Raw genomic sequence first — 115,343 nt, forward strand, 5'->3', positions numbered from 1 at the left:
AAGAGGTCAATGGTCGTCCTATCATGTACAAGCTCCGCATCCTCGTAAATCAACTCTGTCGGCGCTTTGGAATAGTACTGGGCCCGATCTTGGTGCTTAGCCTCCAAGTGCTCACCCAAAAGCTTGAACTTACGGTATTCTTCGATTTGGGAGAGGAGATCCTGCTCCAGGTCTTCCTCCAAATCTGTCACTTCTGCCACCTTGGGAAGAAGTTTCCGACTCTTGATCAGCATCAACTGACTGGCCATGACCATATACTCACCAGTCACTTCCAGACGCATAGCCTGCAGGGTTGAGACATAGGCTAGATACTGTTCGATGACTTCTGTGATAGGCACATCGTAAATATCCATCTGATACTTGGAAACCAAGTGCAAGAGCAAGTCCAGTGGCCCTTCAAAATCTTTTAATTTAATATCCATTATCTATATTTTTCTAAGGTCAGGACAGTTTTTAATCCTAATTTTTTTGCTATTTCGTACAAATCGACCTTGTTTTCTATTTGTCTTAGAATGAACTGTTCCCGCAAGGCTTGAGCTGATAAGGCTGGAAAACCTTTCTCCTTGACAAAGGACTCCAGCTGACGAAAGGCCCACTGACGAGAATAGACTTTTCCTCCCCTTTCAAAGAGATAGGTCTGCCCCATCAAGGATTCCAGCTCTGGGATCAAGGTCGTGGGAATGGTAACAATCCTCTGTTGGGAAGCCTTGTTGATTCGCAGCACTTGAAAATCTAGATTGATATCCGCAACCTTGAGAGCTAAAATCTCGCTTGGCAAGAGTCCCATTTCTAGGATTAAGAGCGCCAGCAAGCGCCCCTCTGGATAATCACTTTCCTGCCAAAAAGAATCTAGGTCTAACCGTTCTGGCTTTTCGGTCTTCTTTTCAGCTTGTTTGGCTAATTCCAAGCGGTAAAAACTGTCCACCTCTCCCTTTTGATAGAGAAAGTAGAGGAATTGGTTACAGGCCGAAAGTTTCCGTTTCTGGGCGCTCATTTTTAGATTGGCTAGCTGGGCTTGATAAATCTTGAGACTAGTCTCAGAGACCCGCTCACCTACCATATCTAAAAATTGCTCCAGATCATACTTATAAGACTGCTTTGAATTGGCAGATAAGCCCTGCTTTTTCTCTAAAAAGGCTGAAATGCTATCTCTCATTTGCATCGAATCTCATATTCCTTACTAAAGTCATGCAAGAGGGCATTAACTGCCTTGAGGATGGACTTGCGCGTGATGATTCCTTGGAAAATTCCTTCACCATCTACGACTGGCAAGAAGGGTTCATCTACCAGTTTATGGAGGACTTCAGTGATATTATAGTCTGGAGCAACGACTGCTACATCCGTCTTGGTCATATTGACGATGTCTGTCGTCGCCATCTGCTCATCTGTCAAACCTTGCTCCATTTGATATGCCAAAATATCTCTCAGACCAATGGTTCCGACAAAGCGTTTGTCAAAGGTCACAACAGGGATACGGGTATAGGTGATTTGGCTCAACACCAAAATCGCATGGTCGGCATTGTGGGTATCAATCAAGGCTGCTAGATTCTCAGCAGGGGTAAGAAAAGTCTCTTCCTGCTCTAGTAAAAATGCTTCAAATTCTTTGGCAATCATCGAGCAAACTCCTTGGATAAGGATGGATAAATCTCATGATCACGTGTCAAAAAGTCTACTTTGAAATAGCTGTCATCAATCTCCACACGGGCATAGAGACATTCTCTAATAGTGCCTCGTGGTTGGCTGATGGAACCTGGATTGAGAAAGAGCGTCTTTCCTTCCATCCAAGCATTTGGCACATGCAAGTGACCATAGAGACAGATATCGGCATCTTCTTCCTGAGCCCAGTAGTCCAACTTTTGAAAGTTGAAATTGATATCAAATAAGTGTCCGTGAGTCTGGATGATCTTGGTCGGGCCAAGTTGGGTCACCAAACGTTCTGGGTAACCAGCATAAAAGTCCATGTTGCCTTTGACGACATGGATACCCTCCCAAAGTGGAGAATCGGGATGGAGTTCTGAGTCACCATCGTGAAAAATGGCATCGACTTTCCCCAGATAGCGATCGCGAATTTCTTCCACAATCAAGCTATCGCCATGGGAATCACTCATTACAATGATGGTTTGCTTTGCCATGATGGAAATACCTCCAAAAGTTTCTTAACGGCTAAGGCGCGGTGAGATTGGCTATTTTTTTCTTCGAGGGTTAGTTCTGCTGAGGATTTACCTGTCTCTCCTACCAGAAAGAGCGGGTCATAGCCAAAGCCATTCTCCCCCTTAGGTTCAAAATTAATATAGCCTGGCCAGTCAGCTTCGACCACCAAACTTTCCTTACCTGGACTGGCTACAACTAGGGTTGTGTGGAATTGTGCCGAACGGTCCTTGAGGTCAAAGACCATGGCCAATTCGTGCAAAAGCTTGGCATTATTTTCACGGTCAGTCGCTCCCACACCTGCGAAACGGGCTGACCAGACACCTGGCAAACCACCAAGGACATCGACTTTGAGGCCTGAGTCATCTGCTAGAACCATCTTGCCTGTTAATTGGGAAATAGTTTCTGCCTTAAGTCTAGCATTTTCTTCAAAGGTCATGCCTGTTTCAGCTACTTCAGGCAGGTCAGGGTGATCATTGAGATTTTCCACATCATAGCCTAGTTTGTCAAAGATAGCTCGGAATTCCTTGGTCTTGCCTTCGTTTCGAGTCGCAATCAACAAGGTTTCTCTAACCTTACTAGTTTCAAAGAAGTCTTGAACATTGACCCCTTCTTTAGGTAATTCTACATGCAGGAGTTGCCCATTTTCAACCAGGAGCAGGGCTCCCTGACGTTGGATGACTTCCAAACTGCGTCCCGCTTCGGCATTTAAAATCTCAACGATAAAAGAGAGCAGACGGAAGTTAGAAGACCAGCGCATCACTGTTATCGTAATCGGAAAGCCATTTTCCTCATCACGAAAAATCCGAGCCAAATCCATAAAATCGAGCTCAAGCGGATCTTTGATGAGGCTGTAGATGCCTCCATAGACATCCCAGACACCGACATACCAGTCCTGATCATCCTTGTATTCATAAATTTTATTTGTCATAATGTTACATGCTCCACATGAATCTCTTTTTCCAGCCATTCTGCTCCTATTTGAGCAAAACTTTGGCTGCTAGCTGTAGTGTAAAATCGGTGCTGAAGCGGGTGAGCGTCTCGGCTACGATTGATTTCGAAGTAGTTAAGCAAAACCGAGATATCCCGTACACACTCTGCCCCACTATCGATGAGCTGAACCTTTGGTCCCATGACATTCTGGATAATAGGGCGAAGGAGTGGGTAATGGGTACAGCCCAAAATCAGGCTATCCACCTTGCCAACCAAGGGACGCAGGGTTTCATAGACGACTTTCTTGGTTACACTGGTTGACAGGGCCCCAGACTCCACCAAGGGGGCAAACTTGGGACAAGCCAAACTTTCCACCTGTAAGTCTGGATCCAAATCATGGATTTTCTGACGGTAGATGTCTGATTGTACCGTCATAGGGGTTCCAATCACTCCGATTTTCCCACCTTGACTGGACTTGATAGCTGCCGAAGCTCCTGGCAAAATCACACCTAGGACAGGAATATCTAGTTTAGCCTTGATTTCTTCCCAGACGACCGCAGTCGCAGTATTACAAGCAATGACAATCATTTTGACATCCTTGGTCAAGAGAAAGTTGACCAACTGCCAAGTATATTCACGAATTTGCTCAGCAGGACGAGGGCCGTAGGGCGCCCGAGCCGAATCTCCAATATAGACGATTTCTTCATGGGGGAGCTGGCGCATGAGCTCACGAACAACAGTCAAGCCCCCGACACCCGAATCCAAAAAACCAATTGGTCGATTATCCATACAGTCTTCTTTCTAGTCTTCTTTTTCTGATTGATAGTTCATCATGATTCCTTGTCCTGAACGAACTGACCGACAGCTCGATAAAATGTCAACTGCCTCTCTCTTAATCATAATCAAATATCAATAGAATGCAAGGAAAAAGTCTCATCCTTGACAACTATCGAACATAGTGAGAAGTCTGGAACTTTCATCCCAGACTTTTCCTATTTATTTCTTTTTATTGTTAGCAAGGGCTGCTTTTTGTTGACGGATGATTTGGTGGTAAACTTGTTGTACCTTGGCTTCGCTTGGTTTTTGACCATTTGCGCTCAAGAGAGCACGAACTGCCTCAGCGTTCAAACGTGGGTTGTCTGCAAATTCTTTTTCGATTTGCTTACGAACCAAATACATACCTCCAAGAGCTCCTCCTAGAAAAGCTAGCACAATCAAGATAATTGCTAAAATAAGATCCATAATCTTTCTCCTGTTTCTTTTTGAGTCTTCTATATTATACCATAAAGTGACTTTCCTGACTAGTTTGTTTTACGCTTTCAAGAAGGGCAATAGGCGACAAAAAAGGAGCTCCTCATTTCGATGAAAGAGAGCTCCTTGCTGCGTTTATTTTACATAAATAGCCAGTGTTTGATAAGGTTTGAGAAGAATTTTCTCAGCCACTTCTGTAGCTTCATAGTTAGAAAGCAAAATCTGTCCATTTTGGTAGACTGCTGGTAGCTCAATTTCTACTTCTGTGGCATAAAAGTTATTGAGGACCAGTAACTTTTCATCCTCATACTGGCGTTCATAAGCATAGACTTGCTTGCTATCTTCAAAGGCTGGTTTGTAACTTCCTTCTGAGATGATCGGCATTTCCTTACGAAGTCGAATCAAGTTTTGGTAGAAGGTGAAAATTGGGCCTTGGATTTCATTTTCTACGTTGATGTGAGGGTAGGATTTTCCTGCCTTCAACCAAGGAGTTCCTCTTGTAAAACCAGCATTTTCTGAAGCATCCCACTGCATGGGAATGCGTGAATTATCACGTGACTTAGCCTGAATAATCTGGAAGGCTTCTTGCTCACTTTTCCCTTCTTTTAAGAGCATCTGGTAAGCATTAAGCGACTCTACATCCACATAATCAGCCATGGAATCATAGTCTGGGTCAACCATTCCAATTTCCTCACCCATATAGATATAAGGTGTCCCACGTGACAGGTGAATGCTGGCAGCCAGCATAGTCGCCCCTTCATTGCGGAAATGTTGAATATCGACAAAACGATTCAAAGCTCGTGGTTGGTCGTGATTGTTCCAGAAAAGAGCGCTCCAGCCGTTTTTGTCACTCATCTCCTTGCCCCAGCTATGATAAAGACTTTTCAACTCTTCAAAGTCAAAGGGTGCTAAGGTCCACTTTTGCCCATCCTTGTAATCTACCTTGAGATGATGGAAATTAAAGGTCATGGATAATTCCTGACGGTCAGGCGACGAATAGAGGACACAGTTTTCCATGGTGGTTGAGGACATTTCCCCAACTGTCATAAAGCTACCGTCGGATCCAAAAGTGGCTTGGTTCATCATGCGCAAATAGTCATGAACGATGGGCTTGTCTGTGTAAGCTGGCTTTCCTTCATTTTCAGGGCAATCCACTAAGACCTCGTCCTTGCCAATCAAATTGATCACATCAAATCGAAAACCTTTGACTCCCTTGTCTCGCCAGAAATTAACAACCTTGAAAAGTTCCTTGCGGACATTGGGATTGCGCCAATTAAGGTCAGCCTGGGTCTCATCAAAGAGGTGGAGATAATATTCCCCTGAATCTCCGAAAGGTGCCCAGGCAGAGCCACCAAACTTAGACTGCCAGTCTGTAGGTTGCTCTTGGATGAAGAAAAAGTCTTGGTAGTACTGGTCGCCAGCTAGGGCTTTCTGAAACCATTCGTGTTCTGTCGAACAATGATTGAGCACCATGTCCAGCATAAAGTCAATCTTGTGCTCCTTGCCTATACGCACCATCTCCTCAAAATCAGCCATATCACCAAATAGAGGATCCACTGCCATATAATCTGAAATATCGTAACCATTATCCCGTTGGGGGCTTGGATAGAACGGATTGAGCCAGACCATATCCACGCCCAGTTTGGCTAGATAGGGGATCTTTTCGATAATCCCACGGAAATCCCCAATACCATTTCCAGTGGTGTCTTTATATGATTTTGGATAGATTTGATAGACTACTTTTCTTTTATCAAGTGCCATCTGTTTCTCCTTTTCTGATAAAAGGGAGGGACTGATGTTCCTTCCCTGTTTGGGCTATTTCGATTAGATTCGTGTAGCGACCATGAGAGCTTCCCCAGCTTGGATAGTTGTCGGATAAGTTCCAGTGATGGTCGCTGTATAAGCATCTTGGTTAGTGATGATAACTGGAGTTTCTGTCACGAGACCCGCAGCCTTAATAGCATCTATATCAAAACGAATCAATTTCTGGCCAACTGTGACGTGGTCTCCTTGGGCTACAAGACTTTCAAAACCTTTGCCATCAAGACCTACTGTATCCATACCGATGTGAATGAGCAATTCCACCCCCTCATCAGAGACAATACCAATGGCATGCTTGGTAGGGAAAAGGACCGTCACTGTCCCATTGACTGGAGAAGTCAACTCACCTTGGCTTGGTTCAATGACTAGACCTTGTCCCATGACGCCTGATGCAAAAACAGGATCTGTCGCTTGACTCAATTCTTTTACTTGACCAGCAAGAGGGCTGACAATTTCTACCGGAGCAAGGGTTAATGGTTCATGACTGACAAATTCCGCTTCTTCTTGGGCAACGAATTCTGCCTGTAAGGCTGTATCGTCCTCTGTTTTTGTAAAGAAGCCTGCCTTACGGAAGAAGAAAGTCAAGAGCATTGGTACAACAATAGCAACTAACATAGTTCCCGCAAATGGCAGCATGTATTGAGGTTGAATAGAGAGAATACCTGGCAAACCTCCGATACCGATAGAAGCCGCGGTTACATTGAAAGTAACGGACAACATGCCGGCAAGGGCCGAACCGATCATCCCAGCTACAAATGGATAGATGTATTTGACATTGACACCAAAGAGGGCTGGTTCTGTAACACCGAGATAGGCTGAAATGGTTGCAGGAAGTGAAATCTGAGCCTCACGCTCATCATGGCGGTGCATGAAATAATAGGCAAATACGGCTGAACCTTGGGCAATGTTTGAAAGAGCAATCATTGGCCAGAGGGCAGTTCCACCAGCATCCGCAATCAATTGTGTGTCGATGGCATTGGTCATGTGGTGAAGACCTGTGATGACAAATGGAGCGTAGAGGGCACCAAAAATCGCACCAAAGAGCCACTTAACAGGACCAGTTAATCCTGCCAACACAACTGTTGAAAGTCCTTGCCCGATTGTCCAACCGATTGGTCCCAAAACAGTGTGAGCCAAAATCAAAGCTGGAATCAATGACAAGAAAGGCACAAAAATCATGGAAATGACTTCTGGGATATGCTTGCGCCACAAAATTTCAAGATAAGACAGACTCAAACCTGCAAGCAAGGCTGGGATAACTTGAGCCTGGTAACCGATACGATTAACAGTAAAGTATCCAAAATTCCAGACCCAGTTGGCTGCAATTTCTTCTGTTGAAGTAGAAGCAACTGCATAGGCATTGAGCAACTGAGGTGAAACCAAACAGATCCCGAGTACAATTCCCAAAATTTGACTGGTTCCCATCTTACGAGAAACAGACCAGGTAATCCCTACTGGTAAGAACTGGAAGATAGCTTCACCAGGCAACCAGAGGAAGTGATTAACCCCTGCCCAAAACTGATAGGATTCTGTGATGGTCTTGCCATCCAACATCGACCAATGAACACCTTCCAAGACATTACGGAAACCGAGGATCAAGCCTCCGACAATCAAGGCTGGAATAATCGGAGTAAAGATTTCCGCCAGAGTGGTCATGACACGTTGGACCACGTTTTGATTGCTCTTAGCTGCCGACTTGGCTGCTTCTTTGGAAACACCCTCAATGCCTGAAACAGCTGTAAAATCATTATAAAAGATTGGCACGTCATTTCCAATGATTACCTGAAATTGACCCGCATTGGTAAAGGTCCCTTTGACAGCTGGAATCGACTCGATGGCCTTAACATTTGCCTTCTTTTCGTCTCCGAGAACAAAGCGCATCCGTGTCGCACAGTGGGTTACGGCAGTAACATTTTCTTTGCCTCCGATTGCCTGAAGCAGATCCTTGGCTTCTTGTTCAAATTTTCCCATTTGATTCTCCTTATACTTGTCAAAGCAAGCTTGACTTGATAGCTCTATTGTAAACGATACCAAACTTGTAGGCAACTTGTTTGGTGAGAAAAGAGGATTTTTTTGTAATTTTTTTGGCACTTGTATGGTAAAATAGATACAGCTGTCCGTCAAACTAGACTAAAAACCCATTTAAGAAAGTAAAATGAAGAAATACCAACAACTATTTAAGCAAATCCAAGAAACCATTCAAAACGAGACTTACGCTATCGGAGATTTTCTTCCTAGCGAGCACGAACTCATGAAGCAGTATCATGTGAGCCGTGACACCGTCCGAAAAGCTCTGTCCCTACTCCAAGAGAAAGGATTAATCAAAAAGATAAGGGGACAAGGTTCTCAAGTCGTCAAAGAAGAAACGGTCAATTTCCCTGTCTCTAACCTAACCAGCTACCAAGAACTGGTCCAGGAACTTGGACTTCGCTCGAAAACCAATGTCGTCAGTCTGGACAAGATCATTATCGATAAAAAATCCTCACTGATAACCGGCTTTCCAGAGTTTCGGATGGTGTGGAAGGTAGTCCGCCAGCGTGTGGTGGATGACCTGGTATCGGTTCTGGATACGGACTATCTGGATATGGAACTAATCCCAAATCTCACTCGGCAAATTGCTGAGCAATCTATCTACTCGTATATAGAAGACGACCTCAAACTTCTTATTGATTATGCTCAGAAGGAAATCACTATCGATCACACGAGTAACCGAGACAAGATTCTCATGGACATTGGCAAAGACCCTTATGTCGTTTCCATCAAGTCAAAAGTCTATCTCCAAGACGGGCGCCAATTTCAGTTCACCGAAAGTCGCCATAAATTAGAAAAATTTCACTTTGTTGACTTTGCCAAAAGACATCCGAAATAAACACTTACAGTTGGGGATACTCTCAACTGTTTTTTAGTAGTAAACGATCTAGTTGATAGTTGGAAAAGAGGAGCTGCTTGCTACTTATTCTACTATTTTAAGAAAAAACAACAGCAAATATGTATCTTATTAAAAAGCTCTTGACAAATGCTAAACGACCATTAGAATGGGAGGTGAGGAGATAAATAGAAACAAAATAAACGAAACTGCTTCATGTAATGTAAGCGATTTCGGATAAACAAAGGAGGGTTTTATGAAAAAACACTTTTGGGAGAAATCCTGTCGCTATAGCATCCGCAAGCTGACGGTTGGGACTGCTTCTGTTTTACTGGGAGCTATTTTTCTAGTCAACCACACTGTAGCTGCAGACAGTGTTTGAGGTCAAGCAAACTGAACCAAGCTCTGTCGAAACTATCACTAAGCCTGATAGTGAACCCAAAGCAGATGAAGCTACTGAAACTACAAATCCGTCTCTAGCCGAGAATCCCGTAGTTCCCGAAAGCAAGCCAGCTAACGAGACTCAGACGACAAATAGTCAAGCTAGTGAAGAAGCCATTGTAGAAGCTAAAGAAAATAAGGAACCTGAAAAAGCAGATCAGCCGGTGACAAAGCAAGAAAACTATCAACTCAACTACGATCAACCAACAGCTCCCTCCTATGATGGATGGGAAAAACAAGCCCTTCCTGTCGGAAACGGAGAAATGGGAGCCAAGGTTTTCGGACTCATTGGGGAAGAGAGAATCCAGTACAACGAAAAGACCCTCTGGTCAGGAGGACCACAACCCGATAGCACCGACTATAACGGAGGAAACTACAAGGAGCGCTACAAGGTCTTGGCTGAGATTCGTAAAGCCCTCGAAGCTGGTGACCGCCAAAAAGCAAAACAACTAGCTGAACAAAATCTAGTTGGACCAAACAACGCCCAGTATGGACGTTACCTAGCCTTTGGAGATATCTTTATGGTCTTCAATAACCAGAAAAAGGGTCTAGATACTGTAACTGATTATCATCGTGGTTTGGACATCACAGAAGCCACTACGACCACTTCTTACACCCAAGATGGGACGACCTTCAGACGCGAAACCTTCTCTAGTTATCCTGATGATGTCACTGTGACCCACTTGACCAAAAAAGGAAACAAGACACTTGACTTTACCCTTTGGAACAGCTTGACAGAAGACTTGCTTGCTAATGGCAACTACTCTTGGGAATATTCCAACTATAAGAATGGTCATGTCACTACAGATGCAAACGGAATCCTTCTAAAGGGAACTGTCAAAGATAACGGCCTCCAATTTGCATCCTACCTAGGAATTAAAACGGACGGAAAGGTGACTGTTCAGGCCGAGACACTAACCGTTACAGGCGCAAGTTATGCAACCCTCTATCTCAGTGCCAAGACTAACTTCGCTCAGAATCCAAAAACCAACTATCGAAAAGACATTGACCTCGAAAAAACAGTTAAAGGGATTGTCGAAGCAGCTAAGGCCAAAGACTACGAGACACTGAAAAAGGCCCATATCAAGGACTATCAAAGTCTCTTTAACCGCGTTAAACTAAACCTAGGTGGAAATAAGACTGCTCAAACGACAAAAGAGGCCCTTCAAGGCTATAACCCAGAAAAAGGGCAAAAATTGGAAGAACTCTTCTTCCAATACGGCCGATATCTACTCATCAGTTCGTCTCGTGATCGGACAGATGCCCTTCCTGCCAACCTCCAAGGAGTCTGGAATGCCGTAGACAATCCACCTTGGAACGCTGACTACCACCTCAATGTCAATTTGCAAATGAACTATTGGCCAGCCTACATGAGCAACCTTGCTGAAACAGCCAAGCCAATGATTAATTACATTGACGACATGCGCTACTATGGTCGTATCGCCGCCAAGGAATACGCTGGTATCGAATCCAAAGACGGACAAGAAAATGGCTGGCTGGTCCACACCCAGGCGACACCATTTGGCTGGACTACTCCTGGTTGGAATTACTATTGGGGTTGGTCTCCAGCTGCTAATGCTTGGATGATGCAGAACGTCTATGACTATTATAAATTCACCAAGGATGAGACCTATCTCAAAGAAAAGATTTACCCAATGCTCAAGGAGACCGCTAAGTTCTGGAACTCCTTCTTGCACTATGACAAGGCCAGTGACCGTTGGGTGTCTTCTCCATCCTACTCACCAGAACACGGGACCATCACCATCGGAAATACCTTTGACCAATCGCTAGTCTGGCAGCTATTCCACGACTACATGGAAGTCGCCAACCATCTGAAAGTCGACAAAGACTTAGTCACAGAGGTCAAGGCTAAATTTGACAAACTCAAACCGCTTCACATCAATAAAGAGGGACGCATCAAGGAATGGTACGAGGAGGACAGCCCTCAATTCACCAATGAAGGGATTGAAAATCACCACCGTCACGTTTCCCATCTAGTTGGTCTCTTCCCAGGTACGCTCTTTAGCAAGGACCAGGCTGAATATCTAGAAGCTGCGCGTGCAACCCTCAATCACCGTGGAGATGGTGGGACTGGTTGGTCTAAGGCCAATAAAATCAATCTCTGGGCTCGTCTACTGGACGGTAACCGCGCCCATCGCTTACTCGCTGAACAGCTCAAGTATTCAACCCTAGAAAATCTTTGGGATACCCACGCGCCTTTCCAAATCGACGGAAACTTTGGAGCAACCAGCGGGATGGCAGAAATGCTCCTCCAATCTCATACAGGCTATATTGCCCCACTGCCAGCCCTTCCAGATGCCTGGAAAGACGGTCAAGTTTCTGGCTTGGTTGCTCGTGGAAACTTTGAAGTCAGCATGAAGTGGAAAGCGAAAAACCTGCAAAGCTTGTCCTTCCTTTCAAATGTCGGTGGAGACCTGGTTGTAGACTATCCAAACATCGAAGCCAGTCAGATCAAGGTCAATGGCAAACCAATCAAGGCAACGATTCTGAAAAACAATCGTATCCAACTAGCAACACAAAAAGGTGACGTCATTACCTTTGAACACTTCCTTGGTCGTGTAACCAGTCTGACAGCAGTTCGACAAAATGGAGTCACTGCCGAACTTACCTTCAACCAAGTAGAAGGTGCTACCCACTATGTCATCCAAAGACAAGTGAAAGACGAAACTGGCCAAACCTCTGCGACCAGAGAATTTGTAACCAATCAAACCCACTTTATTGACCGGTCACTAGATCCTCAACATGCCTACACCTATACTGTCAAGGCTATGCTGGGCGAGCTTGCCACACAAGTGTCTGAGCAGGCCACTGTCGAAACATACAGCGAGTTGATGGATGACCGAGATAGCCGTATCCAGTACGGAGCTGCCTTTGGAAACTGGGCAGACTCAGAATTGTTTGGAGGAACAGAGAAATTTGCTGACCTTTCAAAAGGAGACTACACAGACGAAGATCTCACTGCTACCATTCCTTTCACTGGCGTTGGTATCGAAATCTATGGACTGAAATCGTCTGAACTAGGTCTTGCCACTGCTAAAATTGATGGCAAAGAGGTCGGCGAGCTTGACTTCCATACTGCTGGGGCCACTGAAAAAAGCAGTCTCATCGGTCGCTTCGCAGGATTATCTGACGGACCTCACACATTGACTCTTAGTGTTAAACGTGAGCACAAAGGACGTGGTAGTGAGCGCTCGAAAATTTCATTAGATTACTTCAAGATCCTAGCAGGAACAGGCAATTCAATTGAAAAAATGGATGATCGTGATTCGCGCATCCAGTATGGTTCCCAGTTTAAGAACTGGTCTGACCCTGAACTCTACGGTGGTACGGAAAAATATGCTGATATTAACAACAGCGACCCAAGTACTGCTTCAGAAGCTCAGGCAACTATTTCCTTTACAGGGACAGGTATTCGAATTTATGGCTTGAAGAGCCTTGCCCTTGGACGAGCACGTGTTACATTAGATGGCAAAGAAATGCCAAGTCTAGACTTTTATACGTCAGGTGCAACTGAAAAGAGGGCCTTTATTGGCGAATTTACAAATCTTACTGACGGTCCGCACACCCTGACATTACAAGTTGACCCAGATTCGCCAGAAGGTCGCAAGAAAATCTCTCTAGACTCCTTTGATATCATCAAAGCCCCTGCTGTTGGTATAGATAGCCCGAGCATCGCGCCTCTTAAGGAAAATGACAAAACCATTTCCTTAACTCTACCAGCTGGGGAATGGGAAGCCATCGCTGTGACCTTCCCAGGTGTCAAAGATCCTCTGGTTTTGCGTAAGGTGGATGAAACACATCTGGTTACAAGTGGAGATCAGACTATCCTATCAATCCAAGACAAGCAAGTTCAAATCCCAATCCCTGAGGCTACTGATCGACAAACTGGAAAAGCGATTGAAGCTTATGCCATTCAAGGAACTACCACAAGCAGTCCTGTCGTAGCTGTCTTTACTAAAAAAGATGAGAAGAAGGTTGACGAGAAGAAGCCAACTACAAGCAAGGGGGACGAACCAGCTCCTACTGTTGAAATTCCGGAATATACCGAGCCTATCGGAACCGCAGGGCAAGAAGAGCCACCTACTGTTGAAATTCCAGAATATACCAAACCTATCGGGACTGCAGGACAAGAGGAACCGCCTACAGTGACAATTCCTGAATACACTGATCCTATCGGGACTGCTGGGCAAGAAGAGCCACCTACTGTTGAAAAACCTGAATACACCCAACCTATTGGAACCGCAGGTCAAGAAGAGCCGCCTACAGTTGAAAAACCTGAGTACACTGACCCTATCGGAACTAGTGGAGATCAGGCTGCTCCAACCCTCACCCGACCTGAGTATCAGTTGCGCACCTTGAAAGATAAAAAGACAGGGGTCGAAATCATCGGTGGAGCCAGCGACTTAGAAGGAGTTTCTCACGTTTCTAGCCGACGCGTCCTAGCTCAAGAACTCTTTGGCAAGACCTATGATGCTTACGACCTACAACTTAAAAATCCAACCGATCATAGCGTACAGCCAAAAGGCGCTGTCTTGGTTCGCTTGCCTATTTCAGCTAGCGTAGAAAATATCTATTACATCACTCCGACCAAGGAGTTGCAATCCCTTGATTTCACCGTTCGAGACGGAAAAGTAGAATTCATCACTAATCATTTCAGTACCTATGCTGTCGTCTATCAAGCCGCTGGAACAAGCTATAACACAGAGGAAAAAACAAGTACTTCAGATGCAGAAACCTTGACACACGAGACTGAACAACTTTCAGCTAGTCCGAGTCTTGCTAAAGCTGGAAATCATTCTCCTAAAGAACAACTTCCAGCGACAGGAGAAGCGTCCACCCCACTCCTCTTCTTAGCAGGACTCAGCCTAGGCCTTACAGCCATTTTTATGTTAAAAGGAAGAAAGGATGACTCCAACTAACCTTTAAGCACACAAAAACAGGATGAAGATCACCTTCATCCTGTTTTATTTTGTCATCAAAAGTTATTTTTACAGTAGGTATAAAAAGGCTAGGGTCAAGAGACTTGCTAGAAGTCCAACTCCCCAAAAGAAGAAGTCAACCTTCCACTCGCTCCAAGGATTGCCCTTGCCTGAGAATCCTCCAAGTTCAAAATGGTGGTGGACAGGTGTCATACGGAAAATACGCTTCCCACCACTAAGTTTGAAGTAGGTAACCTGCATCATAACAGAGCTTGTCTCAAAGACATAGATAATCCCAATCAGCAAAAGAGTCCATTCTTGGTGGAGGGCCATAGAGATTGCTGCCAGCATCCCACCAAGAGCCAAACTACCCACATCTCCCATGAAGACCTTAGCAGGTTTGTGGTTAAAGACGAAGAAGCCTAGCAAACCACCAATCATGACAAGAATCACAAGAAGAATATCCAATTGATTTTGCATATAAGCAATCACACCGTAAGCTGACAAGCTAATCACCACGGAAATACTTGCTAAGCCGTCAATCCCGTCAGTCAGATTCACCGCATTGGAAAAACCAACTAGCCAGAAAAGGGCAAAGAAAATATAGAAAATACCTAGATGGATCTGGTAGCCAAAAACTGAAAGCATATCGCCACCACGCTCATAAAAGAGGTAGAAGATCACTCCTCCAAGGAGCTGGAGAGCAAGTTTTTGCTTAGGATTCAAGCCTTCGTTGATCTTACGAAAGACCTTGAGAAAATCATCCAAAAAGCCTACCAAACCATACAAAACCAAGATAAACAAAATCATGCCAACATTGTTGGTCAATTGTTGTGTAAAGAGAGCGACAAGGAAGCTCACAACAACTGCAACGATCAGGAAGACAATACCTCCCATGGTTGGAGTCCCAGCTTTAGCTTGGTGTTGCTTGACATCCTCATGCATCTGCTGTCCCGTAATCTGTGCTTTTCGATAAAATCGGATAAAGGCTGGAATACCTATCAAGGTCAATAGAAAGGCCAGAATTCCAGCACTAATGGAACTAATCATCTTAATCTCCTAAAGTTATTTTCATTTTTTTAATGTCTTTGAGAGCTGTATTGGCACGGACACTTTGTTTCTTGACTGTCTTACCGCTACCTTCCCACTCGACTTCTATATTTAGCCATTTGGCGAACGTTTGCACATTTTCATCTGTCCAGCCATACATATCAGGCATTTCTTCGACCTTATCAGACAGGATCAAGATCTGCTGATTGGCTTCCAAATTATCTCCTTCAGAAACCGAGAGATCCTTAATCTTGGTTCCTGTTCCGATAACGATTGGTTGGACAAGGTTACGACGCAATTCTTCTGCTAGGTCACCTGGGGTAAAGTCCTTGGTGGCAGGCATAGCATAACTTGTCGTCTTGCTAACCTGATCCAAGTTCTTGGCAGTTGACTGAAGATTGAGGGATTCTTTCATGGCAGAAGCTCGCTCAAGGATTGGGTTGGCAAACTCCCCAAGCTGAATACCTGAATAATGCTCTGGCTGTTGCACCGTCACATAGAGGATAAAGTCAGGATTTTCTGCAGGATGCATCGACACAACAGAGAAGATATAGTTGGTTTCACCTGTCAGGTAACCTCCATTTTTCTCATCGGCAATCTGAGCAGTCCCTGATTTCAGGGCGACATTCTGACCTGGAACATTGACAGTTGCTTTTCCTGTGCTATGGTTGTACATGGTACCATAGACAGGATCTGTTCCGACCATGACCATGTGATCCCGAGTAGAGGACGCTGCTGCTTTTGACACAGGATTTCCGACAATTTCCTTTTGAGACTTACGGACAGACTGGTCATTTGGATCATAGAGGGCACTGATAAATTTCGGCTCCAACATAACCCCATCGTTGGCAATGGCTGTAAAGGCACGAAGCATCTGGGTCTGGGTGACAGAGATCCCTTGTCCAAATGAACTCATGGCAATATTGACAATGTTATCCGCAGGCAATTGACCTGTGTACTCATCTGCCAGACCAAAACGGGTCGGCACCCCAAACTTAAAGCGGTTGAGATAGTCCAGCCAAGTTGCATCTCCCATCTTTTGCTCAAGCAAGGTCATCCCGATGTTACTTGAGTGGGCAAAACCTTGAGAGAAGGTCATAGTGCCACCACTAGTCAATCCTTCATTGACGTCCCAGTCACGAATGGTCGCATCAGCTATTTTCAATTCACTACTGTTAAAGTATTCACCACCGGGGAAGGTGTTGTTATCAATAGCTGAGGCCAACATCATCACCTTCATGGTCGATCCTGGCTCATAGTTGCTTTGATAAAGGATATCACGCCAGACAAAGTCTTTTGTAATGCCATCCTTGGTATCGGCATTAAAGGTCGGCCGTTGGGTTGTAGCCAGGATTTCCCCTGTCTTAGCGCTAACCAATGTAGCCGTCATGTACTTGCCTTTTACCTTTTCTTGGAAGAGATCCATCTGGGTTTCCATAAAGGATTGCAAAGGGCTGGAAATAGTCGTGTAGACATCCTTTCCATCTACCGTTTGTTGCGAGGCTTGTTCTGTTCCTGGAACAATATTTCCCAAGGGATCCTTTTCATAAGTAATGATTCCATCAGTCCCTGCAAGGATATTATTCAAGGAGCTTTCCATCCCTGATGTTCCAATTAAGCGTTTGGTGCCATCCTCATTTTCATGGAGTTGTGCGAGTCCGATAAAGGAAGAAGCAAACTGTCCATTGGGATAACTACGGTTAGGGCTAGTTGTAAAGTCAATCCCCTCGACACCAGCAGTTTTGAGGTCATTTTTAATAGCCATCATATTGGCATAGGTAATCCCATTTCCCTTGGTACCAAAGGATACCTGTTTCAGATCTGGCTGAGAAAGCTGTTCTTTGACATAGGACTCCTCCATATCCAGATACTTATGAAAAATTTCAGCTACCTTATTAAATTGAGAATCCTCTACATAGAGAATTTTACCTGTTGCTGACTTGTAGGTCTTGTCAATAACGGCATAGATATTATACGAAGTCGCATCCTCAGCAATAGGTGTTCCATTACGATCGTAGATGGTTCCCCGTTTTGCAGGAATCGTCTTGGTTGTTTGGTGAACCTTTTTAGCCTCTTTAACCAAGTCCTTACCAAATTTTTTACCCGTTCCGATAATGACCGCAAAGTTAACCAAAAAGACAGCGAAGAGTATGACAGCCAATAAACTCAGACTTTTCCCTACTCTTCGGCGGTTTTCTTCTGGAGATTTACGGTTACGAACGGCATAACGGATGATTTTTTCTTTCCACTGTTTCATTTCTTACTCCGCTGCTCGGATATTTTCGTTATTCAGCTGCAAATCCTTGGAGTTTGCAATTTCTTTCAAACGTTCTGAACGAATCAATTCATTGACCTCTTGCTTGGCATCGTCTAGCTCGGTTTTCTTTTCTTCGATTTGAGCATTGACCTTGGTCAGTTCATTCTGAACTTGTAATAGCTTGGTCTGCATAAACACAACGCTAATTGCCAGGATAATCATTGTTGCGGCAATCGAAACATAGAAGGCCTTTTCCACACGTGAAAAACCTTTAAACTTCGTTTGCAATAACTGGCTTGTTTTTTCGATTCTTTCTGCCATGTTTTTCCTCTTACTTATGAATTTTTTTAGCCACGCGCAACTTGGCTGAATGCGAACGATTGTTGGCTTCTAGCTCTTCAGCACTTGGCAAGATTGGCTTGCGGGATACCAATTCCATCTTGGGCTTAAGGTCATCTGGAATGAAGGGCAAGCCTTTGGGAACTTCCACTGTTGAAGCTTCTTTGAATAATTGCTTGGTCAAACGGTCTTCCAGCGAATGGAAGGTAATGACCGAGATTCTACCATCCAAAGCCAGCATGTCCATGGCCTGCTGGATGGATTCATCTGCCGCACCCAGCTCATCATTGACTTCGATTCGGATAGCCTGAAAAATCTGCTTGGCAGGGTGTCCCTTTTTCTTGAGTTCCTTGGCAGGCTTGGCAGACTTGATAATTTCTGCCAACTCCGTCGTTGTCTCAATTGGTTTCACCTCACGCGCTTGCTCAATCTTACGAGCTATCTGTTTAGAGAATTTATCCTCACCATACTTGAAAAAGATCCGAACCAAGTCATGATAGTCATAATGATTGACCACCTCATAGGCTGTCAGACTAGCTTCCTGATTCATCCGCATATCCAGTGGCGCATCCTTTTTATAAGAAAAGCCACGCTCACGCTGATCCAGCTGAGGACTGGACACTCCCAAGTCATAACAAATTCCATCAATTTCCTGGACACCAGCCTCCTGCAAACGTGCCTGCAAATGACGGAAGTTATCCTTGATAAAAGTCACCATCCCCTTTTCGATATAGGGTGCCAACCGTTTTTGCGCATTGTCAATAGCATTCTGGTCCTGGTCAAAGGCATAGAGATGCCCTTTTTCGCTCAATTTACTTAATAAATATTCGCTATGGCCTGCTCCGCCCAAAGTCGCATCAACGTAGATACCGTCAGGTTTTACGTCAAGCATATCAATCGTTTCATGAAGCAAGACCGTTACATGATGAAATTCTTTTGTCATATCTTATCTATTTTACCACAAATCTGACCAGCTTGCACTTGTCAGACAAAGCTAAGTTTCTTCGAAAAAAATTCTTAAAAAAATGTCGTATATACTTGACACCTCACCCTCAAAAGAATATAATGTAGTCAAATATATACGACATATCAAAAAGGAGAACAGATGAATCGTGTCAAAGAATTCCGCAAGGAACTGGGCATTTCCCAGCTCGAGCTCGCCAAAGATATCGGTGTCTCGAGACAGACCATCAACATGATTGAAAATGACAAGTACAATCCTACTCTAGAACTTTGTCTCAATCTCGCCCGCAGCCTCCAAACTGACCTCAACAGTCTCTTTTGGGAAGACGATTTTTAAAAAAAGGAGCAAACAAATGAAAAAAGAAACTCTCACTGAAAAACTCATTAAACGCATATACGGTATTTCTGGTCCCCTTGACGAACACAAACGGCGCGAGGCCGATCGTATCGGGAATCAGGTCTTTATTGTCCTCTTTTATCTGATGACATTTGGCAATCTTATCCCGCTCTTTCTTGCCTATAAATACCCGCAAATTGTCGCTATCGGCTATCCTCTTGTGGTATTCGGCATTTCGATGATAGTTGCCCTCTATGTGATCTCTCAAACCAAGAAAACGGGCATCACAGCTATTGATCCCGAAATGCTGAGTCAAAAAGAAAGCAAACAGCTACATTTTCCTGGTCTAAAAGCGGGCCTAATCTATGGCATGGGCATGTTCTTTGGAATACCGCTTCTGAATGTCCTAACCGATGATAGCAAGGATTATCTTAGCTCTCTTTTAAATACAGGGCATTTTGTATCAACTATCCTAGCTACTTTCTTCTTCGGATTAATAGTACAAACTGCCATCTCCCATCGCATTGCAAAAGCCAAGGAAGATCAGGACGACTAGGAGGCGCCTTATGAAATCACTAGCTAAATTACTGATCAGTCATGTTTTTATCAGTATCTTTGTTACCTTTTTCCTACTTTCTGGACATATTGAGCATCCTTTCTTGATTATCTTTCTTTTATTCCTTCCTGTATTGAACAAGGGACAGAGATTCCAGAAAATCCAATCAAAAAAAATACGTCTTCTAAACGCATCTCTCTGTTTTATCCTCGTATCCTTTCCACAACTTTTAACAAATCCTATGGATTGGAGATACCTGGTATTTCTAATAATCTGTATCATTTTTAGTTTGGTTTACGTCTATACTCTCTATCAACTCTTTAAAGAAGTCAATCAAAAATCGCTCATTTAGGAGATTACTCCCATGAAAAAAGAAAATTTCACCACTCGCTTACTCAAACTATTCTTTCACATACAAGGCCCCTTTGATGAATGCCGCCAAGAGATGATCTACAGGGCTTGTTCCCGTGCCTTAATCCAAATCGTTTACTCCTCCCTCCTACTCTTCTTGTTCTATCTCCTATTTGGACGCTTCATAGAGTTGGTTCGAGAGGCCATGCCCTACCTCTATTTTGGACTTATCTTCGTTCTCTCATCTAGGGCGAGACTAGCAGTTCGCAACTTACATTTGGACAAGGATGACCCGTCCGAAATCCATCACAAAAGCTACAGCAAAAGTCAAATCAAAGTTCGTAGTTGGGGTGTATTCATCAGTATTCCAATTGGCTTGTTTGTCTTATCAGCCTTTCACAAACTCTTTGTTCAGCATCTTCCCCTCGATACCTTTTGGGACAATCTCTCCCAGTTCGATAAAATGCTCCCTTTACTAGTCTTGGGATTGGGTATTGGTGCCATCTTTGGAACCATGACCTACGCCTTTTTATCGGAACACGTTAAAAAATAGACCAAGATTCGCTAATTTTTCGTTTTATAGGTTTGAATGATCAAATTAAGTACACCATTTACCACAAAATACTTCATAAGGAGTTTCCCTATTAAGACATTACTTAGATAAGAAGGGAATTCAATCATCAATATTACGCAAGGGCAACAATCCAGACAATGGCATAATGGAGTCTTTCTTTAGCATTTTAGAATCCGAGATGTTTTATGATTTTGAAAAGGCGATTGTCAATTACATCAATTACTACAACAACAAACGAATTAAAGTCAAACTAAAAGGACTTAGTCTTGTGCAATACAGAACTAAATCCTTTACTTAAATTATTTGTCTAACTTTTGGGGTGCGGTACAATAGCGGGTGGTTTAGTTGTCAGTAGACTAGAAATGATGATATTATGGCCTCGTTATCTCAAATACTGCTGTATGAACCCACTCATTATGAATGTGTAAGTCATTTTCTATCATCCTACTAATAAAGGTGAAACCATTTTTTATATTCACCCTCTGAGAGGCCAGATTACCCGTTGCCGTTCCTGCAATGATTCTATTGAAACCATAAGTCGTGAATGCCTTGTCTAAAACGAGCTTAACTGCTTCGCTGGCATAGCCTAAGTTAGTAACATTTTCCCCAATCCTATACCCAAGTCCTGCTGTATTTCGATCATTCTCTAAGACACTTAAATTGATTCTTCCGACCATAACACCTTGCGAATCTCTAATGAGATGCATGTAGACATCACGATTCGTTTGTTCCGTCAACAAGTCCCTTGTAATTTCTTTAAAACCTTCTAAATCAAAATAGTTAGCTGGTCTAGGAGGTAAATTTCGTTCAAAATACTCCCGATTTTCTTTTTCAAAAGAATAAACGTCTAGACTATTTTCTTCAGACAACAGCTCTAAACTGATCATTGTAAATCATCTCCCGTCATTATCTGCATTCAACATTCTTCTCATGTTTACACAAAGTGAAATTTAAAGAATTTAAAGAAATCCTTTTGTTTTCTATATAGTTTCTATATTATAACACAAAATACTATGGATAAGCATAATATTCAAGGCGCCACACTAGCAAAACTAGCTGGAGTTTCGCTTGAGGCCATTTCAGAAGCTCTTACTCATAGTGATAAAGAAATTACAAAAACTTACGTTAATACCAAAGATAAAGTCAATCAGACTGTAGGTGATATTGCGTTTCGTAGTTTAAAAAATTGATGGGGTGAATATGGGGTGAATTTTGGGGTGAACTTTGATTTTTTGAAACAAAAAAGACATCCAAGAGTAAATTCTTGAATGTCTGTAAACGTTGATATAATCGTATTGATTAACGTTTAGAGGCAACTGACTTTGTCAGGTTGCAGCCACATTTGTAAGCGACTAAAGTCGCAACAACTGTGTCAATTGCACCAATTTAGTATGAAAATATAAAAAAGAACACCCCGAAAGGTGCTCTTTGTAAGTATAGTAATTCTCTCGAATTAACGTTTACTAAATTGTGATGCTTTACGAGCTTTCTTAAGACCTGGTTTCTTACGTTCAACTTTACGTGAGTCACGTGTAAGAAGTCCTGCGCGTTTCAATGAATCGCGGAAGTCTGGGTCTACTTGAAGAAGGGCACGAGCGATACCGTGACGGATAGCTCCTGATTGACCAGCGTATCCACCACCTACAACGTTAACGAAAACGTCGTATGAACCTACAGTTGAAGTAACCGCGAATGGTTGGTTGATAACGAGACGAAGGTCAGCGTGTGGGATGTACTCTTCAACATCTTTTTTGTTAACAGTGATTTTACCAGTTCCTGGAACAAGGCGAACGCGTGCAACAGCGTTTTTACGACGTCCAGTACCTGCATATTGTGCTTGTGACATACTTTATTGTTCCTTTCCTTAGATAAGTCCTGAAATATCAAGAACTTCTGGTTGTTGTGCAGCGTGAGTGTGCTCAGATCCAACGAATACTTTCAATTTCATACCTTGAGCGCGACCAAGAGTATTGTGTGGAAGCATACCTTTAACTGATTTTTCGATCAAACGTACTGCATTTTTAGAACGAAGTTCACCAGCAGAGATTTGTTTCAATCCACCTGGGTGGTTTGAGTGAGTGTAGTAGATCTTATCAGTTGCTTTTTTACCAGTCAATTTAACTTTTTCAGCATTGATAACGATTACGAAGTCACCTGTATCAGTGTGTGGTGTGAATGTTGGTTTGTTTTTTCCGCGAAGTACGCTAGCAACAACTGCTGAAAGGCGTCCAAGAGGTACATCAGTTGCGTCAACAACGTACCATTTGCGTTCTACTTGGCCTGGTTTAGCCATGAATGTAGTTTTGTTCATGATTTCTCCTATATGAATATCGTTTTTGTTTACAAGGCGGATGTTCCGGTCCGCGGGGTATTTGAAAGGTTCCGGGGCCTTACAAATGGGGTAAACAATACCGTCTACTATCATACCAAATTTTACTACTAAAAGTCAATAGATATGAAAAATATTTTTACCGATTTCGGTGTTTAACATCTAGAAAAACCTCGCTTTTGCGAGGCTCTCCTATTTATAAGCTAAGGCACGTTTAAAGGTTTTCCAGATTCCCAAATCATCCGTTTGAAGGACTAGACTAGCATACATGCGTCCGATAAAGGCAGTTGCAGTGACTGCAAAAACAACCGTTATAGCAAGTGAAATCCAAGCTTCTAGACCACTTGCATACCCATTTATAGCTCTAAATGGCATAAAGAAAGTCGAAATGAAAGGAATGTAGGAACCAATTTTCAGAACTAAATTATCCCCAGCAGCACCTAGAGAGGTCACACCGACAAATCCTGCTATAATCAAGATCATCAATGGAGACAAGGCCTTTCCTGAGTCCTCAGGGCGAGAAACCATGGATCCTAGGAAAGCTGCTAAAACAACGTACATAAAGAGACTAACCAAGACAAACAATAAAGTATTGAGCGAGAAGGCCTCTCCCAAGTGGTTTAAAATACCAGATTGTGCCAAGATAGGGATATCTTTAAAGAGCAGAATGGCAGCAAGCCCACCCACGACGTAAATCCCAATATGGGTCAAAATCACAAGAAGCAGAGCCAGCATGCGAGCGTAGAAATAATGACTAGCTCGGATACTAGAAAAGACCACTTCCATGATTTTGGTTCCTTTCTCGCTAGCCACTTCCTGAGCAGTGACACTAGCATAGGTAATCAAAATCATATAAAGGAAGAAACCAAGGCCCGCGGCCGCAATGGTTTGAACAATTTTTTTATTCTCCTTGGATTCATCAATCTTCTCAGTAAAGTCAACGGTTTGACTCAGGCGTTTTTCCTGTTCTTGAGACAAATTGGCTGCCGAACGATTGAGTTGGTATTGCAGTTCATTTAGCTTATTGGTTACAGCCAGCTTGATGCCACTTTCAAGAGAGGTTTCACCATGATAGACGGCCTTGATGACGCTGTCCTCTTGGTCGACGGTTAGGTAACCCTTGATTTTCTCATCCTTGACAGCCTGCTGAGCACTGGCCTCATCTGTATAGTCAAAGTTAATCCCATTGGTACCCTTGAGTCCTTCAGCTACAGATGGCACTGTTGTTACTACTGCTATCTTGCTATTTTTAGCCATCGAAGAATTTTGTAGATAGCCAATTCCTACAGATAAGGCTAAAAATAGGAACGGCGAAATCACCATAAAGAAGAAACTCCACGACTTGACATGCCGAAGATAGGTTTCCTTCATTACAACCCACATATTTTTCATACTTCCACCCCTGATTCTAGTTTAAAGATTTCATCGATTGTTGGAGCTTGTTGGTCAAAGGTCGCAATATATTGACCTTGAGTCAGGATTGGGAAGAGTTCCCTTCCAGCACTCTCATCATCGAGGATCAATTTCCAACTGCCTTGCTTGGTCAAGCTCACCTGTTTGACATGAGGAAGTTTTTCCAGTTCTTCCTTGCTTCGTTCACTTGAAACAAAGAGACGTGTTTTCCCGTATTGATTGCGAACCTCTTGGACTGGTCCATGTAAGACCACACGCCCATCACGAATCATCAGAATATCATCACAAAGTTCCTCGACGTTGGTCATGACATGGTCAGAAAAGATAATGATTGCACCGCGCTCTTTCTCTTTCAAGATGACCTGTTTGAGCAACTCGGTATTGACTGGATCCAAACCACTAAAAGGCTCATCCAGGATAATCAAGTCTGGTTCATGGATCAGGGTAATAATCAACTGGATTTTCTGCTGATTCCCTTTGGAGAGGCTCTTGATTTTGTCGGTCAATTTGCCCTTCACTTCCAATTTTTCCATCCATTGAGGGAGTTTTTCCTTGACCTCCTTAGCATCCATGCCCTTTAGAGTAGCCAAGTAGCGAACTTGCTCAAGGACTGTCAACTTAGGCATGAGACTTCGTTCCTCAGGCAGATAGCCAATCCGAGCGTAGGTCTCCTGACGAATCTCCTGCCCATCCAGACTGATTTCTCCTTGATAGTCCAAAAATTTCAACATACTGTGGAAAATCGTTGTTTTCCCAGCACCATTTTTCCCGACCAGTCCCAAAATTCGTCCTGGACTTGCCTGAAAATCGACACCAAACAAGACTTGCTTGGAACCGAAACTTTTCTCTAGATTTCTTACTTCTAGCATTTTCCACCTCCGAAATATGTTGCACTTATTATACTCCTTTTTGATAGCCTTTACAAGGATTTATGTACATTTTTATCTTGTTCATCCTTCCTTAAAAACCAAACTCTCTAAGGATTTTGAGTACCCAAGTGATAGAACAATTATAGCCCATTAAAGTGCATACAGATGCTCTTACTCCTCAATTGTCCATTTTTGATCCTGAATTGTCATTTTGAAAAGCAAAAAATCCACCCCGAAGGATGGATTGATGAGTTAACGTACTTCTGCATTCACTTTTTCTTCGAGTGATGCTTGGATTTTTTCCATGTAGCGTGCGACTTCTTCGTCCGTTAAGCTATCTTCTGGATTTTGGAAGGTCAAGCTATAGGCCATTGACTTCATTCCAAGTCCCAGTTTTTCACCTGAGAAGACGTCAAAGAGTTTGATATCTGTCAAACGTTTCACGCCTGCAGCTTGGATAGCATCTACAACTTCTTGGTGAGTCACTTCTGCCTTGAGGAGTAGGGCCACGTCACGACTGACTGCTGGGAATTTGGTGATTTCCACAAATGGAGCAGCTGGTTGAAGGGCAGCTTCGATGGCTGAAAGATTGAGCTCCGCTACATACGTTTCTGGAATATCATAAGCCTTGGCAGTGACCGGATGCACTTGACCAAGGAAACCAAGAACTTGGTCACCGAGTGAAATCACGGCTGTACGTCCTGGGTGGAGACTTGCAATCTCAGCTGTAGCTGTATAGGTCACTTCTAGTCCCAAGCGAGTAAAGAGCTCTTCAAGGATTCCCTTAGCATAGAAGAAATCAACTGGGACTGCTGCCGTTTGGAAATCTTTTTCAGCAACCAAGCCTGTCAATGCAAAGGAAAAGCTGTTGATTTCATTTGGAAGTTCTTCTTTTGGATTACCTGTTTGTTCAAAGACTTTTCCAATCTCATAAAGAGCCAAGTTTTTGTTCTTACGAGCCACGTTGTAGGCCACCGTATCAAGGATACCTGAGACCATATTTTGACGGAGAACGGAACGGTCCACTGTCATTGGCCACATGAGTTCTGTCAGCTTGCTTGGTTGAGCTGTGAACTCAACCGCTTTTTCAGGCGTTGTTAGAGCGTAGGTGATGATTTCTGTCAATCCTGCTCCTTCGGCGATGGTACGAACTTGACGGCGAAGTTTTTGTGTCGCAGTCAATTCACCAGCTGTACCGTCATCTTTTGGAAGACTAGTTGGCAAACGATCGTAACCATAGATACGAGCGATTTCTTCAAAGAGGTCAGCTTCGATGGTGATATCCCAACGACGACGGGGTACGCTGACTGTAAATGATTCTGCATTGCCAGAAAGGCCAAAGCCAAGACGACGGAAGACATCTTCGACATCAGTGTATGAAAGCTCCGTACCAAGGACACGGTTAACATCAGCAAGAGTCGAAGAAACTTCCACATCTGAAGTATCAAGCTGGCCTGCTGAAACGATGCCCTTACGCACCGTCGCACCTGCAAGATCAGCAATCATGCTAGCTGCCGCATCAAGGGCTTCATTAACAGTTGCCACATTGATGCCTTTTTCAAAGCGAGAAGACGACTCAGAACGAAGGTTCAGACGACCACTAGTCTTACGAATCGATTTGCCATTGAAAACAGCAGCTTCAAGGACAACGCGACTAGAATTTTCAGAGATTTCTGTTGCTTGACCACCCATGACACCTGCAAGGGCTACTAGCTTGTCTGCGACAGTGATGACTATGTCATTTGTTTCCAAGTCACGTTCTTCACCGTCCAAGGTCACCAATTTTTCACCAGCACGCGCTTCACGCACACGAATCTCGCTTCCTTCAAAGGTATCCAAGTCAAAGGCATGCATAGGTTGACCAAAGTAGAGCAGGATGTAGTTGGTCACGTCAACTACGTTATTGATTGGACGGATGCCTTCGTTCATAAGGAGGTTTTGCAACCATTGTGGACTTGGTGCAATGGTCACATTATCCAAGATACGGGCAGCATAGTAAGGTGCCTTGTCTGTGTCAATGCTGACAGAAAGAGCATCTGCTGCAGCTTGGTCTGTTTCTGTTAAACTGAATTTTTTAAAGTTGACTGCCTTGTCATAGATAGCTGCCACTTCGTGCGCTACTCCACGCATAGATAGAGCATCTGCACGGTTTGGTGTGATAGAAAGTTCGATGATTTCATCGTCCAAGTCTAAGTAAGAAAAGACTTCATCCCCAGGAACAGCATCTTGAGGCAAGATTTGAATACCATCTGCGAATTCCTTTGGTACAACTGAGTCAGAAATTCCCAATTCACCAAGTGAACAGATCATCCCAAGTGACTCCAAGCCACGGATTTTTCCTTTTTTGATCTTGTAGTTGTCAGCGATACGAGCTCCTGGAAGTGCCACCATGACCTTGATGCCTGCACGCACATTTGGTGCTCCACAGACGATTTGACGAGCCTCTTCTTCGCCCACATTAACCTGACAAACATGAAGGTGCGTTTCTGGCACATCTTCGCAAGACAAGACCTCACCGACGACAATTTTTGAGAGACCGGCAGCTGGTGATTCGACACCCTCTACCTCAATCCCTGTAGTTGACATTTTTTCAGCCAACTCTTGTGATGGCACATCAATGTCCACCAATTCTTTTAACCATTTATAAGATACAAGCATAATTTAGTTCTCCAGAATGACAGTTGCCACTCTAGTTCTTTTCCTTTCCTATCATTTCAATAGAAGAATTCTCTTCTTACCTTAATTTCTTTTTCAGTAACCAATCTGTATCTACTTTTTGACCAACCATAAAACTATGTTGGCTAAATTTTTCAAAACCATATCGGTTATAAAACGCTTGAGCTTTTGTATTATGCTCCCAAACACCTAACCAAGCCCAGGAAAAACTATTTTTGGTAGCAAGTTCAAGAGCGAATTCAAACAGTTGCTTACCTAGTCCAAATCCTTGGAATTTTTGTAGCACATAGAGGCGTTGAATTTCAAAAGCGTTCTCTAATTCTCTCTCAGTTTGAGCATTTCCCCAGTTGACTTTGAGAAAACCAGCTATCTCCTCTTCATGCATAATGAAATAGGTTTCGGAATCTGGATTTTCCAACTCAGTTGACAAAACTCTCAGACTATAAGTCTCTTCAAAGTATTCCTGTAACTGCTCTTCCGTATTATCATGAGCAAATGTTTCACGAAAGGTTTGTTTGGCAATTTTGGACAACACCCCAATATCTGCCTTTTCTACTTTTCTAATCATTATTTAAACTGTTCTGAGAAGCGGACATCTCCTTGATAGAATCCACGGATATCGTTGATCCCGTAACGAAGCATGGCTACACGCTCTTGTCCAAGACCAAAGGCAAATCCAGAGTAGACAGTCGCATCGATTCCACTCATTTCAAGGACACGTGGGTGAACCATACCGGCACCCATAATCTCGATCCAACCTGTTTTTTTACATACGTTACAGCCTTCTCCACCACACTTGAAGCAGGAAACATCCACCTCAACAGATGGCTCTGTGAATGGGAAATAAGATGGACGCAGACGGATCTGGCGCTCTTCCCCAAACATTTTTTGCACAATCAATTGAAGAGTTCCCTGAAGATCTGCCATGGAGATGTTTTTCCCAACAACCAATCCTTCGATTTGGTGGAATTGATGACTGTGGGTTGCATCGTCTGTGTCACGACGGAACACGCGCCCCGGTGAGATCATTTTCAAAGGACCTTTTGAAAAATCATGAGCATCCATAGCACGCGCCTGAACTGGAGACGTGTGGGTACGGAGTAAAATCTCTTCTGTGATGTAGAAAGTATCCTGCATATCACGGGCTGGGTGATCTTTCGGAAGGTTCATACGTTCGAAGTTGTAGTAGTCTTGCTCCACTTCAAAACCATCCACGACTTGGTACCCCATCCCGATGAAAATATCTTCGATTTCTTCACTGGTTTGTGTAAGAACATGACGGTGACCAACCGCAAAAGGACGACCTGGAAGTGTCACATCGATGCTCTCACTAGCCAGTTGAGCTGCAACTTTCTTTTCTTCCAAGAGTTTCGCTGTTTCTTCAAAAGCAGCTGTCAAGACATCGCGAGCTTCATTGACGTGTTTCCCGATAACAGGGCGCATTTCAGCCGATACATCCTTCATCCCTTTAAGGATTTCAGTAAGCGACCCTTTTTTACCAAGGACAGAGACACGCAAGTCTTGCATCTCTTTTTCATTTTCAGCAGTAATCTGCTTCAAGCTAGCCAGCGTTTCTTCACGAAGCGCTTTTAATTGTTCTTCAATAGTTGACATAATTCCTCCATCAGTCGCTCAGTCGCTCGTAGATAAAAAGAAAACCACATGCCAAAAACTCCACTCGGAGCGTTGACACGCGGTACCATCCGTTTCATCTGACAAGTCAGACCTTCATTTCTAAATCCATGCGCAAGTGAATTCACTCAGCTTTCATATAGAGAGCTTACAGTCATGGCTCTCCTCCCTGATATACTTCCCTTGAGTTACTAGTCTTGCAGATTTCTATTCAATTACTACTTAGTTTATCAGATTTTTACCATTCTTGCAAGACCTATCTCACTTCTGCTTGCCTTTAAATCGCCATTGGAAGCGAAGCTTGTCATAGAAGGGAAACTCGATAAACAGGACTCCCAAACCCACACAGAAACTAGCAAGAACATCAGATGGATAGTGAACCCCCAGATAGACTCTTGATACCAGCACACTGACTAGGTAGATCCCAAGGACGATTTGTACGATTTTTCTCCAAACCGGATCTTTAATCCGCTGACTGAGAATGACAATCAGAGTACCTACCATCAGCGTCACTGCCAGAGAATGCCCACTTGGAAAAGAAAATCCCTTCTCCTCTACCAAGTGTAAAATAGCTGGCCGTGGGCGCTGGTAGATATTTTTAAAGGTCACAATTAAGAGACCGGCTAAGGCTAGATTACCCGCCATGAAGTAGCTTTCTATCTTCCACTGCTTACGATAAAAGATAAAGGCTGCGATGGCAACCCAGGTAATGATTACTGGGATATCAATCAAATGCGTAAGCGCACGGAATAGAACTGTCAAATAATTTGGCAAGTCCCCACGAAGAGCTGTCTGAATCGGTTGATCAAAACCGACCAGCGTTTGAGGGTAAAATTTAACCATATAGCCAAGAAGGACGAAAAGTAAAAGGGCAAAACTGCCCTTCATTAAAAATGTTTGTTTATCTCTCATAATGTTTTAAGGTTGGTTTCAAGAGGACGTATAACAACCAGAATGAAACGGCAAAGATTAAACCTTCAATCAGGTTAAAAGGTAAAACCATGGTTATCAAGTAGTTAGAAAGTCCCAAAATTTTTCCAATATCAAAGTTGGCAAACTGCGCGTACAAAGGAACCGCATAGACATAGTTGAGAACCAACATAGCCGTAGTCAATCCGATGGTTCCCGCTAGAGATGCTAGTAGGAAACGAAGGGTGCTGCGTTCCTTTTTCCAAATCCAACCAAAGGCGATAACAAAAACTCCCAAAGCTATGATATTCATTGGCAAACCAATGTAGGTGTTCACTCCTTGGCTATTCAGAAGCAATTTCAAGAGTGAGCGCATCAAGAGAATGCCTAGAGCAGCTGGCAAATCCATCACCACCAAGCCCACAAGGACTGGCAAGATACTAAACTCGATCTTGAGGAAGGTTGCCGCTGGCAAGAGCGGAAAGTCAAAGTACATCAGCACAAATGAAATGGCTGATAAAATCGCAATGGTCGAAATTCGACGTGTGTTTGTCATAACAGGTTCCTCCAATTTTCTATAAAATCAGAAGAAGTTGGAAAGGATCCCTCTATCTATTCTCACTTTTTATATCCCAAAAGTTCCCTCTCGCTCTTTTGAGCAAGCGGTTGCAATTTATCTATAAACCCATCAGAACAGACAAGGCTATTCTTTCGTCTTCTCCCATCCAGACTATACTGTCGGTTGTGGAATCGCACCACATCAGCTTGCGCTCGCGGACTTCTTTAAGGGAAGGAAATAGAGATTTTTCTTTTAGACTAGGCGACAAGCTGTAGGCATAACTTTTGGTTAGGCAAAGCTTGTCAACAAAGTATAAAAGGAAAAGATCATTTCCTAGTTAAAGTCACCGCCGGTCGGGAATTTCACCCAGCCCTGAAGACCCTCTAATCATAACAAAAAACGCTTGCAAGTGCAAGCATTTTGTTTATTTCAGTTTATCTGCTTCATAGGTGTGAACAAGCTCAAGACCTGCAAAGTTCTGCTGACGAAGAGCCTCATAGACAATCATGCAGACCGTATTTGAAACATTGAGACTACGAACATGATCATCATTCATAGGAATACGGAGAGCCTTTTCGGGATGTTCGCGCATAAAATCCTCTGGTAAGCCCTTATCTTCACGCCCAAAGAGAAAATACCGATCCCCACTACTTGCCAAATCTGCTTCAGAATAGACTTTTTCTGCAAATTTCGAAATCAGGTAGACTTGCCCTTTCATCTGAGACATAAAGTCTGCCAAATTATCATAAAAATGAATCTCTAACTTATCCCAGTAATCCAAACCAGCTCGCTTCATTTTGCGGTCATCAATAGGAAAGCCCATCGGTTTGATGATGTGGAGGGGAGAATTGGTGGCAGCGCAAGTACGCGCGATGTTGCCAGTATTTTGTGGAATCTGAGGTTCAAATAAAACAATGTGATTTGTCATAATTGGCTTCCTTTTATCATTGCAAAAAAATAGCCACACTGCCCGGAGTCAAGCTCAGCAAACAGCGTGGTTAAGGCATCGTTAACTTACCTCACAACAGGTTTGAAGTAAATCAGCGAAACTACTTTCTTAGTATAACACTTTCAGAATCAATGTCAATAGAAACGACTTGATTTTTTTACTTTTTTTGATGAGAATTTCATGCTTGGTCATTCTATTTCTGAAAAGGGATAGTAAAAGAGTAAAATCACTTCAAATCAGAGATATTTTATAGAGGATAAGCATATTTATCTTCAAAAACTTGAAAAGGCTCTTTCTTCCTTCAAAAATCGGCTTGGCAAGTGCATTTTTTGCTAAAAAAGGGTATGATAGTTACATCATGAAAAAGTAGGTTTTTTATATGAAAATTGTCCTTGTTGGTGGAGGGAAAGTCGGTTCTGCCCTCTGTCGTTCACTGGTTGCAGAAAACCATGACGTTGTCCTCATCGAACAAGATGAGGCCGTCCTCAATCATATTGTCAGTCGCTTTGATATCATGGGCCTCCTTGGAAATGGTGCTGACTTTGCCATCTTGGAGCAAGCCGGCGTCCAAGAGTGTGATATCTTTATCGCTCTAACTGAATATGATGAAGTGAATATGATTTCAGCGGTACTTGCTAAAAAAATGGGCGCTAAAGAAACCATCGTTCGAGTGCGAAATCCTGAGTACTCCAATGCCTATTTTAAAGAGAAAAATATTCTTGGATTTTCACTTATCGTTAATCCAGAACTCCTAGCAGCCCGTGCCATCTCAAATATCATCGATTTCCCTAACGCCCTCTCTGTCGAACGATTTGCTGGAGGTCGGGTCAGCCTGATGGAGTTTGTTATCAAAGATTCTAGTGGTCTTTGTCAAATGCCAATCTCAGACTTCCGTAAAAAATTTGGCAACATCATTGTCTGTGCTATGGAAAGAGACCATCAACTCATGATTCCAAGTGGTGATGTTACTATCCAGGACAAGGATCGGATTTTTGTTACAGGAAATCGTGTAGATATGATGCTTTTCCACAACTATTTCAAATCACGTGCAGTGAAAAGCTTGCTTATCGTTGGAGCTGGAAAAATCGCTTATTATCTACTTGGCATTTTGAAAGACAGTCGCATCGATACCAAGGTTATCGAGATCAATCCTGAAAGAGCTCGTTTCTTTAGTGAAAAATTCCCTAATCTCTATATTGTTCAGGGAGATGGAACTGCAAAAGATATCTTACTAGAAGAAAGTGCCCCTAGCTATGATGCAGTCGCAACCTTAACTGGGGTTGATGAGGAAAACATCATCACCTCCATGTTCCTTGACCGTGTTGGCGTCCAGAAAAATATCACCAAGGTCAACCGGACTAGCCTCCTAGAAATTATCCATGCACCTGATTTTTCAAGTATCATCACACCCAAAATCATCGCAGTGGATACCATTATGCACTTTATCCGTGGTCGGGTAAACGCCCAATACTCAGACCTTCAAGCCATGCACCATCTTGCAAATGGCCAAATTGAAACCCTGCAATTCCATATCAAAGAAGCCAATAAAATGACTGCCAAGCCTCTATCACAGTTGAAATTGAAAAAAGGGGTTCTCATCGCAGCCATTATCCGAAAAGGAAAAACAATCTTCCCTACTGGAGAGGATATGCTTGAGGTGGGAGACAAGTTACTCGTGACGACCTTATTGCCAAACATCACCAAGATTTATGATTTGATTGAGAGGTAAAAAATGAATAAAAGTATGATTCGTTACCTCCTCTCAAAACTTCTCTTGATTGAGGCTGTTCTCCTTCTAGTACCTGTTGGTGTAGCAACCTATTACCAAGAATCCAGCCAAGTATTTATCGCTCTCTTTTCTACGATTGGAATTTTAGTCCTTCTCGGTGGTCTAGGAGTTTTACGGAAACCGAAAAATCAACGGATTTATGCCAAGGAAGGGGTCTTAATTGTTGCCCTCTGTTGGATTCTCTGGTCTTTCTTTGGTGGCTTACCCTTTGTCTTTTCAGGACAAATCCCAAGTATCATCGATGCCTTCTTTGAAATCAGTTCTGGTTTTACAACTACAGGAGCAACTATTCTGAACGATGTTTCCGTTCTCAGTCGCTCCCTCCTCTTCTGGCGAAGTTTTACCCACTTGATTGGAGGGATGGGGGTGCTCGTCTTTGCACTTGCCATTATGGATAATGCCAAAAATAGTCACTTAGAGGTGATGAAGGCTGAGGTTCCTGGACCTGTCTTTGGCAAGGTCGTATCCAAGCTAAAAAACACTGCCCAGATCCTCTATCTGCTTTATCTAGCTCTCTTCTCCCTTTTTGTGGTCATCTACTATCTAGCAGGCATGCCTCTCTATGATAGTTTTGTCATCGCTATGGGAACAGCAGGAACTGGGGGCTTTACCGTCTATAACGACGGAATTGCCCACTACGGTAGCTCACTCATCACCTATCTAGTTAGTATCGGTGTTCTGGTTTTTGGGGTTAACTTCAATCTCTACTACTACCTCATGCTCCGCCGAGTTAAGGCTTTCTTTGGAGATGAAGAACTGCGGGCTTATGTGATTATTGTCCTAGTGTCTACAGGCTTGATTACCCTCAACACCCTCCACCTCTACCAAGGTGTCTCTAAGAGTGTTGAAATGGCCTTCTTCCAGGTTTCCAATATCATCACGACAACAGGTTTTGGTTACGGAGATATTACCAACTGGCCTCTCTTCTCCCAGTTTATCCTCCTCTTCCTCATGGGAATCGGTGGATCGGCTGGCTCAACTGCAGGTGGTCTCAAAGTGATCAGAGGACTCATCCTCTCAAAAATTGCTAAAAATCAGATTTTGTCCATCTTATCCCCTCACCGTGTCTTGACTCTACATGTCAACAAAACTGTGATTGACAAGGATACCCAGCACAAGATTCTTAAATATTTTGCCATCTACGTGATGATTATACTCTCTCTCATCTTTATCGTCAGTCTTGATAGCAATGATTTTCTAGTCGTGATCAGTGCTGTCTTCAGCTGTTTTAACAATATCGGACCTATTCTAGGTACAACCTCTAGTTTTGCCATCTTTAGTCCCATCTCTAAAATCCTGCTCTCCTTTGCAATGATTGCAGGCCGCTTAGAGATTTACCCAATTTTACTACTCTTTATGAAACGCACTTGGTCTAAACGTTAATTACAATACAATTCCCCTTTTACAAGCTCGTAAAAGGGGATTTTTCTATTAAAAATGAGAAGACCATTTGGTCCTCTCCTAATCGGTTTATTTTTTAAGAGCTTCTTTGTATCGAGCAACTTCCGCTTGGTTAGCCCAAACATAGTGACCTGGACGAATTTCTACCATAGATGGCTTGTCTGTCTCATAGTCATGTTGCTCAGGATCGTAAACTTTCAAGACCTTCTTGCGTTCCAAGATTGGATCTGGAATCGGTACAGCAGATAGAAGCGCCTGAGTGTATGGGTGGACAGGATTGTTAAACAACTCCTCTGTCTCCGCCACTTCGACGATAACTCCCTTATAGATAACCGCGATACGGTCTGAGATAAAGCGAACAACTGACAAGTCATGCGCGATAAAGAGATAGGTCAAGCCCAACTCTTTTTGGAACTTCTTGAGCAAGTTCAAGACTTGCGCACGCACTGATACGTCCAAGGCTGAAATTGGCTCATCTGCAATAACAAAATCAGGTTCCATCACAAGGGCACGGGCAATCCCGATACGCTGACGTTGACCACCAGAAAACTCGTGTGGATAACGGGTCAAGTGTTCTTTCAAAAGTCCAACTTCATGAATCATCTTTTGAACTTTTTCTTTTCGATCTTCTTCGTCTTTGAACAAGTGGTAGTTGTAAAGACCTTCAGAGATGATATAGTCAACTGTCGCACGCTCATTCAAGCTGGCTGCAGGGTCCTGGAAAATCATCTGGATACGACGAATCAAGTCTGAGGATTCCTTGTGAGATTTTTTCCCATTAATTTTCTGGCCATCAAAGATAATCTCCCCTTTACTGGTATTATTCAAACCAATAATGGCACGACCAATGGTTGTTTTCCCACTACCAGACTCACCTACAAGAGAGAAAGTTTCTCCCTTGTTGATAAAGAAGTTAGCGTTTTTAACCGCAACAAACTTCTTACTTCCTTCACCGAAGGAAATTTCTAAATCTTTAATTTCTACTAATTTTTCAGACATTTCCTTCCTCCTAGTCTTCTAGATGAGCAAAGCCCATTTTATCACGAATCTTGTCATGCAAATCTGCAATGACTCCAGGTTTTTCAACTTTAGGAGCATTCTCATGAAGCAACCAAGTCTTAGCCCAGTGGGTATCAGTGACTGAAAACTTAGGTGCCTTCTCTTCAAAATCAATTTGCATCGCATAATCTGAACGAAGGGCAAAAGCATCACCTTTCAACTCAGTATAAAGAGACGGTGGTGTTCCTGGGATAGAGTACAATTCCCCTTTGTCATCAGCGAGCTGAGGCAAGCTAGACAAGAGACTCCAAGTATATGGATGACGTGGATCGTAGAAGACTTCCTCAACAGTACCGTACTCTACAATTTCCCCAGCATACATAACCGCTACCTTATCGGCAATACTTGCTACCACACCAAGGTCATGGGTGATAAAGATAATAGTAAAGTGGTACTCATTTTGCAAGGTTTTAAGCAAATCAATGATTTGCGCTTGAATGGTTACGTCAAGGGCCGTTGTTGGCTCGTCACAGATCAAGATATCTGGACGACACGCAAGGGCAATCGCAATAACGATACGTTGGCGCATTCCTCCAGAATATTGGAAAGGATACTCGTCAAAACGTTTTTCAGCGTCTGGAATTCCGACCTTGTTCATATAGTCGATTGCCATCTCTTTGGCTTCCTTAGCTGTTTTCCCTTGGTGTTTAACGATAACTTCTGTGATTTGGCTACCGATTGTATTGATTGGGTCCAAACTTGTCATTGGGTCCTGGAAGATGGTCGCAATTTTAGCACCACGAATCTTCTCCCATTCCTTGTTAGAAGTAAGAGCAGTCAAGTCTTGTCCACGATAGTCGATGCTTCCTTGGGCAATACGTCCATTGTCTTCTAACATCCCTGTAAAGGTTTTTGTTAAAACAGATTTACCAGAACCTGACTCACCTACCAAGGCAAGAACTTCCCCTTCAATCAGGTCTAGAGACACTCCTCGGATAGCCGTCAGAACTTTGTCACGAACGTCAAATTCCACGACAATATCACGAGCAGTCAAAATTACATTACTTTCTTTTGTCATGTCTACTCCTATCTATGTGTACGTGGATCACTAGCGTCCGCTAGGTTTTGACCAACAACGAAAAGAGATAGGGATACCAAGATTAAGGTTGTCAAGGGAATCCAGAATAAGTAAGCGTTGGTCGTAACGTTTTGTGAGTAATCTGAGATCAAACGTCCCAAACTTGGCACTGTTACAGGCAATCCCAATCCAAAGAAGGAAAGGAAGGCTTCATAAGAGATGAAGCTTGGCAACATCAAGGTCATCGTAGAAACAATAACGGATACCAATTGTGGCATGATGTTTTTAACGATGATTTTAAAGGTTGGCGTTCCAAGTGTTTGAGAAGCAAGGTTGTATTCCAAGTCACGGTAACGCATGATTTGGATACGAATCATATAAGCAATCCCAATCCAAGTTGTGACACTCATGGCAAAAATCAAATTCCAGAAACCAGCACCAATCGAGTAAGTCAAGACAATGACAATCAAGAGAGATGGAATGTTTGAAATAATGTTATAAACTTCCATCATGACGCGGTCAACGGATTTTGAAATTCCCCAAATTCCACCAACAATAACCCCAATCACAAGGTTGATAAAAGTGGCAATGACAGAAATGAGGATAGAGTTACGCGCCCCAAACCAAACCCCGTCAAACAAGGATTTACCATTGCTATCTGTACCAAACCAATGTTCAGCATTGGGCTTGATAAAACGAGCAGAGAAGTCATTGACCTTACTTACATCGTTGAAGTCAAAGTTTGAGAACATTGGGTAAATAAAGCTCATCAAGATAATGGCAACCAAAATCCCCAACATAACGACTGTTGATTTTTTCTTTAGAAACTGTCTAAATACAGAACCCCAGTATGAATAGGCAGGAGCATCAATTGTTTCAGAGGCAAAATCGTCACGTTTTACGAACTGAAATTTTTCTTTACCGATTGTTGACATTATTTGCCTCCTTTCTCTGTCAATTTAATACGTGGGTCAAGCATGGTCATCCAGATATCTCCTACAAAGAGTGAGAAGATAGAAATACATGTGAAGATGAAGACAAGACCAACAACCATTGAGTTATTTGATGCTTTTACAGAGTCAATCAACATTTTACCCATACCTGGGAAGGCGAAGACTGTTTCTGTCAATGTTGCACCACCAATAACCCCGATTACGGCACCAGGAATACCTGAAACCAAAGGAACCATGGCATTTTTAAAGATGTGTTTATTTGAAATTTCTTTTTCAGACAGTCCTTTTGCACGAGCAAAACGTACAAAGTCCTGAGATTGCAAGTCGATCATGTAACGACGGATCCAGATAGCTGTACTTGGCGCACCCAACAAACCTAGAATAACTGCTGGCAAGACATAAGAACGCCAATCCCCAGCCCCCAAGATAGGGAATGAGTCTGGCAGACCAATAGATGATCCAATCAAGCGCACGATGTAAACCAAAGCGATCGTTGGAAGGGCAAGCAAGAAGGTAAGGGCACCTGTCGAGAAGCTATCAATCCAAGTATTCTTGTGGCGAGCCATAGCAGATCCAAGAGGAATTGCGATAGCATAAGAAATAATCAAACCGATCAAACCAGCAACAGCCGAGCTTGCAATCATTGATGGATATTGATAATTGCTTTCTGTAGCTGTATATGGATCGTCTTTACCATAGTTAGCTACCTCACGCGCATCTGCTTGACTTGGTGACTTGTAGGTACGAGAGTAAATATCTACAGAGGAAGTCTTTTTACCCGTAGGGAATTGAACTTCTGATGTCTTGGTTTGTCCCTGACCCTGTGTGATAACTTGAAGCACTGGTGTGTTTGCATAAGTTGGGTAAGAGTCTCCCAAGTTAATGTTCACAAAGTTTTGGTGTACAAATGGAAATTGATTATTGAAATACAAAAGATATTTATGTTTTGTACCTGAACCAACTAATGACCAACCGATAGCAGGGTCATTTTCAAAACGAAGATAACGTTCCAAGTTTGGATTTTCAGGATCTTGAATCTTGTTTGTATGATCAATGTCGAGCAAGTTCGAGTAAAATTTGAAAACACGTTCAAAAATTGGAATTTCACGCGTAGCGTAGAATTGACCACTTTCTGAGAATACACCGAGTGTCCAACCATTACCGAGTTGGTTGATGTATTTTTCGTAGATTGCCTTATTTGTATCATTGGCATCCACTGTTACAGATGAGTCCATTGTGCTCGCTTTTTCTTGCAACTCTTTGGTATCGTAGTACTCGATATAGCCCATCCGTTCATAAACGGTATTTTCATAATTATCCCGCTTATCTGGCGTCGTTGCAATTTTGTTATAGTTGGTATCCTGCTTGAAAATCAGTTTTCGAGGAACCATCGTATAGATAATCGTGTAGGTCAAGGTTGTCACCAAGAAGATAGACACCAATGAACGCAATACACGCATAAAAATATATTTCTTCATATCGTTTCCTTTTAAAATCCCAAAAGAACCTTCTCCTCATGGAGAGAAAGTTCTCTTGAGAGTTATTTATTTAACGTGATTAGCCAATTCTTTTTGAACTTTTTCGTTTGATTCTTTTTTCTCTTTGAGCCATTTCTCACGAGCTTGTTCATAGTCAGCCTTGGTTACAACCTTGTCTTGTAACTGAATATACTTGAAGTATACATCTGAGCCCTTATCTCCAGACTGGCTGTATGATGCTGTGAATGGTACAACACGAGAAATGAATGGTGCAGCACCACTTGATGACATAGCTGGCAAGAAGAGTGAGCTATCTGTCAACCAAGCTTGAGCCGCCGCGTATTTTTCATAACGAACATTCAAATCGCTTGTTTCTTTAGCAGCTTCATCAACTAGTTTATCGTATTCTTTCAAACCAACTTGAGCCGCCGCAGCGTTATCTGCACCTTCGTAACCCATGTATGTTTTTGTTTGTTCAGCATTCGTTGTTTTCAAGATATCAAGGTAAGTTGACGGATCTTCATAGTCTGGGTTCCATGCAACTGCTCCTGAGAGATCCCAATCTTCTGCTGCTGCATTCGCCGCATAGTAGGTAATATTAGTAAACTCATCTTTAGAAACTTGTTGGATATCGATGACGACATTGCCTTCACCAAGCACTGTTTCAACGGATTGTTTGAAGGATTGAATACGTGCGATATAGTTTTTAGCTGTTTGGTCTACTGGAACATCCAAATGGATAGGGAATTTTACACCTTCTGCTTCCAATGCTGTTTTGGCTTTCGCAAATTCAGCTTTGGCTTTATCGGCGTTGAAGAGTCCATCTTGACCATCAGCAAAGTTTACGTTCTTCCATTCATCACCGTAAGTAGCCATCTTATCAGTCACCAAGTCACCGAAAGTTTTTTCGCCAGCAGAGACAAAGTCAGGTTTTACAAAGAGGTTACGAACGGCACGAGGAGCACCTTCTTTACCATTTACTTGAGCTGAGTAAGACGTACGGTCAAAGGCAAAGTTCAAGGCTTGACGGAAGTCCTTGTTAAGAAGGGCTTTCTTAGTAGAAGTCTTCTCTTCGTCAGTTGTCTTAGAAGTGTATTTGTAACCTTGGCGGTCAATATTCACACCCAAACCACCAACACCAGGTCCTGATGGGGTGTAGAAGATATTTTCCTTGTAGGTTTCTTCTACTTTAGAGTAGTTTGAACTTGTTGGGTAAAGACGGGCATAGCTATAAGCTCCACTTGTAAAGTTACGTTCAATAGACTCTTGGTCTGAACCATCATAGTAAGCAAGTGTTACTTTATCAAGATGAACATTGTCTTTATCCCAGTATTGTTCATTTTTAGCGAACTCGATAGAAGACTTAGCAGTCAAACCTTTCAGCAAGAATGGTCCATTGTAAAGCAATGATGTAGGGTCAGTCGCTTTAGCAAAGTCAGATCCTTTTGATTTTTCAAATTCTTCGTTCAATGGCCAGAAGATTGAATAAGCCATCTTAGAGTTCCAGTATGGTTCGGGTTTGTTCAAAGTATACTCAAGTGTATAATCGTCAACTGCTTTCACACCTACTGAAGAAAAGTCTTTATTGTTTCCAGCTTTATAGTCAGCTAGACCTTTAACTGAATCTTCTGCTAGATAAAGTGCTTCAGACTTGTTATCAGCTGCGTGTTTCAAGCCATTTACGAAGTCTTTAGCTGTCACTTCAGCATACTCTTCGCCATCTGATGTCATCCATTTGACACCTTTACGAATCTTGTAGGTATAAGTCAACCCATCTTTTGAGACTGACCAGTCTTCTGCAACTGCAGGAGTCAAATTCCCATATTTATCATTTGTAAAGAGACCATCGATACCATTTGAAGTGGCAATTTTGGTACTTTGTTTCCCTGAAATGAGGTAATCCAATGTTTCTGGGTCAGCTGAATAAACATAACCATAGGATTTTGGAGCTGTTGAATCAGATGATTTTGAAGAACCACAAGCAGCGAGAACGCCAGTTGCCAGCAAAGCAATCCCTGCTGTAACAAATACTCTACTTTTTTTCATGTATGTAACTCCTCTTAAAAAATTTAGGCTTATTGCCAATTATACCATAGATTTCTCAAAAAGTAAACGAATTTTCAGAATATTTAGGCGTGTAACCACAAAAAACTTTCATTTATCAAATTTTTCTATTCTTTGTTTGCTATCTATAGAATCAAAAGGGAAGTTAAGGCTCTATAAAGGCTGATTTTCAGATTTTCTCTCCCCATTTTTCCATCCAATCAGAAAGGGCAATCTTCTAAATTGGATTTTCGATTAAGAAACTATTGACGTAGAATCATTTTCAAGGTATAATATTAAACGTTGAGGCGGTATAGCCAAGTGGTAAGGCACGGCTCTGCAAAAGCTTGATCGTCGGTTCAAATCCGTCTACCGCCTTTCAGTACCTGAAATAACAGGAATTAACCGAATGAAAAGCCCGTAAATCGGGCTTTTTTGTTTTTTTCTTCGGACAAATAAGGACAACTTTGAAAATCTTTTGGGGCGAATAAAAAACAGTGACGAAAATCACTGTTTTACTCGGTTTCTTCTTCGGGTTCTATTTCGGTGATTTGAACTTTTACCTTGGTAACACGTCCATTTTTTACCTTATCATTGGTCAAGACAATCTGCTTGTTTTGACTGACCAGTTCATAACTAATTTTCTCAGTTGTTGGAATCGTACCAACACCCGTCAAATAATAACCGGCGATAGTATCCACATCATCGCTTTCTAGTTCAACGCCAAAGTAGTCGTTGAAGTCATTAAGATTCATGGTTCCCTGTGCAATATAGGTATCTTCACCGATTTGATGGACTTCGATTTCTGCTCTGTCCGTTTCGTCATCAATTTCGCCGACGATTTCCTCTAGGAGGTCTTCCAGAGTTACCAAACCAGCCATACCACCGTATTCGTCTAGTAAGATTGCCATTTGATTTTGGGTATTTCGAAGCTCTTTAAGGAGGTCATCCACAAAGATGGTCTCAGGCACAAATAGTGGCGTTTGGAGGATTCGCTTCCAGACAATATTTTCAAAGCCATCTGCATAGGCGGCGTTTAGCAAACGCTTGGTATGAATCAAACCAATCACATTGTCCTTATCCCCATCATAAACAGGGATACGTGAGAAATTTTGCTTCAAAATACTTTGGATAATCGTTTGGCTGTCATCCTGAATATCCACCATGAAGGCGTCGGTTCGGGGCACCATCAGCTCACGAGCCATCAGCTCATCTAAAGAGAAGATCCCCTGTAGCATTTCAATCTCATCTGCATCCAGTGTTTCTTCACTATTGGTGAGCATGTACTCTATTTCATCACGTGTCATCTTTTCATCAGCATCATCAAAGGTCATTGGCGTCACACGGCTCAACAAATTAGTTGAAGCAGATAACAGCCAGACAAAGGGACTTACAATCTTTCCAAGACCAATAATAATTGGTGCTGTTCGAATCGCCAAAGCATCTTTCAGATTGAGGGCAATCCGCTTAGGATAGAGTTCACCAAAAACAATGGAGATATAGGTCAAGAATGCCAAAGAGAGGAAACTTGCAATGGCGTAAGCCGTCTCTCCGCTTCCCATCCAAGATGCGATCACTTGTCCAAGGGTATCCGCCAATTTGGCCCCTGACAAGATCGTAATCAAGGTGATACCGACTTGAATCGTTGATAAAAAGTGATTAGGATTTTCAAGTACCTTTAACAAACGGATATAACGTTTGTCTCCTTCTTCTGCCTTTTGCTCTACTCGGGCACGGTTTAGTGACACCATCGCCATTTCAGTGGCTGAGAAAAAAGCATTTAACAAGGTCAAGATAAATAATAATACAAACTGTAGCAACAAATTCTGACTGCTCGGGTCTTCCATAGTCCTTCTCCTAAAATAGTATCTTGTGTTCCATTATATCACAAATTAGCGTAGGAATCACATTATTTTCTAATTTATACAATAGCTCCCTTATCAATGACGGACAAGGGAGCGATTTTTGTTCTTTTATAGATTGTCTCTAGTTTATCACCGTGACTTGACCTGTTCGGTAGTCAAGCTGGATACCCTTTTGAACATTGGGGATTAGGACATTGAATTCCAACTCGCCATCCGAAGACTTGGCTTCGATTTGTGAAGCGGATGGAACCAAATCCTCATTCGTAGCATAGTGGAGAGTTACCCTATAACGGACTCTCTTATTCTGGTCCAAGGCTTTCCTAACCAAACTCTCATAGTAGTTCTGCCCTGTCGAATCCTCAGCCTGTGCTTGGTTTGCCCAAGCTGTCTGGACTGCAATGTTCTTGGGATTGCTGGTAGAGGCATCAAAACCATCCAAACCACCTATCAAGGCATAGCCCAGCAGATGTCCTCTATCAACTGCATGTGTGTAAGCTCCCTTTAGATTCTTAACCTGATGCCATCCTGGTGGCGTCCAAGAGGTGGATCCATTTCCAGTCTCTTCACGATTCTTATACTGTCGAGTGGCTTTGGATAAGAGGGCATTGGCAACAGTTGGGACTGTCTCGTTCCCGACTGGTTTTGTTTTATTATCCGCATAGGGTTTGCTAGAAACCTTGGCATCTAGATTGGTTTTATTACCATTAACGACAAAGGCCCCTGCTCCATTCCACTCGAGCCCCCCTTTGATTTGGTTTTTGATTGACTCAGTTAAGACACTTTCAGCCAACTCCTGACTAGGAGCTTCTGAAGCTTGTTTTTTCTGACTAACTTTGGTTTTAGGCGTGTTTGATGTCAACTGCATCTGCTTGATATAATAGCTTCCAGCAGCCAAGAGTAAGAATATAAGTAACCCTATCAGAGCCTGTCTCGTTTTTTTGTTCATTTTTCTCCTTATTTCTTTAGAAAAAGACTGGTTTCCCAGTCTAATTTCCTGTAAATTTACTAATCAATTCTTGCCATTTCGCTGGAGACAAAATCGCCCATGGATCCTGTCCCTTTCCTAGAATCCCGTAGCCGATCATCAAGCCGATTCCTAAAGCGAGGAATCCCAGCAATAGTACGATAAAAATCAACAGTAAGCGACGGAGTACATAACGTATGTTTTTATTCTTCATCCTTAACCTCAATCCGCTGAATCTTCGCTCCTAGCTGAGCCAATTTCTCATGGAAACGGTAGTAACCTCTATCAAGGTGGACTAACTTACCAACAACTGTTTCTCCCTGCGCCACCAGACCTGTCAAAATCAAAGCAGCACTAGCGCGAAGGTCCGTTGATAGAACTTCTGCTCCCTGTAAAGCCTGTCCCCCAACAATGCGAGCTGTATCACGGATAATCTCCGAATGCAAGCCCATCCGACGCATTTCCTCCAGATGTTGGAAACGATTCTCAAACACCGTTTCCACCATGGTGGATTCCCCTTTTGCGACAGTCATCAAGGCTGTAAATTGAGCCTGCATATCTGTTGGGAATCCTGGGTGTGGCAAGGTTTTTACATGAACAGCCTTTAGATTTTCCAGTTGAGAACGGACACGAATACCTTCCGACTCCTCCGTCACCTCAACTCCCATTTCAAGGAGTTTGGCAATCAAGGGGCGATTATGCTCCCAGACTGCATCTCGAATGAGGACATCTCCACCTGTCATAGCTGTAGCCACCATAAAGGTTCCAGCTTCGATACGGTCCTGTACCACATTATGAGTTGTGCCATGGAGTTCCTCGACACCAGTCACTGTGATTGTTTCAGTACCAGCTCCCTTGACCTTAGCCCCCATTTCATTAAGAAGAATAGCAAGGTCAACAATTTCGGGTTCACGCGCAGCATTTTCTATCACTGTCACACCATCAGCTAGAGTTGCTGCCATCATCAGGTTTTGTGTTGCGCCGACACTAGGAAAGTCCATGTAGATATGAGCGCCATGCAGGCGTTCCGCCTTGGCTTCAATGTAACCAGCTGTCTGGCTGATCTTAGCCCCCATAGCTTCCAAACCCTTGAGGTGGAGATCGATCGGACGACTCCCGATGGTACATCCACCTGGCATGGATACCTTGGCATGGCCTACACGAGCAAGGATCGGTCCCAAGACCACGATAGATGCCCGCATCTTGCTGACATACTTATACGGAGCTTCCTCCGTGATATCTCCAGTCGCATCGACTTCGACAACATGTGCTTCCTCATCAAAGTCCACCTTGGCATTCAGACCTCGAACCACTTGATTCATGGTGAAAACATCTGACAAGATTGGAACATTCTGCAAGACTGTCTTACCCTTGCTTGCTAGAATAGTCGCTGCCAACAAAGGTAAGACGGCATTCTTTGCTCCCTCGATGATCACACTCCCGACCAGACGATTATCTCCGCCTTGAACCACAATTTTTTCCATAGTTTTTCCTTTACTTTTGATTTTATAACAGTCCTATAAGCACTTCTTGCCACAGTTGGTACAAACTGATAAAGAATGAACTCAAGATGTAGCCCATTACAATACTAAAGAAGCCTACCAACAAACGAACTTTTTTTGTGTTAGTAGCGGTCACTTTTAAAACCTTTTCCCATCTCACAAGGTCCTTCAAAAGGTAAAAACTCAAATAAATAAAGAGTATATGACTACTTAGAGTGAATAATAATTGAACCATTTGACTATTATACCATCTTATCCGCTTGCGCGCTAGTTTTCGATTTTTCTACGGATTAGGGGTTGTTTTTAAGATAATCAATCGCATCCTGCAAAGTTTTTACAGGCACGATTTTCATCTCTGTTTTGATAGTTTTAGCAGCTTCTAGGGCTGTTTCATAGTTACTTTTCGCATTGGGATCTGCTTTTTTTGCTTCCTCGGTGACTGGATTGTCAGGAGCAAAAAAGATGTTGGCTCCCTGACGAGAGGCTGCCACCACTTTTTTGTCAATTCCACCGATATCGCCAACATTTCCATCGCGATCAATGGTTCCAGTTCCCGCAACGATGCGACCATTACGAAGACCTGGATCCGCAATTTGGGTGTAGATAGCTAAACTAAACATGAGACCGGCACTTGGCCCGCCGATACCAGCTGTTGAAAAGCGAATCGGAACGTCACTGGTCACTTCCGTACGATCAATCAAACCAATCCCAATCCCGTTTTTCCCATTTTCGAGAGTGATAATTTTACCCTCCGCAGACTTGACTTTTCCGTCTTCTTCATAAGTTACCTTGACTGGATCTCCTAGTTTTTGAGAGTTGACATAATCAATCAAGTCTTTGGAACTGTCAAACGTCTTATCATTAACAGCCGTAACGGTATCCGCAATGTTCAGAATGCCTTTGAAGGTTGAATTGTCCGTCACGGTCAAGACGTAGACTCCCAGATACTTGAGCTCGATATCCTTGCCAGCCGTCTTCAAGCCTTGATACTTGGCCATATTTTGGGATGTTTGCATGTAGAACTGATTGATCCGCATAAACTCTGCATCTGTAGAGCCACCCGTTGTCTCCTGAGCGCTTCTAATATCCGTGAAAGGTGTTAACCAAGCATAGACAAGATGCGATAGGGTTGCATGTCGAATGCCGACTGTTACAAACTGGTAAGCTCCTGCTTCTGTATCTTCTGTTTCATTGACTTTTAAAACTTGACGAATATCTTCCGCTCCACCTGGAACTTCTATGTAGTAAGGTAAAGGTACTACAAAAGCTAAAAAAGTCAATACTAGTGCTAGGATGACATATAAGGGCCATCTAGTTTTTTTCTTCATGTTCTAATTCCTCCACAACACTGTTTGGGACATATTGCTGAATCTCCTGACCAAACTTCAGGAGCTCTCTCACGGCTGAAGAGCTAATATAAAGATGCTCTGGGCGACTATATAGGTAAATGGTTTCGATTTCTGGAGCCAGTTGATGATTGTAGTAGTCAAAACTAGACTCGTATTGCAAGTCTGTAGCATTCCGCAAGCCACGGACAAGAGTTTTAGCTCCCAGTCTTCTTGCAACATCGACGACTAGTTGATCATGAGAAGCCATGACCTTTACATTACCTAAATGCGCCACAGCTTTTTCGACTGCTCGTTTGCGATTTTCAACAGGGAGAAAGCCTTGTTTGTGGGGATTGTAGAACACCCCGACATAGAGCTTATCAAAGAGTCTGCTGGCACGTTCAATGATATCCAGATGTCCATTTGTCATCGGATCAAATGAACCTGTAAATAATCCAATTTTATCTGACATAGACTGTCACCTTACTAATCCCATATATTTTTTCCTTCCAGATGCCTAAGCAGGCGATTTCTTCTGGAAGTTCTACAGACTTATCGGTTTCGCAGACGACCATGATTTCTTCTGAGAAGAGATTTCTCTCTGCCATCTTTTCGATATCTGCAACGATTTGTTCCTTGGCATAGGGAGGGTCTAAAAAGACCAGGTCAAAGGGACCATTCACTTGCTCCAAGGCCCGTTCAGCCTCCATCTTTAAGAGTTGAAATTTGGAAACTTCCTTGGTCATTTGGATATTTTCAACGATGATAGCTTGTGCCTTTCGATCCCGTTCCACTAAGACAGCATGAGACATTCCACGCGAGACTGCCTCAATGGATAAACCGCCACTGCCAGCATAGAGATCCAAGACACGACCACCCTCAAAATAGGGGCCAATCATATTAAAGATAGCTCCACGAACTTTATCTGATGTCGGCCTAGTCGTCTTTCCTTCTAGCGTCTTGAGAGGACGCCCTCCATAGATTCCTGATACGATTTTCATACCGTTTATTATACCAAATTATAGGCAAAAAGAGAAAGAAAACCGAACCTTACGGTTCGATTCTCTATAAGATATTTTCATAAGTATCGCGGACTTCTTGTGGCCAAACACTGGTTTGCACTTCTCCGATGTGTTTCTTGCGAAGTAAGAACATGGCCATCCGAGACTGTCCGATACCCCCACCAATTGTTAATGGGAAAAGGCCGTTAAGCAGAGCCTTATGCCATTCCAACTCAAGACGATCTTCGTCTCCTGTAAGGGCAACTTGGCGACGAAGCGTGTCTTCATCTACCCGAATCCCCATTGAGGAAAGTTCAAAGGCACAGCCAAGAGGTTCATTCCAAACCAGGATATCCCCATTCAATCCCTTGTAGCCATTCTCAGACTCTGTTGTCCAGTCATCGTAGTCAGGTGCACGGCCGTCATGAGGTTTTCCGTCAGGCAACTCGCCACCAATACCAATCAAGAAGACTGCACCAAACTCTTTACAGATCGCATTTTCACGCTCTTTCGGTGTTAAATCTGGATAGCGTTCCACCAACTCTTCTGTATGGATGAAAGTGATTTGTTTTGGCAAGATAGATTCGATATCATAGCGGGCTTCTACTGCTAGCTCTGTCAGACGAATAGCCTTATAAATCTTCTCAACTGTTTCTTTGAGATAAGCGATATTGCGTTGTCCATTTGGAATCACTTTTTCCCAGTCCCACTGGTCTACATAAACAGAGTGGGTCGCATCCAGTGAATCTTCATCTGGCCGAAGGGCCTTCATGTGAACAAACAAACCTTCTCCTTCACCGAAACCAAAACGGGCCAAGGTGTGGCGTTTCCATTTGGCTAGTGAGTGAACGACTTCATAGGTTTCATCTGGAATCTGCAAGACCTTGACAGATACTGGATGTTCGACACCGGACAGGTTGTCCTGCATACCATCGCCGACCTTGCTCAAGATAGGTCCCTGAACTTCCACGACTTCTAGTTTATCTTTCAAATACTGGGTAAAGGTGTTTTTAACAAAAGAAATTTCTTCTTGCTGATGAATAAAGCTTTTCTTCATAACTACTCCTAAAAAATTAGTTAAAAGCATTATACACCTATTTTCAAGAAAAGGAAAGAGTAAATAAGAAAAAGTCAGTGCTCTTTAGAACACTGACTCTATAATTCTTTAATCGTTTCGACCAAAGATTCGTAAAATGCTAAGGAAGAGGTTGATAAAGTCTAGGTAGATGCTGAGCGCCATTGAGATGATCCAACCTGTCGCTACTTGTCCTCGTGACTGCTCATAAACATAGCGAATCTTTTGGTTATCCCAAGCAATCAAACCTGAAAAGACCAAGACCATGGCAATACTAATCATGTAGTCAAAGAAACCACTAGCTAAGAAAATATTCACAATCATGGCAATGATGAGACCAACAAGCGCCGCCATCAAAGCTCGTCCCATTCCACTCAAATCTTTCTTGGTGAAAATCCCGATTGCTGCCATGACAAAGAAGAGAAGGGCGCTGGATACAAAGGCTGATAAGACGGTCCCAGGTGTATAGAAGGCTACGACAAAGCTAAGTGTGAAGCCATTTAAAACAGAATAAACTAAAAATACTGGGAGAGCTGCTGGGCTATTTTTTGCAGCCATGCTACTTGCAACAAAGACTAGAGCAAGTTCTGCAAAAGTTGCAATCATCAACCAGAGACGGCCATGCATTAAAAAGTAGACCAATTGGGACTGAAAGACCGTCAACATCAAAGCTGACACGAGAGCTGACAGACCAATCCCAAGTCCCACAAAGGCATAAACCTTAGCGTAAAATTGATTGAGACCTGAACGTTCTTGAATAATTGTTTGATTCATTCTGATTCTCCTTTTCTCTATAAATATGTCTTGATTATAACAAAGTTTTTATAAATTAGCTGAAATAAAACATCAAAATACCTGCCGCAATGGCAACATTGAGACTCTCTGCTCGACCTTTCATGCCAATATGAACCAGCTGATCAGCACTCTCAGCCATGACAGAACTAATCCCCTGTCCTTCATTTCCCATGACTAAAACAAAGTTCTCTAGTGAAGAAAGCTCACGATAATCCTTTGAATCTCTCGATAAGGTCGTTGCCAGAATGGGCAAGTTGCTCTTTTTTGCCTCTTCTACAAAGGTAGAAACAGACGTCCGATAAATAGGCAAATGAAAATGACTTCCTTGCATGGAACGCAGGGTCTTGAGACTGTAGATATCCGCTGACTTGTCTGAAACAATGACTCCTGTAAAACCTGCCGCATCCGCAGTCCGAATCATGGTGCCAACATTGCCAGGATCTTGGACATCTTCTAAAAATAGAAACTTACCTTGACGGAGATCAGGCAGTCCCACTTCTTCTTTTTGGACGATTGCTACGATTCCCTGTGGTGTTTGAGAGTCTGCCAAATCCCGCAAGATTTCCTCAGAGACCCAAACCGTTTGCGGAAAAGCGACTAACTGTTCCTTATAGCTCTCCAGAGCAAAGATTTTCTCAATCGTTACTCCTGCTTGAACAGCTTCTTCAAACAAGTGCCAGCCCTCAATCAAATAGGCAGACTTTCGATATTTTTTTTGATGCAATTTCTTAGCATTTTTTACCACAGAATTGGCTTTTGAGGTTATAATAGTCATAGAAATATTATAACACAATCAAAGGGGTTTGGTATGCAAAAGGTTAGAATGATTGCCCAAGGTAGGGTGCAGGGTGTTGGTTTTCGCTGGGGTGTTTATACTCTAGCGCTTGAAATCGGTGGCATCACTGGTCGTGTCTGGAATAATGACGATGGCACAGTGGAAATTCTTGCTCAGGCAGACTCCTCTGCCACTATGGCAAAATTTATCCAAGAAATCCGTAAAGGTCCAACGCCTTTTTCAAAAGTTACCTATCTGGATGTGCAAATGAGCAACTTTTCATCCTACTCGGACTTCAAAGTCGCAAATTAGGTCTCCAGAACTATTGTATATTTTACAAAAAAACAGTAGAATAGAAAGGTATAATTTTTAAAGAAGGAATGAAAACATTGAAATCTATTAAACGTTTTACCCTCTCTGCTATGGGAGTGGCTATGCTACTCGTCTTGACAGGTTGCGTTCAGATTGATAAAGCAACAGGTAAGCCAATTGGTCCCGTTTGGGATTTCTTGGGTGCTCCGATGGGAGAAGCTATCAAGTACTTCGCTACTGATAAGGGTCTAGGCTTTGGTATCGCTATCATTATCGTAACCATTATCGTGCGCTTGATTATCTTGCCACTTGGTATCTACCAATCATGGAAGGCGACACTTCACTCTGAAAAGATGAACGCCCTCAAGCACGTCCTTGAGCCACACCAAACACGTCTCAAAGAAGCAACAACTCAGGAAGAAAAACTTGAGGCTCAACAAGCTCTCTTTGCCGCCCAAAAAGAACATGGTATCAGCATGCTAGGAGGCGTCGGATGTTTCCCTATCCTCATTCAAATGCCTTTCTTCTCTGCTATCTACTTTGCAGCCCAACATACTGAAGGGGTTGCTCAAGCAAGCTACCTAGGAATTCCTCTAGGGTCTCCAAGTATGATTTTGGTTGCCTGTGCTGGTGTCCTTTACTATCTTCAATCGCTCCTTTCACTTCACGGAGTAGAAGATGAAATGCAAAGAGAACAAATCAAGAAAATGATCTACATGAGCCCACTCATGATTGTCGTCTTCTCCCTCTTCTCACCAGCCAGTGTGACACTTTACTGGGTTGTCGGTGGTTTCATGATGATTCTCCAACAGTTTATCGTCAACTATGTCGTTCGTCCAAAACTTCGTCAAAAAGTACGTGAAGAATACAAAAAGAACCCTCCAAAAGCAAGTTCTACTGCTGGGGCAAGAAAAGATGTGACTCCTAAGCAGACTCAAGCGATCACGACCAATAAGAAAAAGAAAAACCGCAACTCTGGCAAACAACGATCTAGATAAGACTCAAAAGGCTTAGCTGAAAGGCTAGGCCTTTTTGCATCACAAAAGCCCGATGTCTCCATCAGGCTTCTTTTTTATCCATGAACACGTTTCATGTAATCTTGATAGCTTTCTGTATCCATCAATTCCTTGGCATTCTTGACACGGTCTGCTGTTGGAGGTTTGACCCCTTCGAGCGAATAAGGAATTCCAAGTTCACGCCATTTGAACTCACCCATCGTATGATAAGGTAGGATTTCAAACTTGTCAACGTTTTTGAGGGTCTTGACAAATTTGCCAAGTTCGATCAAGTCCTCATCTCTATCTGTCAAGCCTGGAACTAATACGTGGCGAATCCAAACAGGTTTTCCAATATCTGATAGGTACCGAGCACAGGCCAAGATGTTTTTATTGGTTTGGCTGGTGACAATCTTGTGTTGCTCTTCGTTGATTTCTTTGATATCCAAGAGAACCAAATCTGTCACCGCCATGAGTTTATTAAACTTTTCGAGATAACGTGGTGTGTTACGGAAAGGAAGGGCACAGGTGTCTAAGGTACAGTGAATTCCTTTTTCCTTAGCCTTGGTAAAAAAGGCAATCAAGAAATCAATCTGCAGGAGGGCTTCTCCTCCACTGACAGTGATTCCTCCCTTGTCTCCCCAGAAACCACGATAGCGAAGGGCTTCTGTCAAGACATCATCTACTGTCCGTTCGCGTGATTTATTGGTCTCCATAGCCCATGTATCAGGGTTATGGCAGTACTGGCAACGCATCTGACAGCCCTGCAAAAAGACAATAAAACGAATCCCAGGGCCATCTACCGCCCCAAAACTCTCTGTCGAATGCACCATTCCTGTCACTTGTCCATAGTCAATTGTTTCTTCAGACATATCGTCACCTTCCTTGAAACCGTTTTATAGTTTTATTATATCACGACTTGAGGGAAAAACAAGATTTTTGTCTATTTTTTAGAAAGCAATCTGTTTTTCACTTTCATTTTCATTTTTTTTTAATGATCGGGTTCAAAATCAAAACCATACAAGGTTGCAAAATAGTCCTCAGGGCGCTCTGCACGGCGGATTTGGCGGACTTTGCCTTCTTCAGTATAGAGGATTTCTGCCGAGCGTAATTTGGCATTGTACTGATAACCCATGGAGAATCCATGTGCACCTGTATCATGAATCACCAGCAAATCACCGATTTCTGTATGAGGCAGTTCGCGGTTCACTGCAAATTTATCATTGTTTTCACAGAGAGATCCAACCACATCTACGACCTCCACTGGGTCATCTGGATGGGTCAGATTGGTAATATGGTGGTAGGCTCCATACATGGCAGGACGCATGAGGTTGACGGCCGAGGCATCCACACCCAGATAGGTACGGTAGGTTTTCTTTTTATGAGTTACTTTGGTGACGAGAACTCCGTGAGGTGCCAGCATAAAACGGCCCAATTCAGTGAAAATCTTGACCTGATCAAGACCTGCCGGCGTAAGGACTTCTTCATAAACCTTTCGCACGCCCTCACCAATCATAGCAATATCATTTGGCTCCTGATCTGGGCGGTAGTTGACTCCGATTCCGCCAGAAAGATTGATAAAGTCCAGTGAAATACCTAATTTCTCCTTGATTTCAACGGCCAATTCAAAAAGCTGACGAGCCAACTCTGGATAGTAGAGATGGGTGACGGTATTGGATGCTAGGAAGGAATGAATCCCAAAAGTCTTGGCTCCTTTTTCCTTCAAAATAGCAAAGGCTTCAAAAAGCTGAGCCTTGGTCATACCAAACTTGGCTTCTCCAGGATTGTCCATGATATCTGTTCCTAGCTCAAAAACGCCTCCAGGATTGTAACGACAAGAGATGATTTCTGGAATGCCTGCCGCTCGCTCCAGATGTTCAATGTCTTCAAAGGCATCCAAGTTAATTGTTGCGCCTAATTCACGCGCATAAGCATATTCCTTATCAGGCGTGTTGTTTGAAGAGAACATGATTTCAGAACCGGGGAAATCCAGTTTATGGCTCATCAAGAGCTCCACGTAACTAGAACAGTCCACACCGCAACCTTCCTCTTGGAGGATTTTCAAGATAGCTGGTGTTGGGGTAGCCTTGACGGCAAAATATTCTTTAAAACCCTTATTCCAAGAAAAGGCTTTGTTGACTGCTCGGGCTTTTTCACGAATCCCCTTTTCATCATACAAGTGAAAGGGAGTCGGGAACTCTGAAACAATCGTTTCTAAATCTTCACGGCTGATAAATGGTGTTTTCATAAGCTTCCTTCTATTCTGTTTGCAAAGAAAGGCTGGGACAATCGTTCCAACCTTTAGTTCTATCTCTTATTTGTCTTCGTCAAAGATATTTCCAATCTCAACATCGATGGATTGGTTCTTAACATCAATATTAGTTACTTTCAAGAGTGACTTGTAATCGAACTGCTTTTCACGTTCTTCTTGGGCATTGTCTGCAAAGACTGCGACACCAGCTAATTCAGAATCGAACTCACGCAAGAGACTAATCATCCCGTTGACAGTTCCGCCACCTTTCAGGAAGTCATCCACGATCAAGACACGACTGCCTGCCTTGAGACTGCGTTTTGAAAGGAACATTTTCTCAATGCGGTCACCGCTGGAACCTGAAACATAGTTGACGCTGACCGTTGAACCTTCGGTAATTTTCAAGTCACGACGCACAATGACAAATGGAACATTGAGTACATTGGCAACTGCATTTGCGAGTGGCACACCTTTTGTTGCTACTGTCATAACAGCATCGATTTTTTGGTCCATAAAGCTCTTGGCAATGATACGCCCAATATTTTTCAAAATGGCAGGCGTACTAAGCAGATCAGACAGGTAGATATAGCCGCCCGGCAAGATACGGTCACTTTCTGAAAGTTTGTCACGCAAGTCTGCTATCATTTCTTTGGCTTCATGACTAGAGATTGATGGTGTGAAGATAACGCCACCACCTGCCCCAGTCACAGTCTGAATATGACCGATTTCGATTTCCTCAAAGGCGCGCTTGATAATCACTATATCCTCTGAAATCGATGATTTAGCAGATTCGTACTTTTCTGCAAAGGTATTGAGACTGGTTAGTTTGTATGGATTATTAATCAAATAGTTGGAAATGACAACCATCCGATCACTTCTTCTTAATTTCATTTTTATTTACCATTCCATTTAATTTTGATATTTTATCCATTATACCATATTCACATAAAAAAACGAACATTATTGCGTAAAAAATGCTCGTTTTTCTTAAATTATTAATCTAAATCTGGTTTATAGAAGGAACGATTGTCCATAGCGAAGATTTTATTGGTCATCTCTCCTTTGTCCACCAAAGCTAGAGCTGTTGACATCATCATCATGCTGGCATCTAGATTGTCAATCATATGAATAATCTCTGCCTCCATAATGCGTGGACGGACTGGACTTCCATACTCCAGCAAGCCATGATGACTGAGAATGACATGGCGAAGGAGAACAACTTCTTCTCTAGTATCATCGATACCGAGTTCCATAACTGTCTTGGTAATTTCGCTATCGATGAGGGCGATATGGCCGATGAGATTGCCTCGCACTGTGTACTCCGTCTGATCGGGACCCGTCAACTCAATAACTTTAGCCAAGTCATGCAACATAATCCCCGCATAGAGGAGGCTCTTATTGAGCTGAGGATAGATCTCGCTAATGGCATCTGCCAAACGCACCATGGTTGCTGTATGATAGGCCAAACCCGTTTCAAAGGCATGGTGGTTGGTCTTGGCAGCTGGATAGGAGTAGAATTCCTTATCGTACTTGGTGTAGAGACTACGCACGATACGTTGCCAGACAGGATTTTCAATCTTGAAAATCATTTGCGACATGTAGTCACGGATTTCCTTGACATCAACTGGCGACTTGACCTTGAAATCAGCTGGATCATTGGGTTCCCCAGGCTGAGGCAAGCGGAGAGTAATTTGATTGACTTGAGGAGTGTTGTTATAAACTTCTCGGCGACCTTTCATATGAACAACCTTACCTGCGGTAAAGGCCTCAACGTTATGAGGCTGAGCATCCCAAAGTTTCCCTTCAATCTCACCACTATCATCTTGGAAGGTAAAGGCTAGGTAGTTTTTCCCAGCACGCGTCTGTCTCAGGTCAGCTGACTTGATCAGGTAAAAACCTTCAAACAGCTCATCTTTTTTCATGTGACTAATCTTCATATTCTTCCTCATCTTCTTGGAAATGGAGTAGATCAAGCGCAGGCTCACCTTCTGATAACTCAATGTGACGGAGCGTCCGCTCAATAGCTGTGGTGCGACGGTTTAATAATTCATCAATATTGCCAGAGGCATGTTGAAGATGTTTTTGTGCCTTAACCAAAATCCCCCCGAACTTGCCAAACTCGGTCTTAACGCTGGCAAGAGTCTTGCTGATATGATCTGCACTCTTTTGGATATTGAGAGTTTTGAAGCCAACTGATAGAGAGTTAAGCAGGGCCGACAAGGTGCTAGGACCAGCAACAATAATCTGCTCCTCTCGTCTCAAATCATCAAAGAAGACCGGATTTCGGACGATTTCTGAGTAGAGTCCCTCTGTCGGGACAAACAAAACTCCAAAATTGGTCGTCCGAGGTGGCGCTAGATACTTGCTCTTGATATCCTTGGCAAAGCGCTTGACGCTAGCTAGGAGTGACTTGCGACAACGTTCGATTTCGTCCTTATCGCCTGCTTCATAGGCTTCTTCTAGGCGATAATAATCCGCCAGTGGAAACTTGGAGTCAATCGGTAGGTAGACATATTCTTGGTCGCCTTGGCCAGGTAACTTGATGGCGTACTCTACTCGCTCGCTAGAGTTTTCAACCGTTGCAAATTCTCGTTCATACTGGGCAGGTGTCATGATATCTTCAATAATTTGCCCCAGTTGCAATTCGCCCAGAATTCCTCGCGTTTTGGTTCCAGAGAGAACCTTGTTGAGGGCACCGACATCACGGGCAACTGTCTGCATCTCTCCAAGACCACGATTGACAGACTCCAGTTGTTTAGAAACTGTCTCGAAGGAAGCCTGCAAGCGTGTCTGCAAGGTCTTTTCCAACTTTTCCTCGACCGTCTGGCGCATTTGTTCCAAACGTTGCTCATTGGATTCCTGCAGGGCTTGAAGACGTTGGTCAGTCTTGTCTCTAGTTTGGAGGAGATTCTCATTCATCTCCTGTCTAACTTGAGTCAGGCCTTGGTGCAACTCTATTCGCACTTCTTGCAAACGATCGCTGACAGCCACTTCCAAGTCTTTTTGATCCAGCTGGCTGACTTGTCTGGCTTGTTCAAAGCGGTAATCCAGTTGATCTGAAAGATTGTCTGCTTGATCCTCCAAGCTCTTGGCTAGGTACTTGTCTTGCTTATCTTGCCTTTGCCAAATGAGAAAGAGTCCAGCTAGGTTGGCAATTAATAATAGTAATAATACAGTCTCCATCCTACCTCCTGTCCTTGCTATGCAACACGACGACATAGCCATCTGGGCAAGTTACCGAAACTTCCCTATCTATATATTCGTTAGAAGCGTATACTTTTTTAAAGAAAAAATTTTCCTCTGTCAACTCATACTTGGCACCGAGAATGGTCAGCTGGCTATCCCGAACCGGCATAAAGGCTAGATAATCGTAGTCTGAACGGGGCTCTAGCTGACTGGTCCCTTCTGGACAATAGGCAATCAAATTTTGCCCATCCTCAATCGCTATCTGGCGCATATAGGGTGCCAACTTGGGATTGCTAGGCAGAAAGACATTGGCCAGCATGTGGTCGATCCGACCACCAAGAGCACCGAAAATAGTCACCTGAGCCTGAGAATTTTGCTCAAAGATGGTTAAGAGAGCCAATTCCAGATCTGTATCATCTTTTTCTGGCTGGGCTTGAACAAAATGTTGGGCACGTTTTTGAATCAACTGACGTTCGTCTGCAGTCACCGAATCAAAATCTCCAACTGCTAGAGCGAGAGGAAGGTCTTCTTCCAAGACCCATAGTGAGCCTCGATCCACACCGACAAAGCTATCAAAATCCGTCCGATAATGCCCACGATCTCCGCCTGCAAAAACGGCAACCCTAGTCCAATTGTTTTCTGAGAGTTTGCACTCGTTCATTGACATCTCCCTTAAAGACATAGGATCCTGCTACAAAAACGGTCGCTCCAGCTTCTTTGGCTTGAGCAATAGTTTGATCATCGATTCCACCATCAACTTCGATCTCAAAGTTCAGGCCTTTTTCCTCACGAAGGGCAACCAACTCACGAACCTTGTCCATGGTTTCAGGCAGAAAAGCTTGACCACCAAAACCAGGATTAACCGTCATGACCAAGACTTGATCAACTAGGTGAAGGACATGCTTAATTGCCTCGACAGGCGTACCAGGGTTAATGACGACCGAAGGTTTAACACCGAGAGAGCGAATTTTTTGGAGGGCGCCATGGATATGAGGTGTTGCTTCTACATGGATACTGATGATATCCGCTCCTGCGCGCGCAAAGTCTTCTAGATGATGCTCAGGATTTTCTACCATCAAGTGGCAGTCAAAGACCATCTTGCTATGTGGTCGAAGAGCTTCAACCACCCCTGCACCAAAGCTGATTTGTGGCACAAAGTGACCATCCATGATATCGATATGGGCATATTCTGCCCCAGTTGCTTCTAGGCGTTTGATTTCACGTTCAAAGTTGGCATAATCTGCTGCCAGAATTGACGGAGCAATCTTGTATTGAGACATAGGTTTCTCCTTATTTTGGAATTTTTTTGCTGACTTTTTTATAGGTTTCTCTGCGATTTTCAATCTCACTGAGAAATTGTAGGTAGTTGTCAAAACGGAAGCTGGCAATAGTACCCTCTTCAACAGCTGGTTTGACCGCACAGGACGGCTCATGGGTATGGGTACAAGTACGGAACTTACAGTCTCGACTGACACTGGCAATCTCTGGAAAGGCCTGATTGAGGTCTTCAGCCGTTGACACTTCATAATCCAGTGATGAAAATCCTGGCGTGTCTGCGATTTTACCCCCATTGAGGTTGTAAAAACTAACAGTTCGAGTGGTATGGCGACCGCGACCTAGACTATCTGAAATTTCTCCTGTCTCGAGATTGAGGTCTGGTGCGATTTTATTGAGAAGGGTTGACTTCCCAACACCCGTTTGTCCCATAAAGACTGTCACTTTCCCTGTCAACAAAGGCAAAAGTTCTTCTTTACTAGTCACAAAGTCGTAACCAATGTCACCATAGGTTTGTTGGTAAAAACTTAATTCTCCCCTATCTTCCAGCAAATCCATTTTAGAAATATAGACAACAGGATGGATGCCCTTGTGCTCCAAAAGAACCAAGAAGCGATCCAATAAATTGCTATTAAAGTCAGGTTCTTTAGCCGACATGATCACCACAGCTTGGTCAATATTAACAATAGGCGGGCGAACCAGACTATTTTTTCGTTCGTGAATCTTGAGAATGTAACCTTCGGAATTTTCCTCCGCAGAAAAATCTACCCAGTCCCCAACATAGGGTGTATGGCCTTTTTTGCGGAAATTTCCACGCGCACGTGTCTGATAGACTTGACCATCACTCTCTACATAGTAGAATCCCGCCAAAGCTTTAATGATTTGTCCCTGCATCTTAGAGTCCTTGTCCTTTAAGTGCATCTGCTAGACTGGCAAATTCTTCTAAGCTGAGAGCTTCACCACGAACACTCGGTGACAAGCCCGCTTGATCCAAAGCCTTGGTCAGTTTATCCTTGATTTCTTCAGTCTTGCCAAAGTAACCTGTCAGGTTATTCCACAAGGTCTTACGGCGATGAGTGAAACTGGCCTTGGAAACCTTAAAGAAGAAGTTCTCATCTTCTACTGCTACAGCTGGCTCTGGACGACGCACCATTTTCAAGATGGCTGAGTCCACATTTGGTGCTGGCACAAAGACCGTACGAGGGACGATAAAGGCAACCTTGGCTGTCATATAATACTGGACAGCGATCGACAAGCTACCGTAAGCCTTGGTATTAGGTTGGGCTGAGATACGATCCGCCACTTCTTTTTGCATCATGACCACAAACTCACTAAAAGGAATACCACTCTCAATCAAGTGCATGAGAATAGGTGTCGTGATGTAATAAGGCAAGTTGGCTACCACCTTGATTGGTAGGTCAGGATTTTTGAAATTCTGGATATGTTGCGCCAAATCGACCTTGAGAATGTCCTCGTTGACTACTGTTACATTATCAAAATCACGCAAGGTATCAGCTAGGATTGGCACCAAACGATGGTCAATCTCAAAAGCCATGACCTCTGCCGCACGCTCAGCCAAAAACTCCGTCAAGGCCCCAATACCTGGCCCGATTTCGATGACATTAACCTGGTCATCAATTTCAGCCGTATCCACGATTTTTTGAAGGATATTGGTATCCGTCAGGAAATTTTGCCCGAAGGACTTTTTAAAAGTAAAACCGTGACGCTCCAGCACTGCCTTGGTCACGCTATAATCTGCAATTCTCATTTATTCTCTTTTCTATTTATTAGCTAAAAATAATATATAAAACCCACATAATTACTAGTGCCAACAAAATCCAAAACACTAAAAGAACACGAGACTTGTTCCCTTTTGGATCAGCTCCAGTCGTATCTAGCACTTTCTTATCTTCTTGGGGGTTCATTTTCTTCAGTTCATCCTGATAGGCAACCGAATCTACAATATTGTCTTCTGGCAATAATTCTGAAGCATAATAATCAGGAAAGCCCATAGCAAGACCAATTAAGTTCTTTTCTGTCACAGAAAAATCTAAATCTTTGGGTTGATTTTCCCGAATAGCTCGTATATTTTTTAACAGTTTATCAGAAACAACAGACACTTGGTCCATAAAAACAACATCTAAAAGATCAAATCCGAGCACATCACCGTCTTTGACATTTGCAAGAATATAACGGACAAAGTCATCATATAGTTGCACGGATTGCGGGGCATTCTCTTCTAAAAAAGATCGGTTTTTGAGGGCATTCTGCTGGAATTTTTCAATAGAAAGCAAGATATCTACATTCTGCTCTTGGTAAAATCTTTCTGCTTGCTCTTCATCTTCTTCCAGTTTTTCTGCTGTTTCCCAGAGAGCAATCGGAGCTTTTAAATCTTCTTCATCCCAAAACAATTGCCAAAAATAGGGTATTGTGTAAATTCCCTCTGTTAGAATACGGGCTTCATCTCCGTTTTTTAAGTAAATATAACTTCTATTTGCCATATCATTTCCTTTCACAATCTTTGAAAAAGGTTAGTGGTTCAAGTAGGATGTAGATAAAACTATAAAGTTTCCAATTTTCATGCCCAATCGAAAACCTAGACTTCATTTAAAAAGATGTTTCATAAAAGCACCAAGGGACGATAACAATACATGACCAGTTCAACCTCGGTCAGGACATCATCTGCAATTCTCATTTATTCTCTTTTCTAATATAGTATGCTTCCGGGGTATAATGATAGAGCAAAACAAATAAGGGAATCTCAGTAATTCCTTCCAGCATCTCTTTTAAGACCGCATCTGGATGGATAATCTCTCGTGTTTTGGTGAAATAAACACCTTGTTCCCCATTTCGATTACGGAGTTCCCAAGCGACATTGTTTCCTTGAACAGACGGCAAATAACGTTCCTTTTCTAGAAAGTCAAAAAATTCTTTCACCGTCATATCTTCAGGAATCTCAAATTCTATCTCATGGGGCAGTACATCATCCCCCATACACACAGATTCTCTGTCAACTTGTATTTTCATTTCAATCTGTCCTTATAAGTTTCTATTTGAACGCTATCAAAATAAATCTAAGTACCTCTATTGTAACACATTCCCTTTGTATTTTTGAGCTATCTAGCTATTATCATAACTTTCCATAGCTTCTTCCACTTCTGCCAAAGTTACTCCAAACAACTCCAACCGCTTGAGGAGTTGCTTGCCGTTGGAATAGCCGATGCGGAGCTGTTCGCCTAGATACTCTCGGCGTCTACGACTGTCTGCTCCCGCTAGGAAACCTAGACGAATCAAGTCACCACGACCGACGTCAAACTCGTTCTCGCTTTCAAATTGCTCTGTCACCTGAGCCAGCGCTGTTTTCAGGTCTTCATAGCTGGCGTGTTCGATTCCCAGAGAATGTCCCTTGGTCTTGGATTTGGGAACAGCCTCATCTCGCTTGAGAAAGGCATGCTGCACAGTTGGAATGGTCGTCATAATCATGCGCCGGATCCGCTCCCCATTAAAATCTGGATCTGTAAAGACAATGACTCCATGCAATTCATGCAGGCGCTGAATCCGCTCTATATCTTGGTCATTTATTGCGGAACCTCGTGTTTCATAGGTCTCTACATCAAAGTAACGTTTGAGATTGGCTGTATCATCCCGTCCTTCGACGACAATGACTTGGGAGATTTTTTCTTTCATGATTGTTTTTCCAATCCAAAAATCCGCTCTGCATTTGCAGTCGTTGCTGCTGCTAGCTCTTCTGCCGTCATCCCACGCAAGTCAGCGATAAAGTCCACCACATAGCGAGTATAGGCTGTTTTGTTTTCACGACCACGTTTAGGAACTGGTGCCAAGTAAGGGGCATCCGTCTCTACCAAAATCTTATCCAAAGGAAGGTTTTTAGCTGCTTCTTGGATATCCGTCGCTTTCTTAAAGGTCACCACTCCTGAGAAGGAAATGGTCATACCAAGCTCGACAAACTTCTCAGCCCACTCCGAAGAACCTGAGAATGAGTGCATAATCCCACCACGAGGACCAACACCCTCGCTCTTGATGATCTCATAGGTATCTTCAAGCGCATCACGGGTATGGACCACGAAAGGCAAATTCAAATCCTTAGACAGCTGAATCTGACGACGGAAAACCTGCTCCTGCACTTCCTTAGGTGCTATCATCCAGTGATAGTCCAGACCAATCTCACCTAAAGCAACAACCTTGGGATGTTTTAGTTTTTCAAACAAGTAAGCTTCGACCTCATCTGTGTAAGTGCCTGCTTCCGTCGGATGCCAGCCAATAGTTGCGTAGAGTTGCTCATACTTCTCCACCAACTCTAGGGCACGCTCAATGGTCGGTTTATCAAAACCAACAATATTCATCTGTGTCACACCCATCTCAGCAGCCAAGGCGATTTCTTCTGCCTCACGGCCTACAAATTCTTCTACATTTAAATGTGTGTGCGTATCAAAAATCATCTTTTCTAACCTCATTTTCTTCCATCTATTATACCAAAAATAGCATCCCCCGGCTTGTAAAAATATTCTAATACCGATCATTCTCCCTTGACTGCATTTTTTCAAAGCAGTATAATAACACTTATTGAAATTTTCAGCAAAGGAAAAGAAAATGTTTAGAAAATTAAAATATACCTTTATCGGTCGACCACTCAAGTCTCTCACAGACGGCGAAGGGGGATTACTTGGAAAAATGCAGGCACTTGCAATGTTATCCAGTGATGCCCTGTCTTCTATTGCCTATGGACCTGAACAAGTCATTCTCGTTTTAGTCAGTCTCTCTCCTCTCGCTATTTGGTGGAGCCTCCCTATCGGTATTTTTGTCCTCTTACTGCTCGCTAGTTTGACCATTTCCTATCGTCAAATTATTCACGCCTATCCTCAAGGTGGTGGCGCTTATATGGTCACTCGGGAAAATCTCTCTCCTGAACTAGGCTTGATTGCTGGTGGTAGCCTCCTTGTTGACTATATGCTGACAGTAGCCGTATCCGTTGCGTCTGGAGCTGATGCTATTACAGCAGCCATCCCTGCCCTCCATCCCTACAATCTTCATATCTCTATTTTCCTAGTCTGCCTGCTCATGCTCTTGAATTTAAGAGGATTAAAAGAATCTGCCAGCTCTCTGATGATTCCCGTCTACCTCTTTATCTTCAGTACCGTCTTTCTCTTGCTTTATGGGTTCTTTCAACTATTTACAGGTTCCCTAAACTATCAGGCGACTTCAACCATTGGACAAACTGTTCCGAGCCTTTCCATCGTTCTCCTATTGAGAGCCTTTACCAGTGGCTCTGCCTCTCTGACAGGGGTTGAAGCTATTTCAAATGCGGTACCATTTTTCAAAACTCCGAAGGAAAAGAATGCTGCTCAAACCTTGACCATCATGTCGCTCATTTTAGGTTTTCTTTTTGCGGGCATTACCTTCCTAAACTACTGGATGGGTATCACGCCTCAACACGGAGAAACCATCCTCTCGCAAATGGCCAAGGGCATTCTTGGTGATTCATTCTTTGGTCATGCTAGCTACTATCTCTTCCAGTTCTCAACAGCCTTGATTCTAGCTGTAGCTGCAAATACTGGCTTTTCAGCCTTCCCTATGCTGTCCTACAATATGGCCAAAAACAAGTACATGCCTCATCTCTTTATGGAAAAAGGGGATCGCCTTGGCTACTCCAACGGTATCTTAACTCTGGCCTTTGGGGCTATGATCCTTCTTCTCATTTTTAATGGTAATACCGAACGTTTGATTCCTCTTTATACTATCGGGGTCTTCGTTCCCTTTGCCCTTTCTCAGACTGGGATGATTCGCCATTGGAAAAAGGAAAAAGGAGCAAACTTCTTAAAATCTGCCTTTGCTAATATCCTTGGGGCCATCATTTGTTATGCTATTGTCCTCATCTTACTCCTCTTTAGACTAGGTGATATCTGGCCATTCTTCCCAATTATTCTAGTCTTAACCTTCCTCTTTTTGTCCATCCACAACCATTACCAAAAAGTGGCTAAACAACTACGACTCTACGAAGGAATTGAAAAGCGCACTTACGACGGCAATCTTGTCCTTGTCCTAGTAGGAAATGTTACTCGAGTAAGCATCGGAGCCATTAACTACGCTCAAAGTATCGGTGACGAAGTGTTAGCCATGCACATTTCTACTAAAGAAACGGCAGAAAAAGACCAAGAAATCCTCCAGGAATTTGCTGATTACTTCCCAAATATCACTCTGAAGAATATCAAGACCAGCTACCGCGACATCATCACCCCTAGCGTTAAGTATGTCAAACGAATCGCCCAAGAAGCTAAGCAAAAAAACTACACCGTTACAGTCCTTGTACCACAGTTCATCCCTAACAAGCCTTGGCAAAATATCCTGCACAATCAAATGAGCCTCAAACTAAAATACGCTCTCAGATGGCACGAAGACGTCGTTGTCGCTAGCTACTCTTATCACTTAAAAGAATAAAGAAAAGGCCCTACCAGAACCAAAAAGCGTCTGGTGGGGCCTTTTTCTGAATCCAGCCACTATGCTTAACTAAAAAGCATGACTAGGAATATTATTGAATGTGGTTAGCTAAATCTTCTTGGGCTTTTTTGTTGGACTCAACTTTTTCTTTTTGCCATTTTTCATAAAGCTCTTGGTACTGTTTCGCAGTCACGGGATCTTTTTGCAACTCAAGGTATTTGTAGTTGTCCGCATCCCCTTTATGTCCGACAAATGAGAAGGCTCCTGTGAACGGTACAGTCTTACGGAATATTGGATTAGCTCCTCCGCTTTGAACTGGCAGAAAGAGGGCACTATCTGTTAGCCAAGCTTGAACTTCGGCAAATTTTTCATAGCGAACCTGAGTGTTTTCAACTTCTTTATCTGCCACATCCAACAACTTCTTGTAAGTAGAGAGACCGATTTTTTCCTTGACATCATTGTCTTTTCCTGGAGTCAAACCAAGGTTTTTTAACTGAGAACCGGAGTCTGGATCCAAGAGGTCAAGATAGGTCTTGGGATCAGAGTAATCTCCGCTCCAGCCTGAGATGTCGATGTCATAGTCCTTTTGTTCAGCTGTGTCAGCAAAGAAGGTTGCATTGTCTTTCTCATCTGGAGACAATTGAATCACATCGATAACAATATTATCTGATCCAAGTGTCTCCTCAACCGTCTGCTTGAAAGAACTGGCTTGCTGTACGTCCAACTTAGCAGTCTGATCCACCGGCATGTCTAAATGGATAGGGAAGGTCACACCTTCTGCCTGTAAGCTTTCTTTGGCTTTGGCAAATTCTGCCTTGGCCTTGTCAGCATTCAAGAAGGCAGGCTGAGCGTCGTTTAGATTGACATTAGCCCACTCTGAACCGTAGTTGACTATCTTTTCATTGACAGCATCTCCGAAGTTTTTCCCACCAATTTGAACAAAATTGCTTGGTGTGACCGTGTTTCTAAGGATACGGTCAGCTCCATCTTCTCCATTTGTCTGGGCAGCGTAGGCATGACGGTCAAAGGCAAAGTTAATCGCCTGACGGAAGTCCTTATTTTGCATAGCTAGACGCGAATCCATCTTTTCTTTATCCGTCTGTTTCATGGTTTGATTGTAACTTTGACGGTTGACATTGAAGAGATAGTAGAAAGTCACAGCATCCTGAGGAGTATAGGTAATCTTATCTTCATTCCCTTTTTTCAACTGGTCAAAGACAGAGCTTGTCGGGAAGATACGGCCATCTGTGTAGTTGCCTTCTAAGAATCCTCGAGCCAAACTATCTTGGTCTGAACCATCATAGAAGGAAAGTTTTACCTTCTCAATCTTGACGTTGTCCTTATCCCAGTAATTAGGGTTCTTTTCAAACTCAATTAAAGATTTTGATGTGAAAGACTTAAACAAGTATGGCCCATTTGACAGGATACTAGATGGGGTAACACTTCCAAAATCATCTCCCTTAGATTTCAAAAAGGCTTCATTGACAGGACTCAAAATTCCCCCTGTTGTCTTTGAATTCCAATAAGACTCTGGCTTGTTCAAGGTGTATTGGAGAGTATAGTCGTCCACTGCCTTGACTCCAACCGTCTCAAAGTCAGATGTTTTCCCTTCGACATAATCTGCCAAACCTTTGATTGAATCCCGTACCAAGTACAAGTTCTCAGCCTTTTTATCCGCTGCATACTTAAGACCTGTCACAAAGTCATGTGCTGTCACTTCAGCATACTCTTCTCCTTCAGAGGTATACCACTTAGCCCCTTGGCGGATTTTATAGGTATAGGTTAAACCGTCTTTTGATACTGTCCATGACTGCGCCATAGAAGGGACGAGATTGCCGTACTTATCATTTTCCAACAAACCATCAATCAAGTTTGTCGTAATGCTAGAGGTCGAACCACGTGTCGAAGTGATATAGTCTAATGTATCTGGATTGCTGGCAAATACATATGAGTAGGTTTTATCTGTATTTGATTGTGCCGAACTACAAGCCACCATCAAGAAGCTTGCACTCAAAATTCCAGCCCCTAGTAGGAGGGCTTTTGATTTCTTCATAACTGTTCTCCATTTTTATAGTATATGAAACATTATACATTATTTCAGAAAAAATATAAAGCATTTACAGACTGATATTATAGGAAAAAGAAAAGCCAGTAGACTCGAGTTCCTACTGACTTCTTTATTGAATTCGTTTGGATTAAGCAGCCAAAACTTTGCGTCCTTTACGACGACGAGCTGCCAATACGCGACGACCGTTTTTAGTTGACATACGGTTACGGAATCCGTGTTTGCGCGCACGACGAAGTTTACTTGGTTGATAAGTACGTTTCACGATGAATACCTCCTCATAGATTTTGTATTCGTTTAGCCGGCTATAAAGTGATCAGTTACTAAACATACTTTACTATTCTATCTGATTCTGCCAATTTTGTCAATAGCTCCAAGCAAATGTTTTAGAGCTTTTCCTATGAAAGCCCTTATCTACGATACTGTTTTAAGAAACGAGTCATCTTTTCTTGGATTTGTGCTAATTCATCTACACGAGGGAGGTAAACGATACGGAAATGGTCTGGTTCCTTCCAGTTAAAACCACGACCATGAACTAAGAGAACCTTTTCTTGTTTCAAGAAATCAAGAACAAACTGCTCATCATCATCGATGCGGTACATATTGCGATCGATTTTAGGAAAGATATAAAGACCTGCCTTTGGTTTGACTGCAGACAAACCTGGAATATCTTGAATGGCATTATAGATAAAGTTTCTTTGCTCATAGATGCGACCACCAGGAAGGAGTAATTCATCCACTGACTGGTGCCCACCTAGTGATGTTTGTACGACTTGCTGGGCCAAAACGTTAGAGCAAAGGCGCATATTGGACAGCATATTGAGACCTTCGATATAGCCTTTAACATGTGTCTTAGGACCAGACAAGACCATCCAACCCACACGGAAACCAGCGATACGATGCGATTTTGACAGACCGTTCATGCTGACACAGAAGACATCTGGTGCCAAGCTTGCCACAGGCGTGTGCACATGCCCATCCATCACCATACGGTCATAAATCTCATCCGCAAAGATAATCAAGTCATTTTGACGGGCAATCTCAATAATCTCCAACAAGAGTTCCTTAGGATAAAGGGCTCCAGTTGGGTTATTTGGGTTGATAAGGACGATTGCCTTGGTATTGGAAGTAATTTTTGACTTGATATCGTCAATATCAGGATACCATTCTGCAGCTTCATCACAGATATAGTGAACCGCATTTCCCCCAGCTAGGCTGACAGCAGCCGTCCAGAGAGGATAGTCTGGCATAGGCACCAAGACCTCATCGCCATTATCCAAAAGCCCCTGCATGGACATAACAATCAGCTCACTGACACCATTTCCAAGGTAGATATCATCAATGTCCATATTGGGAAATTTCTTCAGTTGGCAATACTGCATGATGGCCTTACGGGCTGAGAAAATCCCTTTGGAGTCAGAATATCCCTCACTATCACGCGCATTCATAATCAAATCATGAATGACCTCATCTGGCGCTGTAAAGCCAAATTCTGCTGGATTTCCTGTATTCAGGCGTAAAATCTTTTCTCCGTTTGCTCGCATCCGCATAGCTTCTTCCAAAACAGGGCCACGGATATCATAGGCAACATGCTCTAACTTACTAGACTTATTATATTCTTTCATCTTGTTTCCTCAATTCATCGAGATAGTAACATTATACCACTAGAAAGGGATTGCGACAAGTTTCCTGAAATGAGCAAACAAAGAAAAAACTCACAACGACTAGGTTCTCACCGTCTAAATAACTAGAAGGAAGAATCATTTTTCACATACCAAAAGACAAACCTAGGAAGACCAATGCTAAAAAGGAATCATACAAAAGATTAAACATGAGAAAGAGCCCCCACGGGACCAAATAGTCCAAACGACCACTTCTCTTTGCAATCACAAATAAAATGATGTGGTAGACTAAGTGAAAGAGAAGAAAACCAACAAAACCTGGATAGAGAACAGGCACGACTCTTTCCAGCTGCCAAAGCATCACTACTTCTCCTACAAGTGACGCAAGGATAATTCCATGATAAAGAAAACTTATTTTTTTAGAAGCTTGAACAGAGTCTTTCATACTTTCTCATCCCCTCACTATGTTTCCTAATATCCCGTTTTCTTTTATTTTAACATATCTCCACCAAATCGAATCTCCGATAATATTTATCTAAAATATGATTTTTACTTTACTTCTTTAGTGAAAAGGGTTACAATAAAAATAAGAAAATTTCAGGAGGTTTCATTATGGCACAACGTTACCAAAATGTTATGGTTGCAATTGATGGTTCTAAAGAGGCAGACTTGGCTTTTGTTAAAGGTGTTTACACTGCTCTACGCAATGATTCCAAGCTCACCATTGCCCATGTTATTGACACACGCGCTCTTCAAAGCGTGTCTACCTTTGATGCTGAAGTTTACGAAGAACTCCAAGTTGACGCTGAAAGTTTGATGAAAGAGTACGAAAAACGTGCAAGAGATGCTGGTGTGACCGATATTCATACCGTCATCGAAATGGGAAATCCAAAAACTCTCCTTGCTCGTACTATTCCAGACGCAGAAAATGTTGACCTGATTCTCGTCGGTGCAACAGGTCTTAATGCCTTTGAACGCCTCTTGGTTGGCTCTTCATCTGAATACATCCTCCGCCACGCAAAAGTTGATTTGCTCGTCGTGAGAGAACAAGAAAAAACATTATAGGAACACAAAAGGAGCCTGCTAGGCTCCCTTTTTTCTTACTTATTTCTCTCTTTATGTCGCTCATAAGCCTTGAGCTGACGCTGCAGTTCCTTTCTGATAGCAGGTTCTGGAGCATATTTTTCGTCCCAGTCATCCGGTTTTAAGATTTTATGTGTAACTGGATCAAAATGGGCTTTTCCATCAGGAAAAACCTTCCCCATGTTTGCCTCATGCACAATATCAAAGATGCGTTCTGGATCCACTCCCATCAAGGCAAAACTACCGTAAGTAAAATACAGTGTATCGATTAGGGCATCAACCTGCCCGATTAGATCTTTTTGGGCAGGCGTTTTTTGCCTCACCTTTTCGGCCGCCTTATCAAGTGCCGCATGCATGCTGTTAAGTGCCTGCTGGAATTCTTCCTCCGAAGAACTTGCCGCTCGAACAAACTCTACTAATTCTTCAATTTTAAAGTCTGCGCGGTGGGTTGCCCCTTCAACATCCCATGCCTGTGGCTCTTCCTGCGTCCGTTCATCCATCATGTGATGGAAGGTCTTGACCTTATTAAAATGGTAATCTCGACTGACAAAAACTTTTTCTGAAGCCAAAACACCAAAGTGCTCGAGCGCCTTATGGATGCCATCTTGTTGGTTACTTGCTGTAATGTGCTTGGCAACTTCTTTGACGCTGCTACTGCCATTTCCCATGGCTACAGACATACCAACACCCGCCAACATTTCTAGGTCATTGTCTGAATCACCAAAGGCCATGACTTGGTTGAGATCAAAACCATATTCTTTCCCGACTCGACGAATGCCTTCTAGTTTGGAATTTCCTTGGTTGATGACATCCGCAGCGAAGGGATTGCTTCGAGTTAATTTTAAATCTTCAAAATCACTTGCAGCTTTCTCAGATTCTTCAGGAGTCATCAGCATTAACACTTGATAGATTGGCTCATTTATCAAACGAAGCAGGTCATCTTCCTTTTGAGGGACTGCCTTGCTAACCATTCGATTAAAGGAACGGCTCACGGTTCTTGTCAGAACAGTCGGAATAAAACGACTAACCAGCTGTGAAAAGGATCCGAGACCAAATGACATAATTTTCGAACCAACAACAGCATGCTCGGTTCCAAGAGCGATTTCTTTTTGCTCTTTTTTAGCATAGGCAATCAATTGACGCAGGCTTGACTTAGCAATCGGGCTAGCAAATAAAACTTTTTCTTTATTAAAGATATATTGTCCGTTATAAGTTATTGCAAAATCCAGATCTAAATCTTCCATCAATTCCTTGACAAAGAAAGGCCCCCGTCCTGTCGCTACTCCAACAAGCACTCCTTGCTCTTTCACAATCCTAATCGCGTCCTTAGTGGATTTCAAAACACTCTTACGATCGTTGACTAGCGTTCCATCGATATCAAAAAAAACAGCTTTGACTTCCATCCTATCCCATTCTCCCCTTTTGTGTTACAATGATTATACCACATTTCAGAAAGAGTGAGTAATTCATGCCTAAGAAAATCCTTGTTTTACATACAGGTGGGACTATTTCCATGCAAGCAGACGCCTCTGGCGCAGTTGTGACCAGCCGGGACAATCCCATGAACCATGTTTCCAATCCACTTGGAGGGATTGAGGTTCATGCCCTAGACTTTTTTAATCTGCCAAGCCCCCATATCAAACCCAAGCATATGCTTGCACTCTATCATAAGATTAAAGAGGAAGCAGACCACTACGATGGAGTTGTCATCACACATGGTACAGATACCTTAGAAGAAACAGCTTACTTCCTTGATACCATGAAAATTCCGCCCATCCCCATCGTTCTAACAGGGGCCATGCGTAGTTCAAACGAACTTGGTAGCGACGGTGTATATAACTATCTGAGCGCTTTACGAGTCGCCAGCGATGACAAAGCAGCCGACAAGGGTGTGCTGGTCGTCATGAACGACGAGATCCACGCAGCCAAATATGTTACCAAAACTCATACGACCAACGTCAGCACCTTTCAAACCCCAACACATGGACCACTTGGCCTCATCATGAAGCAAGAAATCCTCTACTTCAAAACGGCTGAACCTCGTGTCCGGTTTGATCTCGAGCATATTCAAGGTCTAGTTCCCATCATCTCAGCCTATGCAGGTATGACAGATGAGCTGATTGACATGCTTGACCTAGATCACCTAGATGGATTAGTCGTTCAAGCTTTTGGAGCAGGTAATGTACCCAAAGAAACAGCTCAAAAATTAGAAAGTCTCCTCCAAAAAGGCATTCCAGTCGCCTTGGTTTCACGTTGTTTTAACGGAATTGCAGAACCCGTTTACGCCTATCCAGGCGGAGGAGTTCAATTACAAGAGTCTGGCGTTTTCTTTGTCAAAGAACTCAATGCTCAAAAAGCGCGCCTCAAATTATTGATTGCCATCAACGCGGGACTAAAAGGACAAGAACTTCGCAATTACATGGAAGGTTAAAATTGAAAATCAGGAAATCTTCTCGATTCCCTGATTTTTTCTATTTACGTTTTCGTGTCGAGCGACGTTCTGTCAAACCGTGAGGCAGGAGAACTTCACGTTCTTCCAACTCTTCCTTATGCATAATCTTGGTCAACATACGCATACTGATAGCACCAAGGTCGTATAGAGGTTGAGCAATTGTCGTTAAGTTTGGACGAGTGAATCGTGCAATTTGAGAATCATCTGTCGTAATGATTTCAAACTCTTCCGGTACAGAAATACCGTGATCTGCCAAGCCATTTAACACACCCGCAGCCAATTCATCACCTGTCACAACTGCAGCTGTAGCCTGTGAAGAAACCAAGCGCTCTGCCAAGGCATAGCCATCATTATAGCTGTATTTAGACTCAAATACCAAGCCCTCGCTATAAGGGATTCCTGCCTTTTTCAAAGCCTCCTTGTAACCAATCAATCGAATTTTACCGTTGATATCATCAACAAGTGGTCCACTGACAAAGGCAATCTTTTCATTTTCCTGAAGCAAATGGGTGACGGCATCAATCGTTGCTTGTTTGTAATCAATATTGACACTTGGAAGTTGGTGTTCTATATCCACAGTTCCTGCAAGGACAACTGGTGTCCGAGATCGAGAAAATTCTGAACGAATCTTTTCAGTCAAGTGATAACCCATAAAAATGATCCCGTCAACTTGTTTTGAAAAGAGAGTATTAACTACTGAAACTTCTTTTTCATCGTCTTCATCACTGTTGGCTAGGACGATATTGTACTTATACATCTCTGCAATATCATCAATTCCTTTGGCTAGGGTTGAAAAATAGCCATTGGTGATATTTGGAATCACAACACCAACTGTCGTGGTTTTCTTGCTGGCCAAGCCACGCGCTACCGCATTTGGACGGTAGTCAAGACGATCAATCACCTCTAGAACTTTTTTACGAGTATTCTCTTTGACGTTCTTATTGCCATTCACTACACGGCTAACAGTTGCCATTGAAACCCCAGCTTCACGGGCAACATCATAAATCGTTACTGTATCATCTGTGTTCATTCTGTTTCCTTTCTATATTGAAAATTTCGCTTTCATACATCTGCTTACTCCATTTTATCACTTATTGTAAACACTTTCAAGTATTTTTTAGAGAAACTTTGAAAAAATTTCACAACCTATTCCCATTTTGAAAAAGTGAGTACGATTTCTTGATTTTTGGGATGTTTTGCTGTATGATAAGGAAAAATAAATGGGGGAGGGAATGTTTATGGCTTTTACAAATACTCAGAGACGTTCGGCCAGTTTTGGCGTTGTGACCAGCTTGCCTGACGATGTTATCGACTCTTTATGGTTTATTATCGATCATTTTTTGAAAAACGTCTTTGAATTAGAAGAGGAACTTGAATTTCAACTACTAAACAACGAGGGGACCATTACCTTCCATTTCTCTAGTCAGCACCTGCCGACTAGTATCGACTTTGATTTTAATCATCCCTTTGACCCTCTTTACCCTCCTCGGGTCCTTGTTTTAGACATGGATGGGAAAGAAACCATCCTCCTTCCTGAAGAAAATGACCTATTTTAAAAACTCTAGCTTCTCGGCGCAAACTGCTGAGGAACTAGAGTTTTTTCTATTTGTTCAATTCTTGATACAAGTAGCGTATCGGCTGTTTGAGTACTGGATGAATAAAATGGGGAGCTATTTCTTGCAGAGACTCAAGGACAAAGAGGCGTTCTGCTATATAGGGATGTGGTAAGATGAGCTCGTCTGTATAGATGACCTGGTCTTCTACAAAGAGCAGATCCAAATCGATCAAACGAGGTCCCCAATGAACCTCTCGAACCCGCCCCATTTCTGACTCAATGGCTAATAATGTTTCTAACAAGACTGGTGCTGGAAGCCAGGTTTCTACTTCAATCACCTGATTGGCAAAACTAGCTTGTTCCACACCGCCCCAAGGCTCCGTCGTCAAGACACTGGACTCTTTTAGAATATGGATACCACGAGCTCGCAGTTTGTCAATAGCTTGTTCCAAGTTTGCTTGCTTATCCCCCATATTACTTCCTAGAGCGATAAAAGCTCGTTGCTTGCGACGGTGAATGGTCACTGAGCAGGTATCCAGTGGTAAATGCACTGGAGCCCAAGGTTTTTTGAGTTCCAACTCAATTTCTTGGACAAGAGGATAGGTCTCAAAGGTACGTTCAACTAGTTTGTAGGCTACTGTTTCAATCAAGTCCTCAGTGGTTTCCTGAAACCAAGTCGTCCACTGCTGACAAAGTTCGCCGTAATGGATAGAAGCCGCCAAATCCAAGTCTGTCGCTGCCTTGGTCATATCATAGGATAGGGTCGCCGAAATGACAAACTTTTGCCCTAGCTCTTTTTCACTAGGAAAAAGCCCGTGATAGGCAAAAATTTCCAAATCTTTAATCTTTAGCTGATCCATAACTAGTCCTTTCTAGAAAAATCCGCATGAAGCGGATTTTTTTATAGTCCCATTAGACGATAAGCCTGATCTCGGAGATCTTTATCGGTCTCAAATAGACCTCGAGCTACTGTCGTCAAGGTTGCAGTACCTGGTTTTCGAACACCACGCATGCTCATACACATATGCTCTGCCTCAATGACAACAAAGGCTCCCTTAGCCCCCAGATAGTCCATCAAGGCATCGGCCACTTCAATATTCAACCGTTCTTGAATCTGTGGTTTTTTAGAATAAACTTCAACCGTACGGGCCAGCTTAGACAGGCCTGCCACACGACCATCTGGAATGTAGGCAATGTGAGCTTTCCCATAAAAGGGCAGAAAGTGGTGTTCACACATGGTGTGGAAAAAAATATCCTTTTCTACCACCATGTTATCATCAATAATCTCAAAGGATTTTGACAAGTGTTCCTCAGCAGTTTGGCCAAGACCTGAAAAAATCTCTTGGTACATACGGGCTACACGAGCAGGTGTTTCCTGCAAGCCCTCGCGGTTAGCGTCCTCACCAACAGCCTCGATAATCATTTTTACAGCCGTTTCAATCTTTTGTGTATCCATTCTCGTTCTTCCTCTCCATCAGATAGGCTCTCACTTGGCTCAAGAAATACAAGGAACCTGTGACAATCCTAACTGTTTGTTTCTCTTCTTTTTTATCTGTCAATTTCTGCTCTAGAAAATCCTGCCAACTTTGGTAATTGAGATTTCTAGACTTGGCTGTCTCTTTCAGCACGCTTTCATCAGTCGCCCGACTATCGTCAAAACAAGTCAGAGTCAGTTGACTATCTGGCACCGACTCTAGCAAATCCAGCATATCCTCCAAGGCCTTGGTTTTGATACAAGTAAAGAGGATTTCCTTATGATAGCCAGCAAAGCGTTCTCGCAAGGTTACCAACAAGGCATTGATAGCATGGGGATTATGGGCCCCATCCAAAAGCAACAAGGGGTTACTAGATACGATCTCCAAACGTCCTGGCCATCTAGTTTCTTTCAAAGCTTGAGCAATCAAGTCATTACTTGCCAACTCCCGTCCAGTCTCCTGACAATAACTGTCTAGGAGAGCAAGCGCCATCCCCGCATTCTCTATCTGGTGCAAACCAAGCAGACCTGTTTGAAAGCGACCTTGTCTGACAGAACTGGTATAATCAAAGATTTCACCCGCTACCACGCTTTCTTGATGACGAACCTGATAATCCGCCCCGTAGGCAAGTCTCGGTGCATGTTTGCCTTCCGCAATACGATCGATAACAGCCAAGGCTTCTGGAACAATATGACCTGTCACCAAGGGAATACCTTGTTTGACAATACCAGCCTTCTGCTCTGCTATGGCCCCCAAGGTATCACCAAGTAGGGCTACATGGTCCAGTCCAATGGTCGTAATCCCTGTCAAAATTGGCTGACAGACATTAGTACTATCCAAGAGTCCACCCATGCCGACTTCCATGATGGCTACATCTACTTGTTCTGAGGCAAAGTAATCATAAGCTATGGCTGTGATAATCTCAAACTCAGTCGTTCCTTGTAATGCAACGCTCCTCTCCCCCTCAAGCAAAAACTCATAGTCCGCCATTAGAGCTTCTAGTCTAGCTTCTGGGATGGATTTCCCGTTGATGCTAATCTGGTCTGAGTAATGAATGAGATAGGGCGAGCTAAAAACTCCAACTTTCAACCCCATCTTTTCCAACATATTTTTCAAAAAAGCGATGGTCGAACCTTTACCATTTGTTCCGCCGATATGGATAACCTTGAGTTTGAGATGGGGATTGCCTCGCAAAGCTAATAGTTCCACCATTCGTTCCAAACCAAAATGCGGTTGGTCCGTCCGGTAGTGAGCAATCCACTGATTGTTTTGAATTTCGTTCATCTTATTTATATTGTTTTAAATCTAGATTTTCTGCATCATCTGCCAAACGAATGGCTGACGCAATTTCAACTGCCATCCTGTGACTGGCTACATCGTGCACGCGCACCACTTCGACACCCTGTCTCGCAGCGATACTGGTCACATGAGCCGAAGCGGTGTCACGATTGCGGAAACCAACTTCCGTCTCAGGATTAACTTCAAAACCATTTTCTTCTAGGATATTGATAACAAACCGCTTGCGCGAAACTCCAAGAAAGATTGGATAGCCTTTCTGATGCAGTTTATCCAGATCACGTAGAAGGAGCAGATTTTCCTTCTTAGTCAGACCAAAGCCAATCCCTGGATCTAGCAGGATATTTTCTTTTGCTATCCCAGCTTCTTCTGCTCTTGCTAGAGCGCGGTCAAAGAACGCGGTCATCAAATCTTCTACTGGTAGTTGTTCAAAGTACGCCAAGTCTTCATTTGTAAAAGGATCCCCAAATCCAAAACGAGGAAATATGAGCGAACTAGGGTGCTGAGGTCGAGTCATGACTGGATTAAACATGATGACTACTTGCGCACCAGCCTTAGCAACCACATCCGCCATTTTCTCATCTCCCATGAGACCAGTGATATCATTGACCAGATTGGCACCAGCAGCCAAAGCAGCTTCTGCCACCTGACTCTTCCAAGTATCGATGGAGATGAGGACATCACTTTCCTCACGGATAGCTTTAATCACTGGAACAACACGCTGGATTTCCTCTTCTATCTCTACATAGCTGCTGCCCGGACGAGTTGATTCTCCACCGATGTCTAGCATGCTTGCTCCTTCAGCTATCAATTTACGGGCTTGCTGAAGAGCCTGGTCAACAGCAAAAAACTGCCCACCATCCGAAAAGGAATCTGGGGTTACATTGATAATTCCGCAAATGGCTGTTTTTGCCTGACTAGCTTTATTGGACATAAGGTCACTCCTCAAGGTTTTTCACCACATTATTTCTCTATTTTACCATAAAAAGAAAAAGATGGATACGCTAGCATTTATCTTTTCCAAGTAAGGAAATGGTTTAGAAAGGCAAGCCTACATTTCGACTAATCAAAACCAGTAAAGCCAGCAAACAAAAGGCGATACCATTGACAATCATATGAAGCAAGATCGACATCTCTAAACGTTCTGTTCTGTAGGCTGTCCAAGTTAAAACTGTCGACATTCCTCCATAGATAAGGAGAGAAGGCAGATTGGTCGGTGTGTGGAGCAAGGCAAAGACGACTGCACCTACAAGATAACCCAACTTCTCCTTCCCGCGGAAGATCTTCTTAGGGATAATTCCACGACACAATATTTCCTCACAAATGGGAGCAATCAGAACCAGTAAGAAAAAACTGGAAATCAGCGAGCTATTCTGAACCAGATTATTAATAGTTGATTGGTTGCTGGTCGTAGATTCATTCATCAGACGAAGCAAGGCAGAGCCGAATAAGTTACTTGTGAAAATAACCAAATAACTCAAAACCAAGCGGGCCAGATCTTTTGCCTTGAAAAAAGAAAGATTGAAGCTCGCAATCTCTGTTTTTCGCGCACTAAAGATAAAAACAGTTAGAATAGCAACCGACAGCAAAGCCACCAAGAGTCCTGACTGGAGGAGTGGGAATTGTCTAGCGGATAAAAGGGCAGATAAAATTAAAGGAAGTTGGGATAACACCAATCCTATTAAAAAAATTAACACCCATATTCCTCTATCCAGAATTTCTTGCCAGATACTTTTTTTCTTCATGATATGCCTCCTTATAAGAAAAAGGGGAAGACCCCCTTTTTGTATTATACCATTTATAGCGCCATGCTGATATAGTTCAGGATGAACAAGGCATCCAAAATCCAAATCATCACGTGCACATCCTTGGCTTGACCTTTGACAACTTTTGTCAAGGTGTATGTCAAGAAACCAACAGCAATACCTTGTGTGATAGAGTAGCTGAATCCCATAAAGATAGATGTGAAGAAGGCAGGAACCGCTTCAGCCATATCATCCCAAGGAATGTTTTTCAAGTTAGAAAGCATCATGATTCCTACGATGATCAAAATTGGCGCTGTTGCAGCTGTCGGAACAATCGCTAGAAGTGGGCTAAAGAAGCTAGAGAGAGCAAAACAGATTGCAACAACTAGGGCTGTCAAACCAGTGCGTCCACCAGCACCGATACCCGCAGCAGACTCAACATAAGTCGTAACGTTTGAAGTACCTGCAATGGCACCTACTGAAGTCGCCACCAAGTCAGAGTAAAGAGCCTTGTCCAATTTAACTGACTCATGGTTTTCCCCACTTGTCGCAACGATACCAACTTTTTCACCAGTACCGATAAGAGTACCAATTGTATCAAAAATATCCGTTAGTGAGAAAGCAAGAATGGCCATCAAGGTTTCTGGTAAACGTGAAGTGTTTGAAATCAAAGATCCTAAACCTTCTGAACCCAGAGCAGCACCAAACAAGGTTCCTAGGTCATTAACTGCTGATGAAAGATTGTTGCTAGCGAAGTCAATCCCTGACAATTTCACAACACCAACGGCAATGGCAAGGACAGTCGTTGTTAAAATAGAAAGAATGATTCCACCTTTGATGCCTTTAACAACAAAGAAGATGGTAATAGCCAGACCAGCAAGAGCCACCAATACTGCTGGAGTATTGAAGTCTACCAATCCTGGAACGGCTGCTGAGTTTGCAGTAAGTGCAGCTTGAGCCTTGTCTGCTCCTTCACCTGCTACAGTATAAGTACCTGGATCGATTGAGAATTTCAAAAGGCCAGCATTCTTAATCCCAACATAGGCAAGGAAAACACCAATACCAGCCGAAATAGCTGAACGAAGTGTTGTTGGAATAGATTCGATGATCATTTTACGAACATTTGTCAAAGTAATAATCAGTGAAATAATTCCACAAATGAAGACCATACCAAGAGCTTCTTTCCAAGTATAGCCCATCCCAAACACAACTGTAAATGTGAAGAAGGCATTGAGTCCCATACCTGGTGCTTGTGCGTATGGCAAATTAGCATAGAAAGCCATCATCAAAGTACCAACTACAGAACCGATAATTGTTGCCAAGAACACACCTTGAACAGGCATCCCTGTTTGTGAAAGCATTTGAGGGTTTACAAAGAGAATATAACTCATTGCAAAGAATGTTGTTAAACCAGCAAGCACCTCTGTACGGACATCTGTCCCGTGCTCTTTTAGTTTAAATAGTTTGTCCATGTTTAATCTCCTTTTGTTTTTTACGAACAATGAGAGTATTATATCATTTATCATTCACCTTTTCAATATGTTTGTTTGATTTATTTAACAAAATGAAATTTCTATTTTTGTTTTGAGTCTGTTTTTCTTCTTTCTTTTTGATATAATAGTAGACATCTTATCTGGAGTGTACTAGGAAGGTTTATATGACTAAAAAAATTATCGCAGTCGATTTGGACGGAACCCTGCTCAACTCAGAGAGTAAGATTTCAGATTTTACTCGAAACACAATTAAACGAATTGCTGAAAAAGGCCACCATGTCATCATCACTACTGGGCGCCCTTACCGTATGGCAAAAGAATTTTATCAGGAACTAGAGTTGCACACACCTATGATCAACTTCAACGGTTCCCTTACCCATCTACCAGGACAGGCTTGGGAGCATGAAAAGTGCCTGACCTTGGACAAAAAATATCTCTTAGATATGGTTAAGCGTAAAGAGGATATCCAAGCCGACTTTATTGCAGGAGAATATCGTAAGAAATTTTATATCACGGCTCCTAATGAAGAAATTGCCAATCCCAAACTATTTGGCGTAGAGAATTTCCAGCCAGAAAATCAATTCAAATCCGAATTGGTGACCAAGAATCCCAACTGTATCCTCTTGCAAACAAGAGTCGACGATAAATACGCGCTAGCAGATGAGATGAATCGTTTTTACCAACACCAACTGGCAATTAATACATGGGGAGGGCCCCTCAACATTCTCGAATGTACACCAAAAGGGGTCAACAAAGCCTTTGCCTTAGAATACTTGCTCAATGTTATGAACCGTGACAAAAAAGACCTGATTGCCTTTGGAGATGAACACAATGACACCGAAATGCTGGCTTTTGCAGGCAAGGGATATGCCATGAAAAATGCCAATCCCGATTTACTACCATATGCAGATGAACAACTCTCTCTGACAAATGATGAAGATGGTGTTGCCCATACCCTACAAGATTTATTCCTATAACGGTCAAAAAGTTAGCTTGTGCTAGCTTTTTTGATTTTCACAATTTTTCAATTAATCGGCCTGTTTTCATTTTTTTATATTAAATTACTCCCTTATCTTTTTAAACATTTCTACAAAAAGTTTTATATATTAACATTTTGTAAGCGAGTTTTCATTGAAAACCAATACATATTTATAAGAAATGGTTGATTTTTGTTTGAAAACGGTTTATACTTAATTAGGCTTAAAGTTTTCTTAAACACACAGTCAAACATTTTATAAGGAGGAATGACAATAATGAGTATCGGAATCATTATTGCGAGCCACGGCGAATTTGCTGCGGGTATTCATCAATCAGGATCTATGATCTTTGGTGAACAAGAAAAGGTTCAAGTTGTAACCTTTATGCCAAATGAAGGTCCAGATGACCTTTACGCTAAATTCAACAACGCTGTGGCTGCATTTGACGCAGAAGATGAGGTTCTAGTATTGGCTGACCTTTGGAGTGGATCTCCATTCAACCAAGCTAGCCGCGTGATGGGAGAAAATCCAGAACGTAAGTTTGCCATCATCACAGGACTTAACTTGCCGATGTTGATCCAAGCCTACACAGAGCGCCTTATGGACGCGAATGCAGGTGTGGATAAAGTCGCTGCGAATATCATTAAAGAAGCCAAAAATGGCATCAAGGCTCTTCCAGAAGAGCTTAACCCAGTTGAGGAAGTTGCAACTGCTGCAGCTGCTCCAGTTGCCCAAGCTGCTATTCCAGAAGGAACAGTTATCGGTGACGGTAAACTGAAAATCAACCTTGCTCGTCTAGACACTCGTCTCCTTCACGGTCAGGTTGCCACTGCTTGGACTCCAGATTCAAAAGCAAACCGTATCATCGTTGCTTCAGACAACGTTGCAAACGACGAATTGCGTAAAGAATTGATCAAACAAGCAGCTCCAAACGGAGTAAAAGCTAACGTTGTCCCAATCCAGAAATTGATCGACGTTGCAAAAGACCCACGTTTTGGTGAAACTCATGCCCTTATCTTGTTTGAAACTCCACAAGATGCACTCCGTGCCATCGAAGGTGGCGTGCCAATCAAGACCCTTAACGTTGGTTCTATGGCTCACTCAACAGGTAAAACAATGATTAACAACGTTTTGTCTATGGACAAGGAAGACGTTGCAACATTTGAAAAAATGCGTGACCTTGGTGTTGAATTTGATGTACGTAAAGTACCAAACGACACGAAAAAAGATTTGTTTGACTTGATTAAGAAAGCAAACGTTCAATAATTTTAATCTGTTTTTATCATTTTTGAAAACAGGATTAAATACTTTATTAAAACTAAATAGAAAAGGAATAAAACCATGTCAGATATTTCAATCATTTCTGCTATCTTGGTTGTAGTTGTTGCCTTCCTTGCAGGTCTTGAAGGTATCCTCGACCAATTCCAATTCCATCAACCAATCGTCGCATGTACCCTTATCGGACTTGCAACTGGTAACCTCGAAGCAGGTGTTATGCTTGGTGGATCTCTTCAAATGATCGCCCTTGGTTGGGCTAACATCGGAGCTGCCGTAGCTCCTGACGCTGCTCTTGCATCTGTTGCCGCAGCGATCATCTTGATTAAAGGTGGTAACTTTACTACTGAAGGTATCGCCGTTGCAACGGCAACAGCTATCCCTCTTGCCGTAGCTGGACTTTTCTTGACAATGATTGTTCGTACAATCTCAGTTGCCTTGGTTCACTCTGCTGACGCAGCTGCAAAAGAAGGAAACATTGCAGCTGTTGAACGCGCTCACTACTTTGCCCTTGTTCTTCAAGGTCTTCGTATCGCTATCCCTGCAGCCTTCCTTATCGCTATCCCAGCTTCTGCTGTTAAAGACGCTCTTGGCCTAATGCCAGAATGGTTGAATGGTGGTATGGCTGTCGGTGGTGCTATGGTTGTTGCCGTTGGTTACGCTATGGTTATCAACATGATGGCGACTCGTGAAGTATGGCCATTCTTCGCTATCGGTTTCGCTCTTGCAGCGATCTCTCAATTGACTTTGATTGCCCTTGGTGTCATCGGTGTTGCCCTTGCCTTCATCTACCTTAACCTTTCAAAACAAGGTGGAAACGGTGGCGGCGGAGCTGCGACTTCTAACGACCCAATCGGTGATATCCTAGAAGACTACTAGAAAGGGGAACAATCATGGCTGAAAAAATTCAATTATCAAAATCAGATCGTCAAAAAGTTTGGTGGCGTTCACAATTCCTTCAAGGTTCTTGGAACTACGAACGTATGCAAAACTTGGGTTGGGCTTACTCATTGATCCCAGCTATCAAAAAATTGTACACTAAAAAAGAAGACCAAGCGGCTGCTCTTGAGCGTCACCTTGAGTTCTTCAACACTCACCCATACGTAGCTGCTCCAATCATGGGGGTTACTCTTGCACTTGAAGAAGAACGCGCTAACGGTGTTGAAATCGACGACGCGGCTATCCAAGGGGTTAAGATCGGTATGATGGGACCTCTTGCTGGTATCGGTGACCCAGTATTCTGGTTTACAGTTCGTCCTATCCTTGGAGCCCTTGGTGCATCACTTGCTGCATCTGGTAACCTTGTTGGGCCACTTCTCTTCTTCTTCGGATGGAATGCTATCCGTATGGCCTTCCTATGGTATACACAAGAGTTCGGTTACAAAGCTGGATCTGAAATCACTAAAGACATGTCTGGTGGTATCTTGAAGGACATCACTAAAGGAGCATCTATCCTTGGTATGTTCATCCTTGCCGTTCTTGTACAACGTTGGGTGTCTATCAACTTTACTGTGAACCTTCCAGGTAAACAATTGGCAGAAGGTGCCTACATCAACTTCCCAGAAGGACCTGTATCAGGTGCTGAGTTGAAAGGTATCCTTGGTCAAGCACTTGGTGGATTGAGCCTAGATAAGATTCAACCACAAACCCTTCAAGGTCAGTTGAACTCATTGATCCCAGGATTGATGGGACTTCTCCTTACTTTCCTTTGCATGTGGTTGCTTAAGAAAAAAGTATCACCAATCACAATCATCCTTGCTCTCTTTGCAGTAGGTATCGCAGCTCGTTTCTTCGGTATCATGTAATCCAAGCCATCGAGAATATAGATAAAAAAGAATCAGGACTAAACCTGATTCTTTTTGTGTATCAACTTTTTCTCCTAGTAAGATAATGCAAGCCTCCAATCGCCACTGCTAGGCTGGCTACATAGACGACTTGGCTGGTTTCTAAAGGCACAAAAGTTCCTTGAAGGATAAAGGTATTGGCAAGTACGCCAACAAGGGCTGCAAGGCTCAAAAGTGTGAGCAAGGCTAGTTTGTATCGATTAAAGGGAATGCTGATCTTGGCAACTAGACACAGACCATTGACCAAAGCAAGGAGGAAGCAAATAAATTTAACCTGACCTGGGACAGTGATAAAGAAGTTAGTCAGGAGTACACTAGCAACCAGAATGCCACCGCCAATCGCAGCATTGGTCAAAATATCTCGCATAAAATGTGTGCTGACCTTTTCTTTATTGGACTCAAAAGTTAGGAAGAAAGATGGAATCCCAATCGTAATGGCTGAAATGATTGTAAACTGAATGGGGATAAAGGCAAATTCCAAACCAAATACCACACTCAAAATGGCAAAAACGATGGAGAAGAAGGTCTTTGTTAGAAAAAGAGAGGCTACCTTTTGGATGTTATTGATGACACGGCGTCCTTCCATCAAAATATCATAAAATACCGCAAAATCATCTGTCAGGAAAACAATATTGGATACACTTTTGGCTGCGCTTGTAGCACCATTCATAGCAAAACTGATATCTGCTTTCTTGAGAGCTAGAACATCATTAACTCCATCACCGCTCATGGCAACTGTCTTGCCAGCATTTTGCAAAACGGTCACCATCTTTTCTTTCTGCTCAGGTGTAACGCGTCCAAAGATATCGTGTTCCAAGACCACTCTTTCAAAGTCATCATCGCTCACCCTGGTCATATCAATCGCCCGTGCTTCTTCCTTAAAACCTGCTTTACGAGCCACCCCATATACAGCTACATGATTATCACCACTGATAATCTTCACTTCAACACCTTGTGACTCGAAATAGTCAAAGGTTTCCTTGGTATTGTCCTTGATCTCATCTGACAGAACCACATGACCCAGTAGTTCCATACTCGCTGGACTCGTGATGTGGTCCTTACTATGGGCAAGTGTCAAGATTCGAAAACCTTGCTGCTTCAGATGTTCATAGTAGGCATCCATCGGCTGGGTAAATCCTAGAAATTCATAGGCTCCAAAGAAATAGGTCCCACTATCTTTTACTTGGACAAAGGAATACTTGTTTTTACTTGAAAAGGCACCGACTTCTTGAACATCCCAATTTTTCTCACACTTCAAGTGAGTCTTCAGAGCCCGCGATGTTGCATTTTCATCGTCAAAATAGGCTAGATAAGAGGACAGTTTCTCTGCTACATTAGCATCCATTTCTTGAACCTTCATATTGCCAGTCGTGATGGTCCCAGTCTTATCAAAACAAAGAACATCTACTCGCGCCAAGGTTTCCACACAATATAGTTCCTGCACCAAAACCTTCTTTTTCGCCAGCTTCATGGCCGCTACCGCCAGAGACACACTGACTAGTAGAATCAAACCCTCTGGAATCATGCCAACCAAGGCACCAGAACTTCCCAAGACAATATCAACATAAGACCGCCCTAAACTAAAACCTCTGACATAGAGCAGAATGGCAACTGGCACCAGCAAGATCGAGACGATTTTTAAAATCTTATCCATGTAATCGCGCAGTTGAGAAGGGTATTTTTTGAATTCCTTGCTGGATTTTGCGAGTTTGTTGATGTAGCTATCCTGCCCCACAGCCGTCGCCGTGACCAGACAAGTACCGCTGACGACATTACTTCCGCTCATCAGCTTATCACCAACCGTTTTAAAGATCGAATCACTCTCACCCGTCAGCAAAGACTCATCAACTTCAATATTCCCTTCAAGGACTTCTACATCGACAGGCACCTGATCACCCAGATTGAGATGCAGGTACTCACCCAGAACGATGTCCTCTGGATCAATCTCGATTGTTTGACAATCTCGATTAACTTTATACTTACTTTTACCAAGCAAACTCAGCTTTTCTAAGGCATTTTTTGAACGCACTTCTTGGAAAATCCCAATAGCTGTATTGATAGCAATCACACCTAAAAAGAGCATATTTTCAAATCGCAAGGTTGTAGCTACCAGAACCGCCAGAGCCAAGTTCATGGCATTAAAAAAGGTAAAGATATTTGAAACGACAATTTCCTTGGTTGTTTTATAAGGTTTAATGTCGCTGATATTTCGTTGACGATCCTTGATGTCTTGACTGCTTAAATACTTCATTTCTACTCCGATATCCTTTTGTACTACTATAGTAACACATATCTTTTTCTCTGTCACTTAAAGACTCAAAATAAGAAGAACTCCCTTGGCAAGCATCATCTATCGCCACTTCAAGAAGAACTTAAAAAGAAGCTAGGATTTCCCTAACCTCTTTTCTATAGCTTTATTCTGCCAAGGCACCCATTGGATCCCATGGTGCTAACACGATTGGTTCTGCTTCATAGGCAGCTTGTTCTTCTGCTGTCAGCAATTCCTTACGGACAACGATTTGGTAAGTGTATTCATCCATCCAAGCGTCTGAGGCAACAAAGTAACCATCTGCGCCGACCTTATCTCCCCATGAGTTTTCAACCTTCCACTTAGTTGACTTGCCATTTTCATCCAAATCAACACCTGTCAAGACCATGGCGTGGGTCATCAAGCTTTCGCTGTAGTCCAAACGTCCAGCTTTGTCTTGAGTGAGTTGAATATCCATGCTTGATTCAAAGTCATAAACATCTGTCGCAAGAATTCCTGCTTTGCGGTTGCTGAGTTGGCCGACATCAGAACCAAACCAAACAGTCTCACCTGTTTGCATTTGAGCAATCGCCAATTCTTTCAAGCGCTCCATTGGAACGTTGATGTAGCGAACTGCACGGCTACCAACCACATTTCCTAACATCTCAACTGTGTAAGATTTGCCGTAAGGCTTGTCAGCAGTTGGGGCATTGATAACAGAAACATAGTCTTCTAGAGGAAGATTGACATATTTCTTGTAAAATTCCTGTGGCGTGATGCCCTTTTCGCTTTGGTAGTTGTTATCCTTATCGCGGTAGGCAAAGTCAAATTTACGTGGTGGAAGACCCAATGACATGGCAAGGAAGTTAAAGATTTCTTGCAGGAGGTCTTCTTTCTTGGTTTGAACAGTCGCTTGGTCTGCACCAGATGCGAGCAAGTCACGCAAGATCTGAGCATCTTGGCGAAGCAATTTGTTGAGGATAGCATTGAGTTCACGGCTATTGCTAGATGAGACAGACTCTGGATAAACAGACTTGGGCACGACACCGTATTTCTCAAAGAGAGAAACCACCATATCCCACTGACCACCATCTTGTTGAGGAGTTTGGAGCAGGAAGCTAACCTTGCGGCTCGTCAATTCTTGGTCTGCAGTCGCAATGACTTGCTCCAAGAACCAGTTAGATTTTTCATACTTGTCCCAGAAGAAGGTGTGGGCTTGTGACAGTTCAAAGTTTTCTAGTTTGTATTGTGCAATGAGTTTGTGACGGAAAGTGTTAAGGGCTGCAAACATCCAGCAACGACCTGATGCTTTCTGGTTAGTCACCTTGTCCTTGGTCAAATCAAGCGAGAAAACAGGTGTATTGTCTACATGGCTTTGACGACGTTCTAGGGCTGCAAAAATTCCATTATGGCTAGCAGCATTTTCGATAGCTTGGTATTTTACATTTGCTTCATAGTTAGCAAATAATTGATCCGTAAATGATTCTTGAATCGCGTTCATAGATTCCTCCTTTTATTCTACTGTCTATTATAACTCTTTTCACAAAGGAAGCAACTGAAAAATGAAAAAGCAAGCCAAATAGACTCACCTTTTTCATGTTATGGATACTATTTCACACTAGCAAAAAGCAATTCGAGCTCTTCTTGACTGACGCGACGCCATTCTCCCCTTTTCAAATTCTCATCCAAAACTAGAGTCCCCATAGTCAAACGTTGCAGGTCCACCACTTCCTTACCACAGTAGGCCACCATGCGTTTGACCTGGTGAAACTTCCCTTCCGCAATGGTCACCCGAACCTGGCTTTCACCCTTATCTGAATCCACGGACAGAATCTCCAGTTTAGCCGACTGGCAGGTAAAGTCCTTAAGCGGAATGCCCTTGGCAAATGTCTCCACATTTTCTTGGGTCATAATCCCCTTGACCTGAGCTAGATAAGTTTTATCCACATGACGCTTGGGCGAAAGAAGAGCATGGGCAAGCTGACCATCATTAGTCAAGAGCAGAAGACCATGCGTATCAATATCCAAGCGCCCTACAGGAAAGACTTCTTTGGCACGTCCATAGTCGTCCAACAAGTCCAAAACGGTTCTATGCTTGGTATCTTCAGTCGCTGAAATGACTCCTTGGGGCTTGTTCATCATGTAGTAGACGAACTCTTCATACTCTAGTTTTTGACCATCAAAATGAATCTGGTCTCTTTCTTCATTTATTTGCAGTTTTGCTGATTTTTCTTTTTTACCATTTACCGTCACGCGTCCAGCCTTGAGCAAGTTTTTGACCTCTGTCCGACTTCCCACAGCACAGGCAACTAAAAATTTATCTAATCTCATAAAACTATTATATCATACTCAAAAGGAGGCTGGTACAATGACCAACCTCCTTTTCTTTTCAGATTTAGGAACTTAACTTCCTCGTCTCCAGAAAATAGCTAAGACAAGCATAGCTCCTAAAATAGCTGGGATAATGGCCGTTCCTGCTAGAATTGGTCCCCAAGTTCCAAAGAGCAGGTGACCCAGAAAGGCACCAATCCATCCGAGAAACATTTTTCCAAAGCATCCCATGCTCTCTCCACGATTGGTCAAAGCACCTGCCAAGAGTCCCACTAGGAGACCAACAAACATACTTCCAAGCATTGTAACTCCTTAAATAGCCCAGTCTCCATTGCGGAAGAGGGGTACGCGTGTTCCATCCTCACGGATACCATCGATATCCATTTGGTTAGAACCAATCATAAAGTCCACGTGAACATCTGAACGGTTAAGTCCTGCAGCTTCAAGCTCTTCTTCGCTCATCTCTGCTCCACCAACGACGCTAGTCGCATAGGCAGCACCGATAGCCAAGTGGTTTGACGCATTTTCGTCGAAAAGAGTATTAAAGAAGGTAATTCTTGACTGAGAAATTGGACTTGGATCTGGTACCAAGGCACATTCGCCTAAGGCACGCGCTCCAGCATTTTCAAAGACAAGATCTTTCATAACTTGATCACCCTTCTCAGCTGAAATATCCACGATTTGACCTTCTTTGAAGGTTACTTTAATCCCTTCAATGATATTTCCATTGTAGCTAAGTGGTTTTGTAGAAGTGACATAACCATCCGCGCGACGGAAGTCAGGCGCAGTGAAGACTTCCTCTGTCGGCATATTTGGTAAAAAGCCTTCGCCTTGAGCATTGACAGCACCAGCTGATTCCCAAACATGGTTCTTTGGCAAACCAAGTGTCAAATCTGTTCCTGGCGCTGTGTAGTGAAGGGCTGAAAATTGCTCTTTATTGAGCATATCTGCCTTGCTCTTGAGGATAGCAGCGTGTTCTTCCCAAGCTTTAACGGGATCTTCTTCGTAGACACGGCAAGTTTTGAAAATTTGGTCCCAAAGGAGGTCGACTGCTTCTTCATCGCTTGCTGCATTTGGGAAGACTTTCTTAGCCCACTCGAGTCCAGCAGCGGCAGCCACTGTCCAGCTAACCTTGTTGGACTGAGTTGCGATACGCATTGGCTTCATGGCCAGTCCCATAGCTTTAGCAGAAGCTGAAAGCTTGTCAGCGTCCACTCCGTTCAAGGCACCTGGGTCAGAGGAACGAACCCCAAGACGGCTAGCCTTGTTCTCCAAGAGATAGTTCATCTCAGCAATCTTATATTCTGGCACATTGTCCAAACGCTCCATCGGCGCGTGGAGGAATTTCTCACGGTTAATGACATCATCTGTCCACTGAACGATGACCTCATGCGCACCCAAGGCATATGCTTCTTTGACGATTAGTTGCGCCAACTCGCGTTGCTCCACATCGATAGAAAGAGCCAAGGTATGGCCAGGTTGTACATTGATTCCGTTCGCAACCAACAATTTTGCATATTTTTCTAGATTTTCTTTAAAATTTGGTAAAACCATGTCGTTTTCTCTTTTCTATTTTTCTTTCAAAGCAGAGAATAATCCTGCTAAAGCAATGGCACCAGACAAGAGCGCTGTTGATAGGATAATTGTTTCGTCTGCGATCTCTAGCTGATAGTCAAAGACCTTTTCAGCAGGTTTGTCTTCCGCAAAAATTCTTAGTTTCATTTTACTTTTCCTCATCTCCTTTAAAACAACTCATCAAACAAACTCAACTGGTTATCTTCTGGCATATTGCCCAGAATACCCATTTCATCCATCTTTTCAACCAAGGTTGAGGAAAGTCCACCACGTTTGCGGAGTTCCGTTTTAGAGAGGAATTCGCCCTCTTGGCGCGCACGTACCAGTTGCTTGGCAACGTTCTCTCCAAGACCATCCATTGCTACAAATGGCGGAATGAGGGTGTCGCCATCGATGAGGAATTCCGTCGCATCACTGCGATAGAGGTCCAGTTTTCCGAACTTGAAACCACGTTCCCACATCTCATTGACGATTTCAAGTGTTGTGTAGAGGTCAATTTCTACGTTGGAAGCCTCATTGTTCTTCCGTTTTTCAGCGATTTCTGCCATTCTGCGCTTGATGGCATCCAAACCCGCTCCCATGGTCTTGATATCAAAGGCCTTAGCACGGATTGAGAAGTAAGCACAGTAGTAATAAATGGGATGGTGAACCTTGAAGTAGGCTACACGCAAGGCCATCATAACATAGGCCGCAGCGTGGGCTTTAGGGAACATATACTTGATTTTCCCACATGATTCGATATACCACTCTGGTACCTTATTGGCCTTCATGGCTTCGATATAGCCATTTCGCTCCTCTTCGGAAATCTTCAACCACAAGCCCTTACGTACGCGCTCCATGATGGTAAAGGCCATCTTTGGTTCTAGACCCGCGTGCATGAGGTAAACCATGATGTCGTCCCGACAACCGATAACGGTTGAGAGGTCAGCAATTCCTTGCTTAATCAAATCCTGGGCATTTCCCAACCAGACATCAGTACCGTGAGACAACCCTGACAACTGCAGCAACTCCGCAAAGGTTGTCGGATGGGTTTCATCAACCATGCCTCGGACAAAGTTGGTTCCAAACTCTGGTATTCCCAGCATACCCGTCGGCGTTCCGATTTGCTCAGGTGTCACACCTAAAACTTCCGTTCCAGAAAAAAGTGCCATCACACCTTCGTCATCCATAGGAATTTCATTAGGGTCAATGCCAGACAAGTCCTGAAGTTTCCGAATCATGGTCGGATCATCGTGTCCCAGTACATCAAGCTTGAGGACGTTCTCATCGATATCGTGGAAGTTAAAGTGAGTAGTCTGCCATTCAGCCGTTACGTCATCTGCTGGATACTGAACAGGCGTAAAGTCGTAAACATCCATGTAGTTCGGAATAACAACGATTCCCCCCGGGTGTTGTCCTGTCGTCCGCTTAACACCAGCAGCACCTTGAGCGAGGCGTTCCACCTCTGCATCACGATAAAATTTGCCATAGTCACGCTCGTAACCCTTGACAAAGCCATAGGCCGTCTTGGCAGCCACTGTACCAACCGTTCCTGCACGGAAGGCATATTCCTCACCAAAGATATCACGAACATCCAAGTGAGCGCTAGGTTGGTCTTCTCCCGAGAAGTTCAAGTCAATATCGGGAACCTTGTCTCCATCAAAACCAAGAAAAGTCTCGAACGGAATATCCTGCCCATTTTTGCTGAGTTTATGACCACACTTTGGACAATCCTTATTAGGCATGTCAAATCCTGAACCATAAGAACCATCGGTGATAAACTCACTGTACTGACACTGACCACAGACATAGTGAGGAGAGAGAGGATTGACCTCTGTAATCCCAATCATGGTCGCAACAAAACTGGAACCGACAGATCCACGAGAACCAACCAAGTAACCCCGTTCATTAGAACGTTGTACCAGCATCTGGGAAGCCAGATAAATCACGGCAAATCCATTCCCAAGAATGGAAGTCAATTCTTTTTCAATCCGCAAATCAACAATATCTGGCAGCGGATTTCCATAAATCTCAAAAGCTTTCTTGTAGGTCAGCTCAGCGACCGTTTCTTCCGCCTTGTCGATGAAAGGCGTGTACAAGTCACCCTTAACAACCTCAACAGGTTCAAAGACTTCTGCCAAAGCATTGGTGTTTTCAATAACCAGTTTGCGAGCTAAATCTTCTCCCAGGAAGGCAAATTCATCCAACATCTCATTAGTGGTTCGAAAATGAGCTTTGGGAAGTGGAGCTGGTTGGGCATGTTCGCCATGACCGATGGTTCGGTTAATCATAGCCCCCTGTCCTAAACTACGGACGATAATTTCACGGTAAATCTCTTCTTCTGGTTCGATATAATGGACATTTCCCGTAGCCAAAACAGGCTTCCCGAGACGGTCCCCGACCTCGATCAAACTCTTGATAATGGTCTGAAGTTCCTCCATATCCTTGACCTGCTCTTTAGCAATCAAGGGAGCATAGATAGCCGGTGGCATGACCTCGATAAAGTCGTAATACTTAGCCACTTCAACCGCCGCATCCACACCTTGGGAAACAACTGCATCAAAAACTTCACCTTCTGAACAGGCTGATCCTAAAATCAAGCCCTCCCGATGGGCATCTAGAACCGTTCTCGGAATTCGTGGCACCCCTTCAAAGTACTTGGTATTGGACAAAGAAACCAGTTTAAAGATATTTTTTAGACCAACTTGATTCTTGACATAAATGGTCGCATGCTTGATCCGAGCTTTTTTATAAGAGTCTGGACTGATTAGATCAATATTTAGCCTAGCCAGATCGGTCACACCATGTTTTTCTGCTACCTCTTTGATAAAGATGAAAAGCAGACGACCTGTAGCTTCCGCATCGTAGTTGGCCATGTGGTGGTGTTCCAGTGCCACACCAAAACGCTTGGTCAAAGGTCCCAAACCATGACGTTTATACTCAGGATAGAGGTTCCTAGCAAACTCCAGCGTATCGATAACTGGCTGGCTAATCTTAGGCAGACCATGGCGCTCATAGTTGGCATTCATAAAGCCAACGTCAAAGGTGGCATTGTGGGCAACTAGGACGGTATCCTTACAGAATTCTTGGAATTCTTGCAAAACTTGTTCCAGTTGTTTGGCATTTTTGACATGATCATCTGTAATTCCTGTCAACTCAGTAGTAAAGGCTGACAAGGGATGACCTGGGTTGATAAATTCATCAAATTCAGCAATGACATTTCCCTTGTACATCTTAGAGGCCGCAACCTGAATCAGGTCATTATAGATGGCTGAAAGTCCCGTCGTTTCCACGTCAAAAACTACATAGGTCGCTTCTGACAAGTCCATCTCCACTTCGTTATAAACGATTGGAACACGATCCTCCACAATATTGGCTTCCATTCCATAGATCAGCTGGATTCCAGCTTTCTTGGCCGCCTTATAGCCGTGTGGGAAAGATTGAACATTTCCATGGTCCGTGATGGCAACCGCCCTGTGTCCCCACTTAGCAGCTATCGCAACGATCTCCTCTACTTCTGGTAGAGCATCCATAGTCGACATATTAGTATGAGCATGAAACTCAACCCGACGCTCACCTTCTGGCATCAAATCCTTCCGCTCATAGTGAACAACTTCCTGCACATCCTGGACGTTCATGGTCAAATCACGTGTGAAGTTATTCATCTCCACATTCCCACGCACTCGTAGCCAAGAATTCTTCTTAATGATGTCAAACTTCTGAGCTTCTTCTTCATTCTTAACCCATTTTTGCATTGAAAAACTTGAAGTGTAGTCTGTCATTTTAAAGTTGATTAAAACGCGACCAGTTCTGGTCACCTTATGCTCCACATCAAAAACGACCCCTTCAAAGACCAGGCGATTTTCCTCAGTCGTCACGTCGATCATCTGGGTAACTTCAGCCTTATCTAGTTTAGGCTTGGCCGCAGCCTTTTTAGCCTGAAAATCAAAGGCTGGCTTCTCTTCTACTGGAGGAGGAGCCATTTGTTCCAGTTGCTCCATAGCCCGGAGTGCTTCCTCATTGGCAGCCTGGACGATTTGTTCATTCTCCACATGAAAGGCTTCTTCCTGTTCTTGTGTAAGTGCATCGTTCTTTTCTATCTGGCAAACAAAGGCTGGGAAACCAAACTTTTCAAGCTGCTTTGCTAGATTAGGAAGGTGATTTTTCTTAAAGTGTTCCTTATCAATCGCCTCTGAACCTTCAATAAAGAGCTGATTTCCCTCCGTACGAACTTGCAGGTTCTGGTAAAGAGATTTAAACCCTTGACTAGCACATGGACCTTCAGAAAAAGCCTCCCTATAGTAGGCCTGCAAAAGTTCATTTGAAAATTCTTGAGAGAGAGCCTTGATTTCGAAAACAGCTTTATTCCCTGTCTTAGAAAATTCCTCACTCAACCCTTTCTTTAACTCTAAAAAGATTTCAATCGGTAAAATATTAGAAAATACAAAATGAAATTCCCAGACCTTACTAATTTTATGAACCACAACACGCTCAATATCAGCCTTTGATAAAGTAGGAGCCTGTCTCATTTCAGCAGGCATCCCCAGTTGATTCATTAAAATTTCAAACTTACTTGACATTCAATTTCCTCACATTATTCTCTTACTATTTTACCATAATTAAAGAAAATATATAGCTAGTACCATTTTCCTTGCGATTTAAATGGAAAGATTTTATCATACTTGTGGTAGATAAAACTATACTGATCCGTAGTCACATATTAAAAAGTGAGATGATTTTCATCTCACTTTTATTCTTAAAATCCATTATTGTCGCTGAGCTCTTTGAACCAGTGGCCTGATTTCTTCAGGCGGCGTTCTTGCGTTTCCAAGTCAAGCTCAACCAAACCATAGCGGTTTTTATAGCTATTGAGCCATGACCAGCAGTCAATAAAGGTCCAGATTAAGTAGCCTTTACAGTTGGCGCCATCTTCAATAGCACGATGGAGTTCACGCAAATGCCCCTTGACAAAGTCAATACGATAGTCGTCTTGAATCATGTCATTCTCACGGAACTTGTCTTCACCTTCAACACCCATACCGTTTTCTGTCAACATCCACTCAATATTACCATAATTTTCCTTGATATTTTGAGCAATATCATAAATCCCTTGCTCGTAGATTTCCCAACCGCGGTGGGGATTGATCTTACGACCCGGCATGACATATGGCTCATAGAAATGCTCTGGCAAGAGCGGGCTATCTGGATGCTTGGCAAAACGTGGCGCCATAACACGCAGAGGTTGGTAGTAGTTGACTCCAAGGAAGTCCACAGTATGCTCTCGAATGACTTCTAACTCTTCAACAGTGTACTCTGGTAGCAAATCATGCTCAGACAAAATTTCCACCAATTCCTCTGGATAAGCTCCCAAGACAGACGGATCTAGGAAAGATTGAGCTTGAAAGAGGTCGGCAATGCGAGCGGCCTTGACATCTGCAGGATGCTGACTACGTGGGTAGGCTGGTGTCAAATTAAGGACAATCCCAATCTTGGAATCAGGCAAAACTTCATGACAGGCCTTCACCGCAAGACTACTAGCCAGTTGTGTGTGATAGGCAACCTTAACCGCCGCTTTGGCATCTACCTTATGAGGATAGTGGGCATCATAGAAATAGCCAAACTCTACAGGAACGATGGGCTCATTAAAGGTAATCCATTGGTCCACCAAGTCGCCGTAAGTTTCAAAACAAAAACGAGCATAGTCTTCATAGGCTGAGACAGTCGCCTTATTTTCCCAACCATCCCCGTCTGCTTGAAGGGCAAAAGGGAGGTCAAAGTGGTAGAGATTGACTAGAAGACGGATTCCCTTAGACTTGATGGCTTCAAATACCTGACGGTAGAAAGCCACCCCTTGAGGATTGACTTCTCCACGGCCTTGTGGGAAAACGCGAGACCACTGGATAGAAGTGCGAAAGGCTGTATGACCAGTCTCTACCAAAAGCTCAATATCCTTCTCCCAGTTTTCGTAAAAAGTCGATGTTTTGTCAGGTCCAATCCCATTGTAGTAGCGATTGGGTTCCACCTGATACCAATAATCCCAGAGATTATCTCCCTTGCCATCACCTGGCACTCGTCCTTCTGTCTGTGGTCCAGAAGTGGAGGAACCCCAAACAAAATCCTTTGGAAATTTTAGCATTGTTATACCTCTTAAATTGATTATGTCTTTATTCACTCCCATTATATAGAAAAAACAAGGTAAAAACTAGTTACATTTTTGCCTTGTTTTTCTTCTGATTATAGTTTTTATTTCTTGCTTAGGATTTCAAGCGTTTCGAGCAAGTTGTCTGCGTGAACTTCGATAGTGTCACCAGTCGCTTTGATTTTAACTTCTACAATACCGTCAGCTGCTTTCTTCCCAACAGTGATACGGATTGGCAACCCAATCAAGTCGCTATCGCTAAACTTCACTCCGACACGTTCGTTACGGTCATCTGTCAAGACTTCGTAACCAGCTCCCATCAAGTTGGATTCCAATTTTTCTGTTAAGGCTTGCGCTTCTTCATCTTTGACATTGACAGTGATCAAGTGCACATCAAATGGTGCCAATTCTTTAGGGAAGTTAACTCCCCAAGCGTAACGGTATTCACCTTTTGGCGTTTTGTTAACAAAGAGGCGAGCGTGTTGCTCTATAACGGCTGAGAGGAGACGACTAACACCGATACCGTAACATCCCATGATGATTGGCACAGCACGACCATTCTCGTCCAAAACATCTGCGCCCATACTTGCTGAATAACGAGTTCCGAGTTTGAAAATATGACCGATCTCGATACCACGCGCAAAGTTAAGGACCCCTTGTCCGTCTGGTGAAATTTCACCCTCACGAACTTCGCGAATGTCCACGTATTCTGCAGTGAAATCACGACCTGGGTTCACACCCGTCAAGTGGTAGCCATCTTCGTTAGCCCCCACAACAGCATTGCGAACATCTTGCACCTTACGGTCTGCAATAATTTTAACATTCTCTGGCAAACCAACTGGACCAAGTGAACCAAAACCAGCTGGAATAACATTTGCTACTTCTTCTTCGCTAGTCACATCAAAGAAATCTGCACCCAAGTGGTTTTTCAACTTGACTTCGTTGAGTTGGTCATTTCCAACTAGAAGGGCTGCAACAAGCTCACCATCCGCCATGTAGAAGAGGGTCTTGATCGTTTGTTCTTCTGGAACGTTGAGAAAGGCTGCCACTTCATCGATGGATTTAACATCTGGTGTTGCAACACGAGTTACTTCTTCTTCAGCGACAACACGGTTGCTTGGTTTGTACTCGTTTGTTGCCATTTCTAAGTTAGCTGCATAGCTGGATTCACTTGAGTAGGCGATGGTATCTTCACCAGAGACCATCCACTTAAGCAATTCTGCCTTGATTTCTTCTTGCACTTCTGCAGGAATTTCGTCAAATGAGGCAACTGACTTGTCCAAAACAACCCAGCGGTCGAGGTCTGTACGGGCTGGTGTAATCGCCATAAATTCTTGGCTATCCTTACCACCCATGGCTCCACCGTCACCGATGATGGCCTTGAAATCCAAGCCACTACGAGTGAAAATACGTTCATAGGCCGCCTTGTACTCGTCATAAGTCACATCCAAACTGTCATAGTTGGCATGGAAACTATAGCCGTCTTTCATGATAAATTCACGCGTACGGAGAAGGCCGTTACGTGGGCGTTTTTCATCACGATACTTGGGCTGGATTTGGTAAAGGTTGAGTGGCAATTGTTTGTATGACTTAACAGAGTCACGGACAATGGCTGTGAAAGTCTCTTCGTGTGTCGGACCTAGGATAAAGTCCGACTTTTCACGGTTTTTCAGTTTATAAAGGTCTTCACCATATGTTTCATAACGACCTGATTCACGCCAAAGATCGGCACTAAGAAGGGCCGGAGCTAGCATTTCTACTGCACCAATCTTATCAAACTCTTGGCGCATGATGTTCTTAGCCTTTTCAATCACACGGTTAGCAAGTGGTAGGTAAGAATAAACACCTGCAGAAACTTGACGAACATAGCCAGCACGCAACATAAGGGCGTGGCTGATAACTTGAGCATCGCTTGGCATTTCGCGAAGCGTAGGGATTAGCATTTTACTTTGTTTCATAATATTCCTCGATTATCTAAAAGAAGAGTCGCATAATGTCATTCCAGGTCACAGCTAGCATCAAGACAACCATGATAACTACACCAGCCATGGTGACATAGGTTTCAATTTCTTGTTTAAGGGGTTTCCGGCGGATAGCCTCTAGGATATTGAGCACAATCTTTCCACCATCCAAAGCCGGGATCGGAATCAAATTAAAAATTCCGATATTAATAGAAATCATAGCTAGGAAGTAGAGGACATTCTCAAGACCATTTTTAGCAGCATCGCTACTTGCCTTAAAAATGGCAACGGGACCACCGAGTTTGTTCAAATCTGGATGGAAAATCAAGTTTTTCAGAGCCGAAAGGATACGGAGTCCCGAGTCAGCAGCTGTCGTAAATCCACCAACAAACATGGATAGAAAGTCTGACTTGACTCCCGGTTGAACCCCAAGAATGTAACGTCCTTGATTTTCTTCTGGCGTCACAGTGACTTGCTTTTCGCTACCATTTTCAGAAATGGTCACATCCAAGGTCGGAGCGGTCTTGTCCTTGGTATCTGCTTCTACAGCCTGAATCAAGTCTTGCCAATTCTTAACTTCGTGAGAGCCGACCTTGGTAATTTGAGCTGTCTCAGCTACACCCACCTTAGCCAAAGCGCCCTCTGGCATGACATGAAAGAGATTTGTCTGAGTATCTCTAACACCGCCTTGTAAAAAGATTAGGATCCAAAAAACAACGACTCCTAAGATAAAGTTGTTCATAGGACCTGCAAAGTTGGTGATGAGCTTGCCCCAGATAGAAGCATTTTGGTACTGTACATCCAGAGGGGCAATGCGCACTTCGGTTCCATCTGCCTCAACAACCGTTGCATCATGATCCACTGCAAAGGTCTTTTCTTCTTCCAAGACCATGCCTTTAATGAAGAGCTTGTCTTCAAAGTCAAACTGGGTTACCTGCATAGGGAGAGCTGTTTGATCCAGTTTCTTCCCAGATAGATTGATCCGTTTGACCTTACCATCATCAGTAAGTGTTAAACTGACTGGGGTTCCTGTCTTGATTTCTGTCGCATCATCGCCCCAACCAGCCATACGAACGTAGCCACCTAGAGGGAGCATCCGAATGGTATAAGCAGTGCCATCCTTACCAATATGGGCAAAAATCTTGGGGCCCATACCAATAGCAAATTCACGAACTAGAATGCCCGATTTCTTGGCAAAATAAAAATGTCCAAACTCATGCACCACCACGATAATCCCAAAAACTAGGATAAAGGTTAGCAATCCAATCATTCAATATTCCTTTCTTTAGAAGAGGCCAAACAAGTGCATGATAGGAAAGACAACTAGCATACTGTCAAAACGATCCAACACACCACCATGCCCCGGGATAAATTTCCCAGAATCCTTGACACCGAAATGGCGTTTCATGGCACTCTCAATCAAGTCACCAAACTGACCCGCCACACTGAAGAAGACGGCAAAGAGGCTCATTCTATAAATCCCATAAGGGAGAGCAACTGTGCTGTCTACTAGCATGAAGATTGCTGTTACCAGTACCGCACCTAGAATCCCACCGATAAAGCCCTCAATACTCTTATTAGGAGAAACTCTTGGTGCCAACTTATGCTTCCCAAAATTCATCCCTATCAGGTAAGCCGCACTATCTGTCGCCCAAACGATAAAGAGGGCCAGAAGCACCTTGTCAAAACCTGCCACTCGAGCATCTAGTAAGGCATTAAAACCAAAACCAACATAAAAGCTCACAGCAATTGGAAAGGCAGCATCTTCAATCGTATAGTTTTTACTGAAAACGGTCGTCCCTAGCATGATCGTAATTAAAACGCTGTAGGCAACCACATTCCCATCAACAGGCAAAAAAGTTAGATAATTTTCTAAGGGGATTGTGAGGGCAAATGTCGCAAAGAGGGTCAAGGCGCCCTCGATGGTCATGGTCTTTAGCCCCTTCATCTGCAAGAGTTCATGGACAGCCAGCATCGCTAACAAACCAATCCCTATCTGCAACAAGAGTCCTCCCACAAATAAGACTGGAAGGAAAATAGCCAGAGCCAATACCGCAAACAATGTTCTCTTTTGTAAATCTTGGGTCATATCTTCTCCTAAACTCCTCCAAAACGGCGATTGCGACGATTATAGGCCGTAATAGCCTCCTTCAAAGATGCTTCATCAAAATCAGGCCACAAGGTATCCGTAAAGTAAAGCTCACTATAGGCTGCTTGCCATGGCAAGAAATTACTCAAACGCAACTCGCCACTCGTACGGATAATCAAATCAGGATCTCGCAAATCCTTTGGCAGGCGTTGTGTGAAAAGATAATCCCCTATCATATCTTCTGTAATATCACCAGGATTGATTTTGGCATCTAGAACTTCCTGAGCCAAGCTCTTAAAAGCCTGCGTAATTTCAGCACGACCACCATAGTTAAGCGCAAAATTGAGAATCAAGCCTGTATTGTTCTTGGTCAACTCCTCTGCTTTTTTCAAAGCTTCAAAAGTCGGCTTAGGTAGGCGATCTGTCTCCCCAATCATCTGAATCTTAACATTATTTGCATGCAATTCAGGGACGTAGTTGTCATAAAACTCGACTGGCAAGTTCATGATAAACTTGACTTCTTGATCTGGGCGCGTCCAGTTTTCCGTTGAAAAGGCATAGACTGTGATGACCTTAACTCCCATCTTATTAGCTGCCTTGGTCACCTTTTGGAGGGCTTCCATCCCTGCCTTATGACCAAAAACCCGTGGTTGCATCCGTTTTTTAGCCCAGCGACCATTTCCATCCATGATGATGCCAATGTGAGCAGGAACCTGTGTTGGAACCTCAACTTCTACAGCTTTATCTTTCTTAAAAAATCCAAACATGATCTTATTCCTATTCAAAAATCTATCGTTTCATTATACCATATTTCCCTCTATTCTTCTATTGCTAAGTTACTGCCCCTGCTTACAGATAGACAAAAAATAAGCCGCCTGATTGGGCGACTTTATTTTATAGGGAGATTATTATGAAAAAGTTTTAGGAGTTTAAGTTAAGTTCTTCTTAACTTATGAGCTTAGTATACACCTCCTAGCTTAAATTTTTCTTAAGTTTTTTGAGAAATGAAAAATCTAAAATAAGATTGCCCACTTGAGTGTACGAAAAGTAGCTCAAATCATCTCAAATAGCCAATCTAAGTCTAAAACCTAGCTTTTTCTGAAAGTCATTTCAAGCTGGCACCTTTTTCCATAGTTTATAGATTGAAACTTTGCCTCATAAGTTACTTTCATAATGCACTTATCTATCAAATCATGTATTCTACACTATAGGTGGCATCTGATAAGATACGAGCCAGGAACTGCTTGGTTCGTTCTTCCTGCGGTCGACTAAAGAAGTCGTGTGGATTATTCTCCTCTACGATACGGCCTCCGTCCATGAAAATAACGTGGTTAGCGACATCCCTAGCAAATCCCATCTCATGTGTGACGACCACCATGGTCACACCTTCTCCCGCCAACTGTTTCAAAACATCCAAAACATCTCCAACCAACTCAGGGTCTAGTGCAGATGTTGGTTCATCGAGTAAAATCACCTCGGGCTTGACGGCAATGGCACGCGCAATTCCTATTCGTTGTTGTTGCCCTCCAGATAGTTGTGAAGGGTAGTAGTCCTTATAAGCAAGTAAACCAACTTTTTCTAAGGCAGATTCTGCACGTTTGAGCGCTTCTTCCTTGGGAACTTTACGAGCCACGATTAGGCCTTCTAGAATATTTTCCAGAGCAGTTTTGTTTGCAAAGAGATTGTAGTGTTGGAAAACAAAGGCTGTTTTTTGGCGAATTTCTAGAATGTCTTTCTTGCTCAATTTTGCCAAGTCATAGGTTTTTCCTGCCAAGGTCAACTGACCGCGGTCAGCTTTTTCTAAGTGGTTGAGACAGCGGAGAAAGGTCGTTTTCCCCGAACCTGATGGTCCTAAAATGACGACTACATCCCCTTGATTGACCTGGAGATTGACATCCTCCAGTACCTGCCTCTCACCAAATGTTTTTGCGATATGTTCTACTTGTAACATCCTGTCCTCCTATACAAAACGCGCACTAGATGCTTTTGCTCTCTTTTCTTTTTTTACATAGCCTTTTTCCAGCAGGGAGAAGACCCACTGAATCAAACCACAGATCAAAATATACTGCAAAAAGATTACAAAATAAGACTCAAAATACTGGTAACCATAGGACGCTTCCACACGAGCAATAGCGGTGATATCCTTGATAGTCATAACAAAGACCAGAGAGGTCCCTTTGACGATATTGATCACCAGATTGGCCAAGTTAGGCAAGGCTGAGCGCAAGGCTTGAGGAAAAACAATCCTTAGATAGGCCTGGGTCGTAGTCAGCCCAATCGCATGCGCCGCCTCTAGTTGTCCCTTGTCCACCGTCAAGATCGCTGAACGCAAAATCTCCGATAAACTCCCGACTGTCATCAAACTATAAATGATAAAGGCATAGTAGAGAGGATCAAGCTTGAAAATATCAAAGTCACTTCCTATGCTTTTGAGAAATTGATTCAGCAAACTTGGAAACAAACTATAAAAGAAGAGAATCAATAAAATCGGAGGAGTCGCTCGGATAAACGCCAGATAGACCAGAGAAAAACTCCTCACCCCTCGAATCTTGTAAATCTGCCCCAAGGCTAAAAATAGAGCTGGTAAAAAGCTTAAGACCATAGCCACAATCATGATAATCAAGGTGATTGGCACACCCTTCAAGGTCTCCAGAAAGGTCTTTACAATATAGTCTATATCCATTTCTTACCTCCCTTTTGTTTCCAAAGACTTCTCAAGCAAACGACTCAAGCTAGAAATAACCAAGGCAATCCCCCAGTAAAGAAGCGCAACTGCCGTATAGGTTTCCAGAGAGTAGTTCCCTAAATTGCGACTGATCAAGAGATTGCCTGCCCCCATGACATCAACAAAACCAATCGTATAAGCCAAGGCAGCATCCCGCATCAGATTGAGAATAGCGGTTGTTATATTGGGAAGAGCAACTTGAAAAGCTTGGGGAAAAATGATTCTCCAAAAAGTCTGACTTGGAGTCAAACCAATACTAAGCCCGGCCTCTGTCTGCCCCTTTGGAATAGCTTGATAGGCCGCCTTGAAAACCTCGGCAACGATAGCCGCAAACAAGAGAATCATCGTCAAGAGAACAAAAATAGTTTTAGACCAGTTGTTGATATCCAAACCAAGCCACCATTTCAGAAATTCTGGCAAGCCATAAAAGACTAGAAAAAGTAAGACAATCGGCGGTGTACAACGAAGGGTAAAGATATAGCCTTTGGAAATCGCTGCAAAACTCTTATCTTCTCCTACTTGCGCCCAGGCCAAGAGACCTCCAAAAAGGGAACCAAGAAGAGTGGTAAAAAAGAGAATGGACAAGGTCATAGGAAGCGCCTGCCATAAGGTCGGCAAAAACTGAAAGACCTTGGAAAAATCATAAGAAACCATGCAAAACCCTTTCTAGTCTTGGAATTTCTGGTCTAGTCTTTGTCTACGTAACTAAAGACATCTTCTTTAAAGTATTGCTGAGATAGCTTAGCAAGCGTGCCATCTTCTTTCAACTCTTTAATTGCTTTTTCGTATTCTTTAGCAAATTTCTCACCCTTTTCATCACGGTGAATCAAGGGATAAGTTGGAATACCCTTGTATGGGAACCAGCTGAGTTTATCTGCATATTGGTGGTAAGGGCCATCTTCTGCGGTAACTGCTTTTTCAAAGGACAGTTTGATATCAAAGAAGGCGTCATAACGTCCTTCTAAGACCCAGGCATAGGCATCTGCCACTTTGAAAGATTCAGCTGCTGTCAACTCAATCGGTGCATCCTGATGTTTTTCATTGTAGGTGGTGATAACATTCCATTGAGCATTCTGTGGAGAGATGGGAACCAATTTTCCTTTATTCTTAGCAAAGTCATCAATGGTTTTGTATTTCTGTTCATCTTCTTTTCTGACAGTAAATCCGATAATGCTCGCTCCGACTGGTTCAGATGGAATGACAAACTTTTTAGCTCGTTCTTCTGTGTACCAAGCTCCCTTGGTTCCGATGTCATACTTGCCTGATTCCAGACCAATCAAGAGGTCGTCATCACTGGTACCCGTATATTCAAATTGATAGTTTGCCAACTTCTCATCAACAGCCTTCAAAACAGCTACTTCATAACCATCTGATTCCCCTTTTTCATTAACAAAGTCATAAGGTACGTAGTTTTGTGTATGGGCAACCTTCAAGGTTATGACCCCACCAGATGAAGCTGTTTCTCCCTCTTTGGCTGGAGCGCCAGCTAAACTTCTCCCGATAATCGTTGCCCCAATTACTGCAACAACTGCTACACCACCGATAATCCATGCTTTTTTACTCATCTTTTTCTCCTTTAGTTTTCAAGCGCTTCTCTCACCCACTGGATACGTTCAACTGCGATATCACTTGGAATGGTACAATCTGCCCCAAGTACCAAGCCCTGTTCCCCAGCTTCTGCAACTAGTTTCTTTGCCTCAGCCTGAATGGCATCCTTGCTACCAGTATACAGCAAGCCTGTCTTGCCATTTTCGAATCCTCCAAGAACCGTACGTCCCTTGAAAATCTCGCGACCTTCCTTGAGAGTGATTCCCTCTGGTCCTACAGCCCAGTTAAAGACTTGGGCTGGATAATCTGCAAAAAGATGAATATCATTTCGCGCCCCCTCGTAGCCACAGATATGAAGAACAGTGACGCCACCAACAGCACTAGCTGCTTCCAGAACAGTTATCTCGCTAGGTGCAATGACGGCTTGATAATCTGCTGCCGACACTCGTTGATCTTGGATACTCTGCACGCTGAGGTAGATTCCATCAGCACCAGCCTCTTCGATAACAGCTCGGCTGAGACTCGCAATATCCTCTGCAATCACATCCAACACCTTCTTAAGGGCTTTAGAATCTTCCACCAGAAAGTCTGCAATAAGGTCATCCCCGCCAGACACTTCCCCAAGCAGCCACTTGAGATAGGTCACAGGAGCAAAAATATTGTAAATCGCAACGATATCTTCTGTAAACTCTTGCTTGATTTTCTTAACCAAGTCCACCTGCTCTTTTATCCAAGCGTGATCTGGTCCGAGTGGTTGAATGGTCGCCAATTCTTGAAGTGATTTGCCTTTGGCAATCGCTGGATTTGGATAAGCAAAGTAGCCATCACTCATGAGTTTGATAAAGTCCGGCTGAACTTCTCGGATAAAGCGCTTATGGCCCTCTATATTCTTCTCGATAATGGCTGGATTTGAGAAACCGTGTAGCCATTCGTCTTCGGATGTGAAATGGTGCCAAAAGCCAACTGGCACACGTTCAACCTTTTCACCTCTAAATGCTTTTAAAACCCATTCTTTTTTTTCTGACATTCTTATTCTCCATTTCTTACTTTTTCAACTAATAAACTGCTTGCGATATCATTCGAACGTAGAAAGGGGAGACTGGACTTGGAAAAATTCTGAACTCCACGACATCTCTCTCCATTTTTGCAGTGCCCATTTTTTACGACACTTATGGTGACCAAGGCCAGCAAACCGACAACTGCAATGAAGATACCCCATCTTTTACTTTTCATAGCTCCTCCTTTTAGAGAACAGCTGCCTGCCGAATCCAGTCCAACCTCTCTAAGTCAAAGTCATCTGGAACAGTACAGTCAGCTCCCAGAAGAACGCCTTTACTACCAGCCTCAGCCAGCAACCGCCTTGTTTCATTTTGCAATTCCTCCCTGGAACCTTGATAAAGCAAGCTTTTCTTGCCATTTTCAAATCCACCTAAAACGGCCTTACCTGGAAACAACTCTTGACCCTGTATCAAACTAACATCCTCATGATGAGTCGCCCAGTTGACAACTTGAGCTGGATAGTCCTTAAATATCGTCACATCATTGCTCGCACCTTCAAAACCACAGATATGGAGGATATTAGTGCCACCAACCTGATTAGCCGCCTTTAAAACTGCTATATTGCTCGGTTCGATATAGGTTTGGTAGAGTGCTGGTGTGATGCGCTCATCTTGAATTTCCTGGGTGCTGAGGTAAATCCCGTCAACACCGCCTTGCTGAATGATTTTCTGAGTTAGGATAGCAATATCTCCTGCAATCACATCTAGAATCGCTCTGAATTGCTCAGGATTTTCAAGCAATAGATCAGCCACTTCCCTATCTCCTCGAGAAGTTTCTGTACGGAACCAGCGCTTGAGGTAGGAGATCGGTGAAAAGATATTGTAGAAAGAAGCAATCTCTTCGGTAAAGGTCTCTCGAATCGCTTGTACCACTTCCACCTGTTGCTGAATCCATGGGTGTTCCTCACCAATCGACTCAATAGAAGCCAGCTCCTGAATGCTTGCAATCTTAGGACTATAGACATTACTTGGATAAAGGAAAAAACCATCGCTCATAATTTTGACAAAATCAGGGCGAATCCTTTCCACATAGTTGCGATGTCCTTCAACACTTTTTTGAAAGATACGTGGATTATTTAATCCCTGCCCCTTTTCTTCGAGTGTTACAAAATGAAACCAAAATCCCACAGGAACTCTTTCCACTTCATCGCCTCGAATCGCTCTAAAGACTAAATCTCTTTTACTTGCCATACCTTTCTCCTTCCATTTGGATTGAAACCATCTTACCACTCCTTTTCCCCTTTTCCCAATATATATTGACTATTGACTCGATTGGAAATTTTTATATCTATAAAGAAAAACACCTTAGAAATCCCTTTAAATCAGGTTTTCTAAGGTGTTTATACTCATTGTTTTAAAATGATGTTCTCTACGATATGAAATTTTTATAAGCTTGATAAGAATTATTTATACTCAGTCTTATTCCACTGTTACTGACTTGGCAAGGTTACGCGGTTTGTCCACATCGAGACCACGGTGGAGTGTTGCAAAGTAAGCGACCAATTGCGTTGGTACGACCATTGAAATTGGTGAGAGGTAAGGGTGTACGGTCGTAAGGACGATATCATCTGTATCTTTAGCAACATTTTCTTCTGCGATAGTGAGAACCTTGGCACCACGGGCTGCGACCTCTTGGATATTTCCACGAGTGTGGTTGGCAAGAACTGGATCTGACAAGAGGGCCAAGACAGGCGTTCCTTCTTCAATCAAGGCAATCGTTCCATGCTTGAGTTCTCCTGCCGCAAAGCCTTCACACTGGATGTAAGAAATCTCTTTAAGCTTAAGACTCGCTTCCATAGCTACGTAGTAGTCTTGACCACGTCCGATATAAAAGGCGTTGCGAGTTGTTTCAAGAAGCTCTCGAACCTTGGCATCAATCGCTTCCTTCTCAGAAAGAGTTGATTCGATAGACTGAGCCACGATAGACAACTCACGAATCAGGTCAAAGGCTTGTGCTTTAGCATTGCCATTTGCTTCACCGACCGCTTTTGCAAGGAAGGCAAGGGCTGCAATTTGCGCTGTATAAGCCTTGGTTGATGCCACGGCGATTTCAGGACCCGCGTGAAGGAGCATGGTATGGTTGGCTTCACGTGAAAGAGTCGAACCGGGTACGTTTGTCACTGTCAAGCTTGGGATGCCCAATTCATTGGCCTTAACCAAAACCTGACGGCTGTCAGCTGTTTCACCAGACTGGCTGATAAAGATGAAGAGTGGTTTTTTGCTGAGAAGTGGCATACCGTAACCCCACTCAGATGAAATTCCAAGTTCCACTGGTGTATCTGTCAATTCTTCCAACATCTTCTTAGAAGCAAATCCTGCATGGTAAGACGTTCCAGCTGCAAGGATGTAGATGCGGTCCGCACCTTGAACAGCCTTAATGATAGCTGGGTCCACTACTACTTGACCAGCCTCATCTGTATAGGCTTGGATGAGTTTACGCATCACAGTTGGTTGCTCATCGATTTCCTTGAGCATGTAGTAAGGATAAGTTCCCTTACCGATATCAGACAAGTCAAGCTCGGCAGTATAGCTAGCACGCTCACGGCTGTTGCCGTCATAATCTTGAACTTCGACACTATCAGCCTTAACGATTACCAACTCTTGGTCATGAATTTCCATGTATTGGTTAGTCTCACGAATCATAGCCATAGCATCTGAGCAGACCATGTTGTAGCCATTTCCAAGACCGATCAAAAGTGGTGATTTATTTTTCGCCACATAGATGACTTCAGGATCTTGTGAATCAACCAAGGCAAAAGCATAAGAACCACGGATGATGTGAAGGGCTTTTTTAAAGGCTTCAAGAACTGAGAGACCATCTTCTTCTGCAAATTTTCCAATCAAGTGAACAGCGATTTCCGTATCCGTTTGCCCCTTGAAGTGGTGACCTGCAAGGTATTCTTCCTTGATCTCAAGGTAGTTTTCAATCACCCCATTGTGCACCAAGACAAAACGTCCTGTCTCAGAGCGATGTGGGTGAGCATTGTCCTCAGTTGGTTTCCCGTGAGTCGCCCAACGCGTATGCCCAATACCAGTTGTCCCCTCAACACCAGCTGTCTTAACAGACAATTCTGCGATACGACCGACAGCTTTGACTAGATGATTTTCAGCACCACCTAGAACAAAAATCCCCGCAGAATCATAGCCACGGTATTCAAGCTTTTCAAGCCCTTGAATCAAAATATCAGTTGCATTTGTGTTTCCAACAACACCGACAATTCCACACATAGTATATACGACACAGACCAGCTGTGCTTTCTCCTTAAATTGGTATAGTCTGATTTTCCTTTTACAGAACCAGCAAAGACAGTATATACTTGTTTTTCTCACTTGTCAAGCATAAAAATTGGTATAGCTTTTTAAAATGCCATCAGAGCAAGATTTCACTTGAGAACTGACAAGTAGGATTCGATTACTTATAATAGAGAGAGGAGGTAGTTACCATGTGGTTTTTCTTCGCACTTTTATCTGCTGTCTTTGCAGCCTTAACTTCTATTTTAGCCAAGATTGGGATTGAGGGAGTTCCATCCAATCTAGCAACAGCCATTCGTACGGTCGTCGTCATTCTTATGGCTTGGGCTATGGTTTTCTTGACCAATAGTCAGACTGAGATTGTCAATATCAGTAGAAAAAGTTGGTTCTTTCTCATCCTGTCTGGTTTGGCAACGGGTGCCTCCTGGCTCTGCTACTACAAGGCCTTGCAGATGGGCAATGCGACTGAGGTATCTGCTGTCGATAAATTCAGTCTCGTCATTACACTCGTTTTAGCCTTTTTCTTTCTACAGGATGTCCTGACGTTTAAAACAATCATTGGCTGTATACTGATTACGATTGGGACCTTGGTGATGATTTTGTAATCCTCTCCCCCTCCCTATATGACCTCCCCAAAAAAGTTAGATAGTTTTGGGGTGTTTTGTTACGTCTAAATTTATAAGTAGAGGAAATCAGCTTCAAGCGTCTAGCAAAAAGGAGAGAACCAAATTGGTTCCCTCCAAGATGTGGTTTTTCATCATCCCACTACACAGTTGACAAAAAACTAATTATCCCAAGTGGCTAACTTCGACTTGAAATTTTGCCTTTCTAAATCTGAATGTGGTAAACCGATGACTGACTTTTGACTAATCTAAGAGCATCATGGAATCAATAAACAATTTCTTTGTGAAATAACCATTTTTAATTAAGTAAGCTGTATATTTTGCTCTTGTGACCATTTGATCATACTCTTCTGCCGTACATTCCTGAACTACACGGCTAGCTTCTTCCAAACTGGACACGACAAAGCCCAAACCTTTCTCACGGATATAGTCCACATTAGAAAGATAGTCTGGCACAACCACAGGAATACCCGCAGCCAGATAAGTTGTCAACTTATAAGAAACATTTTCTTTGTAGTAGTCACGCTCTTCCGCAGGATTTTCGGAATTTCCCCATACTAGGCCAAAACCTCCTCCTTTAGACAACTCCAACAATAATTCCTGCTGAGTTCGCCAACCTTCAAGATGGACTTTGGAATAATCTACTCCCTCTGCTCTCGTAGCATAAACATGAAGGGGGGTACTGTGTTTCCAGTCAACAATATGTGGAAAACGAGATGGGTCTCCTGAGAAGATTAATTTTTTCTCAAATTTTGGAGTATAGAGCTCCAAACCATGGGGAAGATCCCAGAGTGTTTGAACAACGTAGTTCTTGACGGTTAATCCCTCTGAAACGAGTTTCTGGTACATTTGTTCGGATGGTACTACCACCACATCACATTTATTATACATGTCAATGTGGGCCTTCATAAGATAATAATTGCTCTCAAACATTAGTGGCTGAACATCATGGATAAACATCACCATTTTTACATGAGAAAGCTTTAACTTTTCTATCAAGTGATTGTCCCATTCAACACTATTCCATGAAGGAGATTGGAAAAAAACGACATCTCCATAAGATACCCCCGCGACAATTCCATCCATTCGCGAGTTCAGTTCTTCCCACGGTTCATGGCTTGCATCATAAAAATATATCCCCAGTTCGTTAACTCCAAAGTCTCGAACAATTTTCATGACATTGTTCTGCGCCATCAAGGCAACACTCGTTGATGCTTGCCCAAATAAATTTGTGAAATGTACTTTCATTGTTTTCTAAATCCTCGTCTCAGTAATTTCTCTAAACATTGTATCATAATTTACGACTTTTCAAAAGCGTTTACATGCCAATTTTCAAGCTCAAGTTAGTTACTTGGGATAATTTCCCCAGGAGTCTTATCTTCCAAGAACAATAAGGATATCCTTAATAGACGTTTTTCTCACTCAATCTCACAAATTCGGTATCTTTGTTAGCTATGATAGATTGAATGAGTTGTTCCTGTTGAGTATATAATTTTTTGCATCTTTAGATTTCTCTGCTCATCTTGTGATGATTACAAACTCACATATAGAATTCTTATGTAATCAAGTCACTAACTTCTTTTCAAAGATTTGAGAAAGTGAGATTTTTCCATTTTTCTTGCCAATTTTTCTTGGATAATCGTGTTTGATAGAGTTTCATTCGGTCTTCATTTTCTAAGAAGTGAGGAGTCGGGTGAACTTGAAACTTTAAAATATCCTCTAAACCATAAGGTGCAAAGAGCTCTAAAGTGGAATCTTCATTCAAGCGTAGGCCTACCGCTGTACATCGTTCTGGATACTTACTCATAGCATCACGAGAACTCGTGTAAGGCGCTGTGTGGGGACTGTGCAGATGCATATAGACCTGATTTTTCAACTCCCACTGATACTGGGGAAAATCCTCTCTCAGCTTGCTCTCTAGGAATACTGTTTCCTCATAAGAAACATCTGGATCAAAGAAAATCACATCCACATCCGTTTCACGGTCAAAAGGGGATTTGTCTGACAAGAGATTCCAGATGAAATTTCTAACCGAACCCGCTGCCAACCACGAATCTTTCAGACCAAGGTTACGAATGATGGTCAGAATGGTCATCATATCTGGATTTTCTCTGAAAGCATCTAGAATTTCTTGTTCATTTTTCATTGTATTCATACCCTAAATGCTCATATGCCTTAGCTGTCGCCACCCGTCCAGAACGAGTTCGCATGATAAAGCCTTTTTGGATTAGGTAAGGTTCATACATATCTTCGACCGTCTCACGCTCCTCTGCAATATTAACAGAAAGGGTTCCTAAACCGACAGGACCACCACCGTACATCTCAATCATGGTACGAAGGATTTTCTGGTCCACATAGTCTAACCCCTCATGGTCTACATCCAGCATGGTCAAAGCCTTATCAGTAATGACATCATCAATTAATCCATCCCCCATAATCTGGGCAAAATCGCGCACGCGCTTGAGGAGGCGATTAGCAATACGGGGAGTTCCCCGACTACGCAAGGCCAGCTCAGCAGCTGCCTCATGGGTGATTTCCATCTCAAAAATATCTGCCGTCCGCTCAACAATTTCCGTCAAGTCAGCGTGGGCATAGTATTCCATATGACCTGTAATCCCAAAACGTGCTCGTAGCGGATTTGAGAGCATCCCCGCACGTGTCGTAGCCCCAATCAAGGTAAAAGGTGGCAAGTCTAAATGGACGCTGCGACTGCCCTCACCAGCCCCAATCATAATGTCAATGTAGAAGTCCTCCATGGCACTATAGAGCACCTCTTCCACCGACATGGGCAAGCGATGAATCTCGTCAATAAAGAGGACGTCCCCAGGCTCCAAATCATTCAAAATCGCTACCAAGTCACCCGCTTTTTCAATGACAGGACCAGACGTTTGCTTGAGATTGACACCTAATTCGTTAGCAATGACAAAGGCCATGGTCGTTTTCCCCAAACCTGGAGGCCCAAATAAGAGCACATGGTCCAGCGCTTCATCCCGCATTTTAGCAGCTTCGATAAAGATTTGCAGCTGATCCTTGACCTTATCCTGACCGATATATTCACGTAAATACTGAGGACGGAGCGTACGTTCTACTAACTCCTCATCCCCCATTATCTCATTGTCTAAAATTCTACTCATGCCTCTATTATATCAAAAATCCAAGCCACAAACAAAAAAGCCACCTGATTGGGTGGCCTCTTTAGGGAGATTATTATGAAAAAGAAAGGATTAGGATTTCATTAAATAAAGTTAGGAGGTCTTTATCTAATGACTATATGATACACGAGGAGACTTAAAATTACCTTAACTTTTTTCTGATTTATCATTTTTTTAGAAAAATTTTTTCCAAATGAAATTTCCTTTCTCAAGTCACAAAAAAGCCACCTGATTGGGTGACTTCTTTAGGAGATTATGATGAAAAAGAAAAGTTTAGGATTTCATTAAATAAAGGGTACTCAATGAAAATCGAAATCAGACTAGGCAGATAGACGAAAGCATAACTATAGTTAGCTAAGTCGACTCTAACGAAGGTTGATGAGATTTTCGAAGAGTATTAGGAGGTCTTTATTTAATGACTATATAATACACGAGGAGACTTAAACTTTGCTTAAGAAAAAACAAAATTTTTTATTTTTTTCGATCGCCCCAAATCATTCCTGTGCAATCATAAGTAGATAAGGTTTCAAATCCCAGTGAACGATAAAATCCCAAGTTTTTTTCTGTTTCTTCGGTCACTAGTTGGACTTGATAGGCATCTTTGTAATCACCTAAAGCCTCTTTCATCAAGTTGCTGCCAATCCCTTGGCGCTGATAGCTAGGCAAAACGATCAAATCCTGGACAAAAACCGATGAAAAACCATCTCCGACCAAACGGACCAAGCCCACCACGGTACCGCCATCAAGTGCCAGATAAATCGCTAATGAGTGAGACAAGGCCTTCTCCAACATCTGGGGTTGATGTGTATAGTTTGTCCAACCGACTGCCTGATAGAGATGCAAAACATCCTCTAGCTTGACGATTTCTTGCCTTCTAATAGTAATCATCTCAACACCTCTTAGAATTCTCTCAAGCTCTTGTACTGCCGTCCATTCTTGTCAAAATTTTTAGGAGCCAACCATGCTTCCAAACGAGCTTTGACTTGAGGCCAGTCCTTATCAATCATAGAGAGCCAATCCGTATCTCTAGTTCGCCCCTTATAAACGACAGCCTGACGGAAGGTTCCTTCATAGACAAAGCCCAAACGTTCCGCAGCTCGTCTGGATGGCAAATTTAGAGCATCGCATTTCCACTCATAGCGACGATAGTTAAGCTCCTCGAAAACATAGCGAGCTAGGAGATATTGAGCCTCTGTCCCTATACGTGTTCCCCTGAGTTCTGGAGAAAAAGTGACAGCTCCCACTTCTATTACTCGGTTATTCTGGTCAATGCGCATGAGAGAAAAAGTTCCCAAGGCCTTACCAGTTGCCTTGTCTATAATCGCATAGTAAAAACGGTCCTTACGAGCTAACATCTGATTTAAGACGGTAACCAGTTCCTCCATATCTGCCACCGGCTCCTGAAAGAGGTAGGTCCACATCTCTCGAGGAGTATCTGGACCATAAACATCTAATAAATCCTCCGCATGCTTTTCTACCGAAAGAGCCTCTATCCGAGCATAACGCCCTTCTAAAAAATCAATAGCAGGCAATTTACCTGTTGTGTGGCTAACCACAGCCTCACCAATCATCTGACCATATTCGTTTATTGGCATTGCTTTCTCCTTGATTTGCTTTTCAAACTTTACAGTTGCACATAGTATATCATACTTTCATGAAAAAATTCAAAAAATCCTCCAGATTCTACTCTGAAGGATTCCTATCTTATTTCACAACGATATTAACGAGTTTAGTTGGCTCAAACAGTTTGAGGAACTGTTTGAGGTTGGAAATCAGCAAATAAATTGGTTATTTCACAACGATATTAACGAGTTTGTTAGGTACCGCAATCACCTTCACGATTTCCTTACCGTCAATCTCCGCTTTGACTTTTTCGTCAGCCAGAGCAATTTCTTGCAATTCTTCGCGTGATAGGTCTTTCGCAACCATGAGTTTGGCACGAACTTTTCCTTTGATTTGGACAACGATTTCGATTTCGTCTTCAACCAATTTGCTTTCGTCCCATGTTGGCCAAGCTACATAAGAGATGGATTCACCTGTTGCAGCAACAGTTTGCCAGAGTTCTTCTGCCAAGTGAGGCGCAAATGGGGCAATCAA

Annotated in this window: 109 protein-coding genes, 1 tRNA gene, 3 pseudogenes and 1 riboswitch (2 of these 114 only partly in view); of the genes and pseudogenes, 22 read left to right on the forward strand and 91 right to left on the reverse strand. The window is 43.0% G+C overall.

The annotated features are described in order from the left end of the window. The 9 genes from HT680_RS05870 to treP all read right to left on the reverse strand — a co-directional run. Positions 1 to 422, reverse strand: the 5' portion of a protein-coding gene (locus HT680_RS05870) for a segregation/condensation protein A (RefSeq protein ID WP_173258963.1). The gene continues 307 nt to the left of window position 1, outside the view; only the first 422 of its 729 coding nucleotides appear in the window; its start codon is at positions 420 to 422; its stop codon lies beyond the left edge, outside the window. After that, positions 422 to 1,156, reverse strand: coding sequence for a site-specific tyrosine recombinase XerD (gene xerD / locus HT680_RS05875; RefSeq protein WP_345890221.1), 735 nt, complete (start codon positions 1,154 to 1,156; stop codon positions 422 to 424). The genes HT680_RS05870 and xerD overlap by 1 nt, the downstream gene beginning before the upstream one ends. Next, on the reverse strand, positions 1,153 to 1,614 hold the full coding sequence (cbpB, locus tag HT680_RS05880; RefSeq protein WP_000560697.1) for a cyclic-di-AMP-binding protein CbpB: 462 nt from the start codon (positions 1,612 to 1,614) through the stop codon (positions 1,153 to 1,155). The genes xerD and cbpB overlap by 4 nt, the downstream gene beginning before the upstream one ends. Then, positions 1,611 to 2,132, reverse strand: coding sequence for a metallophosphoesterase (locus HT680_RS05885; RefSeq protein ID WP_173258968.1), 522 nt, complete (start codon positions 2,130 to 2,132; stop codon positions 1,611 to 1,613). The genes cbpB and HT680_RS05885 overlap by 4 nt, the downstream gene beginning before the upstream one ends. Next, a complete protein-coding gene (locus HT680_RS05890) occupies positions 2,108 to 3,079 on the reverse strand; it encodes a nucleoside-triphosphate diphosphatase (protein WP_173258970.1) in 972 nt (323 codons plus the stop codon). The genes HT680_RS05885 and HT680_RS05890 overlap by 25 nt, the downstream gene beginning before the upstream one ends. Next, positions 3,076 to 3,870: a glutamate racemase gene (gene racE, locus HT680_RS05895; RefSeq protein WP_173258972.1), complete on the reverse strand. Its 795-nt coding sequence runs from the start codon at positions 3,868 to 3,870 to the stop codon at positions 3,076 to 3,078. The genes HT680_RS05890 and racE overlap by 4 nt, the downstream gene beginning before the upstream one ends. Before the next feature lie 207 nt (positions 3,871 to 4,077). Next, complete coding sequence (locus tag HT680_RS05900) at positions 4,078 to 4,323, reverse strand: YneF family protein (RefSeq protein WP_009730641.1); 246 nt, start codon at positions 4,321 to 4,323, stop codon at positions 4,078 to 4,080. 144 nt (positions 4,324 to 4,467) lie between these two features. Then, a complete protein-coding gene (gene treC / locus HT680_RS05905; RefSeq protein ID WP_173258974.1) occupies positions 4,468 to 6,093 on the reverse strand; it encodes an alpha,alpha-phosphotrehalase in 1,626 nt (541 codons plus the stop codon). Between the two features lie 63 nt (positions 6,094 to 6,156). Further along, complete coding sequence (gene treP, locus HT680_RS05910) at positions 6,157 to 8,124, reverse strand: PTS system trehalose-specific EIIBC component (RefSeq protein WP_173258976.1); 1,968 nt, start codon at positions 8,122 to 8,124, stop codon at positions 6,157 to 6,159. Positions 8,125 to 8,308: 184 nt separating this feature from the next. Between treP and treR the strand changes: the two genes are divergently transcribed. Continuing rightward, positions 8,309 to 9,022 carry a trehalose operon repressor gene (gene treR, locus HT680_RS05915; protein WP_173258978.1) on the forward strand — a complete coding sequence of 238 codons (714 nt, stop codon included), beginning with the start codon at positions 8,309 to 8,311 and terminating at the stop codon, positions 9,020 to 9,022. A gap of 253 nt (positions 9,023 to 9,275) precedes the next feature. Next, positions 9,276 to 14,400: pseudogene (locus HT680_RS09240) on the forward strand (SIALI-17 repeat-containing surface protein). Positions 14,401 to 14,469: 69 nt separating this feature from the next. Here the strand turns inward: HT680_RS09240 and mraY are convergent. The 4 genes from mraY to rsmH are packed head-to-tail and all read right to left on the reverse strand — an operon-like array spanning position 14,470 to position 18,989. Beyond that, positions 14,470 to 15,450: a phospho-N-acetylmuramoyl-pentapeptide-transferase gene (mraY, locus tag HT680_RS05925; RefSeq protein WP_173258980.1), complete on the reverse strand. Its 981-nt coding sequence runs from the start codon at positions 15,448 to 15,450 to the stop codon at positions 14,470 to 14,472. Position 15,451: 1 nt separating this feature from the next. Further along, a complete protein-coding gene (pbp2X, locus tag HT680_RS05930; protein ID WP_173258983.1) occupies positions 15,452 to 17,707 on the reverse strand; it encodes a penicillin-binding protein PBP2X in 2,256 nt (751 codons plus the stop codon). Positions 17,708 to 17,710: 3 nt separating this feature from the next. Further along, on the reverse strand, positions 17,711 to 18,028 hold the full coding sequence (gene ftsL, locus HT680_RS05935) for a cell division protein FtsL (RefSeq protein WP_000840795.1): 318 nt from the start codon (positions 18,026 to 18,028) through the stop codon (positions 17,711 to 17,713). Positions 18,029 to 18,038: 10 nt separating this feature from the next. After that, the gene (rsmH, locus tag HT680_RS05940; protein ID WP_125395223.1) at positions 18,039 to 18,989 is read right to left on the reverse strand and encodes a 16S rRNA (cytosine(1402)-N(4))-methyltransferase RsmH; all 951 of its coding nucleotides are present in this window, start codon (positions 18,987 to 18,989) and stop codon (positions 18,039 to 18,041) included. Between the two features lie 162 nt (positions 18,990 to 19,151). On the opposite strand from rsmH, the gene HT680_RS05945 reads away from it, so the two are divergent. From HT680_RS05945 to HT680_RS05960, 5 genes and pseudogenes are all read left to right on the forward strand, one after another. Further along, positions 19,152 to 19,346, forward strand: a complete 195-nt coding sequence (locus HT680_RS05945; protein WP_001082470.1) for a helix-turn-helix transcriptional regulator — start codon at positions 19,152 to 19,154, stop codon at positions 19,344 to 19,346. Positions 19,347 to 19,362: 16 nt separating this feature from the next. Further along, positions 19,363 to 19,902: a DUF3278 domain-containing protein gene (locus tag HT680_RS05950; RefSeq protein ID WP_173258985.1), complete on the forward strand. Its 540-nt coding sequence runs from the start codon at positions 19,363 to 19,365 to the stop codon at positions 19,900 to 19,902. A 10-nt stretch (positions 19,903 to 19,912) separates the two neighbouring features. After that, on the forward strand, positions 19,913 to 20,254 hold the full coding sequence (locus HT680_RS09185; protein WP_240146464.1) for a hypothetical protein: 342 nt from the start codon (positions 19,913 to 19,915) through the stop codon (positions 20,252 to 20,254). A 12-nt stretch (positions 20,255 to 20,266) separates the two neighbouring features. Then, on the forward strand, positions 20,267 to 20,806 hold the full coding sequence (locus HT680_RS05955; protein WP_173258988.1) for a DUF3278 domain-containing protein: 540 nt from the start codon (positions 20,267 to 20,269) through the stop codon (positions 20,804 to 20,806). A 100-nt stretch (positions 20,807 to 20,906) separates the two neighbouring features. Beyond that, positions 20,907 to 21,125 (forward strand): annotated as a pseudogene (locus tag HT680_RS05960) (IS3 family transposase); the annotation flags it as partial. Between the two features lie 73 nt (positions 21,126 to 21,198). Here the strand turns inward: HT680_RS05960 and HT680_RS05965 are convergent. Next, positions 21,199 to 21,714: a GNAT family N-acetyltransferase gene (locus HT680_RS05965; RefSeq protein WP_173258991.1), complete on the reverse strand. Its 516-nt coding sequence runs from the start codon at positions 21,712 to 21,714 to the stop codon at positions 21,199 to 21,201. 147 nt (positions 21,715 to 21,861) lie between these two features. Here HT680_RS05965 and HT680_RS05970 point away from each other — a divergent pair. Next, positions 21,862 to 22,017, forward strand: a pseudogene (locus tag HT680_RS05970) (site-specific integrase); the annotation flags it as partial. Positions 22,018 to 22,280: 263 nt separating this feature from the next. Here the strand turns inward: HT680_RS05970 and rpsI are convergent. From rpsI to HT680_RS06020, 10 genes are all read right to left on the reverse strand, one after another. Beyond that, on the reverse strand, positions 22,281 to 22,673 hold the full coding sequence (rpsI, locus tag HT680_RS05975; RefSeq protein WP_000075973.1) for a 30S ribosomal protein S9: 393 nt from the start codon (positions 22,671 to 22,673) through the stop codon (positions 22,281 to 22,283). A gap of 18 nt (positions 22,674 to 22,691) precedes the next feature. Then, a complete protein-coding gene (gene rplM, locus HT680_RS05980; RefSeq protein ID WP_088783520.1) occupies positions 22,692 to 23,138 on the reverse strand; it encodes a 50S ribosomal protein L13 in 447 nt (148 codons plus the stop codon). Between the two features lie 210 nt (positions 23,139 to 23,348). Then, the gene (locus tag HT680_RS05985; RefSeq protein ID WP_173258993.1) at positions 23,349 to 24,548 is read right to left on the reverse strand and encodes an ABC transporter permease; all 1,200 of its coding nucleotides are present in this window, start codon (positions 24,546 to 24,548) and stop codon (positions 23,349 to 23,351) included. Next, the gene (locus tag HT680_RS05990) at positions 24,545 to 25,438 is read right to left on the reverse strand and encodes an ABC transporter ATP-binding protein (RefSeq protein ID WP_173258995.1); all 894 of its coding nucleotides are present in this window, start codon (positions 25,436 to 25,438) and stop codon (positions 24,545 to 24,547) included. Before HT680_RS05990 ends, HT680_RS05985 begins: the two co-directional genes overlap by 4 nt. A gap of 252 nt (positions 25,439 to 25,690) precedes the next feature. Further along, a complete protein-coding gene (gene pheT, locus HT680_RS05995; RefSeq protein ID WP_173258997.1) occupies positions 25,691 to 28,096 on the reverse strand; it encodes a phenylalanine--tRNA ligase subunit beta in 2,406 nt (801 codons plus the stop codon). A 76-nt stretch (positions 28,097 to 28,172) separates the two neighbouring features. After that, the gene (locus HT680_RS06000; RefSeq protein WP_173258999.1) at positions 28,173 to 28,682 is read right to left on the reverse strand and encodes a GNAT family N-acetyltransferase; all 510 of its coding nucleotides are present in this window, start codon (positions 28,680 to 28,682) and stop codon (positions 28,173 to 28,175) included. After that, the gene (gene pheS, locus HT680_RS06005) at positions 28,682 to 29,728 is read right to left on the reverse strand and encodes a phenylalanine--tRNA ligase subunit alpha (protein ID WP_173259001.1); all 1,047 of its coding nucleotides are present in this window, start codon (positions 29,726 to 29,728) and stop codon (positions 28,682 to 28,684) included. Before pheS ends, HT680_RS06000 begins: the two co-directional genes overlap by 1 nt. Positions 29,729 to 30,007: 279 nt before the next feature. Further along, positions 30,008 to 30,658: a phosphatase PAP2 family protein gene (locus HT680_RS06010; protein WP_173259003.1), complete on the reverse strand. Its 651-nt coding sequence runs from the start codon at positions 30,656 to 30,658 to the stop codon at positions 30,008 to 30,010. Beyond that, positions 30,648 to 31,211, reverse strand: a complete 564-nt coding sequence (locus HT680_RS06015; protein WP_173259005.1) for an ECF transporter S component — start codon at positions 31,209 to 31,211, stop codon at positions 30,648 to 30,650. The genes HT680_RS06010 and HT680_RS06015 overlap by 11 nt, the downstream gene beginning before the upstream one ends. 153 nt (positions 31,212 to 31,364) lie before the next feature. Continuing rightward, positions 31,365 to 31,598: riboswitch (FMN riboswitch) on the reverse strand. Between the two features lie 40 nt (positions 31,599 to 31,638). Further along, positions 31,639 to 32,142, reverse strand: a complete 504-nt coding sequence (locus HT680_RS06020) for a tRNA (cytidine(34)-2'-O)-methyltransferase (RefSeq protein WP_173259007.1) — start codon at positions 32,140 to 32,142, stop codon at positions 31,639 to 31,641. A gap of 400 nt (positions 32,143 to 32,542) precedes the next feature. On the opposite strand from HT680_RS06020, the gene trkA reads away from it, so the two are divergent. Then, entirely contained in the window at positions 32,543 to 33,892 is a 1,350-nt protein-coding gene (trkA, locus tag HT680_RS06025) for a Trk system potassium transporter TrkA (protein ID WP_173259009.1), read from the forward strand. Positions 33,893 to 33,895: 3 nt separating this feature from the next. Next, entirely contained in the window at positions 33,896 to 35,335 is a 1,440-nt protein-coding gene (locus HT680_RS06030) for a TrkH family potassium uptake protein (RefSeq protein WP_173259011.1), read from the forward strand. An 87-nt stretch (positions 35,336 to 35,422) separates the two neighbouring features. Here the strand turns inward: HT680_RS06030 and HT680_RS06035 are convergent, their stop codons facing one another. From HT680_RS06035 to HT680_RS06055, 5 genes are all read right to left on the reverse strand, one after another. Then, positions 35,423 to 36,352, reverse strand: a complete 930-nt coding sequence (locus HT680_RS06035; RefSeq protein WP_084974381.1) for an ATP-binding cassette domain-containing protein — start codon at positions 36,350 to 36,352, stop codon at positions 35,423 to 35,425. 10 nt (positions 36,353 to 36,362) lie between these two features. Next, positions 36,363 to 37,430: an ABC transporter ATP-binding protein gene (locus HT680_RS06040; protein ID WP_173259013.1), complete on the reverse strand. Its 1,068-nt coding sequence runs from the start codon at positions 37,428 to 37,430 to the stop codon at positions 36,363 to 36,365. A gap of 8 nt (positions 37,431 to 37,438) precedes the next feature. After that, positions 37,439 to 38,365: an oligopeptide ABC transporter permease OppC gene (gene oppC / locus HT680_RS06045; protein WP_138100796.1), complete on the reverse strand. Its 927-nt coding sequence runs from the start codon at positions 38,363 to 38,365 to the stop codon at positions 37,439 to 37,441. After that, a complete protein-coding gene (locus HT680_RS06050) occupies positions 38,365 to 39,861 on the reverse strand; it encodes an ABC transporter permease (protein ID WP_093585951.1) in 1,497 nt (498 codons plus the stop codon). Before HT680_RS06050 ends, oppC begins: the two co-directional genes overlap by 1 nt. 66 nt (positions 39,862 to 39,927) lie before the next feature. Continuing rightward, on the reverse strand, positions 39,928 to 41,907 hold the full coding sequence (locus HT680_RS06055) for a peptide ABC transporter substrate-binding protein (RefSeq protein ID WP_125425129.1): 1,980 nt from the start codon (positions 41,905 to 41,907) through the stop codon (positions 39,928 to 39,930). A 304-nt stretch (positions 41,908 to 42,211) separates the two neighbouring features. On the opposite strand from HT680_RS06055, the gene HT680_RS06060 reads away from it, so the two are divergent. After that, a tRNA-Cys gene (locus HT680_RS06060) sits at positions 42,212 to 42,282 on the forward strand. Between the two features lie 137 nt (positions 42,283 to 42,419). Here HT680_RS06060 and HT680_RS06065 read toward each other — a convergent pair. The 11 genes from HT680_RS06065 to HT680_RS06115 all read right to left on the reverse strand — a co-directional run bounded on the left by HT680_RS06065 (position 42,420) and on the right by HT680_RS06115 (position 51,209). Next, positions 42,420 to 43,751, reverse strand: coding sequence for a hemolysin family protein (locus HT680_RS06065; RefSeq protein WP_173259015.1), 1,332 nt, complete (start codon positions 43,749 to 43,751; stop codon positions 42,420 to 42,422). Positions 43,752 to 43,890: 139 nt separating this feature from the next. Beyond that, positions 43,891 to 44,715: a DNA/RNA non-specific endonuclease gene (locus HT680_RS06070; protein WP_173259017.1), complete on the reverse strand. Its 825-nt coding sequence runs from the start codon at positions 44,713 to 44,715 to the stop codon at positions 43,891 to 43,893. A 40-nt stretch (positions 44,716 to 44,755) separates the two neighbouring features. After that, a complete protein-coding gene (locus HT680_RS06075) occupies positions 44,756 to 44,947 on the reverse strand; it encodes a DNA-directed RNA polymerase subunit beta (protein WP_000791880.1) in 192 nt (63 codons plus the stop codon). Continuing rightward, the gene (gene murA, locus HT680_RS06080; protein WP_173259019.1) at positions 44,937 to 46,217 is read right to left on the reverse strand and encodes a UDP-N-acetylglucosamine 1-carboxyvinyltransferase; all 1,281 of its coding nucleotides are present in this window, start codon (positions 46,215 to 46,217) and stop codon (positions 44,937 to 44,939) included. Before murA ends, HT680_RS06075 begins: the two co-directional genes overlap by 11 nt. Positions 46,218 to 46,239: 22 nt before the next feature. Further along, on the reverse strand, positions 46,240 to 46,470 hold the full coding sequence (locus HT680_RS06085) for a DUF1146 family protein (RefSeq protein WP_173259021.1): 231 nt from the start codon (positions 46,468 to 46,470) through the stop codon (positions 46,240 to 46,242). Between the two features lie 55 nt (positions 46,471 to 46,525). After that, positions 46,526 to 47,563: a SepM family pheromone-processing serine protease gene (locus tag HT680_RS06090; protein ID WP_173259023.1), complete on the reverse strand. Its 1,038-nt coding sequence runs from the start codon at positions 47,561 to 47,563 to the stop codon at positions 46,526 to 46,528. Continuing rightward, positions 47,547 to 48,035, reverse strand: coding sequence for a pantetheine-phosphate adenylyltransferase (coaD, locus tag HT680_RS06095; RefSeq protein ID WP_173259025.1), 489 nt, complete (start codon positions 48,033 to 48,035; stop codon positions 47,547 to 47,549). Before coaD ends, HT680_RS06090 begins: the two co-directional genes overlap by 17 nt. Next, positions 48,025 to 48,564 (reverse strand): 16S rRNA (guanine(966)-N(2))-methyltransferase RsmD, encoded by a 540-nt coding sequence (gene rsmD, locus HT680_RS06100; protein ID WP_173259027.1) that lies wholly within the window; start codon positions 48,562 to 48,564, stop codon positions 48,025 to 48,027. The genes coaD and rsmD overlap by 11 nt, the downstream gene beginning before the upstream one ends. A 64-nt stretch (positions 48,565 to 48,628) precedes the next feature. Then, positions 48,629 to 49,621 carry an aspartate--ammonia ligase gene (gene asnA, locus HT680_RS06105; protein ID WP_125844528.1) on the reverse strand — a complete coding sequence of 331 codons (993 nt, stop codon included), beginning with the start codon at positions 49,619 to 49,621 and terminating at the stop codon, positions 48,629 to 48,631. A 108-nt stretch (positions 49,622 to 49,729) separates the two neighbouring features. Next, complete coding sequence (locus HT680_RS06110; protein ID WP_173259029.1) at positions 49,730 to 50,413, reverse strand: Bax inhibitor-1/YccA family protein; 684 nt, start codon at positions 50,411 to 50,413, stop codon at positions 49,730 to 49,732. 55 nt (positions 50,414 to 50,468) lie between these two features. Beyond that, positions 50,469 to 51,209, reverse strand: coding sequence for an RNA methyltransferase (locus tag HT680_RS06115; protein ID WP_173259031.1), 741 nt, complete (start codon positions 51,207 to 51,209; stop codon positions 50,469 to 50,471). A 33-nt stretch (positions 51,210 to 51,242) separates the two neighbouring features. Here HT680_RS06115 and HT680_RS06120 point away from each other — a divergent pair, with 33 nt between their 5' ends. Together HT680_RS06120 and yidC are read left to right on the forward strand one after the other, a co-directional pair. Continuing rightward, on the forward strand, positions 51,243 to 51,521 hold the full coding sequence (locus HT680_RS06120) for an acylphosphatase (protein ID WP_001174620.1): 279 nt from the start codon (positions 51,243 to 51,245) through the stop codon (positions 51,519 to 51,521). A 77-nt stretch (positions 51,522 to 51,598) separates the two neighbouring features. Next, positions 51,599 to 52,519, forward strand: a complete 921-nt coding sequence (gene yidC, locus HT680_RS06125) for a membrane protein insertase YidC (protein WP_173259372.1) — start codon at positions 51,599 to 51,601, stop codon at positions 52,517 to 52,519. Positions 52,520 to 52,593: 74 nt separating this feature from the next. Here yidC and pflA read toward each other — a convergent pair whose 3' ends face one another. The 13 genes from pflA to HT680_RS06190 form a co-directional block, all read right to left on the reverse strand. Further along, entirely contained in the window at positions 52,594 to 53,388 is a 795-nt protein-coding gene (pflA, locus tag HT680_RS06130; protein WP_173259033.1) for a pyruvate formate-lyase-activating protein, read from the reverse strand. A gap of 119 nt (positions 53,389 to 53,507) precedes the next feature. Next, positions 53,508 to 54,764, reverse strand: a complete 1,257-nt coding sequence (locus HT680_RS06135; protein ID WP_173259035.1) for a diaminopimelate decarboxylase — start codon at positions 54,762 to 54,764, stop codon at positions 53,508 to 53,510. A gap of 66 nt (positions 54,765 to 54,830) precedes the next feature. Next, entirely contained in the window at positions 54,831 to 55,658 is an 828-nt protein-coding gene (gene purR, locus HT680_RS06140; protein ID WP_002874197.1) for a pur operon repressor, read from the reverse strand. A gap of 104 nt (positions 55,659 to 55,762) precedes the next feature. Continuing rightward, complete coding sequence (locus HT680_RS06145) at positions 55,763 to 56,704, reverse strand: 3'-5' exoribonuclease YhaM family protein (protein WP_173259037.1); 942 nt, start codon at positions 56,702 to 56,704, stop codon at positions 55,763 to 55,765. After that, on the reverse strand, positions 56,694 to 57,950 hold the full coding sequence (locus HT680_RS06150) for a DNA recombination protein RmuC (protein WP_173259039.1): 1,257 nt from the start codon (positions 57,948 to 57,950) through the stop codon (positions 56,694 to 56,696). The genes HT680_RS06145 and HT680_RS06150 overlap by 11 nt, the downstream gene beginning before the upstream one ends. Position 57,951: 1 nt before the next feature. Continuing rightward, a complete protein-coding gene (locus HT680_RS06155; protein ID WP_173259041.1) occupies positions 57,952 to 58,614 on the reverse strand; it encodes a thiamine diphosphokinase in 663 nt (220 codons plus the stop codon). Then, positions 58,577 to 59,233 carry a ribulose-phosphate 3-epimerase gene (rpe, locus tag HT680_RS06160; RefSeq protein WP_173259043.1) on the reverse strand — a complete coding sequence of 219 codons (657 nt, stop codon included), beginning with the start codon at positions 59,231 to 59,233 and terminating at the stop codon, positions 58,577 to 58,579. Before rpe ends, HT680_RS06155 begins: the two co-directional genes overlap by 38 nt. 10 nt (positions 59,234 to 59,243) lie before the next feature. Further along, complete coding sequence (gene rsgA / locus HT680_RS06165; protein ID WP_173259045.1) at positions 59,244 to 60,122, reverse strand: ribosome small subunit-dependent GTPase A; 879 nt, start codon at positions 60,120 to 60,122, stop codon at positions 59,244 to 59,246. A gap of 1 nt (position 60,123) precedes the next feature. Beyond that, positions 60,124 to 60,996 (reverse strand): 16S rRNA (adenine(1518)-N(6)/adenine(1519)-N(6))-dimethyltransferase RsmA, encoded by an 873-nt coding sequence (gene rsmA, locus HT680_RS06170; protein WP_049535572.1) that lies wholly within the window; start codon positions 60,994 to 60,996, stop codon positions 60,124 to 60,126. Positions 60,997 to 61,015: 19 nt separating this feature from the next. Beyond that, positions 61,016 to 61,729: a dimethyladenosine transferase gene (locus HT680_RS06175; RefSeq protein ID WP_173259047.1), complete on the reverse strand. Its 714-nt coding sequence runs from the start codon at positions 61,727 to 61,729 to the stop codon at positions 61,016 to 61,018. Between the two features lie 190 nt (positions 61,730 to 61,919). Then, positions 61,920 to 62,255 (reverse strand): hypothetical protein, encoded by a 336-nt coding sequence (locus tag HT680_RS06180; RefSeq protein WP_173259049.1) that lies wholly within the window; start codon positions 62,253 to 62,255, stop codon positions 61,920 to 61,922. Between the two features lie 93 nt (positions 62,256 to 62,348). Further along, a complete protein-coding gene (gene rnmV / locus HT680_RS06185; protein WP_173259051.1) occupies positions 62,349 to 62,915 on the reverse strand; it encodes a ribonuclease M5 in 567 nt (188 codons plus the stop codon). Continuing rightward, on the reverse strand, positions 62,912 to 63,688 hold the full coding sequence (locus HT680_RS06190) for a TatD family hydrolase (RefSeq protein WP_173259374.1): 777 nt from the start codon (positions 63,686 to 63,688) through the stop codon (positions 62,912 to 62,914). The genes rnmV and HT680_RS06190 overlap by 4 nt, the downstream gene beginning before the upstream one ends. A gap of 151 nt (positions 63,689 to 63,839) precedes the next feature. Between HT680_RS06190 and HT680_RS06195 the strand changes: the two genes are divergently transcribed. After that, positions 63,840 to 65,684: an APC family permease gene (locus HT680_RS06195; protein ID WP_173259053.1), complete on the forward strand. Its 1,845-nt coding sequence runs from the start codon at positions 63,840 to 63,842 to the stop codon at positions 65,682 to 65,684. 91 nt (positions 65,685 to 65,775) lie between these two features. Here HT680_RS06195 and HT680_RS06200 read toward each other — a convergent pair whose 3' ends face one another. The 4 genes from HT680_RS06200 to HT680_RS06215 all read right to left on the reverse strand — a co-directional run bounded on the left by HT680_RS06200 (position 65,776) and on the right by HT680_RS06215 (position 69,816). Next, positions 65,776 to 67,737 (reverse strand): peptide ABC transporter substrate-binding protein, encoded by a 1,962-nt coding sequence (locus HT680_RS06200; protein WP_173259055.1) that lies wholly within the window; start codon positions 67,735 to 67,737, stop codon positions 65,776 to 65,778. Positions 67,738 to 67,879: 142 nt separating this feature from the next. Beyond that, complete coding sequence (rpmH, locus tag HT680_RS06205; protein WP_000831905.1) at positions 67,880 to 68,014, reverse strand: 50S ribosomal protein L34; 135 nt, start codon at positions 68,012 to 68,014, stop codon at positions 67,880 to 67,882. 145 nt (positions 68,015 to 68,159) lie between these two features. Then, positions 68,160 to 69,374 (reverse strand): pyridoxal phosphate-dependent aminotransferase, encoded by a 1,215-nt coding sequence (locus tag HT680_RS06210; RefSeq protein WP_173259057.1) that lies wholly within the window; start codon positions 69,372 to 69,374, stop codon positions 68,160 to 68,162. 142 nt (positions 69,375 to 69,516) lie between these two features. Then, positions 69,517 to 69,816, reverse strand: coding sequence for a hypothetical protein (locus HT680_RS06215; protein WP_173259060.1), 300 nt, complete (start codon positions 69,814 to 69,816; stop codon positions 69,517 to 69,519). Between the two features lie 167 nt (positions 69,817 to 69,983). On the opposite strand from HT680_RS06215, the gene HT680_RS06220 reads away from it, so the two are divergent. Beyond that, positions 69,984 to 70,436, forward strand: coding sequence for a universal stress protein (locus HT680_RS06220; RefSeq protein WP_084975993.1), 453 nt, complete (start codon positions 69,984 to 69,986; stop codon positions 70,434 to 70,436). Between the two features lie 35 nt (positions 70,437 to 70,471). Here the strand turns inward: HT680_RS06220 and HT680_RS06225 are convergent, their stop codons facing one another. Beyond that, positions 70,472 to 71,857 carry a Cof-type HAD-IIB family hydrolase gene (locus tag HT680_RS06225; RefSeq protein WP_173259062.1) on the reverse strand — a complete coding sequence of 462 codons (1,386 nt, stop codon included), beginning with the start codon at positions 71,855 to 71,857 and terminating at the stop codon, positions 70,472 to 70,474. Between the two features lie 65 nt (positions 71,858 to 71,922). Here HT680_RS06225 and HT680_RS06230 point away from each other — a divergent pair, with 65 nt between their 5' ends. After that, positions 71,923 to 72,885 carry an asparaginase gene (locus HT680_RS06230; RefSeq protein WP_173259064.1) on the forward strand — a complete coding sequence of 321 codons (963 nt, stop codon included), beginning with the start codon at positions 71,923 to 71,925 and terminating at the stop codon, positions 72,883 to 72,885. 40 nt (positions 72,886 to 72,925) lie between these two features. On the opposite strand, the gene ccpA is transcribed toward HT680_RS06230, so the two are convergent. Next, the gene (ccpA, locus tag HT680_RS06235) at positions 72,926 to 73,936 is read right to left on the reverse strand and encodes a catabolite control protein A (protein ID WP_038804599.1); all 1,011 of its coding nucleotides are present in this window, start codon (positions 73,934 to 73,936) and stop codon (positions 72,926 to 72,928) included. Between the two features lie 208 nt (positions 73,937 to 74,144). Here ccpA and HT680_RS06240 point away from each other — a divergent pair, with 208 nt between their 5' ends. After that, the gene (locus HT680_RS06240) at positions 74,145 to 74,462 is read left to right on the forward strand and encodes a DUF960 domain-containing protein (RefSeq protein ID WP_000886039.1); all 318 of its coding nucleotides are present in this window, start codon (positions 74,145 to 74,147) and stop codon (positions 74,460 to 74,462) included. 46 nt (positions 74,463 to 74,508) lie between these two features. On the opposite strand, the gene folK is transcribed toward HT680_RS06240, so the two are convergent. The 6 genes from folK to HT680_RS06270 all read right to left on the reverse strand — a co-directional run bounded on the left by folK (position 74,509) and on the right by HT680_RS06270 (position 80,449). Continuing rightward, positions 74,509 to 75,321 carry a 2-amino-4-hydroxy-6-hydroxymethyldihydropteridine diphosphokinase gene (gene folK, locus HT680_RS06245; protein ID WP_173259065.1) on the reverse strand — a complete coding sequence of 271 codons (813 nt, stop codon included), beginning with the start codon at positions 75,319 to 75,321 and terminating at the stop codon, positions 74,509 to 74,511. 41 nt (positions 75,322 to 75,362) lie between these two features. Then, the gene (gene folE, locus HT680_RS06250) at positions 75,363 to 75,917 is read right to left on the reverse strand and encodes a GTP cyclohydrolase I FolE (RefSeq protein WP_000380929.1); all 555 of its coding nucleotides are present in this window, start codon (positions 75,915 to 75,917) and stop codon (positions 75,363 to 75,365) included. Continuing rightward, entirely contained in the window at positions 75,898 to 77,220 is a 1,323-nt protein-coding gene (locus HT680_RS06255; RefSeq protein ID WP_173259066.1) for a folylpolyglutamate synthase/dihydrofolate synthase family protein, read from the reverse strand. Before HT680_RS06255 ends, folE begins: the two co-directional genes overlap by 20 nt. Position 77,221: 1 nt before the next feature. Beyond that, a complete protein-coding gene (gene folP / locus HT680_RS06260; protein ID WP_173259067.1) occupies positions 77,222 to 78,166 on the reverse strand; it encodes a dihydropteroate synthase in 945 nt (314 codons plus the stop codon). Positions 78,167 to 78,269: 103 nt separating this feature from the next. After that, positions 78,270 to 78,977, reverse strand: coding sequence for a type II CAAX endopeptidase family protein (locus HT680_RS06265; protein WP_173259068.1), 708 nt, complete (start codon positions 78,975 to 78,977; stop codon positions 78,270 to 78,272). Positions 78,978 to 79,030: 53 nt separating this feature from the next. Beyond that, a complete protein-coding gene (locus HT680_RS06270) occupies positions 79,031 to 80,449 on the reverse strand; it encodes an NCS2 family permease (RefSeq protein ID WP_000359243.1) in 1,419 nt (472 codons plus the stop codon). A gap of 185 nt (positions 80,450 to 80,634) precedes the next feature. Here HT680_RS06270 and HT680_RS06275 point away from each other — a divergent pair, with 185 nt between their 5' ends. The 4 genes from HT680_RS06275 (at position 80,635) to HT680_RS06290 (ending at position 84,527) form a co-directional block, all read left to right on the forward strand. Further along, entirely contained in the window at positions 80,635 to 81,447 is an 813-nt protein-coding gene (locus tag HT680_RS06275; RefSeq protein WP_173259069.1) for a Cof-type HAD-IIB family hydrolase, read from the forward strand. Between the two features lie 276 nt (positions 81,448 to 81,723). Further along, entirely contained in the window at positions 81,724 to 82,713 is a 990-nt protein-coding gene (locus tag HT680_RS06280) for a PTS sugar transporter subunit IIB (RefSeq protein ID WP_173259070.1), read from the forward strand. Between the two features lie 75 nt (positions 82,714 to 82,788). Beyond that, positions 82,789 to 83,601 carry a PTS mannose/fructose/sorbose transporter subunit IIC gene (locus HT680_RS06285; protein WP_009730710.1) on the forward strand — a complete coding sequence of 271 codons (813 nt, stop codon included), beginning with the start codon at positions 82,789 to 82,791 and terminating at the stop codon, positions 83,599 to 83,601. Positions 83,602 to 83,615: 14 nt separating this feature from the next. Further along, positions 83,616 to 84,527 (forward strand): PTS system mannose/fructose/sorbose family transporter subunit IID, encoded by a 912-nt coding sequence (locus tag HT680_RS06290; RefSeq protein WP_038804607.1) that lies wholly within the window; start codon positions 83,616 to 83,618, stop codon positions 84,525 to 84,527. Between the two features lie 61 nt (positions 84,528 to 84,588). On the opposite strand, the gene HT680_RS06295 is transcribed toward HT680_RS06290, so the two are convergent. From HT680_RS06295 to glmS, 20 genes are all read right to left on the reverse strand, one after another. Continuing rightward, positions 84,589 to 86,817, reverse strand: a complete 2,229-nt coding sequence (locus tag HT680_RS06295) for an HAD-IC family P-type ATPase (protein WP_173259071.1) — start codon at positions 86,815 to 86,817, stop codon at positions 84,589 to 84,591. 163 nt (positions 86,818 to 86,980) lie between these two features. Continuing rightward, positions 86,981 to 88,315 carry an aminopeptidase C gene (gene pepC / locus HT680_RS06300; RefSeq protein WP_173259072.1) on the reverse strand — a complete coding sequence of 445 codons (1,335 nt, stop codon included), beginning with the start codon at positions 88,313 to 88,315 and terminating at the stop codon, positions 86,981 to 86,983. A gap of 107 nt (positions 88,316 to 88,422) precedes the next feature. Then, positions 88,423 to 89,145: a pseudouridine synthase gene (locus HT680_RS06305; protein ID WP_173259073.1), complete on the reverse strand. Its 723-nt coding sequence runs from the start codon at positions 89,143 to 89,145 to the stop codon at positions 88,423 to 88,425. A gap of 72 nt (positions 89,146 to 89,217) precedes the next feature. After that, positions 89,218 to 89,448, reverse strand: coding sequence for a GlsB/YeaQ/YmgE family stress response membrane protein (locus HT680_RS06310; protein ID WP_173259074.1), 231 nt, complete (start codon positions 89,446 to 89,448; stop codon positions 89,218 to 89,220). Positions 89,449 to 89,457: 9 nt separating this feature from the next. Continuing rightward, entirely contained in the window at positions 89,458 to 90,699 is a 1,242-nt protein-coding gene (locus tag HT680_RS06315; RefSeq protein ID WP_173259076.1) for an aminopeptidase, read from the reverse strand. A 15-nt stretch (positions 90,700 to 90,714) separates the two neighbouring features. Continuing rightward, on the reverse strand, positions 90,715 to 90,867 hold the full coding sequence (locus HT680_RS06320; protein ID WP_125827823.1) for a hypothetical protein: 153 nt from the start codon (positions 90,865 to 90,867) through the stop codon (positions 90,715 to 90,717). Between the two features lie 20 nt (positions 90,868 to 90,887). Then, entirely contained in the window at positions 90,888 to 95,279 is a 4,392-nt protein-coding gene (locus HT680_RS06325) for a PolC-type DNA polymerase III (protein ID WP_173259078.1), read from the reverse strand. 176 nt (positions 95,280 to 95,455) lie between these two features. Further along, on the reverse strand, positions 95,456 to 96,835 hold the full coding sequence (locus tag HT680_RS06330; protein WP_173259080.1) for a glycoside hydrolase family 1 protein: 1,380 nt from the start codon (positions 96,833 to 96,835) through the stop codon (positions 95,456 to 95,458). 107 nt (positions 96,836 to 96,942) lie between these two features. After that, positions 96,943 to 98,796, reverse strand: a complete 1,854-nt coding sequence (locus HT680_RS06335) for a proline--tRNA ligase (protein WP_173259083.1) — start codon at positions 98,794 to 98,796, stop codon at positions 96,943 to 96,945. Between the two features lie 16 nt (positions 98,797 to 98,812). Beyond that, positions 98,813 to 100,069: an RIP metalloprotease RseP gene (gene rseP / locus HT680_RS06340; protein WP_173259085.1), complete on the reverse strand. Its 1,257-nt coding sequence runs from the start codon at positions 100,067 to 100,069 to the stop codon at positions 98,813 to 98,815. A gap of 15 nt (positions 100,070 to 100,084) precedes the next feature. Further along, complete coding sequence (locus HT680_RS06345) at positions 100,085 to 100,888, reverse strand: phosphatidate cytidylyltransferase (protein WP_084974463.1); 804 nt, start codon at positions 100,886 to 100,888, stop codon at positions 100,085 to 100,087. A gap of 8 nt (positions 100,889 to 100,896) precedes the next feature. After that, positions 100,897 to 101,655 carry an isoprenyl transferase gene (locus HT680_RS06350; RefSeq protein WP_038805815.1) on the reverse strand — a complete coding sequence of 253 codons (759 nt, stop codon included), beginning with the start codon at positions 101,653 to 101,655 and terminating at the stop codon, positions 100,897 to 100,899. 419 nt (positions 101,656 to 102,074) lie between these two features. Further along, entirely contained in the window at positions 102,075 to 102,839 is a 765-nt protein-coding gene (locus HT680_RS06355) for an amino acid ABC transporter ATP-binding protein (protein WP_173259087.1), read from the reverse strand. Positions 102,840 to 102,848: 9 nt separating this feature from the next. Beyond that, positions 102,849 to 103,571, reverse strand: a complete 723-nt coding sequence (locus tag HT680_RS06360) for an amino acid ABC transporter permease (protein WP_173259089.1) — start codon at positions 103,569 to 103,571, stop codon at positions 102,849 to 102,851. A gap of 3 nt (positions 103,572 to 103,574) precedes the next feature. Continuing rightward, on the reverse strand, positions 103,575 to 104,267 hold the full coding sequence (locus tag HT680_RS06365; protein WP_000255460.1) for an amino acid ABC transporter permease: 693 nt from the start codon (positions 104,265 to 104,267) through the stop codon (positions 103,575 to 103,577). A 32-nt stretch (positions 104,268 to 104,299) separates the two neighbouring features. Then, complete coding sequence (locus HT680_RS06370) at positions 104,300 to 105,178, reverse strand: transporter substrate-binding domain-containing protein (protein WP_173259091.1); 879 nt, start codon at positions 105,176 to 105,178, stop codon at positions 104,300 to 104,302. Positions 105,179 to 105,189: 11 nt separating this feature from the next. Further along, positions 105,190 to 106,188, reverse strand: a complete 999-nt coding sequence (locus tag HT680_RS06375; protein WP_173259093.1) for a uroporphyrinogen decarboxylase family protein — start codon at positions 106,186 to 106,188, stop codon at positions 105,190 to 105,192. Positions 106,189 to 106,190: 2 nt separating this feature from the next. Beyond that, entirely contained in the window at positions 106,191 to 106,394 is a 204-nt protein-coding gene (locus tag HT680_RS06380; RefSeq protein ID WP_173259095.1) for a hypothetical protein, read from the reverse strand. Positions 106,395 to 106,405: 11 nt separating this feature from the next. Then, positions 106,406 to 107,410: a uroporphyrinogen decarboxylase family protein gene (locus tag HT680_RS06385; protein ID WP_173259097.1), complete on the reverse strand. Its 1,005-nt coding sequence runs from the start codon at positions 107,408 to 107,410 to the stop codon at positions 106,406 to 106,408. Between the two features lie 228 nt (positions 107,411 to 107,638). Further along, a complete protein-coding gene (gene glmS / locus HT680_RS06390) occupies positions 107,639 to 109,447 on the reverse strand; it encodes a glutamine--fructose-6-phosphate transaminase (isomerizing) (RefSeq protein WP_173259100.1) in 1,809 nt (602 codons plus the stop codon). Positions 109,448 to 109,662: 215 nt separating this feature from the next. Here glmS and HT680_RS06395 point away from each other — a divergent pair, with 215 nt between their 5' ends. After that, a complete protein-coding gene (locus tag HT680_RS06395; protein ID WP_173259102.1) occupies positions 109,663 to 110,076 on the forward strand; it encodes an EamA family transporter in 414 nt (137 codons plus the stop codon). Between the two features lie 261 nt (positions 110,077 to 110,337). Here HT680_RS06395 and HT680_RS06400 read toward each other — a convergent pair whose 3' ends face one another. From HT680_RS06400 to leuS, 6 genes are all read right to left on the reverse strand, one after another. Continuing rightward, positions 110,338 to 111,342, reverse strand: coding sequence for a sugar transferase (locus HT680_RS06400; protein ID WP_173259104.1), 1,005 nt, complete (start codon positions 111,340 to 111,342; stop codon positions 110,338 to 110,340). A 334-nt stretch (positions 111,343 to 111,676) separates the two neighbouring features. Further along, complete coding sequence (locus HT680_RS06405; protein WP_173259107.1) at positions 111,677 to 112,249, reverse strand: nucleotidyltransferase family protein; 573 nt, start codon at positions 112,247 to 112,249, stop codon at positions 111,677 to 111,679. Then, complete coding sequence (ruvB, locus tag HT680_RS06410; protein ID WP_000086800.1) at positions 112,230 to 113,228, reverse strand: Holliday junction branch migration DNA helicase RuvB; 999 nt, start codon at positions 113,226 to 113,228, stop codon at positions 112,230 to 112,232. The genes HT680_RS06405 and ruvB overlap by 20 nt, the downstream gene beginning before the upstream one ends. A 489-nt stretch (positions 113,229 to 113,717) precedes the next feature. Further along, complete coding sequence (locus tag HT680_RS06415) at positions 113,718 to 114,134, reverse strand: GNAT family N-acetyltransferase (RefSeq protein WP_173259109.1); 417 nt, start codon at positions 114,132 to 114,134, stop codon at positions 113,718 to 113,720. Positions 114,135 to 114,145: 11 nt separating this feature from the next. Further along, entirely contained in the window at positions 114,146 to 114,841 is a 696-nt protein-coding gene (locus HT680_RS06420; protein ID WP_173259111.1) for a GNAT family protein, read from the reverse strand. Between the two features lie 193 nt (positions 114,842 to 115,034). Next, positions 115,035 to 115,343: the 3' end of a leucine--tRNA ligase gene (leuS, locus tag HT680_RS06425; protein ID WP_173259113.1), read on the reverse strand. Its footprint extends 2,193 nt past the window's final position; the window shows 309 of its 2,502 coding nt (coding positions 2,194-2,502); its start codon lies beyond the right edge, outside the window; it ends in the stop codon at positions 115,035 to 115,037.

The sequence above is a fragment of the Streptococcus sp. 5905 genome, from assembly GCF_013276505.1.
In the GTDB taxonomy this organism is placed as follows: domain Bacteria; phylum Bacillota; class Bacilli; order Lactobacillales; family Streptococcaceae; genus Streptococcus.

Bases quoted from the DNA above. Each gene is read 5' to 3' on its own strand.
- HT680_RS06215 (WP_173259060.1), bottom strand. From the start codon at position 69,816: ATGAAAGACTCTGTTCAAGCTTCTAAAAAAATAAGTTTTCTTTATCAT.
- coaD (WP_173259025.1), bottom strand. From the start codon at position 48,035: ATGTCAGATAAAATTGGATTATTTACAGGTTCATTTGATCCGATGACA.
- oppC (WP_138100796.1), bottom strand. From the start codon at position 38,365: ATGTCAACAATCGGTAAAGAAAAATTTCAGTTCGTAAAACGTGACGAT.
- pepC (WP_173259072.1), bottom strand. From the start codon at position 88,315: ATGAACGCGATTCAAGAATCATTTACGGATCAATTATTTGCTAACTAT.
- HT680_RS06360 (WP_173259089.1), bottom strand. From the start codon at position 103,571: ATGGATATAGACTATATTGTAAAGACCTTTCTGGAGACCTTGAAGGGT.
- HT680_RS06335 (WP_173259083.1), bottom strand. From the start codon at position 98,796: ATGAAACAAAGTAAAATGCTAATCCCTACGCTTCGCGAAATGCCAAGC.
- folE (WP_000380929.1), bottom strand. From the start codon at position 75,917: ATGGATACACAAAAGATTGAAACGGCTGTAAAAATGATTATCGAGGCT.
- HT680_RS05900 (WP_009730641.1), bottom strand. From the start codon at position 4,323: ATGGATCTTATTTTAGCAATTATCTTGATTGTGCTAGCTTTTCTAGGA.
- HT680_RS05890 (WP_173258970.1), bottom strand. From the start codon at position 3,079: ATGACAAATAAAATTTATGAATACAAGGATGATCAGGACTGGTATGTC.
- ruvB (WP_000086800.1), bottom strand. From the start codon at position 113,228: ATGAGTAGAATTTTAGACAATGAGATAATGGGGGATGAGGAGTTAGTA.
- HT680_RS06295 (WP_173259071.1), bottom strand. From the start codon at position 86,817: ATGAAGTATTTAAGCAGTCAAGACATCAAGGATCGTCAACGAAATATC.
- HT680_RS06175 (WP_173259047.1), bottom strand. From the start codon at position 61,729: ATGGCAAATAGAAGTTATATTTACTTAAAAAACGGAGATGAAGCCCGT.
- HT680_RS06195 (WP_173259053.1), top strand. From the start codon at position 63,840: ATGTTTAGAAAATTAAAATATACCTTTATCGGTCGACCACTCAAGTCT.
- HT680_RS06280 (WP_173259070.1), top strand. From the start codon at position 81,724: ATGAGTATCGGAATCATTATTGCGAGCCACGGCGAATTTGCTGCGGGT.
- HT680_RS06350 (WP_038805815.1), bottom strand. From the start codon at position 101,655: ATGTTTGGATTTTTTAAGAAAGATAAAGCTGTAGAAGTTGAGGTTCCA.
- HT680_RS06030 (WP_173259011.1), top strand. From the start codon at position 33,896: ATGAATAAAAGTATGATTCGTTACCTCCTCTCAAAACTTCTCTTGATT.
- HT680_RS06310 (WP_173259074.1), bottom strand. From the start codon at position 89,448: ATGCTTGGAAGTATGTTTGTTGGTCTCCTAGTGGGACTCTTGGCAGGT.
- HT680_RS06275 (WP_173259069.1), top strand. From the start codon at position 80,635: ATGACTAAAAAAATTATCGCAGTCGATTTGGACGGAACCCTGCTCAAC.
- HT680_RS06380 (WP_173259095.1), bottom strand. From the start codon at position 106,394: ATGAAAAGTAAAAGATGGGGTATCTTCATTGCAGTTGTCGGTTTGCTG.
- purR (WP_002874197.1), bottom strand. From the start codon at position 55,658: ATGAAATTAAGAAGAAGTGATCGGATGGTTGTCATTTCCAACTATTTG.
- HT680_RS06365 (WP_000255460.1), bottom strand. From the start codon at position 104,267: ATGGTTTCTTATGATTTTTCCAAGGTCTTTCAGTTTTTGCCGACCTTA.
- rnmV (WP_173259051.1), bottom strand. From the start codon at position 62,915: ATGAAAGAAAAAATCTCCCAAGTCATTGTCGTCGAAGGACGGGATGAT.
- HT680_RS06305 (WP_173259073.1), bottom strand. From the start codon at position 89,145: ATGAGATTAGATAAATTTTTAGTTGCCTGTGCTGTGGGAAGTCGGACA.
- HT680_RS06090 (WP_173259023.1), bottom strand. From the start codon at position 47,563: ATGAAGAAAAAAACTAGATGGCCCTTATATGTCATCCTAGCACTAGTA.
- HT680_RS05885 (WP_173258968.1), bottom strand. From the start codon at position 2,132: ATGGCAAAGCAAACCATCATTGTAATGAGTGATTCCCATGGCGATAGC.
- HT680_RS05985 (WP_173258993.1), bottom strand. From the start codon at position 24,548: ATGAAAAATATGTGGGTTGTAATGAAGGAAACCTATCTTCGGCATGTC.
- HT680_RS06200 (WP_173259055.1), bottom strand. From the start codon at position 67,737: ATGAAGAAATCAAAAGCCCTCCTACTAGGGGCTGGAATTTTGAGTGCA.
- HT680_RS06040 (WP_173259013.1), bottom strand. From the start codon at position 37,430: ATGACAAAAGAAAGTAATGTAATTTTGACTGCTCGTGATATTGTCGTG.
- HT680_RS06120 (WP_001174620.1), top strand. From the start codon at position 51,243: ATGCAAAAGGTTAGAATGATTGCCCAAGGTAGGGTGCAGGGTGTTGGT.
- HT680_RS06355 (WP_173259087.1), bottom strand. From the start codon at position 102,839: ATGTTACAAGTAGAACATATCGCAAAAACATTTGGTGAGAGGCAGGTA.
- HT680_RS06325 (WP_173259078.1), bottom strand. From the start codon at position 95,279: ATGTCAAGTAAGTTTGAAATTTTAATGAATCAACTGGGGATGCCTGCT.
- HT680_RS06180 (WP_173259049.1), bottom strand. From the start codon at position 62,255: ATGAAAATACAAGTTGACAGAGAATCTGTGTGTATGGGGGATGATGTA.
- HT680_RS06345 (WP_084974463.1), bottom strand. From the start codon at position 100,888: ATGACCCAAGATTTACAAAAGAGAACATTGTTTGCGGTATTGGCTCTG.
- ccpA (WP_038804599.1), bottom strand. From the start codon at position 73,936: ATGAACACAGATGATACAGTAACGATTTATGATGTTGCCCGTGAAGCT.
- HT680_RS05955 (WP_173258988.1), top strand. From the start codon at position 20,267: ATGAAAAAAGAAAATTTCACCACTCGCTTACTCAAACTATTCTTTCAC.
- rplM (WP_088783520.1), bottom strand. From the start codon at position 23,138: ATGAACAAAACTACATTCATGGCTAAACCAGGCCAAGTAGAACGCAAA.
- HT680_RS06145 (WP_173259037.1), bottom strand. From the start codon at position 56,704: ATGAAGATTAGTCACATGAAAAAAGATGAGCTGTTTGAAGGTTTTTAC.
- HT680_RS06290 (WP_038804607.1), top strand. From the start codon at position 83,616: ATGGCTGAAAAAATTCAATTATCAAAATCAGATCGTCAAAAAGTTTGG.
- rpsI (WP_000075973.1), bottom strand. From the start codon at position 22,673: ATGTCACAAGCACAATATGCAGGTACTGGACGTCGTAAAAACGCTGTT.
- HT680_RS06385 (WP_173259097.1), bottom strand. From the start codon at position 107,410: ATGGCAAGTAAAAGAGATTTAGTCTTTAGAGCGATTCGAGGCGATGAA.
- HT680_RS06370 (WP_173259091.1), bottom strand. From the start codon at position 105,178: ATGAGTAAAAAAGCATGGATTATCGGTGGTGTAGCAGTTGTTGCAGTA.
- HT680_RS06065 (WP_173259015.1), bottom strand. From the start codon at position 43,751: ATGGAAGACCCGAGCAGTCAGAATTTGTTGCTACAGTTTGTATTATTA.
- HT680_RS06085 (WP_173259021.1), bottom strand. From the start codon at position 46,470: ATGGTTCAATTATTATTCACTCTAAGTAGTCATATACTCTTTATTTAT.
- HT680_RS05990 (WP_173258995.1), bottom strand. From the start codon at position 25,438: ATGCTAGAAGTAAGAAATCTAGAGAAAAGTTTCGGTTCCAAGCAAGTC.
- treC (WP_173258974.1), bottom strand. From the start codon at position 6,093: ATGGCACTTGATAAAAGAAAAGTAGTCTATCAAATCTATCCAAAATCA.
- treR (WP_173258978.1), top strand. From the start codon at position 8,309: ATGAAGAAATACCAACAACTATTTAAGCAAATCCAAGAAACCATTCAA.
- HT680_RS06220 (WP_084975993.1), top strand. From the start codon at position 69,984: ATGGCACAACGTTACCAAAATGTTATGGTTGCAATTGATGGTTCTAAA.
- rseP (WP_173259085.1), bottom strand. From the start codon at position 100,069: ATGATTGGATTGCTAACCTTTATCCTAGTTTTTGGGATTATCGTGGTG.
- pbp2X (WP_173258983.1), bottom strand. From the start codon at position 17,707: ATGAAACAGTGGAAAGAAAAAATCATCCGTTATGCCGTTCGTAACCGT.
- HT680_RS06190 (WP_173259374.1), bottom strand. From the start codon at position 63,688: ATGATTTTTGATACGCACACACATTTAAATGTAGAAGAATTTGTAGGC.
- HT680_RS06155 (WP_173259041.1), bottom strand. From the start codon at position 58,614: ATGAACGAGTGCAAACTCTCAGAAAACAATTGGACTAGGGTTGCCGTT.
- rsmH (WP_125395223.1), bottom strand. From the start codon at position 18,989: ATGACAAAAGAATTTCATCATGTAACGGTCTTGCTTCATGAAACGATT.
- treP (WP_173258976.1), bottom strand. From the start codon at position 8,124: ATGGGAAAATTTGAACAAGAAGCCAAGGATCTGCTTCAGGCAATCGGA.
- rsmA (WP_049535572.1), bottom strand. From the start codon at position 60,996: ATGAGAATTGCAGATTATAGCGTGACCAAGGCAGTGCTGGAGCGTCAC.
- HT680_RS06420 (WP_173259111.1), bottom strand. From the start codon at position 114,841: ATGCCAATAAACGAATATGGTCAGATGATTGGTGAGGCTGTGGTTAGC.
- racE (WP_173258972.1), bottom strand. From the start codon at position 3,870: ATGGATAATCGACCAATTGGTTTTTTGGATTCGGGTGTCGGGGGCTTG.
- HT680_RS06395 (WP_173259102.1), top strand. From the start codon at position 109,663: ATGTGGTTTTTCTTCGCACTTTTATCTGCTGTCTTTGCAGCCTTAACT.
- HT680_RS06315 (WP_173259076.1), bottom strand. From the start codon at position 90,699: ATGGTTTTACCAAATTTTAAAGAAAATCTAGAAAAATATGCAAAATTG.
- HT680_RS06255 (WP_173259066.1), bottom strand. From the start codon at position 77,220: ATGAACGAAATTCAAAACAATCAGTGGATTGCTCACTACCGGACGGAC.
- HT680_RS06375 (WP_173259093.1), bottom strand. From the start codon at position 106,188: ATGTCAGAAAAAAAAGAATGGGTTTTAAAAGCATTTAGAGGTGAAAAG.
- rsgA (WP_173259045.1), bottom strand. From the start codon at position 60,122: ATGCAGGGACAAATCATTAAAGCTTTGGCGGGATTCTACTATGTAGAG.
- HT680_RS06055 (WP_125425129.1), bottom strand. From the start codon at position 41,907: ATGAAAAAAAGTAGAGTATTTGTTACAGCAGGGATTGCTTTGCTGGCA.
- ftsL (WP_000840795.1), bottom strand. From the start codon at position 18,028: ATGGCAGAAAGAATCGAAAAAACAAGCCAGTTATTGCAAACGAAGTTT.
- HT680_RS06050 (WP_093585951.1), bottom strand. From the start codon at position 39,861: ATGAAGAAATATATTTTTATGCGTGTATTGCGTTCATTGGTGTCTATC.
- pheS (WP_173259001.1), bottom strand. From the start codon at position 29,728: ATGTCAACTATTGAAGAACAATTAAAAGCGCTTCGTGAAGAAACGCTG.
- HT680_RS06270 (WP_000359243.1), bottom strand. From the start codon at position 80,449: ATGGACAAACTATTTAAACTAAAAGAGCACGGGACAGATGTCCGTACA.
- HT680_RS06330 (WP_173259080.1), bottom strand. From the start codon at position 96,835: ATGCTAAAATTTCCAAAGGATTTTGTTTGGGGTTCCTCCACTTCTGGA.
- HT680_RS06015 (WP_173259005.1), bottom strand. From the start codon at position 31,211: ATGACAAACACACGTCGAATTTCGACCATTGCGATTTTATCAGCCATT.
- HT680_RS06020 (WP_173259007.1), bottom strand. From the start codon at position 32,142: ATGACAAATCACATTGTTTTATTTGAACCTCAGATTCCACAAAATACT.
- HT680_RS06110 (WP_173259029.1), bottom strand. From the start codon at position 50,413: ATGAATCAAACAATTATTCAAGAACGTTCAGGTCTCAATCAATTTTAC.
- cbpB (WP_000560697.1), bottom strand. From the start codon at position 1,614: ATGATTGCCAAAGAATTTGAAGCATTTTTACTAGAGCAGGAAGAGACT.
- HT680_RS06265 (WP_173259068.1), bottom strand. From the start codon at position 78,977: ATGAAGAAAAAAAGTATCTGGCAAGAAATTCTGGATAGAGGAATATGG.
- HT680_RS05965 (WP_173258991.1), bottom strand. From the start codon at position 21,714: ATGATCAGTTTAGAGCTGTTGTCTGAAGAAAATAGTCTAGACGTTTAT.
- xerD (WP_345890221.1), bottom strand. From the start codon at position 1,156: ATGAGAGATAGCATTTCAGCCTTTTTAGAGAAAAAGCAGGGCTTATCT.
- HT680_RS09185 (WP_240146464.1), top strand. From the start codon at position 19,913: ATGAAATCACTAGCTAAATTACTGATCAGTCATGTTTTTATCAGTATC.
- glmS (WP_173259100.1), bottom strand. From the start codon at position 109,447: ATGTGTGGAATTGTCGGTGTTGTTGGAAACACAAATGCAACTGATATT.
- pheT (WP_173258997.1), bottom strand. From the start codon at position 28,096: ATGCTTGTATCTTATAAATGGTTAAAAGAATTGGTGGACATTGATGTG.
- HT680_RS06230 (WP_173259064.1), top strand. From the start codon at position 71,923: ATGCCTAAGAAAATCCTTGTTTTACATACAGGTGGGACTATTTCCATG.
- HT680_RS06415 (WP_173259109.1), bottom strand. From the start codon at position 114,134: ATGATTACTATTAGAAGGCAAGAAATCGTCAAGCTAGAGGATGTTTTG.
- HT680_RS06225 (WP_173259062.1), bottom strand. From the start codon at position 71,857: ATGGAAGTCAAAGCTGTTTTTTTTGATATCGATGGAACGCTAGTCAAC.
- HT680_RS05950 (WP_173258985.1), top strand. From the start codon at position 19,363: ATGAAAAAAGAAACTCTCACTGAAAAACTCATTAAACGCATATACGGT.
- HT680_RS06115 (WP_173259031.1), bottom strand. From the start codon at position 51,209: ATGACTATTATAACCTCAAAAGCCAATTCTGTGGTAAAAAATGCTAAG.
- HT680_RS06070 (WP_173259017.1), bottom strand. From the start codon at position 44,715: ATGAACAAAAAAACGAGACAGGCTCTGATAGGGTTACTTATATTCTTA.
- HT680_RS06150 (WP_173259039.1), bottom strand. From the start codon at position 57,950: ATGGAGACTGTATTATTACTATTATTAATTGCCAACCTAGCTGGACTC.
- HT680_RS06075 (WP_000791880.1), bottom strand. From the start codon at position 44,947: ATGAAGAATAAAAACATACGTTATGTACTCCGTCGCTTACTGTTGATT.
- pflA (WP_173259033.1), bottom strand. From the start codon at position 53,388: ATGTCTGAAGAAACAATTGACTATGGACAAGTGACAGGAATGGTGCAT.
- rpe (WP_173259043.1), bottom strand. From the start codon at position 59,233: ATGTCTCAATACAAGATTGCTCCGTCAATTCTGGCAGCAGATTATGCC.
- HT680_RS06035 (WP_084974381.1), bottom strand. From the start codon at position 36,352: ATGTCTGAAAAATTAGTAGAAATTAAAGATTTAGAAATTTCCTTCGGT.
- HT680_RS06210 (WP_173259057.1), bottom strand. From the start codon at position 69,374: ATGAAAGAATATAATAAGTCTAGTAAGTTAGAGCATGTTGCCTATGAT.
- folP (WP_173259067.1), bottom strand. From the start codon at position 78,166: ATGTCCAATAAAGCTAGTCAGGCAAAAACAGCCATTTGCGGAATTATC.
- trkA (WP_173259009.1), top strand. From the start codon at position 32,543: ATGAAAATTGTCCTTGTTGGTGGAGGGAAAGTCGGTTCTGCCCTCTGT.
- HT680_RS06240 (WP_000886039.1), top strand. From the start codon at position 74,145: ATGGCTTTTACAAATACTCAGAGACGTTCGGCCAGTTTTGGCGTTGTG.
- HT680_RS06010 (WP_173259003.1), bottom strand. From the start codon at position 30,658: ATGAGAGATAAACAAACATTTTTAATGAAGGGCAGTTTTGCCCTTTTA.
- HT680_RS05945 (WP_001082470.1), top strand. From the start codon at position 19,152: ATGAATCGTGTCAAAGAATTCCGCAAGGAACTGGGCATTTCCCAGCTC.
- folK (WP_173259065.1), bottom strand. From the start codon at position 75,321: ATGGATCAGCTAAAGATTAAAGATTTGGAAATTTTTGCCTATCACGGG.
- murA (WP_173259019.1), bottom strand. From the start codon at position 46,217: ATGGAAAAAATTGTGGTTCAAGGCGGAGATAATCGTCTGGTCGGGAGT.
- HT680_RS06135 (WP_173259035.1), bottom strand. From the start codon at position 54,764: ATGAAAACACCATTTATCAGCCGTGAAGATTTAGAAACGATTGTTTCA.
- HT680_RS06285 (WP_009730710.1), top strand. From the start codon at position 82,789: ATGTCAGATATTTCAATCATTTCTGCTATCTTGGTTGTAGTTGTTGCC.
- HT680_RS06400 (WP_173259104.1), bottom strand. From the start codon at position 111,342: ATGAAAGTACATTTCACAAATTTATTTGGGCAAGCATCAACGAGTGTT.
- HT680_RS06405 (WP_173259107.1), bottom strand. From the start codon at position 112,249: ATGAATACAATGAAAAATGAACAAGAAATTCTAGATGCTTTCAGAGAA.
- HT680_RS06000 (WP_173258999.1), bottom strand. From the start codon at position 28,682: ATGATTAGAAAAGTAGAAAAGGCAGATATTGGGGTGTTGTCCAAAATT.
- HT680_RS06320 (WP_125827823.1), bottom strand. From the start codon at position 90,867: ATGAAACTAAGAATTTTTGCGGAAGACAAACCTGCTGAAAAGGTCTTT.
- rsmD (WP_173259027.1), bottom strand. From the start codon at position 48,564: ATGAAAATCGTATCAGGAATCTATGGAGGGCGTCCTCTCAAGACGCTA.
- mraY (WP_173258980.1), bottom strand. From the start codon at position 15,450: ATGATTAGTTCCATTAGTGCTGGAATTCTGGCCTTTCTATTGACCTTG.
- asnA (WP_125844528.1), bottom strand. From the start codon at position 49,621: ATGAAGAAAAGCTTTATTCATCAGCAAGAAGAAATTTCTTTTGTTAAA.